The organism is Phyllobacterium endophyticum, assembly GCF_003010935.1.
In the GTDB taxonomy this organism is placed as follows: Bacteria; Pseudomonadota; Alphaproteobacteria; order Rhizobiales; family Rhizobiaceae; genus Phyllobacterium; species Phyllobacterium endophyticum.
Window position 1 is genome coordinate 1,075,374 of sequence record NZ_PGGN01000002.1, and the last position, 111,787, is coordinate 1,187,160.

General features: G+C 56.4%; 121 protein-coding genes and 2 tRNA genes (2 of these 123 only partly in view). 61 read left to right on the forward strand and 62 right to left on the reverse strand.

The genetic code is table 11. The annotated features are described in order from the left end of the window. On the forward strand, positions 1-475 hold the final stretch of the coding sequence (locus CU100_RS13285) for a cystathionine beta-lyase (RefSeq protein WP_106717003.1). It extends 701 nt beyond the left edge of the window; the window shows 475 of its 1,176 coding nt (coding positions 702-1,176); its start codon lies beyond the left edge, outside the window; its stop codon occupies positions 473-475. 469 nt (positions 476-944) lie between these two features. After that, a complete protein-coding gene (copM, locus tag CU100_RS13290) occupies positions 945-1,325 on the forward strand; it encodes a CopM family metallochaperone (RefSeq protein WP_170113813.1) in 381 nt (126 codons plus the stop codon). 55 nt (positions 1,326-1,380) lie between these two features. Here the strand turns inward: copM and CU100_RS13295 are convergent, their stop codons facing one another. Further along, positions 1,381-1,719 carry a BRA0787 family protein gene (locus tag CU100_RS13295; protein ID WP_106717005.1) on the reverse strand — a complete coding sequence of 113 codons (339 nt, stop codon included), beginning with the start codon at positions 1,717-1,719 and terminating at the stop codon, positions 1,381-1,383. 336 nt (positions 1,720-2,055) lie between these two features. Between CU100_RS13295 and CU100_RS13300 the strand changes: the two genes are divergently transcribed. The 5 genes from CU100_RS13300 to CU100_RS13320 all read left to right on the forward strand — a co-directional run bounded on the left by CU100_RS13300 (position 2,056) and on the right by CU100_RS13320 (position 4,342). Continuing rightward, the gene (locus tag CU100_RS13300; protein ID WP_106717006.1) at positions 2,056-2,895 is read left to right on the forward strand and encodes an FkbM family methyltransferase; all 840 of its coding nucleotides are present in this window, start codon (positions 2,056-2,058) and stop codon (positions 2,893-2,895) included. Positions 2,896-3,019: 124 nt separating this feature from the next. Further along, positions 3,020-3,096: transfer RNA gene (locus tag CU100_RS13305), tRNA-Pro, on the forward strand. A gap of 77 nt (positions 3,097-3,173) precedes the next feature. Further along, positions 3,174-3,479 (forward strand): ETC complex I subunit, encoded by a 306-nt coding sequence (locus CU100_RS13310; protein WP_106717007.1) that lies wholly within the window; start codon positions 3,174-3,176, stop codon positions 3,477-3,479. 50 nt (positions 3,480-3,529) lie between these two features. Continuing rightward, positions 3,530-3,606: transfer RNA gene (locus CU100_RS13315), tRNA-Arg, on the forward strand. 79 nt (positions 3,607-3,685) lie between these two features. Next, a complete protein-coding gene (locus CU100_RS13320) occupies positions 3,686-4,342 on the forward strand; it encodes a phytochelatin synthase family protein (protein WP_106717008.1) in 657 nt (218 codons plus the stop codon). 9 nt (positions 4,343-4,351) lie between these two features. Here CU100_RS13320 and CU100_RS13325 read toward each other — a convergent pair whose 3' ends face one another. Then, positions 4,352-4,981 carry a LysE family translocator gene (locus CU100_RS13325; protein WP_106717009.1) on the reverse strand — a complete coding sequence of 210 codons (630 nt, stop codon included), beginning with the start codon at positions 4,979-4,981 and terminating at the stop codon, positions 4,352-4,354. A gap of 183 nt (positions 4,982-5,164) precedes the next feature. Here CU100_RS13325 and CU100_RS13330 point away from each other — a divergent pair, with 183 nt between their 5' ends. Beyond that, the gene (locus CU100_RS13330) at positions 5,165-6,151 is read left to right on the forward strand and encodes an MlaD family protein (RefSeq protein WP_106717010.1); all 987 of its coding nucleotides are present in this window, start codon (positions 5,165-5,167) and stop codon (positions 6,149-6,151) included. 938 nt (positions 6,152-7,089) lie between these two features. Here the strand turns inward: CU100_RS13330 and CU100_RS13340 are convergent. Further along, positions 7,090-7,575 carry a hypothetical protein gene (locus tag CU100_RS13340; protein WP_106717269.1) on the reverse strand — a complete coding sequence of 162 codons (486 nt, stop codon included), beginning with the start codon at positions 7,573-7,575 and terminating at the stop codon, positions 7,090-7,092. Positions 7,576-7,979: 404 nt separating this feature from the next. Here CU100_RS13340 and CU100_RS13345 point away from each other — a divergent pair, with 404 nt between their 5' ends. Then, complete coding sequence (locus CU100_RS13345) at positions 7,980-8,645, forward strand: hypothetical protein (RefSeq protein WP_106717012.1); 666 nt, start codon at positions 7,980-7,982, stop codon at positions 8,643-8,645. A gap of 51 nt (positions 8,646-8,696) precedes the next feature. On the opposite strand, the gene CU100_RS13350 is transcribed toward CU100_RS13345, so the two are convergent. The 3 genes from CU100_RS13350 to CU100_RS13360 form a co-directional block, all read right to left on the reverse strand. After that, positions 8,697-9,005, reverse strand: coding sequence for a hypothetical protein (locus CU100_RS13350; RefSeq protein WP_106717013.1), 309 nt, complete (start codon positions 9,003-9,005; stop codon positions 8,697-8,699). Positions 9,006-9,214: 209 nt separating this feature from the next. Then, positions 9,215-9,907 carry a DnaA regulatory inactivator HdaA gene (hdaA, locus tag CU100_RS13355; protein WP_106717014.1) on the reverse strand — a complete coding sequence of 231 codons (693 nt, stop codon included), beginning with the start codon at positions 9,905-9,907 and terminating at the stop codon, positions 9,215-9,217. A gap of 34 nt (positions 9,908-9,941) precedes the next feature. Beyond that, on the reverse strand, positions 9,942-11,144 hold the full coding sequence (locus CU100_RS13360; RefSeq protein WP_106717015.1) for an AI-2E family transporter: 1,203 nt from the start codon (positions 11,142-11,144) through the stop codon (positions 9,942-9,944). Between the two features lie 224 nt (positions 11,145-11,368). On the opposite strand from CU100_RS13360, the gene purM reads away from it, so the two are divergent. Further along, positions 11,369-12,454, forward strand: coding sequence for a phosphoribosylformylglycinamidine cyclo-ligase (gene purM, locus CU100_RS13365; RefSeq protein WP_106717016.1), 1,086 nt, complete (start codon positions 11,369-11,371; stop codon positions 12,452-12,454). Positions 12,455-12,504: 50 nt separating this feature from the next. Then, complete coding sequence (gene purN / locus CU100_RS13370) at positions 12,505-13,068, forward strand: phosphoribosylglycinamide formyltransferase (protein ID WP_210280566.1); 564 nt, start codon at positions 12,505-12,507, stop codon at positions 13,066-13,068. Positions 13,069-13,073: 5 nt separating this feature from the next. Here the strand turns inward: purN and CU100_RS13375 are convergent, their stop codons facing one another. The 5 genes from CU100_RS13375 to CU100_RS13395 form a co-directional block, all read right to left on the reverse strand. Beyond that, on the reverse strand, positions 13,074-13,328 hold the full coding sequence (locus CU100_RS13375) for an addiction module antidote protein (RefSeq protein WP_245419027.1): 255 nt from the start codon (positions 13,326-13,328) through the stop codon (positions 13,074-13,076). A 47-nt stretch (positions 13,329-13,375) separates the two neighbouring features. Then, positions 13,376-13,684, reverse strand: coding sequence for a type II toxin-antitoxin system RelE/ParE family toxin (locus tag CU100_RS13380; RefSeq protein ID WP_106717019.1), 309 nt, complete (start codon positions 13,682-13,684; stop codon positions 13,376-13,378). 54 nt (positions 13,685-13,738) lie between these two features. Then, on the reverse strand, positions 13,739-15,862 hold the full coding sequence (locus CU100_RS13385; RefSeq protein ID WP_106717020.1) for a molybdopterin oxidoreductase family protein: 2,124 nt from the start codon (positions 15,860-15,862) through the stop codon (positions 13,739-13,741). Positions 15,863-15,925: 63 nt separating this feature from the next. Further along, positions 15,926-16,723: a glycosyltransferase family 32 protein gene (locus CU100_RS13390; protein ID WP_106717021.1), complete on the reverse strand. Its 798-nt coding sequence runs from the start codon at positions 16,721-16,723 to the stop codon at positions 15,926-15,928. A gap of 82 nt (positions 16,724-16,805) precedes the next feature. Continuing rightward, complete coding sequence (locus tag CU100_RS13395) at positions 16,806-17,648, reverse strand: EamA family transporter (RefSeq protein ID WP_106717022.1); 843 nt, start codon at positions 17,646-17,648, stop codon at positions 16,806-16,808. Positions 17,649-17,811: 163 nt separating this feature from the next. Here CU100_RS13395 and CU100_RS13400 point away from each other — a divergent pair, with 163 nt between their 5' ends. From CU100_RS13400 to CU100_RS13415, 4 genes are all read left to right on the forward strand, one after another. Continuing rightward, positions 17,812-18,672: a 23S rRNA (adenine(2030)-N(6))-methyltransferase RlmJ gene (locus CU100_RS13400; protein ID WP_106717023.1), complete on the forward strand. Its 861-nt coding sequence runs from the start codon at positions 17,812-17,814 to the stop codon at positions 18,670-18,672. A gap of 56 nt (positions 18,673-18,728) precedes the next feature. After that, complete coding sequence (locus tag CU100_RS13405) at positions 18,729-19,175, forward strand: hypothetical protein (RefSeq protein WP_106717024.1); 447 nt, start codon at positions 18,729-18,731, stop codon at positions 19,173-19,175. Between the two features lie 12 nt (positions 19,176-19,187). Further along, positions 19,188-19,928, forward strand: a complete 741-nt coding sequence (locus CU100_RS13410; protein ID WP_106717025.1) for a ribonuclease T2 family protein — start codon at positions 19,188-19,190, stop codon at positions 19,926-19,928. A 79-nt stretch (positions 19,929-20,007) separates the two neighbouring features. Next, a complete protein-coding gene (locus CU100_RS13415; RefSeq protein ID WP_106717270.1) occupies positions 20,008-20,604 on the forward strand; it encodes a glutathione S-transferase in 597 nt (198 codons plus the stop codon). A gap of 53 nt (positions 20,605-20,657) precedes the next feature. On the opposite strand, the gene CU100_RS13420 is transcribed toward CU100_RS13415, so the two are convergent. Further along, positions 20,658-21,302 carry an outer membrane protein gene (locus CU100_RS13420; RefSeq protein WP_106717026.1) on the reverse strand — a complete coding sequence of 215 codons (645 nt, stop codon included), beginning with the start codon at positions 21,300-21,302 and terminating at the stop codon, positions 20,658-20,660. Between the two features lie 504 nt (positions 21,303-21,806). Here CU100_RS13420 and CU100_RS13425 point away from each other — a divergent pair. The 7 genes from CU100_RS13425 (at position 21,807) to CU100_RS13455 (ending at position 26,616) form a co-directional block, all read left to right on the forward strand. Then, a complete protein-coding gene (locus CU100_RS13425; protein ID WP_106717027.1) occupies positions 21,807-22,574 on the forward strand; it encodes an SDR family oxidoreductase in 768 nt (255 codons plus the stop codon). Next, complete coding sequence (gene uvrC / locus CU100_RS13430; protein ID WP_106717028.1) at positions 22,571-24,670, forward strand: excinuclease ABC subunit UvrC; 2,100 nt, start codon at positions 22,571-22,573, stop codon at positions 24,668-24,670. The genes CU100_RS13425 and uvrC overlap by 4 nt, the downstream gene beginning before the upstream one ends. A 196-nt stretch (positions 24,671-24,866) precedes the next feature. Next, positions 24,867-25,451: a CDP-diacylglycerol--glycerol-3-phosphate 3-phosphatidyltransferase gene (gene pgsA, locus CU100_RS13435; protein ID WP_106717029.1), complete on the forward strand. Its 585-nt coding sequence runs from the start codon at positions 24,867-24,869 to the stop codon at positions 25,449-25,451. A 3-nt stretch (positions 25,452-25,454) separates the two neighbouring features. Further along, positions 25,455-25,709: a molybdopterin converting factor subunit 1 gene (moaD, locus tag CU100_RS13440; RefSeq protein ID WP_106717030.1), complete on the forward strand. Its 255-nt coding sequence runs from the start codon at positions 25,455-25,457 to the stop codon at positions 25,707-25,709. A gap of 3 nt (positions 25,710-25,712) precedes the next feature. Continuing rightward, entirely contained in the window at positions 25,713-26,183 is a 471-nt protein-coding gene (locus CU100_RS13445; protein WP_106717031.1) for a molybdenum cofactor biosynthesis protein MoaE, read from the forward strand. Then, complete coding sequence (locus tag CU100_RS13450) at positions 26,168-26,353, forward strand: hypothetical protein (protein ID WP_106717032.1); 186 nt, start codon at positions 26,168-26,170, stop codon at positions 26,351-26,353. Before CU100_RS13445 ends, CU100_RS13450 begins: the two co-directional genes overlap by 16 nt. 20 nt (positions 26,354-26,373) lie before the next feature. Then, a complete protein-coding gene (locus CU100_RS13455) occupies positions 26,374-26,616 on the forward strand; it encodes an META domain-containing protein (RefSeq protein WP_170113814.1) in 243 nt (80 codons plus the stop codon). Between the two features lie 58 nt (positions 26,617-26,674). Here CU100_RS13455 and ndk read toward each other — a convergent pair whose 3' ends face one another. Next, positions 26,675-27,097, reverse strand: a complete 423-nt coding sequence (gene ndk / locus CU100_RS13460) for a nucleoside-diphosphate kinase (protein WP_106717271.1) — start codon at positions 27,095-27,097, stop codon at positions 26,675-26,677. 96 nt (positions 27,098-27,193) lie between these two features. Next, positions 27,194-27,886 (reverse strand): glutathione S-transferase family protein, encoded by a 693-nt coding sequence (locus CU100_RS13465; protein ID WP_106717272.1) that lies wholly within the window; start codon positions 27,884-27,886, stop codon positions 27,194-27,196. Between the two features lie 66 nt (positions 27,887-27,952). Between CU100_RS13465 and CU100_RS13470 the strand changes: the two genes are divergently transcribed. Next, positions 27,953-28,465, forward strand: coding sequence for a DinB family protein (locus CU100_RS13470; protein WP_106717034.1), 513 nt, complete (start codon positions 27,953-27,955; stop codon positions 28,463-28,465). Between the two features lie 103 nt (positions 28,466-28,568). Then, a complete protein-coding gene (locus CU100_RS13475; RefSeq protein ID WP_106717035.1) occupies positions 28,569-30,464 on the forward strand; it encodes an ABC-F family ATP-binding cassette domain-containing protein in 1,896 nt (631 codons plus the stop codon). A gap of 21 nt (positions 30,465-30,485) precedes the next feature. On the opposite strand, the gene CU100_RS13480 is transcribed toward CU100_RS13475, so the two are convergent. The 6 genes from CU100_RS13480 to CU100_RS13505 are packed head-to-tail and all read right to left on the reverse strand — an operon-like array spanning position 30,486 to position 35,672. After that, entirely contained in the window at positions 30,486-31,907 is a 1,422-nt protein-coding gene (locus CU100_RS13480; RefSeq protein ID WP_106717036.1) for an MFS transporter, read from the reverse strand. 36 nt (positions 31,908-31,943) lie between these two features. Then, positions 31,944-32,492, reverse strand: coding sequence for a GNAT family N-acetyltransferase (locus CU100_RS13485; RefSeq protein WP_170113815.1), 549 nt, complete (start codon positions 32,490-32,492; stop codon positions 31,944-31,946). Next, positions 32,492-33,082, reverse strand: a complete 591-nt coding sequence (locus CU100_RS13490) for a hypothetical protein (protein WP_106717038.1) — start codon at positions 33,080-33,082, stop codon at positions 32,492-32,494. The genes CU100_RS13485 and CU100_RS13490 overlap by 1 nt, the downstream gene beginning before the upstream one ends. 10 nt (positions 33,083-33,092) lie before the next feature. Beyond that, positions 33,093-33,542: a DNA polymerase III subunit chi gene (locus CU100_RS13495; protein ID WP_106717039.1), complete on the reverse strand. Its 450-nt coding sequence runs from the start codon at positions 33,540-33,542 to the stop codon at positions 33,093-33,095. Positions 33,543-33,549: 7 nt separating this feature from the next. Beyond that, on the reverse strand, positions 33,550-34,176 hold the full coding sequence (locus tag CU100_RS13500) for a glutathione S-transferase family protein (protein WP_170113816.1): 627 nt from the start codon (positions 34,174-34,176) through the stop codon (positions 33,550-33,552). A gap of 5 nt (positions 34,177-34,181) precedes the next feature. Continuing rightward, on the reverse strand, positions 34,182-35,672 hold the full coding sequence (locus CU100_RS13505) for a leucyl aminopeptidase (protein ID WP_106717041.1): 1,491 nt from the start codon (positions 35,670-35,672) through the stop codon (positions 34,182-34,184). A 278-nt stretch (positions 35,673-35,950) separates the two neighbouring features. On the opposite strand from CU100_RS13505, the gene lptF reads away from it, so the two are divergent. The 6 genes from lptF to rsmA all read left to right on the forward strand — a co-directional run bounded on the left by lptF (position 35,951) and on the right by rsmA (position 43,549). Further along, a complete protein-coding gene (gene lptF, locus CU100_RS13510; RefSeq protein WP_106717273.1) occupies positions 35,951-37,153 on the forward strand; it encodes an LPS export ABC transporter permease LptF in 1,203 nt (400 codons plus the stop codon). Beyond that, positions 37,153-38,241, forward strand: coding sequence for an LPS export ABC transporter permease LptG (gene lptG, locus CU100_RS13515; protein ID WP_106717042.1), 1,089 nt, complete (start codon positions 37,153-37,155; stop codon positions 38,239-38,241). The genes lptF and lptG overlap by 1 nt, the downstream gene beginning before the upstream one ends. Position 38,242: 1 nt before the next feature. Beyond that, complete coding sequence (locus CU100_RS13520; RefSeq protein ID WP_183635457.1) at positions 38,243-40,600, forward strand: LPS-assembly protein LptD; 2,358 nt, start codon at positions 38,243-38,245, stop codon at positions 40,598-40,600. 140 nt (positions 40,601-40,740) lie between these two features. Next, positions 40,741-41,694, forward strand: a complete 954-nt coding sequence (locus CU100_RS13525) for a peptidylprolyl isomerase (RefSeq protein WP_106717043.1) — start codon at positions 40,741-40,743, stop codon at positions 41,692-41,694. Then, positions 41,694-42,731 carry a 4-hydroxythreonine-4-phosphate dehydrogenase PdxA gene (pdxA, locus tag CU100_RS13530; protein WP_106717044.1) on the forward strand — a complete coding sequence of 346 codons (1,038 nt, stop codon included), beginning with the start codon at positions 41,694-41,696 and terminating at the stop codon, positions 42,729-42,731. Before CU100_RS13525 ends, pdxA begins: the two co-directional genes overlap by 1 nt. After that, positions 42,728-43,549: a 16S rRNA (adenine(1518)-N(6)/adenine(1519)-N(6))-dimethyltransferase RsmA gene (gene rsmA, locus CU100_RS13535; RefSeq protein ID WP_106717045.1), complete on the forward strand. Its 822-nt coding sequence runs from the start codon at positions 42,728-42,730 to the stop codon at positions 43,547-43,549. Before pdxA ends, rsmA begins: the two co-directional genes overlap by 4 nt. On the opposite strand, the gene gmk is transcribed toward rsmA, so the two are convergent. The 7 genes from gmk to fabD all read right to left on the reverse strand — a co-directional run bounded on the left by gmk (position 43,546) and on the right by fabD (position 50,003). Continuing rightward, the gene (gene gmk, locus CU100_RS13540; RefSeq protein ID WP_106717046.1) at positions 43,546-44,193 is read right to left on the reverse strand and encodes a guanylate kinase; all 648 of its coding nucleotides are present in this window, start codon (positions 44,191-44,193) and stop codon (positions 43,546-43,548) included. The two genes, rsmA and gmk, sit on opposite strands and share 4 nt — an antisense overlap. Positions 44,194-44,195: 2 nt before the next feature. Continuing rightward, positions 44,196-45,086 carry a YicC/YloC family endoribonuclease gene (locus CU100_RS13545; RefSeq protein ID WP_106717047.1) on the reverse strand — a complete coding sequence of 297 codons (891 nt, stop codon included), beginning with the start codon at positions 45,084-45,086 and terminating at the stop codon, positions 44,196-44,198. Positions 45,087-45,133: 47 nt separating this feature from the next. Beyond that, positions 45,134-46,345 (reverse strand): endolytic transglycosylase MltG, encoded by a 1,212-nt coding sequence (gene mltG, locus CU100_RS13550; protein WP_106717048.1) that lies wholly within the window; start codon positions 46,343-46,345, stop codon positions 45,134-45,136. 91 nt (positions 46,346-46,436) lie between these two features. After that, the gene (fabF, locus tag CU100_RS13555; protein WP_106717049.1) at positions 46,437-47,699 is read right to left on the reverse strand and encodes a beta-ketoacyl-ACP synthase II; all 1,263 of its coding nucleotides are present in this window, start codon (positions 47,697-47,699) and stop codon (positions 46,437-46,439) included. Positions 47,700-47,808: 109 nt separating this feature from the next. Continuing rightward, a complete protein-coding gene (locus tag CU100_RS13560; RefSeq protein WP_091880344.1) occupies positions 47,809-48,045 on the reverse strand; it encodes an acyl carrier protein in 237 nt (78 codons plus the stop codon). A gap of 258 nt (positions 48,046-48,303) precedes the next feature. Further along, a complete protein-coding gene (fabG, locus tag CU100_RS13565) occupies positions 48,304-49,041 on the reverse strand; it encodes a 3-oxoacyl-[acyl-carrier-protein] reductase (protein WP_106717050.1) in 738 nt (245 codons plus the stop codon). A 17-nt stretch (positions 49,042-49,058) separates the two neighbouring features. Beyond that, positions 49,059-50,003, reverse strand: a complete 945-nt coding sequence (gene fabD, locus CU100_RS13570; RefSeq protein ID WP_106717051.1) for an ACP S-malonyltransferase — start codon at positions 50,001-50,003, stop codon at positions 49,059-49,061. Positions 50,004-50,421: 418 nt separating this feature from the next. On the opposite strand from fabD, the gene rpsF reads away from it, so the two are divergent. The 11 genes from rpsF (at position 50,422) to CU100_RS13625 (ending at position 61,747) form a co-directional block, all read left to right on the forward strand. Continuing rightward, complete coding sequence (rpsF, locus tag CU100_RS13575; protein WP_106717052.1) at positions 50,422-50,847, forward strand: 30S ribosomal protein S6; 426 nt, start codon at positions 50,422-50,424, stop codon at positions 50,845-50,847. After that, positions 50,847-51,095 carry a 30S ribosomal protein S18 gene (gene rpsR / locus CU100_RS13580; RefSeq protein ID WP_008128538.1) on the forward strand — a complete coding sequence of 83 codons (249 nt, stop codon included), beginning with the start codon at positions 50,847-50,849 and terminating at the stop codon, positions 51,093-51,095. Before rpsF ends, rpsR begins: the two co-directional genes overlap by 1 nt. Before the next feature lie 147 nt (positions 51,096-51,242). Beyond that, entirely contained in the window at positions 51,243-52,214 is a 972-nt protein-coding gene (locus tag CU100_RS13585; RefSeq protein WP_106717275.1) for a DUF2232 domain-containing protein, read from the forward strand. 26 nt (positions 52,215-52,240) lie between these two features. Continuing rightward, positions 52,241-52,810, forward strand: coding sequence for a 50S ribosomal protein L9 (gene rplI / locus CU100_RS13590; protein ID WP_106717053.1), 570 nt, complete (start codon positions 52,241-52,243; stop codon positions 52,808-52,810). A gap of 192 nt (positions 52,811-53,002) precedes the next feature. Next, complete coding sequence (locus tag CU100_RS13595) at positions 53,003-54,283, forward strand: SAM-dependent methyltransferase (RefSeq protein ID WP_106717054.1); 1,281 nt, start codon at positions 53,003-53,005, stop codon at positions 54,281-54,283. Positions 54,284-54,637: 354 nt separating this feature from the next. Beyond that, positions 54,638-56,131 carry a replicative DNA helicase gene (locus CU100_RS13600; protein ID WP_106717055.1) on the forward strand — a complete coding sequence of 498 codons (1,494 nt, stop codon included), beginning with the start codon at positions 54,638-54,640 and terminating at the stop codon, positions 56,129-56,131. Positions 56,132-56,160: 29 nt separating this feature from the next. Next, on the forward strand, positions 56,161-57,303 hold the full coding sequence (gene alr, locus CU100_RS13605) for an alanine racemase (RefSeq protein WP_106717056.1): 1,143 nt from the start codon (positions 56,161-56,163) through the stop codon (positions 57,301-57,303). Then, positions 57,303-58,703, forward strand: coding sequence for a DNA repair protein RadA (radA, locus tag CU100_RS13610; protein ID WP_106717057.1), 1,401 nt, complete (start codon positions 57,303-57,305; stop codon positions 58,701-58,703). Before alr ends, radA begins: the two co-directional genes overlap by 1 nt. Before the next feature lie 40 nt (positions 58,704-58,743). Further along, positions 58,744-59,346, forward strand: coding sequence for a CvpA family protein (locus CU100_RS13615; protein ID WP_106717058.1), 603 nt, complete (start codon positions 58,744-58,746; stop codon positions 59,344-59,346). A gap of 178 nt (positions 59,347-59,524) precedes the next feature. Beyond that, positions 59,525-60,985: an amidophosphoribosyltransferase gene (gene purF / locus CU100_RS13620; protein WP_407070330.1), complete on the forward strand. Its 1,461-nt coding sequence runs from the start codon at positions 59,525-59,527 to the stop codon at positions 60,983-60,985. Positions 60,986-60,994: 9 nt separating this feature from the next. After that, positions 60,995-61,747: an SDR family NAD(P)-dependent oxidoreductase gene (locus CU100_RS13625; protein ID WP_106717060.1), complete on the forward strand. Its 753-nt coding sequence runs from the start codon at positions 60,995-60,997 to the stop codon at positions 61,745-61,747. Here the strand turns inward: CU100_RS13625 and CU100_RS13630 are convergent. Then, the gene (locus CU100_RS13630) at positions 61,744-62,805 is read right to left on the reverse strand and encodes a helix-turn-helix domain-containing protein (protein WP_106717061.1); all 1,062 of its coding nucleotides are present in this window, start codon (positions 62,803-62,805) and stop codon (positions 61,744-61,746) included. The two genes, CU100_RS13625 and CU100_RS13630, sit on opposite strands and share 4 nt — an antisense overlap. Positions 62,806-63,054: 249 nt before the next feature. Between CU100_RS13630 and CU100_RS13635 the strand changes: the two genes are divergently transcribed. Next, on the forward strand, positions 63,055-64,053 hold the full coding sequence (locus tag CU100_RS13635) for an alpha/beta hydrolase family protein (RefSeq protein WP_170113817.1): 999 nt from the start codon (positions 63,055-63,057) through the stop codon (positions 64,051-64,053). A 19-nt stretch (positions 64,054-64,072) separates the two neighbouring features. On the opposite strand, the gene pssA is transcribed toward CU100_RS13635, so the two are convergent. The 5 genes from pssA to CU100_RS13660 form a co-directional block, all read right to left on the reverse strand. After that, positions 64,073-64,840, reverse strand: coding sequence for a CDP-diacylglycerol--serine O-phosphatidyltransferase (pssA, locus tag CU100_RS13640; RefSeq protein ID WP_245419028.1), 768 nt, complete (start codon positions 64,838-64,840; stop codon positions 64,073-64,075). A gap of 85 nt (positions 64,841-64,925) precedes the next feature. Next, complete coding sequence (locus CU100_RS13645; protein ID WP_106717064.1) at positions 64,926-65,624, reverse strand: phosphatidylserine decarboxylase; 699 nt, start codon at positions 65,622-65,624, stop codon at positions 64,926-64,928. Between the two features lie 96 nt (positions 65,625-65,720). Further along, the gene (locus CU100_RS13650) at positions 65,721-67,607 is read right to left on the reverse strand and encodes an ABCB family ABC transporter ATP-binding protein/permease (protein ID WP_106717065.1); all 1,887 of its coding nucleotides are present in this window, start codon (positions 67,605-67,607) and stop codon (positions 65,721-65,723) included. Between the two features lie 2 nt (positions 67,608-67,609). Beyond that, on the reverse strand, positions 67,610-67,981 hold the full coding sequence (locus CU100_RS13655) for an ArsR/SmtB family transcription factor (RefSeq protein ID WP_106717066.1): 372 nt from the start codon (positions 67,979-67,981) through the stop codon (positions 67,610-67,612). A gap of 80 nt (positions 67,982-68,061) precedes the next feature. Then, positions 68,062-69,297 (reverse strand): LysM peptidoglycan-binding domain-containing protein, encoded by a 1,236-nt coding sequence (locus CU100_RS13660; protein WP_106717067.1) that lies wholly within the window; start codon positions 69,295-69,297, stop codon positions 68,062-68,064. Positions 69,298-69,471: 174 nt separating this feature from the next. On the opposite strand from CU100_RS13660, the gene CU100_RS13665 reads away from it, so the two are divergent. Both CU100_RS13665 and CU100_RS13670 read left to right on the forward strand, forming a co-directional pair. Continuing rightward, positions 69,472-70,077 carry an LOG family protein gene (locus CU100_RS13665; protein ID WP_106717068.1) on the forward strand — a complete coding sequence of 202 codons (606 nt, stop codon included), beginning with the start codon at positions 69,472-69,474 and terminating at the stop codon, positions 70,075-70,077. Positions 70,078-70,094: 17 nt separating this feature from the next. Continuing rightward, complete coding sequence (locus tag CU100_RS13670) at positions 70,095-71,108, forward strand: CorA family divalent cation transporter (protein WP_106717069.1); 1,014 nt, start codon at positions 70,095-70,097, stop codon at positions 71,106-71,108. 30 nt (positions 71,109-71,138) lie between these two features. Here CU100_RS13670 and rarD read toward each other — a convergent pair whose 3' ends face one another. The 4 genes from rarD to cysS form a co-directional block, all read right to left on the reverse strand. Then, entirely contained in the window at positions 71,139-72,110 is a 972-nt protein-coding gene (rarD, locus tag CU100_RS13675) for an EamA family transporter RarD (RefSeq protein WP_106717070.1), read from the reverse strand. Positions 72,111-72,222: 112 nt separating this feature from the next. Continuing rightward, positions 72,223-73,836, reverse strand: a complete 1,614-nt coding sequence (gene cimA / locus CU100_RS13680; RefSeq protein WP_106717071.1) for a citramalate synthase — start codon at positions 73,834-73,836, stop codon at positions 72,223-72,225. Then, the gene (locus CU100_RS13685) at positions 73,833-74,327 is read right to left on the reverse strand and encodes a GFA family protein (protein ID WP_106717072.1); all 495 of its coding nucleotides are present in this window, start codon (positions 74,325-74,327) and stop codon (positions 73,833-73,835) included. Before CU100_RS13685 ends, cimA begins: the two co-directional genes overlap by 4 nt. Then, a complete protein-coding gene (cysS, locus tag CU100_RS13690) occupies positions 74,324-75,772 on the reverse strand; it encodes a cysteine--tRNA ligase (RefSeq protein WP_106717073.1) in 1,449 nt (482 codons plus the stop codon). Before cysS ends, CU100_RS13685 begins: the two co-directional genes overlap by 4 nt. 386 nt (positions 75,773-76,158) lie before the next feature. On the opposite strand from cysS, the gene CU100_RS26875 reads away from it, so the two are divergent. Further along, positions 76,159-76,323 (forward strand): hypothetical protein, encoded by a 165-nt coding sequence (locus CU100_RS26875; protein WP_170113818.1) that lies wholly within the window; start codon positions 76,159-76,161, stop codon positions 76,321-76,323. Here CU100_RS26875 and CU100_RS13695 read toward each other — a convergent pair. After that, positions 76,300-76,914: a LysE/ArgO family amino acid transporter gene (locus CU100_RS13695; protein ID WP_106717074.1), complete on the reverse strand. Its 615-nt coding sequence runs from the start codon at positions 76,912-76,914 to the stop codon at positions 76,300-76,302. The genes CU100_RS26875 and CU100_RS13695 overlap by 24 nt on opposite strands. A gap of 29 nt (positions 76,915-76,943) precedes the next feature. Then, positions 76,944-77,699: an SOS response-associated peptidase gene (locus CU100_RS13700; protein ID WP_106717075.1), complete on the reverse strand. Its 756-nt coding sequence runs from the start codon at positions 77,697-77,699 to the stop codon at positions 76,944-76,946. Positions 77,700-77,798: 99 nt separating this feature from the next. Between CU100_RS13700 and CU100_RS13705 the strand changes: the two genes are divergently transcribed. From CU100_RS13705 to CU100_RS13735, 7 genes are all read left to right on the forward strand, one after another. Beyond that, positions 77,799-78,233 (forward strand): NUDIX hydrolase, encoded by a 435-nt coding sequence (locus CU100_RS13705; protein ID WP_106717076.1) that lies wholly within the window; start codon positions 77,799-77,801, stop codon positions 78,231-78,233. Positions 78,234-78,319: 86 nt separating this feature from the next. Beyond that, the gene (locus CU100_RS13710; protein ID WP_106717077.1) at positions 78,320-78,676 is read left to right on the forward strand and encodes a TIGR02301 family protein; all 357 of its coding nucleotides are present in this window, start codon (positions 78,320-78,322) and stop codon (positions 78,674-78,676) included. A gap of 102 nt (positions 78,677-78,778) precedes the next feature. After that, the gene (locus CU100_RS13715; RefSeq protein ID WP_106717078.1) at positions 78,779-79,036 is read left to right on the forward strand and encodes a hypothetical protein; all 258 of its coding nucleotides are present in this window, start codon (positions 78,779-78,781) and stop codon (positions 79,034-79,036) included. A 22-nt stretch (positions 79,037-79,058) separates the two neighbouring features. Continuing rightward, positions 79,059-79,868 (forward strand): hypothetical protein, encoded by an 810-nt coding sequence (locus CU100_RS13720; RefSeq protein ID WP_245419000.1) that lies wholly within the window; start codon positions 79,059-79,061, stop codon positions 79,866-79,868. Positions 79,869-79,968: 100 nt separating this feature from the next. Further along, entirely contained in the window at positions 79,969-80,424 is a 456-nt protein-coding gene (locus tag CU100_RS13725) for a carboxymuconolactone decarboxylase family protein (protein ID WP_106717079.1), read from the forward strand. Beyond that, positions 80,411-81,280 (forward strand): sigma-70 family RNA polymerase sigma factor, encoded by an 870-nt coding sequence (locus CU100_RS13730; RefSeq protein WP_106717080.1) that lies wholly within the window; start codon positions 80,411-80,413, stop codon positions 81,278-81,280. Before CU100_RS13725 ends, CU100_RS13730 begins: the two co-directional genes overlap by 14 nt. A 53-nt stretch (positions 81,281-81,333) precedes the next feature. Then, positions 81,334-82,122, forward strand: a complete 789-nt coding sequence (locus tag CU100_RS13735; RefSeq protein ID WP_245419001.1) for a PhzF family phenazine biosynthesis protein — start codon at positions 81,334-81,336, stop codon at positions 82,120-82,122. On the opposite strand, the gene CU100_RS13740 is transcribed toward CU100_RS13735, so the two are convergent. Next, the gene (locus CU100_RS13740) at positions 82,110-83,444 is read right to left on the reverse strand and encodes a dihydroorotase (protein WP_106717081.1); all 1,335 of its coding nucleotides are present in this window, start codon (positions 83,442-83,444) and stop codon (positions 82,110-82,112) included. The two genes, CU100_RS13735 and CU100_RS13740, sit on opposite strands and share 13 nt — an antisense overlap. Before the next feature lie 76 nt (positions 83,445-83,520). Here CU100_RS13740 and ygfZ point away from each other — a divergent pair, with 76 nt between their 5' ends. Genes ygfZ through CU100_RS13765 form a run of 5 tightly spaced genes read left to right on the forward strand, consistent with a single transcriptional unit; the run spans position 83,521 to position 87,040 of the window. Then, positions 83,521-84,369: a CAF17-like 4Fe-4S cluster assembly/insertion protein YgfZ gene (gene ygfZ, locus CU100_RS13745; protein ID WP_106717082.1), complete on the forward strand. Its 849-nt coding sequence runs from the start codon at positions 83,521-83,523 to the stop codon at positions 84,367-84,369. Between the two features lie 13 nt (positions 84,370-84,382). Beyond that, entirely contained in the window at positions 84,383-85,027 is a 645-nt protein-coding gene (locus CU100_RS13750; protein ID WP_106717083.1) for a YfbR-like 5'-deoxynucleotidase, read from the forward strand. A 4-nt stretch (positions 85,028-85,031) separates the two neighbouring features. Beyond that, positions 85,032-85,547 (forward strand): tyrosine phosphatase family protein, encoded by a 516-nt coding sequence (locus tag CU100_RS13755; protein ID WP_106717084.1) that lies wholly within the window; start codon positions 85,032-85,034, stop codon positions 85,545-85,547. Positions 85,548-85,549: 2 nt separating this feature from the next. Next, on the forward strand, positions 85,550-86,506 hold the full coding sequence (locus tag CU100_RS13760; RefSeq protein ID WP_106717085.1) for an NUDIX hydrolase: 957 nt from the start codon (positions 85,550-85,552) through the stop codon (positions 86,504-86,506). Positions 86,507-86,515: 9 nt separating this feature from the next. Next, positions 86,516-87,040, forward strand: coding sequence for a cupin domain-containing protein (locus CU100_RS13765; RefSeq protein ID WP_106717086.1), 525 nt, complete (start codon positions 86,516-86,518; stop codon positions 87,038-87,040). Positions 87,041-87,111: 71 nt separating this feature from the next. Here the strand turns inward: CU100_RS13765 and panB are convergent, their stop codons facing one another. The 6 genes from panB to CU100_RS26585 all read right to left on the reverse strand — a co-directional run bounded on the left by panB (position 87,112) and on the right by CU100_RS26585 (position 92,740). Beyond that, entirely contained in the window at positions 87,112-87,927 is an 816-nt protein-coding gene (gene panB, locus CU100_RS13770) for a 3-methyl-2-oxobutanoate hydroxymethyltransferase (RefSeq protein WP_106717087.1), read from the reverse strand. A gap of 22 nt (positions 87,928-87,949) precedes the next feature. Then, on the reverse strand, positions 87,950-88,795 hold the full coding sequence (gene panC, locus CU100_RS13775; RefSeq protein ID WP_106717088.1) for a pantoate--beta-alanine ligase: 846 nt from the start codon (positions 88,793-88,795) through the stop codon (positions 87,950-87,952). After that, on the reverse strand, positions 88,792-89,667 hold the full coding sequence (gene nadC, locus CU100_RS13780) for a carboxylating nicotinate-nucleotide diphosphorylase (protein WP_106717089.1): 876 nt from the start codon (positions 89,665-89,667) through the stop codon (positions 88,792-88,794). Before nadC ends, panC begins: the two co-directional genes overlap by 4 nt. Further along, complete coding sequence (locus tag CU100_RS13785) at positions 89,667-91,226, reverse strand: L-aspartate oxidase (protein WP_106717090.1); 1,560 nt, start codon at positions 91,224-91,226, stop codon at positions 89,667-89,669. The genes nadC and CU100_RS13785 overlap by 1 nt, the downstream gene beginning before the upstream one ends. 13 nt (positions 91,227-91,239) lie before the next feature. Beyond that, positions 91,240-92,313: a quinolinate synthase NadA gene (nadA, locus tag CU100_RS13790; protein WP_245419002.1), complete on the reverse strand. Its 1,074-nt coding sequence runs from the start codon at positions 92,311-92,313 to the stop codon at positions 91,240-91,242. 208 nt (positions 92,314-92,521) lie between these two features. After that, positions 92,522-92,740 carry a hypothetical protein gene (locus CU100_RS26585; RefSeq protein ID WP_146141846.1) on the reverse strand — a complete coding sequence of 73 codons (219 nt, stop codon included), beginning with the start codon at positions 92,738-92,740 and terminating at the stop codon, positions 92,522-92,524. Between the two features lie 154 nt (positions 92,741-92,894). On the opposite strand from CU100_RS26585, the gene CU100_RS13795 reads away from it, so the two are divergent. Beyond that, the gene (locus CU100_RS13795) at positions 92,895-94,133 is read left to right on the forward strand and encodes an MFS transporter (RefSeq protein WP_106717092.1); all 1,239 of its coding nucleotides are present in this window, start codon (positions 92,895-92,897) and stop codon (positions 94,131-94,133) included. A gap of 68 nt (positions 94,134-94,201) precedes the next feature. On the opposite strand, the gene CU100_RS13800 is transcribed toward CU100_RS13795, so the two are convergent. From CU100_RS13800 to rpoZ, 12 genes are all read right to left on the reverse strand, one after another. Beyond that, positions 94,202-94,489, reverse strand: coding sequence for a PTS sugar transporter subunit IIB (locus CU100_RS13800; RefSeq protein ID WP_106717093.1), 288 nt, complete (start codon positions 94,487-94,489; stop codon positions 94,202-94,204). A 27-nt stretch (positions 94,490-94,516) separates the two neighbouring features. Beyond that, entirely contained in the window at positions 94,517-94,978 is a 462-nt protein-coding gene (locus CU100_RS13805) for a PTS sugar transporter subunit IIA (protein WP_106717094.1), read from the reverse strand. A 23-nt stretch (positions 94,979-95,001) separates the two neighbouring features. After that, the gene (locus CU100_RS13810) at positions 95,002-96,408 is read right to left on the reverse strand and encodes a PTS galactitol transporter subunit IIC (protein WP_106717095.1); all 1,407 of its coding nucleotides are present in this window, start codon (positions 96,406-96,408) and stop codon (positions 95,002-95,004) included. A gap of 165 nt (positions 96,409-96,573) precedes the next feature. Continuing rightward, positions 96,574-97,341, reverse strand: a complete 768-nt coding sequence (recO, locus tag CU100_RS13815; protein ID WP_106717096.1) for a DNA repair protein RecO — start codon at positions 97,339-97,341, stop codon at positions 96,574-96,576. Between the two features lie 15 nt (positions 97,342-97,356). Next, the gene (gene era / locus CU100_RS13820) at positions 97,357-98,298 is read right to left on the reverse strand and encodes a GTPase Era (protein WP_106717097.1); all 942 of its coding nucleotides are present in this window, start codon (positions 98,296-98,298) and stop codon (positions 97,357-97,359) included. Further along, entirely contained in the window at positions 98,298-99,008 is a 711-nt protein-coding gene (gene rnc / locus CU100_RS13825) for a ribonuclease III (RefSeq protein WP_106717098.1), read from the reverse strand. The genes era and rnc overlap by 1 nt, the downstream gene beginning before the upstream one ends. Before the next feature lie 7 nt (positions 99,009-99,015). Next, entirely contained in the window at positions 99,016-99,798 is a 783-nt protein-coding gene (gene lepB, locus CU100_RS13830) for a signal peptidase I (protein WP_106717099.1), read from the reverse strand. Between the two features lie 77 nt (positions 99,799-99,875). Beyond that, positions 99,876-100,280: a holo-ACP synthase gene (gene acpS, locus CU100_RS13835; protein ID WP_106717100.1), complete on the reverse strand. Its 405-nt coding sequence runs from the start codon at positions 100,278-100,280 to the stop codon at positions 99,876-99,878. Next, a complete protein-coding gene (locus CU100_RS13840) occupies positions 100,277-100,840 on the reverse strand; it encodes a DUF2062 domain-containing protein (RefSeq protein WP_106717101.1) in 564 nt (187 codons plus the stop codon). Before CU100_RS13840 ends, acpS begins: the two co-directional genes overlap by 4 nt. A 43-nt stretch (positions 100,841-100,883) precedes the next feature. Then, positions 100,884-101,462 (reverse strand): orotate phosphoribosyltransferase, encoded by a 579-nt coding sequence (gene pyrE, locus CU100_RS13845; protein WP_106717102.1) that lies wholly within the window; start codon positions 101,460-101,462, stop codon positions 100,884-100,886. A 10-nt stretch (positions 101,463-101,472) separates the two neighbouring features. Continuing rightward, positions 101,473-103,692 carry a RelA/SpoT family protein gene (locus CU100_RS13850; protein ID WP_106717103.1) on the reverse strand — a complete coding sequence of 740 codons (2,220 nt, stop codon included), beginning with the start codon at positions 103,690-103,692 and terminating at the stop codon, positions 101,473-101,475. A gap of 162 nt (positions 103,693-103,854) precedes the next feature. Beyond that, on the reverse strand, positions 103,855-104,253 hold the full coding sequence (rpoZ, locus tag CU100_RS13855) for a DNA-directed RNA polymerase subunit omega (RefSeq protein WP_106717104.1): 399 nt from the start codon (positions 104,251-104,253) through the stop codon (positions 103,855-103,857). Between the two features lie 296 nt (positions 104,254-104,549). On the opposite strand from rpoZ, the gene CU100_RS13860 reads away from it, so the two are divergent. Together CU100_RS13860 and CU100_RS13865 are read left to right on the forward strand one after the other, a co-directional pair. After that, the gene (locus CU100_RS13860) at positions 104,550-105,125 is read left to right on the forward strand and encodes a LabA-like NYN domain-containing protein (RefSeq protein WP_106717105.1); all 576 of its coding nucleotides are present in this window, start codon (positions 104,550-104,552) and stop codon (positions 105,123-105,125) included. 12 nt (positions 105,126-105,137) lie between these two features. Beyond that, complete coding sequence (locus CU100_RS13865; protein ID WP_106717106.1) at positions 105,138-105,791, forward strand: uracil-DNA glycosylase; 654 nt, start codon at positions 105,138-105,140, stop codon at positions 105,789-105,791. Positions 105,792-105,794: 3 nt separating this feature from the next. On the opposite strand, the gene smpB is transcribed toward CU100_RS13865, so the two are convergent. The 3 genes from smpB to CU100_RS13880 form a co-directional block, all read right to left on the reverse strand. Continuing rightward, a complete protein-coding gene (gene smpB, locus CU100_RS13870; RefSeq protein WP_106717107.1) occupies positions 105,795-106,283 on the reverse strand; it encodes an SsrA-binding protein SmpB in 489 nt (162 codons plus the stop codon). Positions 106,284-106,307: 24 nt separating this feature from the next. Beyond that, positions 106,308-107,189: a 4-hydroxy-tetrahydrodipicolinate synthase gene (dapA, locus tag CU100_RS13875; protein WP_106717278.1), complete on the reverse strand. Its 882-nt coding sequence runs from the start codon at positions 107,187-107,189 to the stop codon at positions 106,308-106,310. 414 nt (positions 107,190-107,603) lie between these two features. Then, positions 107,604-108,443 carry a calcium-binding protein gene (locus CU100_RS13880; RefSeq protein ID WP_106717108.1) on the reverse strand — a complete coding sequence of 280 codons (840 nt, stop codon included), beginning with the start codon at positions 108,441-108,443 and terminating at the stop codon, positions 107,604-107,606. 800 nt (positions 108,444-109,243) lie between these two features. On the opposite strand from CU100_RS13880, the gene CU100_RS26590 reads away from it, so the two are divergent. Continuing rightward, a complete protein-coding gene (locus CU100_RS26590) occupies positions 109,244-110,689 on the forward strand; it encodes a calcium-binding protein (protein ID WP_146141847.1) in 1,446 nt (481 codons plus the stop codon). 160 nt (positions 110,690-110,849) lie between these two features. Here CU100_RS26590 and CU100_RS27230 read toward each other — a convergent pair whose 3' ends face one another. Continuing rightward, positions 110,850-111,787: the 3' portion of a calcium-binding protein gene (locus tag CU100_RS27230; protein WP_106717111.1), read on the reverse strand. The gene runs 1,507 nt beyond the window's last position; the window shows 938 of its 2,445 coding nt (coding positions 1,508-2,445); the start codon falls outside the window, past its right edge — the gene reads right to left on this strand; the stop codon is at positions 110,850-110,852.

Here is a 111,787-nt window from a genome sequence, read left to right on the forward strand (position 1 = left end):
TGCAGCCCATTCGGCGCTCGGGCTTTGTGTCAGCGGCGACGATGCATATCAAGTGCTACGCGGGCTGCGCACCATGGGCGTGCGCATGGAGCGCCACGGAGAGAATGCGCTCAAAATCGCCCAATGGCTTGAAACGCAGGAAGGCGTCATCGAAGTACTCCACCCGGGGCTTGAAAGCCATGCGGGACATTCTCTGTTCAAGCGCGACTTCTGCGGTGCAGGCGGCGTATTCTCGGTGGTCATCGGGGGCGGAACAGAACAGGCCCACGCCTTTCTCAATGCGTTGAGGATATTCGGGCTCGGCTATTCCTGGGGCGGATACGAAAGCCTCGCCGTGCATGTTCAACTTGCCGCCCGCGAGATTACCGGCAAGAATCACGCCGGGGCTGTTATCCGATTGCAGATCGGGCTTGAGGACAAGAAAGATTTGATCGCCGACATTCAAAATGGTTTGGCAGCGGCGAACGCAATTTGATGCGGATAAATAGAAGGTGATTTCAACCGGCGCGCCAAGCCATTTATAAGGGCGCTATGAACAGGTTCGCTGCAGTTCTTGTTTTTTTGACTGCACTCAGCATTGGCTGGGTGCCAGTATTTGCGGCCCCCGTTCGGTTGGCCGCGGCTATAGACGCACCACATGCGGCCCCGGCTCATGATCACGAAGCCCGAAAAAACTGTGCCGGCAAAGACGCCCACTGTCCTCAACCGCACCTGCAGACGTGTGCCGCCTGTATCGGCGCTCCTGCCGCAGCTGATCTGATGTCCGTGGCGCAACAGAACCGAATCAGGATCCCGAGGGCGAGCCAATTGCCGCTTTTCGCGCGCGGCGAAGCACCACTGCCACGCCCTCCCCGGACATAGAGCAGTTCAGTTTCGTATTCAGGGCGCAGGCGAGCGGGCCTCAACCTGCACCCGATTTGATCGGCCCCATGGAAGATTCAACGATGAAGAACAGATATATCCACGCTCTGGCGCTGGTCTGCGCCCTCGCCCTCACTCCAACGGCGCAGGCACAGGACAGCACAGGACACAAGCAGCATGACATGACCGCAATGTCCAAAGGCGACCAGAGCCCTGCATCAGAAGCGTTCGCCAAGGCCAATGCAAAAATGCACAAGGACATGGCGATCACGTTCACCGGCAACGCTGACAAGGATTTCGTGTCTGGCATGATCGCGCATCATCAGGGCGCAATCGATATGGCCAAGATCGAGCTTCAATATGGCAAGGATGCGGAAATCCGCAAACTCGCCGAAGAGATCATCGCGGCGCAGGAGAGCGAGATCAAGCAGATGAAGGCATGGCTCGCCAAGAACGGCGGCTAAAAAAGATCACCCGCCGGTTTGCGCCGGCGGGTGATCTTTACAATCCAGTCTTACGCTATTGGCGAATCTCGCTTGTAGCCGCGCGCTTCTGCTGGCTCAACTGCCAGAGGCTGTAAGCGGCGTCAGCATAGGTCGAGGCGCCAATCTTGAACTCGGTTGAACGCAGGGGCAACAAGTCCTCCACTACCGCAAGCGTGCGTGCAGGAAGGATATCCGTACAGGTCCAGAGACGCCGGAAGACAGCGCTGATCGGGACCCGCTTGTCATTGACGTCAATGAGGGGCTCGTCATTGCCGAGTTCCCAATCCTCCAAGGCGTCAATCGCATCCTGAAAGGCATTATGCAATATGATGGGCGCATGGCCCTCATGAAGTGGGTGCAGCAAACCAGGCATTCCTGTCTCCTCACTCTTGTGTTGCAATTGCCGGGGGCTCCCGGAAGTCGAATCATAAGGGTGAGTAGGCACCTATCGCAAGCCTAAACTGCCATACCATACTATTTTACTAGAGATTTTGGATTAAAGTGAGTTGTCGCCGAGGGTTTAAACTGCTTATTCAACTGATGATTGCACATCATCAGTCACCCGGTTGAATATACAATAGTTTCCCTCCTCCGTTCTGCTTCTACATCTAATTGTTAAGTACCGCTCGTTTGACCGGATCAGTTCCTTTCTTTATTGGGAGGCATATTCCGTTTTCATCGATCGACGTTTTAGACTGGATCTTTTTCAATGACCAATTTTCAACGCGCGGGAGTTGAGCCGCAACCCGGGTTTCCGGAAAACTACCTGACACGTATCGGCACCTATATATTGGCCCGGCTTGAGCCGTTTGCGGAGCGTTTCGGTGTGCTCAAGCGAATCAGATCGCGGTCAGCTATCCGAGGTGACGATCGTCAGATTCCTCTGGACGAACTCCCGAAGGGCGATTTCGCAAAAGTCTGCCATATCCTTCACGCCGCGGGGTCGCTGCGCAAAGACAGGACATTGCTTGAACTCGGCGCTGCGTCCGGGGAGCAGACTGTCGAGATGGCAACGTGCGGAGCTTTCGCGCATGTTCTGGCCGTGGAACCCGAAGCCGGCAATTTCAAAGCCTTGCGCCGGAACGTCAACGAAAACGGCTTGGAGAATGTGGTCAGCTGCCTTCCCTGCGCGGTGGGCGTCGTCGACGGAATGACCAATTTCTATGTGGGTCGTGACGACAGGCACCGAAGCGGCATGAAACAGCAGCGCGCCCATGACAGCAAAGTCAGGACGCCGATCAACACGATCGACACCATCCTCCAGGACGCGGGCGTCCCGCCGGATAGAATCGGTCTGGTTTGGATCGACATCGAAGGCTACGAAGCCATCGCCTGCCTTTCGATGCGTCGACTGATGGCGCGCAGTGTTCCGATTTATGCGGTGCTTTCGCCCGACCTATATCACCGCGATCACGGAACCAGCCTTATTCGATACCTTGCCACCTACTATAATCGCTGCGTGCTGCTGACCGGAACCAAGGCGCGAATGACCAGCATATCCGAAATTCCGCTCGATCTTGGAAGCGTCAGAGTACTCTTGATCGATTGAGCCGCTACAGGAATGGCGTGTTCAGCTGCGGCGTTCTGTCCCCGTTTGCTTTTTATCGTGTTCGCACGATTTATAGCTTGCTTCTCATCAGCGGAAACTCTAGTGAGGCAACCGTTGAAGAACACGGAGCGTAGCGCAGCCTGGTAGCGCATCTGGTTTGGGACCAGAGGGTCGCAGGTTCGAATCCTGCCGCTCCGACCATTTCCCCAAGGCAAAAGCTGCTGGAACTGTATCGAAGCCTGTAATATATCGGGATTGCAGACAAAGGAATTTCTTCAATGGCAGCACGCATCTACCGCCCCTCAAAAACCGCAATGCAATCCGGCAAGGCCGCATGTGATTCCTGGCTTCTGGAGTTCGAGCCTGAACAGCCCCGCAAGGTGGAACCACTGATGGGCTATACTTCTTCGCGCGACATGAAGAGCCAGATTCGCCTGACGTTCGCGACCAAGGAAGAGGCGATCGCCTACGCACAGAAAAACCGCATCGACTTTACGGTGCAGGAGCCCAAGGAAACGCGCCGGCGCGTAGTTTCCTATTCGGAAAACTTTCGCTTTGACCGCAAGCAACCCTGGACGCATTGATCTTATTATATTCAACTCCGGCGGAAACGATTTCCGCCGGGCATAGTTTCGGTCCCGTAGCTCAGCTGGATAGAGCACCGGCCTTCTAAGCCGACGGTCACTGGTTCGAATCCAGTCGGGATCGCCAATTACCCTGCTACTCATCCGTTGTCCGTTCTGGATCTATCCGGTAATCTTCGCGAAGGTCATTTGCTCGGGTAGCCGTAATGAAACGTCGCCTTATCGCCGGTTTGGCCGTGTGCGCCGGTTTGATCGGTGGCGCCGCTATTCTTCTCACGAGCCGTCCTGTTGTTTCAACACAGGCGATAGAGACTTCCGTCATCCGCACCCCGGACCTGATGGAACGTGCGTGGCGATTGCCGGTCGCTGCATCGTTCGGCTCATCGGTGACCTTCCAGTCCAATGCTTCGCGCTGTGGCCCGGCAAGCATCGCCAATGTTTTTCGCTCCCTTGGAGAAGAGGAAACCACGGAGGCAAAGGTCCTGGAGGATACGGGCAAATGCTGGACCGGCTTCTGCATCATCGGCCTGACGCTGGACGAACTTGCGGAGGTCGCGCGCGCCCATACCGGTAGAAAAGTATCAGTGCTGCGCGATCTCACACCCGAACAATTTCATGAGCATATGAGGCACGCCAATGAGCCGGATCGACGCTATGTCGTAAACTTTTCCCGGAAACCGATTTTTGGCGGCGGCGCCGGACATCATTCTCCTATTGGAGGATATATGGAGGCTGGCGATCTCGTATTCGTTCTCGATGTAAACGAGAACTACAGGCCCTGGCTTATCAAGCGTGACCGCCTGTTCGAGGCGATGAACACACTCGATGGTGACAGGACGCGCGGTCTGCTTCTGATCGAGTGAATATCGTACCTAAGCGTTCGCGCGCCGATAAAACGCCAGCGACCCCGCAAGGGCAAGCAACGCGCCACCGCAGACCCTATCCAGCCAAAGTGCCCCCGATTGCTTGAGAAGGCGCACCGCTCGCGAACCGAGTACTGCATAGCCAAACATGACCATGAAATCGATAAGGGCAAACGTCAGGCCCAGAACGAGATACTGCGAGAATTGCGGCTGTTCGAGAGAAACGAATTGCGGAAGGAAAGCTGAGAAGAACAGATATCCCTTGGGATTTGTCACGGCAACGAAGAAGCTCTTGAGAAACACGGCGCGCGCCGAAGTGCCTGCGCTGGCGGTTTGGTGCGCGATGTCGAGCGTTCCCCGGGAGCGCAACAGCATCACGCCCAGAAAGGTCAGGTAGCCAACGCCTATCCACTTGACGACGGAGAACCAGAATTCCGACGCAGCAAGAAGTGCGCCGAGACCCAGCGCCACGGCCGCTATCAGGACGAAATCGGAAACCACCGCACCGGCCATGCCGACACACGCGGTCCTGATGCCGAAGCGCGAGCCGTTAGTCAGCGCCAGCAGCACCGTTGGTCCCGGCGTCGCTATCCCAATGAATGAAACCATCGCGAATGCCAGAATTGTCAAATTCCCCATTGCTTGCTTCTCCAGTCCGGTGTTGCCTCCATACGGCGTTCAAACACCATTCTCCTTTTGCAATTGTCAAGCCAATGCGGCACGGCACGGTCGCTAAAGGGCGCTTCGCCATTGATTTGCCGTGACTTTAGGCGGTAATGGAGTTGGTTCGGTATCAAGCGCAGGAGTCGCCGCAAGAGTTCCATGGAAACCAAGGCCAACTACCTTCTTGTCGCGGTTTTCAGCATCGTCGTCTGCGCGCTGGCGCTCGGCTTTTTTTACTGGGTCGGACGCTTCGGCGATACGCGGGAAACCTCGCTACTGGAGATTCGAGTCCCGGGCTCCGTTACGGGCCTAGACGCCAAAAGCCCCGTGTTTTTCAACGGCCTGAAAGTCGGCGATGTAAAACGTCTTTTCATCGACTCGACCAACCCCGACGCCGTCATTGTCCAGACCGAGATCGATGCGACCACGCCGATCACCCGCTCGACCAAGGCGACATTGGCGTTCGAACTGCTGGCGGGGCAAGCGCGAATAGAGCTTACAGGCGGCAAGGCATACGAGCCGAAGCTGCTCGAAGAGGCGGAAAAAGAGGACACGATAGCGCGGATGGACGTTGACCCGTCATCGTTGAAGACGCTGGTACAGACCGCCCAGGACTGGATCGACCGCGTCGACAAGGCAACGACTGCTACCGAAAAATATGTAGCCCAGACGCGAGGGCCCCTGCTGGCAAGTATCAGGCAGGCCAAAGAATTTACCGACGGGCTCGCCAACAGCACCAACATGATCGACGAATATGGTCAGAGAGCGAGAAGCCTCGGAGAAGTTATGAATGATGCGCGCGACGTCATTTCGCGGGTGAACAAAGCTTCCATCCGGGTCGATGAGACATTGGCGAAGGTCGACAAGCAGCTTTCAGACGAAAAGGACAGTGTCGCGAGCGAAATACGCACCAAGCTCCAGTCATATCAGGCGCAGGCGAAGGATCTGAATACGAGGCTCGTGGCCATCGTCAACAATATCGCCAACCTCACGGGGGACAGACTGCGCGATGCGCAGAAGTTCGTTTCACAGAGCCGCCGCACGGTCCGGCAGATCGATCGCAGCGTGTCGGAGATAGAGGACAATCCGCGCCAGTATTTTTTCGGGCCGAGCAATACGGTCCCGGAATACGAAGCGCCACGTTAGCGGCGCTGCGAGAGCTCTAGGAGAAGTACATTCCGATCGCGTAGCTTCCGGTAGCAAGCAGAACCATGATAACGGCCGGCGGCCAGTACAGGTAAAATTTCATGTCTTCTTCGGCTGCACGTCCGCTGTCATCGCTCCACGGAGTATATGCCACTGCTGTGGGGGTCTTCGCCCTCTTGTTCAAGCTGATTAGAGACACAAAACTTCACCTTCCGAACTGACGGCCCAGATACAAGACAATAGGTATGATGATCAAAAAGATTATGAGATAGCCCCAGATAGAGGTCATGTAAGGGGCGTAATCCTCCTTCTCCTTCTTGTCATCCTCTTCCATTGGTGCCTCCCACATCTGCCAATGAAAACAGTGATTAAGAGGACTTCGAACCGGTCATCAAAGGGCGGCTCAGGTCACATCAGGCCATAGGGTCAGTTCCAAAACAACTTAGTAATTCTAACTATGGAGTTAGCTCCAGATCACACGAACGGCATACGCGGGGGAGCGGTTCCACGAGCAACAACGTGAAAACAAAAAGATCGCCGCGCATCACAGCGCGGCGATCTTTTGTTTTGGCCGAGAAACTGGTCTTCGCCGCAGCTTATTTCGTATGTTGTTTGAATCGCCGGTGCGCAAATCCGCCTTTGGCGCGTCTTAGAATATCCGAGAGTCTGTTCGCGCTGGCTGGTTTCTTGGGCATTTCTTCCCGGACTTTTTGAAGTATCTGTGGCGTTGCGCAACACGCATTATGGGGGGTATGAAGCGTCACGTCTCCCATTTGTCACTCCCTTAGAAGAACAATTGACCTAGCGGGCCTACCCGAAAGGCTGAAGCATTTTATTCGCTTAAGCTGATAGGTGTACGCCTAGTTCCGAGCTTATTCAACTGGATTTGCGAGCGCGACAATCACGCAAGCGTTCCTGGCGCGATAGCAGCCCTTCTTTCAGGCATAAGCGGGATGGAAACGACGTAGCGACAAGTACCCGGCAATGATGAACAGGACCAGCACAACACCCTGGACGATGGCAAATGGAGGCTCCGATCCGGTCGGCGCGAGGACATTGAGCGCCGGTACTTTCTGGAACGACTGCGCGACCAAAACGAAAACGTTCAGATAGAGTGCCACGATGGCGGTGACCACGTATACGGAGCGCCAGGCACCGGCAAGGCGATAAAGATAAAGCGCTACGATGGCCGCGACGAGAAAGACCATCGATATGATCCCGACACCAATGGCCGGCGTGAAGCCGCTATATGGGAAGAGGAAGCCGGTAACGGACGTTGCGACCGTCGTTATCAGGAAGATAAGTGTCCACCCCTCCTTTTTAGCCGATCCGAGAAGACCGGCGAGGACGACAAATCCTGAACCGATGCCCATCAGGCTCAAGATCACATGAAACAAAGTAAACGGTGTCAAATCCAGGATCATGATGCCCCCCAATCTTTTGTCGTTCGACGACTCGAACTGGCCGATGATACGAAACAATGTTTGAAGAGAAATGTAAATGGAACCATAGAACCTCCAACGTCGTTGTTGTTGAAAGCGTGGCGTTTATAACTCTGTATTTCTGCACGGATTCTCTGTAGAGCCCTTGCACATATCGCTGTTATTCGTGCCGCATCGTACATATTATGGTATTGTTCCGCTTGAAACTCCATATATACATTAATTATTAAAACTTTAATTATTTTAGACTTATTTCTATGCGGAATTGTCCCATAGCCGCAACTTTTAACTTGAAAATTGTAAATTTATACTGCGATAATCATCATTCCAAATGCTGTCATTTGGTATAGGGCATCACGAGCACTGAAACCCTCAGGGAGATTGTCATGAATTATCGCAAAAATGGAACAGCATACTTTATTGGCGGAACCATGATGCTGGCGGCATTCGCAACGCCAGCTCTTGCGGAATCGCAGGGCGTATCCATCGGCGGCTCGCGCAATGGAGGTCTTGGCCTCGGCGTAAGCGCAGATCTCGGCGGCGTCAAAGCGGGTGCCGACGCGTCGGTCGGCGGATCAAAGGGTATTGCCGCAGGCGCAGCGGCCTCGGTCGGAGGCTCACGTGGTATCAACGCTGGAGCCGGCGCCCGGGTCGATAATGGCATCGGGGCGGGGCTAGGCGCAAGCATTGGCGGCAGCAGTGGCGTTAATGCGGGGCTTGGGGCGGCTGTCGGAGGCGGCGGCATTGGCGTCGGCGCCGGTGCAAATGTCGGTGGCAGCGGCGGGCTCGGCGTCGGTGTCGGGATCGGTACAGGTCAACCCGGCGGCACCACTCCAGGTGGCGGGGTCATCGGCGGCGGGACAGCCCCCGGCGCGACCACGCCAGGGACCGGAACAAACCCGGCAACGCCCGGCGTCGTTGCGCAACGCGTGGCAAATCTATCGGATGTGCAACGCGCCAAGCTCAAGGTTCGCTGCCGGGAAGTGGCGTCGAATGCATCTGGCTATGACGCTTCACTCGTCCAGCTCTGCAAGATGCTTAGTGGTATCTGAGTTGCGGATCCGAATTGAGATGGCCTTTGTAAGGCCATCTCTTTTTACCGCTTAGGCGGCACACTCCCTGCGTGCGATCGAGCGGCTCATCGAATCCACCTGACCCTGAAGAGCGCCAGCCTGCTTCTGGCTCGCCGTCCGGTAGTCCGGGAGGAAGGGGCCAAAGCCGGTGACTACATTCGGGTCCTGATAACCCTGACCGCTCGTCAGGCGGCTGATCTCGGCCATGGCTTGATTGCGCTGCGCAACAAGCGCGGGACAGGCGACATTATCGTAGCGCAGCGATGAAATCTTCTCATTGTCGAGCTGGCTCTGAATGCCTCCGGCACAACCCGCGAGAAGCACGGATAGAACAATCATCGGAAAGTGCCTTTTAATCATGTGCTAAAGCCCTTTCCGGCCGTGTTGGCGTATATTTTGCACGTTGTCTACGAAGTGGAAAAGAGGAACCAGATAACGACGTTGGCTATTTTTTGCAATAGATATCCGGGAACTCCCACTAGTGACGCCCAAGGCATGTTGGGGGGAATTTTGGAATAGTTTCAACCACATGTACCACATCTGCCTCATCAGAGGTCCAAACTCGCCTGCCCCTCGTCCATCGCTGTGACGACGCTGGCGGCAAGAGCGCGCGTGATTCTGGATTTCTTTTCCAAGGCAGCGCGGTCCAGCCGGTCCACAACGCGGCTCGCGGTGGAGAGCGAACGCTCGATATGGCTGACGAGAAAATTTATGACGTTGGGATCGACGGCAATCTGCCGATCAGCGAAGAGCTTGTAGAGGACACCCGACAGCAGCATGTCGTCCGGCTCGCTGATCTCCACTGTCGTTGCTGCTTTAAGACGCGAGGCCAGATCCGGTAGGGTCACAGGCCAATTGGCGGGCCACTTGCGGGAGGTCATCAACAGGGTGGAACCGCTCTGGCGCACGCAGTTGATAAGGTGAAACAGACCCTCTTGATCGATCCGACCCGAGCCAATGTCGTCGATCAGGAAAGGCCCCTTGGCACCTGATGCCGCGCCAATTCTACTTGCATCTACGACGATGGCGTCAGTTTCTGCCTTCCATACTGCGGCAAGATGAGTCTTGCCCGAGCCTGTCGGGCCAGCCAGCACCACGACCGGAGAAATCCAGGCAGGCCAGCGATCAACGATGTCCACGGCCGCCATATTGGATGCGGACACAATCAGGTCGTCGCGGGAGTACCCCGGTTGGTGGCCGAGATCTAGCGGCAGCTGGCGAGGCGTACTGGCACTGGTCATGACGCGATGAAATACAGAAGACAACGCCGTGCTGTCATCCGATTTCTTTGGGTTTATCGCTATTGCGGTAGTCGCCTGTGTAGAGCGGGGATTGCTGGTAGCGGCGAATGATGAAGCGAACGAGAACGCCCACGGCGGCGGCGGTCGGCACCGCGATAAGCATGCCGGTGAAGCCCATCAGCGAACCGAATGCAAACAGGGCGAACATCAGCCAGACCGGGTGAAGGCCAACGGAAGAGCCCACGAGTTTCGGCTGAAGGATATTGCCCTCGATGAACTGCCCTATGCCGAACGCAGCGGCGACATAGAGAACGTTGATATAGTCCGGCCAGAACTGCACCAGCGCCACGCCAAGCGCCAGAAGCAGGCCGACAAGCGACCCGACATAGGGGATGAAACTGATCAGGCCGGCAAAAAGACCAATTAGCAAGCCGAAATTCAAGCCGGTAGCCGTGAGGCCGACCGCGTATATGACACCGAGAAGAAGGCACACCGTGCCCTGCCCGCGAACAAAGCCGGCAATGGCCTTGTTCATGTCCCGCGCGATGTCACGCACGGTATGGACGTGTTGACGTGGAACGAGACGGTCGATCTCGTTGACCATGCGGTCCCAATCAAGGAGCATGTAAAACGCCACCACCGGGGTCACCACGAAGAGCGCCACCACATCGATCAAAGTCTTGCCCGAACTCCAGATCGACTGGAGCAGCGTGGTGAGGAAGCCGGCGCCCTGCTGGAGAAGCGAATCCAGACTGTTGCGGATGACTGAGGCATCGACGCCGATGAAATCCTTCAGCCACTGCGAATCGCGATTGGCAATGAGCTCCTGCAGGCGCGACACGTAGCTTGGCAAGCGCACGATAAAATCGCTCATCTGCGTGGCAAGGACGGGAACGAGGATGATCAAGAGGAGCGCGAAGGTGACGACGAACAGAACCAGGATGACAATGGTAGCAAGCAGTCGTGAAAGACCCAGGCGCTGAAGGTGGTCCGCCACCGGATCTAGGAAATAAGCAAGGACGAGCCCTGCCACAAACGGCAGGAGGATCGACGAGAAAATATAAAGGAACAGGGCTAGGAACAGCATGGCGCCGGTCCAGAATACCGCCTGGCGGCGCACACTTGCGCCAAGCGTATTCACCTGGACATCGACATGGATGTCACGATCCGGGACTTCAACCGAAACAGGTTCCGCCTTGGTCGCCTTGCTTAAGCTCTTGCGTTCGGTGCTGCTCATATCCTGCCATGCATTTTATCCACGCCATGAGATAGGCAGTCGCGGAAGCTCCGGTCAAGGGACTCTTGATGCCCTGCTCAAGGATGGAGCGAAATCATGTGTTCCTCAAGTCCGGAGCCCTGTCAAAGTGTCAATAAGTGGCGCTTTCTCGCGCCCTTCAGTATCCAGACCTTGCAGTAGCGCAAAAGTCGTGTCATTTCGCGGGCAACAGCGTGGAGCAGATCATGAGTATCAAGAACGAGCCCGCCAAAGGTGGCAAGAATGGCCTTACCTACGCGCAGGCAGGCGTGGATATCGATGCCGGAAACCTGCTTGTCGAGAAGATCAAGCCGATTGTCCGTTCGACACGCCGCCCAGGTGCCGATGGCGAGATTGGCGGTTTTGGCGGTCTGTTCGACCTGAAGGCGGCAGGATTCACCGATCCCGTGCTCGTTGCTGCCAATGACGGTGTCGGAACCAAACTCAAGATCGCCATAGATGCGGGCGTGCATGATACGGTCGGCATCGATCTCGTCGCCATGTGCGTCAACGATCTCGTCGTGCAGGGAGCGGAACCCCTGTTCTTCCTCGACTATTTCGCCACTGGCAAGCTCGACCCGGATCAAGGAGCGGCAATTGTCACCGGCATCGCACAGGGCTGCCTGCAGGCAGGTTGCGCGCTGATCGGCGGCGAGACGGCGGAAATGCCCGGAATGTACCGCGATGGCGATTATGATCTCGCCGGCTTTGCCGTGGGCGCAGCCGAGCGCAACCAACTGCTGCCATCCGGTGACATTGCCGAGGGCGACATCATTCTCGGCCTCGCCTCCTCCGGCGTTCACTCCAACGGATTTTCGCTGGTACGGCGCATTGTCGAACTCTCCGGACTCGGCTGGGATGCCGACGCTCCGTTCAAGGCGGGCACAAGCCTTGGTCAGGCGCTGCTGACGCCGACGCGGATCTATGTGAAGCCACTGCTCGCAGCCATACGCCAGACCAATGCGATCAAGGCGCTTGCGCATATTACCGGCGGCGGCTTTCCGGACAACATTCCCCGCGTATTACCGAAAACGCTGACCGCGAGCATTGATCTTTCCGCCATCGAGGTTCCGCCGGTGTTTTCATGGCTGGCAAAGACCGGAGGTGTCGAGCGTGATGAAATGCTGCGGACCTTCAATTGCGGTATCGGCATGATTGCCGTGGTTGGGCCCGACAAGGTCGATGACGTGCTGGCGGCATTGAAAGCACAGGGCGAAGAAGCTGTTCGCCTCGGGACTATGATTGCACGCGGCGACGCCGGTGTAGTCTACCAGGGCACGCTGGCGCTGTGAACACGCCGAAGAAGCGGGTTGCCATCCTGATATCCGGGCGCGGCTCAAACATGAGCGCATTGATCGAAGCGGCAAAAGCACCCGACTACCCGGCGGAGATCGTGGCGGTCATCGCCAATAAAGCCGATGCTGCGGGACTTGATGTTGCACGGGCGAACGGCATCCCCGCGTTTGCCATTCCCCATCGCGATTTCGCTTCAAAACCCGAGCATGAAAACGCCGTTTCCCAGGCGCTGCATGCCGAAAAGACCGATATCGTCTGCCTTGCCGGTTACATGCGGATCATCTCGCCGGAGTTCGTGAGTGCGTGGGAAGGGAAGATGCTCAATATCCATCCTTCCTTGCTGCCGCTGTTCAAGGGCCTCCACACGCACGAGCAGGTGCTCGAAGCCGGAATGCGCGTGCACGGCTGCACCGTGCATTTCGTCACTGCGGGAATGGATGAAGGTCCGATCATCACCCAGACAGCAATTTCCGTGAACATTGGAGACACGCCCGACACGCTTGCCGAACGCGTGCTATCGGTGGAGCACGAGACTTATGTGCGGGCCCTTGCACTGGTTGCGAGCGGTAAAGCCGTGATGAAGAACGGCCGGACGGTCTTCAGAGATTAGCCAGATTAAGCGGCGTCTTGATGGTCTTTCGATGTCCGGACAAAGGATAGGCGAAATCCGAGAGCCTCGGCGACCTTAGCGATTGTCGCCAATTCCGGATTGCCTTCGCCGCTCAAGGCTTTGTAGAGCGTCTGACGGGTAAGACCGGTCTTACGGGCAAGATCGGTAATACCACGAGCTCGGGCGATGTCCCCCAATGCGCGGGCGATATCCGAAGCACTACCTTCCTCGCATGCTGCCAGTAAATATTCTTCGATCATCTCTTCGGAGTCGAGTAGTTCAACTGGATCGTAGGGACTCAGCTTTATCAAGATCGTATCTCCTTCAAATCCCTCGCCATTGCCTTTGCTTCTCTTATATCTCTGCTCTGCGTGCTCTTGTCTCCACCGCATAACAGAATAATCAAGATACTGCCTTGCTTGGTGAAATAAAGCCGATAACCAGGCCCACTATCAACTCTCATCTCACCGACACCGTCGCCAAGAAGCTTGTAGTCACCGAAATTTCCGGCGGCCAATCTGTTCAGCCGCGACATTATTATTGCCCGCGCCCGCAGATCCCGCAAACCACCAATCCAGCTTGAAAATGTATCTGTCTTCTTAACTAAATAACTCAAAAATGTAAACCATAGTTGTCAAAATGTCTAGATTATGAAATTTACTTTCGAGTATCATCGCAAAAATTTGTCGATCGCCAGCCTCACCCAGACCTTGTTGTCGTGGAAGGCGGCGCCGCCATTGGGTGCCGGCGAGTCGGCACCGGTCAGAACATTGATCCCCTCGCCACGTTCAAAGGCCGAATTGGCGAAAATGCCTTCGGAAATCACCACGCCGCGTTTGGTCACGGCCTGAATGCGCGCATGAACCACGACTTCGCCGCGATCATTGCCGATTTCCACGCGCGCGCCATCTTCAATTCCTAGTTCAGCGGCATCTTCGGGATGGATGAGCAGTTCGGGCCGTCTCTCCTTGGCGACAGACGTCGGAGTTTCGGAGAAGGTCGAATTCAGAAAATTATGGGCGGGTGACGTCGCCAGGCGGAATGGATGCTTTTCATCGGCGACTTCGATTGCCTGCCAATAATCGGGCCATTGCGGCAAGTTCTCGAACGGACCTTGCAGGCCCATCGACTGCGGCGGCCGGTTGGGTGACGGGCCATTAGTCCAGTCGGGCTTGAAGCGGAACTTGCCGTCCGGCCAGCTGAACCCCTTTTGATAGTGCGCCGTTTCGAAGTCGGGTTGTATGTCGAGCCAACGCTTCTCCTTCAGGACGTCGAAACCAGGTAGATTGCTGGCCGCCATCATATTGTCGATGAGCGTTTTGGCATCGAGATCGAAGCCGGGCAGATCGCCCACTCCAAGGCGCTTGGCCAGTTCGTTGATGACATAAAGGTTCGGGCGGGTCTCACCGGGGCCCTCGATCAGTTTGGGACCGAGCACGATGTGCTGCTGGCCGCCACCGCGATAGATGTCGTCATGCTCCATGAACATGGTGGCAGGCAGCACGACGTCGGCGAGTTTGGCGGTGTCGGTCATGAACTGCTCATGCACGGCCATGAACAGATCATCGCGCAGCATACCCTGCTTCACCAGACGCTGCTCCGGCGCGACATTGGCAGGGTTGGTATTCTGAACCAGCATCGCCATGACCGGCGGACCGTCATAGAGTGCAGCCGCGTCTCCGGTAAGCGCCGGGCCGATCTTGCACTGGTCGATATGGCGGACGGAGGGGTCGGCAAATGCGCGACCTTCGATCTCCCGCTTGTCCATGTGGAAGATGCCGGAATTGGAATGAAACCCGCCGCCGCCCTCATATTTCCAGGCGCCGGTTACCGCCGGAATCGAAAGCGCTGCATGCATGTTTACTGCACCATTGCGCTGGCGGGCAAAGCCATAACCAAGCCGAAAGAAAGTTCTCTTGGTCGTGCCGACGAGCCGGGCGAACTCTTCAATTTCGGCGATGCTGAGGCCGGTGATCGCGGCAGCCCATTCCGGCTTGCGGTCCTGCAAATGTTGTTCGAGGCCCTTCGGATCGTCGGTATAGGCGTTGAGATAGTCCCAATCGGCAAGCCCATCGCGAAACAGCACATGCATGACGGCGCAAGCGAAAGCCCCATCTGTGCCGGGTTTGAGAACAAGGCCCAAATCCGCCTGCCGGACCGTGGCCGTCTCATAGATGTCGATGGCGACGATCTTGGCGCCGCGATCCTTGCGGGCACGGACCGCGTGCGTCATGACATTGACCTGGGTTGCAGCGGCATTCGTGCCCCAGATCACGACGCAATCGGACTTCGCCATCTCGCGCGGATCGACACCCCCAAGCTTTCCCGTTCCGGCGAAGAAGCCCGTCCAGGCCAGGTTCGTGCAGATACTGTCGAACTGATTGGAATACTTCTTGGCATGGCGCAGGCGATGAATCGAATCGCGCTGCACAAGCCCCATCGTGCCCGCGTAGTAGTATGGCCAGACGCTTTCGGAGCCATGATCGGCTTCCGCCTTGAGGAAGCGTTCGGCGACCAGATCGAGCGCGGCTTCCCAACTCGCCTCTTTCCAGATGCCCTCACCTTTTGCGCCGCCGCGGATGACGGGCTTCAGCAGGCGCTCCGGGTGATGGATCCGCTCCGCATAGCGTGCAACCTTGGCACAGATGACGCCAGCCGTGTAACTGTTCTCTTTCGCTCCGCGTACGCGTCCGATATGGCCCGTATCGAGCACCTCGATATCAAGCGCGCAGGTCGACGGGCAATCATGAGGACAGGCCGAGTGGCCCGTTCGAAGCAGGAGAGGTTTATTCATTGCCTATCCATAGCGCAAATTCCGACGGTCACAAATGGTGCTTTTCGACCGCCGCCGGTAATTTCAAGCGAGCAGGTGCTGCACTCGCTCTATCGCCCAGTGGTAGAAACTGCCGGGCTCAGCGGGTAGATCAGTCGGTTGCTTCTTATGAATGTGGAAGCCGATGAAATCCTTGTGTCGTATGGGTTCAAGACCATACTTGGCATCGAAAATCCGGAGGGCATCGCGGCCAGTCCAATAGTAGAAGCTTTCCTTCGGTGCCGCGTCCCTGAAAAATCCGTGCCGCCGCGCCAGCCGCGAGATGCCGTCATTGCCAAAGACAGTATGGCCGATCATACCAGTCGTGACTTCTTCGCCCTTCAAGCGTGCCAAAGCGGGCTTGATGAACCGCCGGTGAAAGCCAAGCCAATCCGGCAGGATCTCGGTTCCGTTGATGTAGGCGTCGAAATCACCAATGATCGGATTGTCCGGAGGAAGGTAGAGGGCCGAAACGCCGAGCCGCGAGAAGTTTTCTCGCGCAAGATACGGCTTTGCGGGCGCCGGATCGAATGGCTTGATGAGATATACATCGGTGTCGAGCCAGGCGCCTTCGCCATGTTTCATCAACATGACGCGGAACAGATCGCTGAATTGGAGCACAGTGACGCCCGGCCTCTTTGCCGGAAAATCCTTGTTTATCCGGGCAAAAACATGCCGCGGCAACACTGGCTCCGCATCGTGAACTTCAACGCCAGAAGGTACGTTGCCGATCGGATCATAGCAAAACAGCTTGACCCTGTGCCCAGCGAGAATCATGGAAGCCAGGCAAACCCTGTCGACGAAGCGCAATGAGGAACCATACCAAAAACTGCAGATTTCCAAAATGTGTACCTATCCAGCAATGTTGAAGCCCGGCTAGCACAGCCGCGAACGATAAGCAATTTGCGGCCACTTGCAGAGGTGGCTATGCCAGACGCATCACTGCCGCGCCTGCCGCGATGAGAGCCACGGCCGCAAGACGCTTCGGGCCGACGCTTTCCTTCAGAACGAAGGCGGAGATGACGACGGCAAACAGGATCGACGTCTCACGCAGGGCGGCGACCGCAGCGACGGGCGCCATGGTCATCGCCCAGAGCGCAAGGCCATATGAGCCGAGCGTACCAACGCCCCCGATGGTTGCGAGCCGCGTTCGCTTGAGAAAGTGGGGCCACAATTCGCCCGGGCGCATGATCATTGTCCAGACCAATAGCGGGACTGCATTCAGCACGAACACCCACATCGTATAAGAAGCAGGCGCTCCGGAATGACGAACGCCGATACCATCGATCAACGTGTACGAGGCGATGACAACAGCGTTGATCAGGGCGAGGATGGTGGTTGCCCGGTTCGAACCCGCACGCCGCCGGGACTCAAGCGCGAGAGCCAGCACTCCACCGCAGATCAACGCAATTCCTGCCCATTTCTGCCACGACAGGACCTCGCCAATGAGTGGCCCGCTTGCGACGGCAACAATCAGAGGCGCCGTGCCGCGCATGATCGGATAGGCCTGGCTCATATCACCGCTGCGATACGCCGCCGCGACCAGGACGAGATAAATGACCTGTGCAACACCGGAAGAGGCGAGGAAAGGCCAGCTTTCGCGCGCCGGCGGCGACAGGAATGGCAGGCATATGGCCGCTATGATGCCCGCTGACGTGACCACGACAACCGTGTTGAGGAACTTGTTGCCCTCGGATTTTACGACGGCATTCCAGCTTGCATGCATGAGTGCTGCAAAAAGCACGATGAGGACGACGGTTCCGGACATTATCTCTTCACCCGCAGCACGCCAGCGATACGAGTGTGCCCGTTGCGCTGTATGACAGATTTGCGGGAGATGGCAAATTCGATAAGCTCAACTTCGACATCAAGGAAAGTGTTGAACGACAAGCTTGCTTGCGACCGGGCTCGCGTCATGAGAGAAGCGCCTCATGAACTACCGACACGCATATCATGCCGGCAATTTCGCCGATGTGGTCAAACACATCATTCTGACGCGAATCGTGCTTTATCTGCAGCGCAAGGAACAAGCCTTTCGCGTCATCGACACGCATGCGGGCATAGGCCGATATGACCTCAAGGGCATTGAAGCGGGCAAAACGAACGAGTGGCAGAACGGCGTTGGTCGCCTGCTCGATGCCAACTTCGGTACCGACGCCGCTGCACTGATCCAGCCTTATCTCGACATCGTACGCGCCGAGAATCCCGATGGCGCAATGAGACACTATCCGGGATCGCCCCTGATCGTGAGGCATCTGCTGAGGCCCCAGGACCGTTTGTCTGCACTGGAACTGCATCCAGTCGACGCGGGATTGCTGGCGGAGATATTCGAAGGCGACATTCAGGTGCGCGTGACACAACTGGACGGCTGGCTGGCGCTGGGCGCACATCTGCCGCCAAAGGAAAAGCGCGGGCTGGTCCTGGTTGATCCGCCGTTCGAAGTTGGCGGCGAGTTCAAGCGGCTGGTGGAAGGGCTCATGCGCGCGCGCAAGCGGTTTTCGGGCGGAACGTTCGCACTTTGGTACCCGGTGAAAGACCGGGACGAGGTGCAGCGATTCGTGACCGCACTGCACGAGACCCAAATTCCCAAGATATTGCGTACGGAACTCATGATTCGTGCGCCATCGCCGGAGCCTCGGCTGGACGGCACCGGGATGATCGTCGTCAACCCGCCATACACGCTCTATGACGAACTGCGCACAATTCTTCCACCGTTGTCAAAAATCCTCAGTGACGAACAGAACGCCGGTTTCACGCTCGATTGGATACGCGGCGAGCAAGTTGGAGCTTGACCGGATGCAATGGCTAGTTGAGATTGCGCCAACGAGATTTCACGGAGAGTGATCCTATGGCACGCGTATCATCGTTTCTTACCGCAGGCTTCGCCGTTGGCCTGGCACTGGCATCGGCTGCTGCACCGGCAAGAGCGGCTGACTACATCAGGCAAGGCGCCGTCTATGACGACACATGCGGGCAGGCACACGTCCTCAACCGCATCGTCAATAAATTTTCATACCAGGTGCACCATGTACCAAACCTGCCGCAGGTAGCGATCCAGGAGTTCAGCGACGTGCGTCTGACCCGTTTCGAGCCAAGCCGGGACCCCGACTTGGATGCCGTGGCACGCCACTATTGCCGGGCAACAGCGCACCTTTCGGATGGGGATCAACGTCCGGTCTGGTATCTCGTGGAAGAGGGTCAGGGCTTCGTCGGGATCGGCAACAATGTCGAATTCTGTGTTTCCGGATTCGATCGTTGGCACGTCTATAACGGCAACTGCCGCACGCTCTACTAAGCAACGCGATTTATGCCGCCCGGCAAGCTGGCACGCTATGTGGTGTTTGCAGCTCTGATCGGCATTACCGTTCTGTCATACATCTATGAAGAGAACACAGGGGTGAACGACGTTCCCGCCGAGCACTCTCCCGACGCGCCGGCTGAAGCGGACGGGAGGGAGAAAATCGCCCCGACTTCCAGTACAGGCTTTGATTTCTACGTGCTCGCTCTCTCCTGGTCGCCCAGCTACTGCGCGGCGGAGGGCGCGAACGCCAACAGGCAACAATGTTCTTCCGGTCGGCCATACGGTTTCGTCGTGCATGGGCTTTGGCCCCAGTTCGAGACTGGCTATCCGCAGAATTGCGAAACATCACAGAGCCGCAACGTTCCCTTTGCCCAAGCCAAGCAATTGTCCGACATCATGCCATCGCCGGGATTGGTCACGCATGAATGGCGCAAGCATGGTTCGTGCACCGGCCTGACGCAGAAGGACTACTTTTCCCTGGTGCGCCAGGCGGTACAGCGGGTAGCTATTCCGCCCGCATATCGCCAGCCGACGCCTCGCGCTCCGGTCAATCCGCAATTGCTCGAACAGGCTTTCGTCTCCGCCAATCCGGGCCTCTCCACGGAAGGCATCGCCGTCACGTGTGATCGCGATTATTTGCGGGAGGTGCGGGTTTGCTTGACGAAGGAACTGACGTTCCGCCCTTGTCCCGAGGTCGACCGCTCGTCCTGCCGGCGACGATCAGTGGAAATGCCTGCTGCACAATAGCCTGTTAAAGTGTCGCTCTTTGAGAAAACCCCTGGCGAGGTTACGGTTCGGCACCGAATCGTGATCGATGGAGCTCACAGTGCCGAAACTTCTTTATTCCCCCGCCTCACCCTATAGTACCAAGGTTCGCATGACAGCGCTTTATGCGGGAGTTCCCATCGAGGATGTGCTGGTTGACACCAATGCCGAGCCGACGGAACTCATCGCTGCCAATCCTCTCGGCAAGATACCGACGCTCATCATGGATGACGGCAAGGCAATATTCGACAGCCGCGTCATAACGCAGTATCTCAACCGCGTGTCGGGCAACAAGATTTTTCCGCGTAACGCGGAAAAGCGTCTCGAAGCCGAACAGATGGAATCGATTGCCGACGGCCTATGCGACGTGCTGCTCGCGCATGTCTACGAGCGTCGCTTCCATCCGGAAGAAAAGGTCCATCAGCCGTGGCTGGATCGCCAATGGGGCAAGGCCATTCGCGTGCTTGATCACCTCAACACGGCACCGCCGCGCCTAGGCAAGAAAATCCATGGAGGACATATAGCCCTTGCCGCCGCCCTCGCCTATGCGAGCCTGCGCTTTGAAGGCAAATGGGAAAAGGGCCGTTCAAAACTGAAGCGCTGGCAGAAGCGATTCGAAGAACTGCATCCAGAACTTGCAGCCTTGCTGCCAAAGTAGAACAAAAAAGGGCCGGACAGTTTCCCGTCCGGCCCTTTCAGATCAGGGATGGCTTAGAACTTGTAGCCAACGCCAAGACGAACTTCGTTCGTCGTCAGCTTGCTGGACACGTCGTCGAGACCACCGAGGTCGAAGTCTTTCTTGCCGTAATCGCTGTAGCGATATTCGACGCGACCTACGATATTCTGTGTGATCTTGGCTTCAGCACCGGCACCGACAGTCCAGCCGATGCGGGTGTTGGAATCGCTGCCCAGATCGGACGACAACTTGCTGTTGGTCACGGCGAGACCGCCTGTGCCGTACAACAGTACCGGATCAAGTGCGATACCGGCGCGGGCACGAACCGAACCTTCTACGCCCTGCTTGGCCTTGATGCCATTGCGGGTCTCGTCACCGCCGTTGTAGCCGAGATCGGCTTCAGCACCGTAGACGAACTGACCGTTCTGCAAGTTGTAACCACCGTAAGCGCCGCCCTGGAAGCCATCGGCGTTGATGTTGCCATCATCATCCGTCTTGTGCTTGTTCCAGCCATAGCCGCCATAGGCACCGAGATAGGCACCGGACCAGTCAGCGGCAGCCGGCGCTTCGATAGGAGCCGGTGCAGGCGGCTGTTCCAGAACGGCGTCAGCGGCAAAGGAAGGGGCGGAAAGCGTAAGTACGGCCGCCGAAGCGAGGATCGTTGTTTTAAGAGTGCGCATGGCAATCTCCTTTTTTAAACTCTTTTACACGGAGCGGGCACTGGTCGGGGGGAAAAACCAAGAATTTGCGTCCGCTTGACCGGACAGACATTCGCGCCGCATTGTGGCGGCACTTGCTCCGGACTGTGAAAAGAAACTGTCGGGAAAATGGCGGAAATGCGATGTGTTTTTTTTGCAACATCGGAAATAATCCAATAAATTCAACAACCTGAAAACAAGCCAACAAAATAGATTTGGGTTCATATTTTCAGAAATTTTTATCGAAAGCTCCTCGATATTGCACTGCACTATAACATGCTTAATCCTTGCTTAAGAACTCGATTCGTCTTGGGCTTCCAAGCTGTTTCTCGCCGCAATACCGGCATCGTCCAGGCCAGTGCGTCCGGATGTAAACCAATAGACTGCATCTGTTCATTACTGACAGCGCAAGAACCATTCACTCTCGCGCTTTCGCGGTGCGACCCCTATATTCGTGCCTGAATCGCCGCGTGAAGGAGCCACCACTTGAAGACAGATCAGCCCGTTGCTCTTGTTACCGGTGGAGCCAAGAGGATTGGCAAGGCGATCGTCCAGGATCTTTCGCTGAACGGCTTTGCCGTGGCGATACACTGCAATCATTCGCGGGACGAAGGCGAAGAGCTACTCACGGACATCTATGCGGCCGGGGGCACAGCTTGCGTCGTCCAGGCGGATCTTTCGGACAGCGACGCCGTGCGCCGCCTTATTCGCGACGCGCAGGACCAGCTTGGGCCGGTCCAACTGCTGGTCAACAACGCATCGGTCTTCGAGGACGACGGAATAGGCAATCTGGCAGATGACAAAGTGTGGGAGATGCATTTTGCAGTCCACGTCAGGGCGCCAGTGCTTCTGGCCGACGCAATGACGACGGCTCTTCCGGCGCATAGCGAGGGCTTGGTTGTCAACATCATCGACCACCGCGTGTGGAAACTGACGCCGAGATTCCTCTCCTATACGCTGTCGAAGGCTGCCCTTTGGACGGCGACGCAAACATTGGCACAGGCTCTCGCGCCTCGCATCCGCGTCAACGGCATCGGACCGGGACCGACAATGCCGAGCAACAGGCAGAGCAAGGAAGACTTCGACCGGCAGGTGAGCACACTGCTTCTGGAGCACGGGCCCGACCTGTCAGAATTCGGCCGCACAATCCGCTATCTATGGGAAACACGATCAATCACGGGGCAAATGATCGCTCTCGATGGCGGACAACATCTGGCGTGGGAAACCGCAGATGTTTCAGGAATAGCAGAATGAACGATCCGGCAAATCAACCCAGTCCACGGCAGCTTCTTCCCGGCGATGCGAGCGAAGACGATATCGATTTGTCCATCGATGAGGACCTGAGCGAACCCGCAGAGGAAAGCAACGATCCCGTACGAGACGTTGCGGCGCTGATCAGTGCCATAGAATGGGATTCCACAAGTGCCGGCGACGGGACCAGCGGCGCCGATGTGATCGCTGCGCTGGTCAAACGCCTGCCGAACAAACCGGGCGTCTATCGCATGTTCAACGAGGCCGGCGACGTCCTCTACGTCGGCAAGGCGCACAGCCTGAAGAAACGTGTCTCGAATTATGCTCGCGGTCAGGGCCACAATAACCGCATCGGCCGGATGATTCGCGAAACCGCCAAGATGGAATTCGTCGTCACCCGTACGGAAACGGAAGCGCTGTTGCTCGAAGCCAACCTGATCAAACGCTTGCGGCCACGCTTTAATGTGCTGATGCGGGACGACAAATCATTCCCCTACATTCTCCTGACCGCACCCAAGCAGGCCGATCGCCGACTGGCACCCGGTATCTTCAAGCACCGGGGCGCACGATCGAGCAAGGGCGACTATTTCGGCCCGTTCGCATCTGCGGGAGCAGTGGGACGTACGATAAACGCTTTGCAGCGCGCGTTCCTTTTGCGCACCTGCACGGACTCTTTCTATGAAAATCGAACGCGCCCCTGCCTGCTCTATCAGATCAAGCGATGTTCTGGTCCGTGCACCGGCGAGATCAATGAAACCGAATATGACGAGCTTGTCAGTGAAACAAAGGCTTTTCTTTCGGGCAAAAGCCAGGCGGTAAAGACACATCTTTCGAATGCGATGCGCGAGGCTTCGGCTGATCTCGACTTCGAGCGCGCAGCGGTATACCGCGACCGCCTCTCGGCGCTTTCACACATCCAGGCCCATTCCGGCATCAACCCGCAATCTGTCGAAGAAGCCGATGTCTTCGCCATCTACCAGGATGGCGGCGTGACCTGCATCCAGGTATTTTTCTTCCGGACCGGCCAAAACTGGGGCAACCGCGCCTATTATCCCAAAGCGGATTCCTCGCTCTCCGGCGCCGAGGTTCTCGGGGCGTTCCTCTCTCAGTTCTACGACGACAAGCCCTGCCCGGCGCTGATCATGCTTTCGCAAGCAGTCGAGGACCAGGAACTGCTGTGCGCGGCCTTGACGGCGAAATCCGGCCGTAAAGTATCGATCATCGTTCCGCAGCGTGGCGAGAAGCGTGATCTGGTGGAATACGCCATGAGCAACGCGCGTGAAGCTCTTGGCCGCCAACTGGCAGAAACTTCATCGCAATCGCGGCTGCTCAAGGGCGTGGCCGAAACGTTCGGGCTGGAGAGAACGCCAAGGCGTATCGAGGTTTATGACAATTCCCACATCATGGGTACGAACGCCATCGGCGCGATGATCGTCGCGGGGCCGGAAGGTTTCGTAAAGAACCAGTACCGCAAGTTCAATATCCGCTCGACCGAGATCACACCCGGCGACGATTTCGGCATGATGCGCGAAGTGATCGAGCGACGTTTCAGCCGTCTGGTGAAGGAGCATGGCACGCCGGACGCCAGGGATGTGCCGAACGAGGAGGTTGAGGTCGACGATATGGATGACGATTCGGACACTTTCCCGGCCTGGCCGGACATTATCCTCATCGACGGCGGCCAAGGCCAGATGAGCGCTGTCCGCGGTATCCTGCAGGAGATGGGCATTGCCGGGAAGGTCACGGCGATTGGCGTCGCCAAGGGTGTGGACCGTGATGCGGGCCGCGAGCGTTTCTTCATGGAGGGCAAACAGCCATTTACGCTCCCTCCGCGCGATCCGGTACTCTACTTCCTGCAGCGTCTGCGTGACGAGGCACACCGCTTTGCCATCGGGACGCACCGGGCCAAACGCAAAAAGGAGATGGTCAAGAACCCGCTCGATGAAATCGCGGGAATCGGTCCGTCGCGCAAACGAGCGCTACTGCATCAATTCGGCACGGCAAAGGCGGTTTCGCGGGCAGCTGTCGAAGACCTGATGAAGGTCGACGGTATATCTGAAGCGATGGCCATCACAATTCGCGATCATTTCCGTACGTAGGGGCCTACTCCAGACATAATTGCGCCTGACTTCGTGACGATGAGCTTGACGTATGGCGGTCGAGCCCTTTTGATCGGCACTGCGGGTCGTGCTTCCGACAGGAGGCGCAATGACCAAGCGGCTCTTTGTTTGGCGCATAATCCTTTCCAAGAATCGAAAGCGGTTTTTGGATCATGCGCTTTGATTGGTTGGAAATATGCACAAAAACAACGCCTACTCTCTGCCGAATCTTCTGACTTATGCTCGAATAGTTGCCGTACCGCTGGTGGTCGTGTGCTTCTTCCTTGAGGGCCGCCTGCAATCCAGCGACTCGGCGCGCTGGGGCGCGCTGGCAATTTTCGTCACTGCCAGCATCACGGATTTCCTCGACGGATATCTGGCGCGTATCTGGAAGCAGACATCAACCATCGGGCGAATGCTGGATCCGATTGCGGACAAGCTGCTGGTATCGGCCTGCCTGCTGCTCCTGGCTGCCGACGGAACGATCGCAGGCTGGTCTCTCTGGGCCGCCATCATCATCCTCTGCCGGGAAATCCTGGTATCGGGCCTGCGTGAATATCTTGCGGAACTCAAGGTCAGCGTACCGGTAAGCCAGCTTGCCAAGTGGAAAACCACAATCCAGATGATCGCCATCGCATTTCTACTGGCCGGACCTGCCGGTGATCAGATCGTGCCGATCATCACCATATCTGGTATCATCCTTTTGTGGATCGCCGCGCTGATAACCCTTTACACAGGCTGGGATTATTTCCGCGCCGGACTGAAGCATGTGGTGGATTGATCAATGACCAAACTCGTCTATTTCGCATGGGTGCGTGAGCGGATCGGCAAGGGTGAAGAATATATCGAGCTCGATCCCTCGATCGTGACGGTGAATGACCTGCTGGCACATCTGAAAACGCGCGGCGAGGAATACCAATCAGCGCTCGAATACCAGGATGTGATCCGTGTTGCGATCAATCAGGAACATGTCGAGCACGATGCGCCGGTCAAGGATGCCCACGAAATTGCGCTGTTCCCGCCGATGACCGGGGGATGACGGATGAACAACGTCGAACCGCGGATCCGGGTTCAGGCCGAGGATTTCGATACCGCCGCCGAGATCGACCGCCTGACGAGAGATCGGCGCGGGGTCGGCGCGGTGGTGACATTCAGTGGACTTTGCCGTGACGAGGCAGGAACGCTGGCCGCGCTCGAGATCGAGCACTATGCCGGCATGGCGGAACTTGAGATCGGCCGGATTGCGAGGACGACGCTTGATCGCTGGAGTTTGACGGGTCTGACTGTCGTGCACCGCTATGGTCTCATAAAACCGGGGGAGAACATCGTCCTTGTCGTCACTGCTTCGGCGCATCGCCAGGCAGCTTTTGAAGGCGCTTCGTTCCTGATGGACTACCTGAAGAACGCCGCGCCGTTCTGGAAGAAGCAACATCTGGTAAGTGGCAAGGAGAGCGACTGGGTGGAAACCAAGGCGAAAGATAAGGAAGCTTTCAAACGATGGCACAGTTTGTGAACCGCTTGGCGATTGGCTCACTCATCATCGGCGCCATGGCCGTCCTGGTCCTGATGGTCCTGTCGTTTTCTGCTCGCGGCGACGAACCGGCTGGCGAGATCAGAAACGTATCGTGGCTTGCTGAAGATATTGATGGCCGTGGTGTGATCGACGATGCACAAACGAGTTGAAAATCGACGCGGACGGGTCGGTGAACGGCTCAGGCGGGTGTAACCGCTTCATGAGCCGTGCCACGATCGACGCGCAGAAGCTCACCTTCAAACCTGCAGCGGCAACTCGGATGATGTGCCCGCCTGCGCTGATGGACCAGGAACAGAAGTTCTTCTCCGTGATGGAGCGGACACGGTCCTATGCAATCGACGCCGAGACCGGAAAACTGCTATTGCGCGGCGAAACCGACAAAACGATTGCTCGACTGGCGCAGAAGAATTGATCGCTACAATAAAAAAGCCGGGCGAACCCGGCCTTTCATTTATCAACATTCCAGAATATCAGCCGACGATTTCAGTACCGGAGAACCAATAGGCGATTTCCTCCGCGGCAGTCTCCGGAGCATCGGAACCGTGCACCGAATTTTCGCCGATCGAGAGTGCGAAGGTCTTGCGGATCGTGCCTTCATCGGCGTTGGCGGGGTTGGTCGCGCCCATGATCTCGCGATTGCGGGCAATTGCGTTCTCGCCTTCGAGCACCTGAACAATGGTCGGACCAGAGGACATGGAGTCAACGAGCTCACCGAAGAACGGACGCTCCCTATGGACAGCGTAGAAGCCTTCGGCCTCGCGGCGGCTCATCCAGACGCGTCTAGAAGCAACAACGCGCAAACCGGCTTCCTCAAGCTTCGCGGTGATAGCGCCGGTGAGATTGCGACGCGTTGCGTCGGGCTTGATCATCGAAAAAGTGCGTTCAATTGCCATGGAATGAAACCTTGTCATTGGGAGATTGGATCGCGGCTCTATAGCGGCAGGCAGCCCGTTTGCCAATAGAGCTTTTGCCCATCGCCCGGGAAGAGCCTAGACGGCAGCCTTGATTTCGCGTGCCACGCCTCCATGCAGGTCGAGGCAACGCTCGAACCAGTCCTGCACCGGATCCCCGCGATCGAACAGTTGATAAGGCGTTAGAACGCGGACCCACTGAAAAGCGCCGAAGACGATATAGTCTGCGAATAACGGGCCCTCACCGCCAATGAACGGCTGAGACAGGAGCATCTTGCGGATGGGTTCAAGACTTGCCGTGAACGCTTCACGTTTCGCATCGCGCATTGCAGCAACATCTTCGAGCTTGCGGCCAAAGATCTTCTCGCGGCTTTCACGAAAATAGGCCTGGTTCGGAGCATCGAGGAGATTGTGCACTGCCATCAGGACCACCACGTTGATGAACGGGTGCAGGATCATCTGCGAATAGCCCTCGACAAAGCGCGCCATGGCTCGGCCGCCCTCGCCTTTGAACAGAGAAGGCCGGTCGGGGTGTCTGTCCTCAAGATAAAGCGCTATCTCGAAGGAATCCGCTACGAGCTGGTCTTGATCGCGGATGACAGGCACTTTGGAAGAATAGCCATTCTCGAGCTTTGGTATGTCCCTGAAGGAAACACGGTTGCGATCGAATGGCAGACCCTTGTGCGCCAGCGACATGACCGTCTTCCAGCAATGCGGGCTAAAAGGACGGCCTTGATCGGTGCCGACAAGCTCGTGCAGAATGATACCCATGGAAGAAATTCCCTCTTCAAAATTTATGTCAACAACACTGACCTTTTTGCTTGGAAAGTCAACTCGATGAAGCAGCATTTTCGCATGTTCGCCGCCTATAACCGCTGGGCAAACCAACGCCTCTACGCTGCGGCGGCCGAACTTGACGATGAAGAATACCGGCGCGACATGCGTGCATTTTTTTCCTCGCTGCACGGCACGTTGAACCATCTATTGGTGACAGACCGTATCTGGCTGCATCGCTTCACGGGCCAAGGAGACGCGCCCAAGGCGCTTGATGCAATAGTCCACGACAGATTGGACGATCTCAGGGCAGCGCGGGTAGCGGAGGATGCACGCATCATCGATTGGATCAACAGCCTCGAGAGCGCGGATATTGCCGGACGCTTTACGTATACGACAGTCAGCGACATGCGCACTATCAGCCAGCGCCTTGCACCCGCGTTGGCACATCTCTTCAACCACCAGACGCACCATCGCGGCCAGGCGCATGGCATTTTGACGGCGCTGGGGAGATCGGCACCGACGTTTGATCTCATACAGTTCCAACGAACGGAGGAAGGCAGGCCGTATTCCTAGGGTTCGGATCCATGAATGATTGTGAACTTCTTTGCATGGCGCACAGCAGATATGCAGCGGTACTGTCTTGCGAAAATGCAATTTCCCGTGCAAAAGCGCGGCCATGCTTATTCTCGACGACATTTCCGTGCGTATGGCCGGCCGCCTGCTCATCGACCACGCCAGCTTGAACCTGCCATCAGGCACCAAGGCTGGACTGGTCGGGCGCAACGGCGCGGGCAAATCGACGCTGTTCAAAGTGATCACTGGCGAACTTCATGCCGAGACCGGGGATTTCTTTCTCCCGAAGAACATCAAGATTGGCCAGGTCGCGCAGGAAGCGCCAGGCACGGAAGATTCGCTGATCGAAATCGTACTTGCTGCCGATACCGAACGCACGAACTTGCTGGCAGAGGCCGAGACAGCCACCGACCCGCACCGCATCGCCGACATCCACATCCGGCTGGCGGATATCGATGCGCATTCCGCAGAGGCGCGCGCCGGTGCAATTCTTTCGGGCCTCGGTTTCGATGCGGAAGCACAGAAGCGCCCGGCCTCATCCTTTTCGGGCGGCTGGCGCATGCGTGTCGCTCTCGCCGCGGTTCTTTTCGCCGAGCCGGACCTATTGCTTCTCGACGAGCCAACCAACTATCTCGACCTTGAAGGCACTTTGTGGCTTGAAGATTATGTGCGCCGTTACCCGCACACCGTCATCCTGATCAGCCATGACCGCGATCTCCTGAACTCAGCGGTCAACTCGATCATCCATCTCGACCTGACCAAGCTCACGCTGTGGCAGGGCAATTACGATCAGTTCGAGAAGCTTCGCAGCGAAGCACTCGAATTGCAGCAAAAGCAGCGTGTTAAACAGGAAGCCCAACGCAGCCACATGGAGGCTTTCGTCGAACGTTTCCGGGCCAAGGCATCCAAGGCGAAGCAGGCACAATCACGGCTGAAGGCACTGCAGAAGCTGAAGCCGATTTCGGCTCACATCGAAGATCATGTGATGCCGTTTCATTTCCCGGAACCGGAGAAAGTGGTCGCTTCCCCGATCATCGCGATCGAAAGCGGCGAAGTCGGCTATACCCCGGGCAAGCCGATTCTCAAGCACCTCAATCTGCGCATCGATGCGGATGACCGCATCGCGCTGCTCGGTTCCAACGGAAACGGCAAGTCCACTCTTGCGAAGCTGATCGGCGGGCGCCTGCCCTTGCAAAAAGGCAAGATGACGGTTGCGCCCAACCTGAAAATCTCGTTCTTCGCCCAGCATCAGCTCGATGATCTGATCCCGGAGGACAATGCCATCGAACATGTGCGCAAATTGATGCCTGATGCGCCGGAATCGAAGGTTCGCGCCCGCGTCTCGCGCATGGGGCTTGCCACTGTCAAGATGAATACGGCCGCAAAAGACCTTTCCGGCGGCGAGAAAGCCCGGCTCCTGATGGGCTTGGCGACTTTCCAGGGTCCGAACCTGCTCATCCTCGATGAGCCGACGAACCATCTCGACATCGACAGCCGTGAAGCGCTGATGCACGCGCTGAACGACTTCGATGGCGCCGTTATCCTGATTGCACATGACAGGCATCTGATCGAAGCGACCATGGACCGGCTCTGGCTCGTGCGCGATGGCGGTGTCGCCCCCTATGATGGCGATCTCGACGCTTACCGGTCGCTGGTACTAGCGGATGCAAAGGCTGAACGGTCCGGCAACAGGATTTCGGTCGAGGAAGGCCAGAAGCTGACAAAAGCCGAGCAACGAAAGTTCGCGGCGCAGAAGCGAGAGGCCTTGAAGCCCTTGCAGAAGAAAATCCAGGAAGCCGAAGCCCAGGTACAACGCTTCCAGAAGAAGATCGACTCCCTGCAAATCCAACTCGCCGATCCGATTATTTATACACGCGAGCCGGCTAAGGCGACGCAAATCGGCAAGGAAATCGGCTATGCCAAGTCTTCGCTCGCTCGGGCAGAAGAAGAATGGCTGATGCTTTCAGGGGAGTACGAGGAGGCAATGGCCGATCTTTGATCCGCCGCCGCATCTCGCCCCCTAGAGTTCTACTGCCACGTGCGCCTTGCGTTTTTGCCGCAGCGCATAGCCCGCAGCCATTGCACCAAGCCCTATGACCGTTGAAACGATGAAAATCGTTATCGTCGCATCACGCAGAGCTTCCGGTGTGGTCGCCGCGGGATAGCCGGCCGCATTGGCAGCGAGCCCCGCAACGGCCGCTCCGATGGCATATCCGGCCGATTGCAGCGTCGGAAGGAGTGCCGAGGCGCGGTCTCGTTCGCCGCTCCGCGCTGATTCCATCACAGTTTGGCTGACAAAGCCCCAACAGACGCCGAAGCCGGTTCCGATGAGAATCTGGCCTAGCATCACAACCAGAGCCATATTCATCGAAAAACCAAGGACAATGGTTGCGAGACCGGCGACGAGAAGTGTCGGTCCAAGCCTGATCATCCAGGCGCGGTGGCGTGGATCATGAAGATTGGCAACGAGGATGGCACAAAGGCTCCAGGCAATGGCAAAGGTCGCGTTGAAGGCGCCTGCCTTGGTCGGACCGTAGCCCCAAAGCTCTTGCAGCGTCATCACCAGATAGACGGAGGTCGCCGCCTGCGCGACGGGCATGAGCAGCACTATCCACAGACCGATACCAACGACGGAATTCAAAGCAAAGGCATCAGAGGGAAAGAGGGGCGTAGCACTGCGCCGATCGAAAGCGACGACCGAAGCCAACAAGATAGCCGCTCCTGCGACGAACAAAACCTGGAGGAGCACCGCCTGCATGATGCTGGCAAGCGCAACGAGCATGATACCGGAGCCGATGGCTGAGAGCCTCAGAAATGGCACGCTCATCAGTTGAACTCCGCCAGAAGACTTTGGCACGATCCGCAGAACGAGCGCGATGAAAATGAGAGCCAAAGGAACATTGACAAGGAACGCCGCGCGCCAGGAAAGCTGCTCGGTGAGAAGTCCTGAGATCAACGGGCCACCGAAGGCAGCAACAGCCCAAACGACGGCTTCGGCACCAAAAACCCGGGCGACCAAGCGCGATGGGAAAAGTTCGGGAATGAGCGCGTAGCATATGGCAGCTATGATGCCCTCACCCAATCCCTGCAGTGCCCGGCCGACGAGCACTTCGGTCATTGACGATGCAAACGCGGCGATAAGGGTTCCAGCAAGGAACACCAGTGCCGAACCCACCAAGGCTGTTCGCGCGCCTAATCTTGCCTTCAACAGGGCGCCGCTGGCGCCACCGACGATGGAAAGTACGAGATAGATGGTGAAGGCCCACGAAATCAGCTCAAGACCACCAATTTCACGCACGGCGGTTGGAAGCGACGTCGAAACAAGGAAGCCGTTGAACGCAAATAACGCGACACCAAGGCAGAGCGTCGTGGTCGCCGCCGAATAGGTTGGCGTCAATAGCTCCGACCAGCGAGACGTGCCGGAAACTGCGGGGTCATGCATGGTTGTCCTCGATTGCAGTTCTGCTGCGGTTCTGGCCTAGTTCGCGATGAAACTGTAGACCATCGGACTCATGTAAGTTTCGCCGACGCGCCAGTAATCTCGCAAAGGACCGCCTTCAAAGGTGAACCCAAGCCGCGTCACCAGCCTGATCGATGGTCCATTCTCCGGATGAATGAGCGCAGCGATACGGTGAGTGTTCAGCTTGCGTATGCAGTGTGACATCACGCCCTGCACGGCCTCGCCCATCAGACCGCGGCCATGCCACTCCGCCCGTAAAATATAGCCGATCTCCAGCCTGCGACTGCGGGCCTCGCGATGATGGTAATTGACCATCCCAATGCAATCATCTGTTTCCTTCACTGCAACAGCCCATGCGACCGCATCATCAGGATTGACCGTCTTGGCGAGTATGCGTACCCAGCTGCGTGTCTCCTGGATGTTTCTGCAGGCGGAGAAATCCCAGTAGCGCACCAGATTCGCATCGCCGATACAGGCGTGAAGCCCAGCATCATCCTTTGGCTCGAACCGGCGCAGTCGAAGCCTTTGGGTTAGAATGTTTGGAAAGTTTTCCGGCTGCTCCGTCATTACCTGCCCCATTTCGGCGGAGGAGGAGCGTTACTCGCCGTCGCTCTTCTGCGGCGCAGGCGAACGAGGCCAACAATACTGAATGCAACCAGGGCAATGCCCGCGGGCATCGCGCGCCAGTCGACTGCCGCTGCCCCTCTGCGCAGTATAAGGTCGACTTGCGCCACTTCGAGCCCATCTATATCGCCGGGACCAATCGTAAAGGTATAATTACCGTCCTCAACAGGATCGATATCGCCTATACTGTCGCGGAAGACTTGCGGGCCCTGAGGCGAGCCCTTGTTCGCGGCCCGGGTGTTCTCATAGGTCAATGTCGCGACGAGAACGTCCTTGTCCTGGCGCGTTACGACTGCAGTCAGCGCCGATCGACCTATCGAAGGAACAAAATTGCGCAATGGCTGCATGTCGACGAAGGCGCGAACTGGCGCATCTGCTGCGGTCAATCTGACGGTAACGGGCTTGTAGGAGCCAGGGCGGTCGTAGACACGCCACGAGCCGATTTCCTCGCCAGAAAAATTCCACACGGCCCAAGGATATCCAATCCCGAGCATGACTCCGATCAGCAGAAGGATCAGGAAAACGAAGCGCACTGCACGGACCTCACGCTTTCTTTTCCCACCGCCCTTCGGCGTTCTGCTGCCAATAGGTCAGAGTGTGGCCTTGTGCCTTCAACGATTTCCACTGTGTCCTTGCCTGCTCCAGCTGGTGCTGGTCGTGTCCATCAAACATCAGTACCAGGCGCTCGTAAGCCTCGACGTTTACCGGCTCCGCGCCATCGACAACAAACCGCACAGTTGCTCCGTTGGGATTGCCATTGCCGGTGGTCAGGATAACGGGCTGTTCTTCCGGATAGGGCTCCTGATCAGTGGCATGAGCCAGAAAAGAGGCGTCCGACCACGTCCATAAATGATTGTCGAGGCTGTCACGCCGCTCCTCCGATCCCGTCTGGATCACAACTCTCCATTTGCGCTCGAGCGAACGCTCGACCAGACCAGGCAATGCATTTTCCAGGGTCGACTCGGTCAGGTGATAGAAAAGGATATCGGTCATTGCTGGTTCAGAATTTCGTATGTTTGGATCTGGTCTTCAACATGACCGTTTCTGTTCTGATACGGTTCCACCATTCCCGCAAGCGCGGTCGTTCGTCAATCAGCGAAGCACCGGATGCCACACTATCCGCCGCCGCAAGCACGCTGGCGAGATAGAACGTTGCCAGGGTCATCTCATTAAATGCGGCACCGGGAGAAGACACCAAGAAGTCGTCAACGACGCCAAGGACGTGGCGCGACTTCTCGATGTCCTCGCGGGCGGGCTCCAGGCGGTCACGCCAATAGCCTGGAACATACAGCCCCCACACTAGCGGACGATATGCGTAGTTGTCGACAATCCGCATGATCTGACGCATCCTGGCATTGTCCAAGTGTCCCGATGGCGAAAGCTTCGGAGCATCGATGACAGCATCAACGTAATGAACGATGGCATCCGTCTCATAAAGACGAACCCCATCCACTTCGAGCGCAGGGATACGCTTGAAGGGGTGCCGGATCTCATAATCATCCGGCAAGCAGCCACCTTCGAACGGATCAGCTTCGATCAAGACAAAATCAGCCAGCTTTGCCAGGAGAACGAGCCTCACGATGCGTGTGTAGACACTCTCTTCGGTTCCGTAGAGTTTGATCTCCACCCTGGTTATCCCTCGAAATTATCCCGGATCAGCCTGTCAAGAAGACGAACACCGAAGCCGGATGCCCAGGATTGGCTATATTCACTAACTGGCGCGCCTATGGCCGTACCGGCAATGTCAAGATGAGCCCAGGGCGTGTCGCCCACGAAGCGCTGCAGGAACTGGGCGGCGATGATCGCTCCGCCATGACGCCCGCCGATGTTTTTCATGTCCGCATTCTTGGTGTCGATGAGCTTGTCATATTCGGCACCCAGCGGCATGCGCCAGAGTTTTTCTCCAGTTGCCTCGCCGGCCTCGAAAAGTTGTGCGGCGAGAGTATCGTCGTTGGAGAACAGTCCGGCCTTAGACACGCCAAGAGCGACCATGATGGCGCCGGTCAGGGTGGCGAGGTTGACCATGAATTTCGGATGGAACCGGTCACTGCAATAATAGAGCGCGTCCGCAAGGACGAGCCGCCCTTCCGCGTCCGTGTTCAGGACCTCTATGGTTTGACCCGACATGGAAGTGACGATATCGCCCGGCCGTTGAGCGTCGCCATTGATCATGTTTTCAACGATACCGATGACGCCAACGACGTTAACCCTGGCCTTGCGCGACGCGAGCGCGTGCATGAGGCCAGTCACCGCCGCCGCGCCGCCCATATCGCCTTTCATTTCCTCCATGCCACCAGCAGTTTTAATGGAAAGCCCGCCGGAATCGAAGGTGACGCCCTTGCCCACCAAAGCGATCGGCTTGTCTTTTCCTTTCGCGCCGTGCCACTCCATGACAGCTAGCCGTGCGGGACGCGTAGAGCCCTGCGCCACCCCCAGGAGCGACCCCATGCCGAGCTTCTTCATGTCTTTTTCGGTAAGTATCTCCACCTTGACGTCCAGCTTCCTCAACTCCTCGACACGCGCGGCGAATTCTTGGGGGCCAAGGATGTTGGCGGGCTCATTGACGAGATCGCGGGCAAGGAGAACGCCGTCCGCTACGGCGAGGGAGTTGGCGAACGCCTTTTTGGCGGCATGCGGATCGGCAACCTGAACGGTAATGGCAGGGACAAATTTGTCGTCCTTCTCGCCCTCGCCTTTTTTGGACTTGTACTTGTCGAACGTATAGGAGCGAAGCAACATGCCCAGCGCAAACTCTGCGGCATCTTCTGGTGAAACATCCGCATCAGGCAGGGCGAGAATTGCCGATACGTTCTTTGATTTCCCAATTTTCGAGAACGCTGCACCACCGATTTTCAACCAGTCATCGCCTTTCAGCTTGGCCGGTTCACCAATTCCCACAAGCACCAGGCGTTCAAGCGCCGTTCCAGACGGGGCAAGAGTGGAGAGGCTGGCCGCCAGTTTTCCCTTGAAATCCGAGACATCGATGATACGCGACAGCAAAGCCTGACCGACAACAGATTCGGCTTCTGCAGCGGCTCTGCCTTCAGTGCCAACCAGCAATATTGCAGTGCCGGTCTCTACGGCTGCATGGTTTGCGAAACTTATCGATGGACGTTTGGACATGATATCTCCGGTTTGAACAAAATGTGATTTCCACAATCGTCGGCGTTGTTGAATGAGGGGGTGATCATTAGGCAGAGACTAAGACCTTGTTAACCAGCTTTATTCGCCTATTTTTAGCCAAGCCTGACTAGATTGAACGTGTCGGGATTATTGAACATGCAGCGGGTTCGCCCATAAACTCGGAATAATGCCCTGGCTACCAAGGCATGGATTGGACAGTCGGGGAAATTCAACGGCTGATCGGACAAGGTGGCGGAACTCTTTTTGCGAAACATGACATGCGCCTGATTGAGATATACATCTTGCGACGGATCGTCGTCATGTTTTTTGCCGTCCTGCTTTCCGCGGTCGGGATCACATGGATTATCCAGGTACTTGGACGCATCGATTTTTTGACGACCAGCGGTCAGAACTACTTTGATATCCTAAAGTTCAGCTCCACCCTTTTGCCCTCCGCTTTTCCTGTGGTCATGCCTTTTGCGCTGGTCATTGCAGTCACGCAAACGCTTTCGACCATGAACCAGGATTCCGAGCTTGTCGTCATCAATGCCGCCGGCGCACCTCGCACGGCGGTGATACGGCCCGTGATGCTGTTTGCGGTAACTATTGCAGCTGCATCCTTCCTGATTTCCAATTTCGTCGTTCCCTACTCGCAGCTGAGCATGCGCCAGATGATGGCCGATGCTCGCGGCGATGTCATCAACCTGGTAGTGCAACAGGGGGCGTTCCGGGAGATCGATTCTGATCTTTATATTCAAATAGAGAACCGGGATTCCAACGGCACGATCAGGGGCGTGTTCGTCTCCGATTCGCGCGACAAGACAACCGATCTGGTCTATTACGCCAAAGAAGGGCGTGTCCTGGAAACCGGCGATCAAAAACTTCTTGTAATGAAAGATGGCGAGGTAGACCGCAGAGACGTCCAGACAGGCAAAGTCTCCATCATCAAGTTCAACACGTACGCGCTGGATCTGGCGGCGTTCGTCGCCGCAGATGACAAGGAAGCGACAATCTTTCCGAAGGACCGGCCGCTCGGCTACCTCATGAACCCGGACCCGAATGACAAGCAATATCAGCAGCGTCCGCTTCGCTACCGGACAGAGCTCTACAAGCGCTTGACCGACTGGATGTATCCTATCGTATTCGCCCTGATTTCTCTGGCGGCAGCCGCTGATTCGCGTTCACACCGCGAGGCACGCATTTCCGCTTCCTTCACGGCGATCACGCTCAGCCTCGTTGTATTCTGGCTCGGCTACTCAACCGGGCAAGGTGCCGACAAGAACGCATCAATGCTGCCGATGATGTTTGCAATTCCGATATCCGCAGCGCTTCTGGCCATATATGCCCTTGCTACCAATCGTCAGATTGGCATTCCGGCATCCTGGAACAACTGGTTCAGAACCGTTTTCGAGACCAGGCAGGCGGGTTTTGCCGGTGCCGGAGCGAGGTTCTTCCGCCGCAAGCGCGGGGGGCAACGCTGATGATCGGCTGGACCCTCGGACGTTATTTCTTCCTGCGCTATGTGACGATTACATGTTACTTCCTGATGGGAAGCTTCGCGCTGTCGCTGATCCTCGATTTCACTGAACAGTCAGGCAGACTGTCTGCACTGCCCGATTATTCGGCGATCCAGGCGTTCGGGCTATCGGCGATGCGCGTGCCTTACATCATGCAGCAGGTGTTTCCTTTCATCGCGCTGTTTGCGGCGATGGCGACTCTCATCTCCCTCAACCGCAAGTACGAACTGGTCGTAGCCCGTTCGGTTGGTGTTTCGGCGTGGCAATTCTTGCTGCCTGCCTGCGCCGGCGCCCTCCTCTTCGGCCTGGTCGCCGTGCTCGCCGTCAATCCGCTCGCTGCCTGGGGCTTTGAGCGGAGCGAACAGATAACGGCGAATTGGCGCGCTGGCAAAGCCAACGACGTGTCGGCCGATCGTGTGCCATGGCTGAGACAGAAAACTGACGAAGGCGATACGATCATCGGGTCCAAGTCCGTCGTCAACCGTGGTTTGCGTCTGGTCGACGCCGTCTTTATCCGGCTCGACAAGAATCAGGATGTCATCGAGAGGTACGACGCAAAAACGGCCGATCTTGAAGACGGGTTCTGGCGGCTGAATCAGGCGACGAAATTTGTCCTCGGCGAGAGGCCCGTCAGCGAGGAAACCGTGCGTATCCCGACCCGTCTGCGGCCTGAATTCGTTGAGGAAAGCCTCGCCGCTCCAGAGACAATTCCTTTTTTCGAGCTGCGTAACAAAATTGCCGCAGCTCGCTCATTCGGCTATTCGGCCAACGCTTTTGACATGCATTTCCAGTCTTTATTGGCTTTGCCAGCTCTGCTGATGGCGATGACCTTGATCGCTGCGACCGTTTCTTTGAAATTTGTCCGGTTCGGGCAATCCGGGGCGATGATTCTGGGTGGCGTCCTCGCAGGCTTCGTGCTTTATGTCGTCACGGTCGTGGTCAAGGCGTTCGGTAATGCGGGATTCGTTCCGCCTTTCGTTGCCGCATGGACACCTGTGTTGATCGCAACTTTCTTTGGGGTCTCCTTTCTGTTGCACAAGGAGGATGGTTAGAGTGGGATTGAATGTAACGCGCTTGGTATTGCCGGCGTGGTTTGCACGACTTGCGTGCAGCACGGCCTTGCTATGCCTTGCAGGCGGGATTTCGCTCCCAGCCTACGCCCAAACGGGTGATGCACTTGTCGGGAATGTACAGACGAATCCAAATGCACAATTGCTGCTGGAATCGGACGAGCTTGTCTATGATATCAACGCCAAGACCATCTCCGCGGTCGGTGGCGTACAGATCGATTATGACGGAAACCGCCTTGTCGCACGTAAGGTCACCTATGACGAGAATACTGGCCGGCTCAAGGCCGAAGGCAAGGTCGAGATCGTCGAAAAGGACGGCAATCGCATCTATGCGGAAAATCTTGACGTCACGGACGATTTCAAGGAAGGCTTTGTCAACGCGCTTCGCGTCGAGGCTGCGGACAATACGCGCTTTGCTGCCGAGAGCGCGGAGCGTATCGGCGGCGAGCTGACAACCTTCAACAATGGTATCTATACGGCTTGCGAGCCCTGCCGGGCCCAGCCGGATCGGGCGCCATTGTGGCAGGTGCGCGCGCAGAAGATCATATGGAACGGTAAACGCAAGACGATCCGCTTTGAGCGCGGTCGCTTCGAAATGTTCGGCATGCCGCTGGCATTCCTGCCGGCATTTGAAATCGCCGACCCAACAGTCAAGCGCAAGAGCGGTTTTCTCATACCGAGCTATAGCCACGAGACGGAATTGGGCTCCGGCATCACTGTGCCCTATTTCTGGGCTCTGGCTCCGAACTATGACCTGACGCTGCAGGGGACTTATTATACCCAGCAGGGGTTCCTGGGTGAAGCCGAATGGCGCCACCGATTGGCTAATGGTCAATATACGATCAAGCTTGCCGGCATCGACCAGCGTGACCCTGAAGCTTTTGGAGATGCTGATGGAGATGCGGTTGATCGCAATAGCACCACACGTGGGATGATCGGGACCACCGGCGCGTTCAACATAAATCCGCGCTGGACGTATGGTTGGAGTGTCCTCGCACAGTCGGACAAGGCCTTTGCCTATCGTTACGGCATCGAAAACTACGACAATTACAACATCACGGACCAAGTTTATTTGCGTGGTCTGCACGACCGCAACTATTTTGACCTGAGCCTTTACCGATTCCACGTTCAGGAGGGTTGGGAAGATTCCAACGCGAATGCATCGGAGCCGAAACAGCCATGGGTTTTGCCAAGTCTTGATTATGCCTACACCCCAACGCAGTCTGTTGCAGGTGGAGAACTCAACTTCGACTTGAACTTGCAGGCGCTGACCCGAGACAGAGCTGATTGTTTCCGCCCCGACGGCAGCGACAGTGAGTGCGGGGATGGCTATATTTCCGGCATCGACGGCAATGATGGCCGTATCACCGGTGAAGCCGAGTGGAAGCGCACGTTTATCAGTTCATCGGGTTTGGTTCTTACCCCCCTCCTTGCACTACGTGGTGACGGATTGTATGTCGACTCCGATACTGCAGGGGTTACTCGTTCCGAAGCTTTCCGCGTGATGGCGACTGCCGGCCTGGAGGCGAGATGGCCGATTTTGTTCTCAACCACCAGCGCAACACACGTGCTTGAGCCTACAGCGCAGCTGTTCGTGCGCAACAATGAGCCTTATGCCGGTGAAATGCCGAATGAAGACGCACAGAGTTTCGTGTTCGATGCATCGAACCTGTTCGAACGGGATAAATTCTCCGGCTATGATCGCGTCGAGGGCGGTACCCGCGCCAATCTTGGCATACGCTACTCAGGCACCCTCAATAGTGGCTGGGGACTGAACGCAATCGCTGGCCAGTCATTCCAGCTGGGCGGGCTCAATTCGTTCGCATCCCCTGACTTCGTGAACGCCGGGGCGGAATCCGGGCTGGAAACGTCTCGTTCCGACTATGTTGCGATGATCGGCGTCAACCGCGGCGGCTTCAACCTGACGACCGGCGGCCGTTTCGACAAGGATGATTTCGAAGTCGAGCGCGCGGAAGTCGCAACGACCACAGCTGGCAAGTACGGATCGCTGTACGTCAAGTACGCTTTCATTGCTGAACAGGAAACCTACGGTTTTCCTGATGACCGTCACGAAGTCACTGTTGGCGGCTCGTTGAAGCTGACGCCGAACTGGCGCGTTCTGGGCTCTGGCACCTATGACATTGTTTCAGACACTCTCGTAAAGCAGACTGCCGGGCTAGCCTATGACGACGAGTGCTTCACCTACAGTATGTATTATACCCAGGAACAGCCCGTCACCGCGAACAATGTCGAAGGCGACAAGACCACGAAGTTTGGTTTCAACATTTCCTTCCGGACTTTGTGGGGAACCGGCAAGCCGGTCGATATCGGCGGCATCTAATCTTATTGTTCAAGCTGGCCGCACTTGCGGCCAGTCATGCTTTTGCCTTAGTAAAGCGACAATAGAGAGGGAACGAACACTTCAAAACTGAAACTACTGGTCGTTCGATGAGAATGGCTCAATGATCGGATAAGTTGGGAATGATGGTGAGGAAGCATATTCTTGCAGCGGCGATGATCCCTGCATTGAGTGCCGTTACGACGGCCGGAGCGACACTGCCTGCTGCGGCAAGCGAGATCAAGATCGTTGTCAACGGGGCCGCCATCACCGATTACGACATTGCCAAGCGCGCCGCCTTTCTGAAGCTTCAGCACAAAAAGGGAAACTTGACGCAGCAGGCCCGGGATGAACTGACCGACGAAGCGCTGAAGCGCCAGGAGCTCAAGCGTTTGAATTTGCTCGTCTCCGACAGCGAAGTGAACGATGCTTATGCCCGCTTTGCCACCAACAACAAGATGACGCTCAACCAGCTCAACGGTGTGCTGGACAAGGCAGGTGTCACGCCGCAGCACTTCAAAGAGTATATCCGCATGCAGATGAGCTGGGGCAGAGCCTTGGCCACACGCAACCGTTCCCAGGGAGGAACCAGGGTTTCCGAGCAGGACGCGGTACAACGCATGCTCAAGGACGGCGGCAAAAAGCCCGTCTCCACGGAATATCAGTTGCAGCAGGTAATATTCGTCGTGCCCGCCAACAATCGCGGCATCTTGCCGAAACGGCGCGGCGAAGCCAATGCGATGCGGGCCCGTTTTAACGGCTGCGACACGACACGCGATATTGCCAAAGGCACATTGGACGTCACGGTACGTGATCTCGGCAAGTTCGTCGAGCAGGAACTGCCGGCGGAATGGTCAAAGCAGGTCACTTCCACGCCTGTCGGTCAGGCGACTTCGACGCTGGATACGGACAAGGGTGTTGAATTCCTTGGCGTTTGTTCGACAAAACAGGTCTCTGATGACCGCGTTGCCCGGCTTGTGTTCTCGCAGGAAGCTACTGCGGCTGCAGGCAACGGCAAGCAGGAAGCTGCGGCTCAAGCGGTCGACAAGAAATATCTCGAGGAACTGCGTAGCAAGGCCAAGATCGTTTCTGAATGATGGGATTGCACCGGGTGAACGCCGCTCTCGCCGTCAGTTCCGGTGATCCCTCGGGTATTGGACCAGATATCGCTCTTGCAGCCTGGGCGTTGCGTAAACGAACCCATATGCCTGCCTTTTTCCTGGTTGCTGACGCGGAAGTGATGGCTTCCCGCGCCAAACAGCTGTGCGTGAATGTTCCAATGCAGATCGCGACGCCCGAAGAAGCAGCCGCCGTGTTTGGCGAGGCACTTCCGATCGTGCCGCTGGACAACCGGCAATCGGATCAACCGGGCAAGCCGCTGGCGGAGAATGCGGCGGGAACAATCGAAGCCATCGAACAGGCTGTAGCATTGACGCTTTCTGGTCGCGCGCGGGCTGTGGTCACCTGCCCGATCGCCAAGAAACCGCTGTACGAAGCAGGATTCAAATTTCCGGGGCACACGGAGTTTCTGGCACATCTTGCAAGCAAACATCTTGGACATCCAGTGACACCCGTCATGATGTTGGCGGGGCCCAAGCTTCGAGCAGTTCCGGTTACCATTCACATCGCCTTGAACAAAGTCGCAGTCGTTCTGGATACAGCGACGATCCTGACGGTGTGCCGAATAACGGCACACGCACTGAAAAACGAATTCGGCATCGCCAATCCCCGGCTTGCGATAGCCGGGTTAAACCCGCATGCTGGCGAAGGCGGCAGCATGGGGATGGAAGATGAGATCATCGTGCGTCCTGCCGTGAAGACGTTGCTTGCAGAGGGCATTGACGCGCGGGGACCATTGCCCGCTGACACGATGTTCCATGCAGCCGCACGGGCGACATATGATGCTGCCATTTGCATGTACCACGACCAGGCGCTGATACCGGCGAAAACACTGGGCTTCGACGATAGCGTCAATGTCACCCTTGGCCTGCCGTTCGTGCGCACCTCGCCCGACCACGGCACGGCTTTCGACATCGCCGGATCCGGAAATGCCAAGCCCGACAGCCTCATTGCGGCGTTGGGTCTTGCTGACGAACTGGCACGTAACCGCGCCAACCCGATCATTTCGACATGAGCATTGACAGTCTGCCCCCGCTGCGGGATGTGCTCCAGCGCTACGAGTTGATGCCGAAGAAGTCGCTCGGCCAGAACTTCCTTTTCGATCTCAACCTTACGGCGAAGGTTGCGCGGCAGGCCGGCAATCTGGACCGGCAGACTGTCATCGAGGTTGGACCAGGTCCCGGAGGGCTTACACGTGCGCTCCTGGCGCAGGGAGCCAACGTGATCGCAATAGAACGCGATGAACGCTGCCTCGCCGCCCTGCAGGAAGTATCTGACCACTATCCAGGCCGACTTCGCGTTATCGCAGGTGATGCGCTGGAGACGGATTTCACTGCGCTGGCGGATGGCGGCCAGGTGAAGATCGTCGCTAACCTTCCCTATAATGTAGGCACGCAGTTACTGATCACATGGCTCCTGAGCGAACCTTGGCCGCCGTTCTACGCATCGCTTACACTGATGTTTCAGCGGGAAGTGGCAGAGCGTATCGTGGCAAGGCCGGGGTCGGACGCCTATGGTCGCCTCGGAGTTCTGGCCGGATGGCGAACGGAAGCGAGGATCACCTTCGACGTGCCACCTCAGGCATTTACACCGCCGCCTAAAGTTACATCTTCCGTCGTCCATCTGGTTCCACGGGACACACCGCTTGCTTGCGACGCAGCAACGCTTGGACGCGTAACACAGGCAGCGTTCGGCCAAAGGCGCAAAATGTTACGGCAAAGTGTCAAATCGCTAGGCGGGGAAGCGCTCCTCGCCAAGGTCGGAATCGACCCGACCCGCCGCGCTGAAACCCTGTCTATCGACGAATTCGTCGCACTGGCGAATGCTGTCTAATTGAGCTTCTCATCAAGCAGGCTACTCACGAAATCGAAAAGGCCGGGGCAGCGATCCCGACGCAGACGCTCGGCGGTTACAATGGATTGGACCTCATGAAAGGCTCGGTCCAAATCTTTGTTGACGATGACGTAGTCATAGGATCGCCAGCGTTCAATCTCGTTGCGGGCATTGTCGAGCCGCACGTTTATGACGTCTTCAGAATCTTCCGCACGCCGGTGCAGCCGCTGTTTCAGGTCAGCCATGGAGGGGGGCAGAATGAATATGCTGACAACGTCGCCCTTCATTTTCTCCTGCAGTTGCAACGCACCCTGCCAGTCGATGTCGAAAAGCATGTCCTGACCATCGGCGAGCGCATTTTCCGCTGCCTCTCGCGGCGTTCCGTAAAAATTGCCATGGACTTCGGCCCATTCGATCAACGCATCGCTGTCGCGCAGCCTTTCGAACTCACGCGGTGAAATGAAATGATAATGAACACCCTCGATCTCGCTGGGGCGGCGTGGACGTGTGGTTACGCTGATCGAAAGTGCAAGCTCAAGCTCTTCCTTGTTCGTAAGCAGCATTCGGGCAAGCGTCGACTTACCCGCGCCGGACGGGGAAGAAAGTACGAGCATGAGGCCGCGACGTTTGATGCTGTTGGGCATATTCACTCCAGATTCTGTATCTGCTCGCGCAATTGATCCACAACAGCCTTCAGGTCAAGTCCGATCGATGTAATTGAGGGCGCATTGGCCTTGGAACAGAGCGTATTCGCCTCTCGGTTGAATTCTTGCGTCAGAAAATCGAGCTTTCGGCCGATGCCGTTGCCTTCCCTCAGAAGATCACGCGCGGCGGCGACATGTATTTCCAGCCGGTCAAGCTCTTCCTGGACGTCCGCCTTTGTCGCCAGGAAAGCCGCCTCCATGTGCAAACGCGACTCATCCAGTGTGGGAGCGGCGTCAATCAACAGCGAAACTTGAGCGGCGAGACGTTCGCGGACAGCATCCAACGTGCGGCTTGGATCAAGTCTTGCCTGTTCCACAAGCATCTCGATCGCGGCGAGTTGCACTGTCACAATCTCTCCCAAGGCCCTGCCTTCAGCTTTGCGGTTAGCGGCTAATTGGGTCAGGGTCTCGTCCAGAACAGCCAGTACGGCTTCCTCAAGCTTCTGCTGGTCTTCCGGCGCGAGCGCAACCTCCTGCGGCGCCTCAAGCACACCGCGTAACGACATGAGGCCCTCCGGTGTCGACGCCGCCAAACCATAGTCCTCACGCAGGCGCGCGGCGACGGCCGCCAATTCCTTCAAGAGTGGTTCGTTGACGATGCCTTTGGCAATACCCGCACCGCGATCGACGGTAAGGGCCGCCTGAAAATTACCCCGCTTGAAGTGCTGGCAGAAAAGTGCTCGGGCCTTGGGTTCAATCAGTTCGAGGCCCGGGGGCAACCGAAACCGAACGTCCAGGCCCTTGCCGTTGACCGATTTTACCTCCCAGGAGACCTGCGCACCGTCACTGTTTCGAAGGTGGCGGGCAAATCCCGTCATGCTTTGCAATGACATGTCTACCCCTCGGAACAAAAGCGGAAGGCCAGTCGGGCCTCTGAATATTAATTTCCACTACCCACATCCGGAGATGCATTTTTGTCCCCGGTGGCGGCCTTGGCAGCTTCATCGATACGGTTTTTTTCAACCTCTCGCCAGCGCCGAACATTTTCATTGTGTTCTTCCAGCGTTTCGGCGAACACATGTCCGCCGCTGCCATCGGCTACAAAGTAGAGATCCCTGGTCTGCGACGGATGAGCAACCGCCTCCAGGGCATCCCGGCCCGGATTTGCGATGGGGCCAGGTGGCAGCCCGTTGATCGTATAGGTGTTGTAAGGCGTCGGCTTCTCGAGATCTGACTTGAGAATCGGGCGGTCAGATGGCTTGCCCTTGCCGCCAAACAGACCGTAGATGATCGTAGGGTCGGACTGCAGGCGCATGCGCTTGTTCAAGCGATTGATAAACACCGCCGCCACACGCGGACGCTCGTCCGCCTTGCCAGTTTCCTTTTCCACGATGGATGCGAGCGTCACGAACTCTTCGACGGTTTTCAGCGGGATGTTGGGATCACGGCGCGCCCAAATGTCCTCGACCAGCTTCTTCTGGTCGGCCTGCATCTTCTTGATCAATTCTTCGCGGGTCGTACCTCGCGAAAACCGCATCGTATTGGCGAAAAGCGAGCCCTCACGCGGCATGACTGCAGGCAAATCACCCACAAGGACCTCGTCTTCACGTACGCGCTGGAAAATCTGCTCGACGGTGAGCCCTTCGGGGATCGTCAGCGACCGGAGAACGGATTTTCCGCTGCGCAACAGGTCCATGATCTCGCGCATCGACGCATGCGCTTTGATTTCGTACTCGCCGGCTTTCATGTCGCCCTGATGGCCATAGGCCTGAACGCCATATTTAAAGACGCGGGCGTCACTGATGATTCCACGCCTTTCCAGCCCGTCAGCTATTTCGACAATCCCGGTACCGCTCTTGACAACGTAGTTGGTTGTAACTTCGCTAGGCCCAGGCTCATTGAAGGCAAGCTTGCCGAAGTATACCGCAGCGGCGGCGGCAATAACCACCAGCACGACGAGCGACAACATGAAATTGGCAAAAACAACGATCTGGCTGCGAGCACGACGAGAGCGCCGCTTCGGCAGAGGTGGCGGTGTGCCTGGTTCAGGACGCAGAGCTTCAGAAGCCGATTGCGGGACAATCGGCTTGCGATCCGGCGCGTTGGCGGCGGCTGAACCGTTTGTCTCTTCAGACTGCTGATCTGAGCTCACGCAAACCACCTCGGGACATGATACCGGCTGACGCCGATAGAATCGATTGTGAATGTGGCAAAAGCGCGGGAGCGCTTTGCCACGATATCAATCACTGTTGGTAACGCCGCATCACGAGCGAAGCGTTGGTACCGCCAAATCCAAAAGAATTGGAAAGCGCGATGTCGATCTTGCGTTCACGCGGCTTGTGCGGAACCAGATCGATCTTCGTCTCCTTGGATGGCTTGTCGAGATTGATTGTCGCCGGAGCGATATTGTCACGGATGGCCAATGCGCAGAAAATTGCCTCCGTCGAGCCGGCAGCACCCAGAAGATGTCCGATCGAAGACTTGGTGGAAGACATGGAAATTTTCGAAGCGGCATCGCCGACAACGCGCTCGACTGCACCAAGTTCGATAGTGTCGGCCATCGTGGACGTACCATGCGAGTTGATATAATCGAGATCGTCGGGTGTAATCCCCGCACGTTTCAGCGCCATTTCCATCGAACGCTGCGCGCCCTCGCCGCTCTCCGAGGGGGCGGTAATGTGATAAGCGTCGCCGGAAAGCCCATAACCGATGATTTCGGCGTAGATTTTGGCGCCGCGCGCGAGAGCATGTTCCAGTTCCTCAAGAACAACGATGCCAGCGCCCTCGCCCATGACGAATCCATCGCGGTCTTCATCATAAGGCCTCGAGGCTGCTGTCGGATCGTCGTTTCTGGCGGTGGACAGTGCCTTGCATGCTGCAAAGCCGGCCAGCGAAATGCGGCTAACCGGCGACTCCGTTCCCCCAGCCACCATGATGTCAGCATCGCCGAATGCGATCAGACGCGAGGCATCGCCAATAGCGTGTGCGCCGGTGGAACATGCGGTAACGACTGAATGATTCGGCCCCCGCAGCTTGTGCTTGATCGACACCTGGCCAGAAGCCAGGTTGATCAGACGACCCGGAATGAAGAAAGGCGAGATGCGCCTTGGACCTTTGTCGCGGAGCGTATAACCCGCCTCGACGATGCCTTCGAGCCCGCCAATGCCGGAGCCGATCAGAACACCAGTGCGGATTTGGTCCTCGTCGCTTTCCGGTGCCCACTTGGCATCGGCAAGCGCCTGATCGGCCGCCGCCACAGCATAAATGATGAAGGGATCAACCTTGCGCTGCTCTTTTGGCTCCATCCAATCATCAGGATTGAACGTGCCGTCCGAACCATCACCTACCGGAATACGGCAAGCGATCTTGCAAGGCAGATCTTCAACTTCAAATTCCGTTACAAGCCGGGCGCCGCTCTGGCCGGCAAGTAGCCGCGACCAGGTCAGTTCAACTCCGGATGCAAGAGGAGAAACCAGCCCAAGGCCGGTTATGACAACGCGCCTCATGGCAGATCCTTAACTATCAAATGCGACATGATGTTTCCGGCCCAACGTATGAACGAGCAAGGCTGAATACCCTATATCACGATCCACACGCTGCAGGGCCGAACAATTATCAGGCAGATGCTTTGTCGATGAACTTGACCGCATCGCCGACCGTCAGAATTGTCTCGGCAGCATCGTCGGGGATTTCGACGCCGAACTCTTCCTCAAAAGCCATCACGAGCTCGACAGTATCAAGGCTGTCGGCGCCCAGATCGTCGATGAAGCTGGCACCATCGGTGACTTTCTCGGCATCAACGCCCAGATGTTCAATAACGATTTTCTTGACGCGTTCTGCAGTATCACTCATGTGGAAACCTCAACCTGTTTGTTTTTCCCTATGCCTTGGTTAGCGGCACGGATGACTCTAATCAAGCAATAAGATGGTTGTTTCGCCCTGTTTAACAGCTAAAACAACCGCCCCTGCGGCTCATTCCTTGCGGAATTGAAAGGACATCAAATCGATTTGACTGCCCAGACTGGTGCGCGACTTATCACGCTTTATTCGCGGTCTCAATCTCATAAATGTGTTTGAGAACCATACCGGCGGATATGCCCGGTGCATAGCTTAGATCATTGCCATGCCGCCGTTGACGTGAATGGTCTGGCCGGTGACATAGGAGGCTTCACTGCTGGCAAGATAGACAACCGACGAAGCAACCTCGGCGCCGGTGCCCATGCGGCGCATGGGGATGGCAGACATGATACCTTCCTTCTGCTTGTCGTTGAGCTTGTCTGTCATTGCCGATTCGATGAAACCCGGCGCAACGCAATTGACTGTGACATTGCGGCTGGCGATTTCCTGCGCGAGTGATTTGGAGAAGCCGATCAGTCCGGCCTTGGACGCTACATAATTAGTCTGTCCTGGATTGCCGGTCACGCCGACTACCGAGGTAATGTTGATGATCCGGCCATAGCGGCGGCGCATCATGGGATGGGTAAGCTCGCGCGTCAGCCTGAATACGGCGGTCAGATTGACCTCAAGAACATTGTCCCAATCGCCATCGCTCATGCGTACGAACAGGCCGTCCTTGGTGATGCCTGCATTATTGACAAGAATCTCCACGCCTTCGAGATCAGCTTCCGCCTTTTCACCAAGCGCCTTCACCTCATCGCGATTGGAGAGGTTCGCCGGAAAAATCTTCACGCGATCGCCAAGATCAGCCGCCAAAGCTTCGAGTTTTTCAACACGCGTACCATGCAGGCCGACGATTGCTCCCTGGGCATGCAACGAGCGGGCAATAGCCTCGCCTATACCACCCGTCGCACCTGTGATGAGTGCCTTGCGGCCTGAAAGGTCAAACATTGCGCGTTCCTCTTGTTTCAAGCATTTAGAGCGGCAATGGCCGCGTCGATGTCTTCGGGGGTGCCGACGGCTATGCCCGACATCTCTTTATTGATACGGCGCGCGAGACCGGTCAGCACCTTACCCGCGCCGATTTCATAAAGCGTAGTCACCCCATTGTTGCCGAACCACTCTATCGTCTCGCGCCAACGAACCTGCCCTGTCACCTGCTCGACCAGAAGCGAAGCGATTTCGCTCGCCGATTGTACGGGCGCCGCGCGAACATTGGCGACCAGCGGAATGACCGGATCGTTCTTGGAAACACTGGCTAGCGCTTCCCGCATCGCCTCGGCGGCAGGCGCCATCAGGGCTGAGTGGAAGGGAGCTGAAACGGGCAGCATGATCGCCCGCTTGGCCCCCTTGGCAGAAGCAAGCGCGGCGGCGACCTCGACGGGTCCTTTGGCTCCGGAAATAACCAGCTGACCGCCGCCATTATCATTGGCGATCTGGACTGGTCCCTGCCTTGCTGCCTCGGCGCAGATGGCTTCAACATCTTCGTGCTCGAGACCGATAATTGCAGCCATGGCGCCCTCACCCGCGGGCACAGCTTTTTGCATGGCATTGCCGCGAATGCGCAGCAAGCGCGCCGTATCCGAAAGAGTGAAGGTGCCAGCAGCACACAACGCAGAATATTCACCGAGGGAGTGGCCGGCCACGAATGCGACTTTGTCCTTGAGCGATGCTCCCTTGGATTCCAGCACACGAAATACGGCAATGGATACGGCCATCAATGCGGGCTGGGCATTTGCCGTCAGTGTCAATGTTTCTTCTGGACCGTCCCAGACGATCGACGACAACTTCTCGCCGAGCGCTTCATCCACCTCGTCAAACACTGCACGAGCCTCGGGGAAAGTTTCAGCCAGAGCCTTGCCCATACCGACAACCTGGCTTCCTTGACCCGGAAAGGTGAATGCAATGGACATAAGCGGCGCCTCCGAAGGTTCCTTATAGTGTGAATCTGACGCGCGATGTGCCTACAGGCAAGCACGAAGTCAAGCTTTGATGCATGGTTGTGGCGGTGCACTTGCCTCAATTTCGGGTAATGATGCAGTCGACACCCGCTTGGTAATACGGCATAAACTCGTTCATCGGATAAATATTCCAGCCGGGTTGCTTATTGGGCCGTTTGCCCGTATAAGCCGCCCGTTCATTGCTCGGCGTCAGCTGGGGGCTGAACGGAGGGCCGGATTTCTGATCCGTCGAAGCTTGAAAGCTTCAGCCTCCCGTGTCTCCGCTCTCGATCGTCTCCATCAGCGTCCTTTCTTCGCCGGTCTCCGGCAGAGAGATTCGCAGAGGTTTACCGTTGATTCCGGGCAATATTAACGAAGAAAGGCAAAGACAATGGCTCTTTACGAACATGTGTTCCTTGCTCGACAGGACATTTCGCAGCAGCAGGTCGATGCGCTTGTAGAACAGTACAAGGGTATCATCGAGACCAATGGCGGCTCAGTCGGGCGTATTGAAAGCTGGGGACTTCGTGCCCTCACCTACCGCATAAACAAGAACCGCAAGGCGTATTACTCTCTGCTCAACATCACTGCTCCTGCAGCAGCCGTTGCCGAGCTCGAGCGCCAGCAGCGCATCAACGAAGACGTTCTGCGGTTCATGACGATCCGCGTCGACGAACACGAGGAAGGCCAGTCGGCCATGCTCGCGCGCCGTGACGATCGTCGCGATCGTGACGACAACAAGTTTGGTGGCCGTGATGACGACCGTCCACGCCGTCCACGCCGTCCGCGTGACGAAGCCGGTGAAGGAGCAGAATAATGGTTGATATCAATCAGATCCCAACCCGCCGTCCGTTCCATCGCCGCCGCAAGACCTGCCCGTTCTCGGGCGCCAATGCGCCGAAGATCGACTACAAGGACGTAAAGCTCCTGTCGCGCTACATTTCCGAGCGTGGCAAGATCGTTCCTTCCCGTATCACGGCCGTCAGCCAGAAGAAGCAGCGCGAACTCGCCCAGGCGATCAAGCGTGCACGTTTCCTTGGCCTGCTGCCATACGTCGTGAAGTAATACCTAGTGTCGAAGGCGGCGGCATATACCTGCCGCCTTCATTCACCATTCGCGATGGGCGCGGGTCTGGTGAGAAAGATAACCCGAGTTGAGGCAATGGTTCAGGAACCGCCTCTAACTGCTTCGAAGAGCAGGACAGCGAGCGAAATGAAACTAACTGCAAAAGATTTTGGCGTAGGGGTGCTGGCTGGTTTCGCTGCCGCGCTGCTGTCGATTGGCGTTATCACGCAATCTACGCTCGCCATGGCACTATTGCTGTTTTCGCCGCTACCCATATTTGCCGCCGCTCTTGGCTGGGGCACGGCCGTCGGCTTTGTCGCCGCTCTTTCCATGGCCGTAGCCGTTTCGGTGCTGGCGGCGCCAATGGCCGCGCTGATCGTCGTTCTGATCACAGCTCTTCCCGCAGCCGCAGCCTCTTACTTCGCCGGCCTTGCGCGTCCCGCCGAAGAAATCGGTGGACCGAAGGATGTGACCGTCTGGTATCCGCTCGCTGATACGCTATTGCGGCTCGCGCTGATAGTCGCTGCGAGTTTCATAGTCATCGGCGTGCTTGTCGGATTCAATGATGATCTCGCCGGTGAGCTTGCGAAATCCCTCGGGCAACAACTTGCCGCGAGCAACCCCGAGCTTGCCGGCAATGCGGATGTTGCGCAAGGCATGGCAGAATTTGTCGTGCGCGTATTGCCCGCGCTGCAGCCTGCCGTATGGATGATGGTGATTGTTGCCAACCTTTACCTGGCGCTGCGGCTGACAGGCGCTTCCGGCAAGTTGCGCCGACCGCATGATGATTGGCCGCGCGCACTGCGTATGCCTCGCGCCGCGCTCATCATTTTCGCCGTCGCCTGTGCCGCCTGCTTTCTGCCTGGCGGAGCTGGCTATGCAGCCACGGCCATCGCCGGTGCTCTTGGTGCCGGGTTTACAATGGCGGGTTTCGCCATACTGCACGCGAGAACACGCGGTGCATCCTGGCGCCCAGTGGCGCTGTGGCTCGCGTACCTCGCAGTTGTACTGTTCGCCTTTGTGCTCTTCCTCTTCCTTCTGGCCGGTCTGTTCGACACGTCGCGCAACGCACCGGTTTCGAGGGCTGCGAATACCAATCCGCCTGACAACGACCAATAAACATTGAACAAACAAGGATAAATCAAATGGAAGTCATTCTACTCGAACGTATCAGCCGGCTTGGCCAGATGGGCGAAACAGTCAAGGTAAAGGACGGCTTTGCCCGTAATTTCCTGCTGCCACAGGGCAAGGCTCTTCGTGCCAACGAAGCCAACAAGAAGAAGTTCGAGGGCCAGCGCGCCCAGCTCGAAGCACGCAATCTCGAACGCAAGACCGAAGCACAGGCGATTGCCGAAAAGCTCGACGGCAAGTCATTCGTCGCAGTACGTTCAGCTGGCGAAACCGGCCAGCTTTACGGTTCAGTTTCGACACGCGATATCGCAGACCTGATCACAGCTGAAGGTTTCTCGATCAACCGCAACCAGGTTGAACTGAACACGCCGATCAAGACCATTGGTCTTCACAAGATCGTGCTGACACTTCATCCCGAAGTCGAAGCAACAGTCACTATCAATATCGCCCGCACGGCAGATGAAGCCGAACGTCAGGTAAAGGGCGAAGACCTGACCTCGGCTGAAGCGATCTATGGTATTGAAGAGGCTCCGCTCGCGGATGAATTCTTCGATGAGGACGAAGAAGGCGAAGAAAACGCCTGATTTTCTTCCATAGATCATTCTTTCGAATAATTTCATCAATATTTTGAAAGTACCCGGCAGCAGTGCCGGGTATTTTTTTGCTTTTCAGGAACGAAAAAACGATTAGATTTGTTTTTCCTTCCAACGCCCGACCGTAGACTCGCCCTGAGTCTCACAATGGCCGAGCTCTGTCGTTATTGATGGAGATTGTTCATGAATGCCATTCTCAAGGCCGCGCTTTCGCGGATGATTCACACTGGCACCTTGGTTATCACCGACTCTTCCGGCCAATCGCGCACCTTCGGCGACGGCACCGGCGAACGGTTTCACTTTCGCATCAATAGTTCAGCAGCCGAACGCAAGATCGCGTTCGACCCTTCCCTGCATTTCCCCGAAGCCTATATGAACGGCGATATCGATGTTCTTGAAGGCGATATATATGACGTCCTCAAGATCATCTTCGAGAATACCGGAGCAACCGTCGCCAAGGAACCCTGGATGCTGGCCATCGAAGGCATCCGGCGCGCTACCCGGCGACTGCACCAGATGAATACACTCACGCGCGCATCGAGCAATGTGCAGCGTCACTACGACCTGTCCGAAGATCTGTACAAGCTCTTTCTCGATACGGACATGCAGTATTCCTGCGCCTATTTCGAACGACCGGATGCGACGCTCGAAGAAGCACAATTGGCGAAAAAGCGTCACATCTCAGCCAAGCTTCTGGTCCAGAAGGGACACAAAATTCTGGATATCGGTTGCGGTTGGGGAGGTCTGGGGATTTACCTCGCCAAGTACCTCAAAGCCAATGTTACCGGCGTGACGCTTTCGCAAGAGCAGTTCGGCGTCGCAAATAAACGTGCCTTCGAAGAAGGCCTGACGGCGCAGGCGCAATTCAGCTTGCAGGACTACCGGACCATCGAAGACAGCTTCGATCGCATCGTGTCGGTCGGGATGTTCGAACATGTCGGTATCGGGCATTTTCCGGAGTATTTTCAGCATACATCGCGTCTTTTGAAGAAGGACGGTGTATTCCTCCTCCACTCGATCGGACGTTCCGACGGGCCATCCTATACCAATGCCTTCATTCAGAAGTATATATTCCCGGGAGGCTACATTCCGGCGCTCTCGGAAGTCCTTCCGCATATTGAAAAGGCCGGCCTTGTAATCACCGACATCGAGATTCTCCGGCTGCATTATGCGGAAACATTGCGCATCTGGCGCCAACGGTTCATGGCGAACCGGGAGAAGGCGAAAGCCATCTATGACGAACGGTTCTGCCGGATGTGGGAGTTTTATCTTGCAGCTTCAGAGGCGGCCTTCCGCTGGCAAAACCTCGTCGTGTTCCAGATACAGCTGGCGCACCGGCAGGAGTCCGTGCCGCTGACCCGCAATTACATCGAGAAAGAAGAAAAGCGACTGAAGCGGCTGGAGTGCGAACGCAGTTCGGCGAACAGTCAGGTGGAGACAAAGGAATCAGTAGCCGGGCGGTAACGTTCCAGCCACGTTCGACGGGATAGAGCCGTCGGGTTGCACGACGCATGCTAGCTCAGCGCCATGCCCAATGGCGAGTTTCGAATCATCTAACTGGATCCCGTCGAGTACGTTGCTCAAGCTGACGCCCCTTTGCCGTGGGTCCTCGGGTCAAGCCCGAGGATGACGGAGGGGCGGTGCCTTTCAGTCCTTGTACCGTCGCTTTATTTGCGCGACTCAAGGTATAGTCGACCGACAGAGTCAAGCGATCGGTTTTGTCATCCGCATCTGTGTGAATTGTGGTGATAAGGGCAAATCTGCCACGCCATAACTTTCCCCATTAGGCCATAGTGACTTCAGAACAGGAAAATACAAATGGCTGAAGCTACGGTACGCAAGATCAACGAGGCTCAAGGGGCGCTATACCGCGAAGCGCCTAACAACATCGAGGCCGAACAGGCGCTGTTGGGTGCTATTCTCGTCAACAATGACGCGTTCTACCGTGTTTCCGACTTTCTGAAGCCAACCCACTTCAACGAACCACTGCATCGCAAAATCTTTGAAGTCGCATCGGATATGATTCGCATGGGCAAAATGGCGAATCCTGTCACACTGAAGACGTTCATGCCTGCAGACGCCAAGATTGGCGAGATGACGGTAATGCAGTATCTCGCCCGACTTGCTGCCGAAGCGGTAACGATCATCAATGCGGAGGATTACGGCCGGGCGATATACGATCTTGCTACGCGCCGCGCTCTGATCACCATTGGCGAAGACATGGTCAATATCGCTTATGATGCGCCAGTAGACGTGGCGCCGCAGGGCCAGATCGAGGACGCGGAACGACGCCTGTTCGAGCTTGCGGAAACGGGCCGCTACGATGGCGGGTTTCAAACGTTTACCGATGCGGTGAAGACTGCCGTAGACATGGCCAATGCCGCGTTCATGCGAGACGGCCATCTCTCGGGCATTTCGACGGGCATTCGGGCGCTTGATGCGCGCATGGGCGGTTTGCAGCCATCCGACTTGATCGTGCTTGCGGGCCGGCCAGGCATGGGCAAGACGTCGCTGGCCACCAATATTGCCTTCAATATCGCCGCCGCATATGAGCCAGAACAGCTTGCTGATGGCACGTTCAAAGCCAAGAATGGCGGCGTCGTCGGCTTCTTCTCGCTCGAAATGTCGTCGGAACAGCTGGCAACCCGTATTATCTCCGAGCAGGCCGAGATCAGTTCATCCAAGATCCGTCGCGGTGAAATCAGCGAAGCCGACTTCGAGAAGCTGGTTGCCTGTTCGCAGCACATGCAGAAGGTGCCGCTGTATATCGATCAAACCGGCGGCATTTCCATCGCCCAGCTTGCAGCTCGCGCACGCCGGCTAAAGCGTCAGCGCGGCCTCGACGTCCTGGTCATCGACTACATCCAGCTCATGCAAGGCTCCTCCAAGCGCGCGTCCGAAAATCGCGTTCAGGAGATTACCGAGATCACGACCGGTTTGAAGGCGCTGGGCAAGGAATTGAACACGCCGATCATCGCACTCTCCCAGCTTTCCCGCCAGGTTGAAAACCGCGAAGACAAGCATCCGCAGCTTTCCGACTTGCGTGAATCGGGTTCGATCGAGCAGGACGCCGACGTCGTGCTATTCGTGTATCGCCATGAATATTATATCAAAACCAAGGAACCGAAGGTCGGGACGGAAGAGCATTTCAAGTGGCAGACCGAGCTCAACGAAGCGGCAGGCAAGGCTGAAGTCATCGTTGCCAAGCAGCGTCACGGACCAACAGGCACGGTCAGGCTGGCGTTCCAGGCGGAGTTCACCCGGTTCACCGACCTTGCCGAAGACTCCCACCTGCCAGAACGCTTCGAGTGATCTGATTGGTGACCAGGCGACCCGAAAGTGTGACGACCGGTGCAGATCCCCGGCTTGCCGGCGGGCGTCTGACGATTGATCTCGATGCGCTTGTGGCGAACTGGCAGCTTCTCGCCGAAAAATCGCTGCCGGCACAGACCAGTGCCGTGGTAAAGGCCGATGCCTATGGTCTGGGTATCATCCATGTCGTCCCTGCCTTGTGGCAGGCGGGATGCCGGACATTCTTCGTTGCATTGGCCGAGGAAGGTCTTCGCGTCAGGGCAGTTGCGCCTGATGCGCGGGTGTTCGTGCTCAATGGTTTCTTCTCCGAAGCCCTCCCCGTCTACGAAGAATCTGACCTCATTCCCGTTCTTGGCTCGCTACAGGAACTCGATCTCTGGAGGAGCCTCAATGCGAAGCGAAAGGACAAGCTGCCCTTTGCGCTTCACGTCGATACGGGTATGAACCGGCTTGGTGTCACCCTCGATGAAGCCCTGGCCTTCGCGGCCGACAGACGGAACGACAAGCCTATCCTATTGATGACGCATCTCGCCACGGCAGACGATCGAGCGCACGCGCTGAACGATAGGCAAATCCAGTCTTTTCATAAGCTTCGGGCGGCTTTCTCCGGAATTGAATCCAGCATCGCCAATTCACCGGGTATTTTTCACTCGGGAGTCGGCGAATATGAACTCAGCCGTCCCGGCGTCGCCATGTATGGCGGGGAACCGTTTTCAGGAGGTGCCAACCCCATGCGCCACGTGGTGACGCTTGAGGCGCGCATTGTCCAAATCCGTACCGGCAGGAAGGGTGAAACAGTCGGTTACGGTGCCACCGCGAGGCTTGGCCGGGACACGCGTATTGCCGTTTGCTCCGTTGGCTACGCCGATGGCTATCTTCGCTCCGCATCGGGCAGCGGTGTGCCGCTGCGCGGCACAGTACTGAATGGCGGCGAAGGCTTCGTGGCGGGGAGCAAAGTCCCAGTTCTCGGACGCATAACGATGGATCTTACCTCATTCGACATCACCGACCTTCCTGTTGATGCTGTTCGTCCGGGTGACTACATCGAGCTCTTTGGTCAGAACGTTCCGTTAGACGATGCTGCTCGAGCCGCCGGGACGATCGGATATGAGTTGCTTACCAGCCTCGGTACCCGCTATCACCGGCGCTACCTCAAATCCGAAAGCAATTGATGGCGAAGGCTAGAATTCAATTTATCTGCCAAAACTGCGGTGCCGTGCACACGCGCTGGGCAGGAAAGTGCGACGAGTGCGGCGAATGGAACACGCTGGTTGAAGAGGGTACGGCGGGTGGTATCGGCAGCGGCCCGGGCAAGCTATCGTTGCGCAAGGGTCGCGCGGTCGCCTTGACCACGCTTTCCGGTGAGATAGAGGATGCGCCACGCATCCAGTCAGGTATCGGCGAACTCGACCGTGTCACCGGTGGCGGATTCGTACGCGGCTCCGCGATTCTGATCGGCGGAGATCCCGGCATCGGCAAATCAACGTTGCTGACGCAGGCAGCCGCTGCTCTCGCGCGCCAAGGTCACCGCGTCGTCTATGTTTCCGGGGAAGAAGCCGTTGCACAGATAAGACTGCGCGCCCAGAGACTGCATGCTGCCGATACGGATGTGCTGCTCGCCGCTGAGACCAACGTCGAAGATATCCTGGCGACCATCTCCGATTCAAAACGCCCCGACCTGATTATCATCGATTCGATACAGACCTTGTGGACGGACGGTGCCGATTCTGCGCCCGGCACTGTGACGCAGGTTCGCGCCGGCGCGCAGGCGATGATCCGCTACGCTAAACAGACCGGCGCAGCCGTTGTTCTCGTCGGGCACGTGACGAAGGAGGGCCAGATCGCCGGGCCACGGGTCATCGAGCACATGGTCGACGCGGTGCTCTACTTCGAGGGCGAAGGCGGCCATCACTATCGCATCTTGAGAACAGTCAAGAACCGTTTCGGTCCGACGGACGAAATCGGCGTGTTCGAGATGTCAGATAAAGGATTGCGCGAGGTCGCCAATCCTTCCGAGCTCTTTCTGGGTGAACGCAACGAAAAGTCGCCGGGAGCGGCGGTATTTGCGGGAATGGAGGGCACCCGCCCGATACTCGTGGAGATCCAAGCCCTGGTTGCACCCTCGACATTGGGGACGCCGCGCCGCGCGGTTGTCGGATGGGACGGCAACCGACTGTCGATGATTCTGGCCGTACTCGAAGCTCACTGCGGGGTAAGGTTCGGCCAGCATGATGTTTATCTCAATGTGGCAGGCGGGTATCGCATATCCGAACCTGCAGCCGATCTTGCAGTTGCATCTGCACTGGTTTCCTCTATCGCCGGTATTGCCCTTCCCGCAGATTGCGTCTATTTCGGCGAAGTCAGTTTATCTGGCGCGGTTCGCCCGGTGGCGCATGCCGTGCAGAGACTGAAGGAGGCGGATAAGCTTGGGTTCAGGCAGGCTGTTCTTCCGAAGGGAAGCAACGACGTGGCAAAGAACGGCAATGCCCGGTTGACGGAGACGGCTTCACTACCGGACCTGGTCGCTCGGATCGCGGCATCGGGGCCTGGCAAGAGACAACGTGACGACTGACCGGCTGTAGTGGTCAGACTGGATATGGGGACGACAATAAATGCCAATTACGTTGCTTGACGGAATTCTATTGGGCATCACCCTCGTTTCGGCTGTTCTGGCCATGGTACGCGGCTTTTCACGCGAAGTATTATCTGTGGTCTCCTGGGCAGCGGCAGCCGCGGCAGCGTATCTATTCTACAAGCCCGTCATACCGTTTCTTACGCCCTATATCAGCAATGATACGATCGCGCAGATCGCGGCAGCCGGCCTCGTCTTCGTCGTTACGCTAATCGTCGTTTCAGTCATCACCATGAAAATCGCCGATTTCATCATAGACAGCCGGATAGGCGCACTTGATCGCACGCTCGGCTTTCTCTTCGGTGCAGCCCGTGGAATTCTTCTCGTGGTCGTTGCGATGCTGTTCTTCAACTGGCTCGTTCCTGAAAACCAGCCATCATGGGTCGGCCAGGCCAAGTCCAAGCCGATGATCGATCAGTTGGGTACAAAGCTGATAGGATTGTTGCCGGAAGACCCAGAATCGACCATCCTCAATCGACTGAAACCCGGCACCACAGCAACTCCGGAAGCGGCGCCCGATAGCACGACGACGCCGGAGCCAAAAGAAGATATCCCGCCAGAGGGGTCCACCAATCAGCAGTAATTGGTACGACGAACACAACTGCGTCAATATTGGCATCTATCGGGTCTTGGCGTTTACTAGGTAATGCTCCATATACGTGGCATAATGCAAATCAGGCACAATTGACTCGAGCCCAAGGAAATCTTGGGGCGAAAGGCTGGCGGCAATGACCGACATTTCTCGTGACGATAATCAATTGATGTCCCTTGATGACGACACACTGCATGAAGAGTGCGGTGTGTTTGGCATTTTGGGGCATCCTGACGCCGCAACGCTGACCGCGCTCGGACTGCACGCATTGCAGCACCGGGGCCAGGAAGCAGCCGGTATCGTCTCCTATGATGGAAAGCAGTTCTGCTCCGAACGGCGCATGGGCCTTGTCGGCGATCATTATACCAACCCGGCCACACTTGCGCAGTTGCCGGGCGACAGGGCGATCGGCCACGTACGCTATTCGACGACCGGAGACACGGTTCTTCGCAATGTACAGCCGCTCCTGGCCGAACTCGAGGTCGGCGGAATCGCCATCGCGCACAACGGCAATTTTACCAACGGACTTACCCTGCGCCGCCAACTGATTGCGGATGGCGCAATTTGCCAGTCCAACTCCGATACCGAAGTCGTGCTTCATCTCATCGCCCGATCGCGGCATGCTTCATCCAGCGACCGCTTCATCGATGCCATCCGCCAGATGGAAGGCGGCTACGCGATGCTCGCCCTCACCCGTACGAAGCTCATTGCCGCGCGCGATCCGATCGGTATCCGACCGCTCGTGATGGGTGATCTCGACGGTAAGCCAATTTTTGCATCCGAGACCTGCGCACTCGATATCATTGGTGCGAAATTTGTCCGCGACATCGAGAACGGCGAAGTTGTCGTTTGCGAGATCCAGGCCGACGGCTCCATCAGCATCGATACATACAAGCCGCAGAAACCCACGCGCGAAAGACTTTGTCTTTTCGAGTACGTTTATTTCGCCCGTCCGGATTCAGTCGTCGGCGGCCGCAACGTCTACAATGCACGCAAGAACATGGGCATGAATCTTGCCCTGGAAGCACCGCTTGAGGCCGATGTAGTCGTTCCCGTGCCGGATGGCGGCACTCCGGCAGCTATCGGTTTCGCGCAAGCGAGCGGCATCCCCTTTGAGCTTGGCATTATCCGCAACCATTATGTCGGTCGGACGTTCATCGAACCAACCCAGTCGATCCGGGCTTTCGGCGTGAAGCTGAAACATTCGGCCAATCGTGCGGTCATCGAAGGCAAGCGCGTCGTACTCGTCGACGATTCTATCGTACGCGGCACAACATCTGTCAAAATTGTTCAGATGATCCGCGATGCCGGTGCAAGCGAGGTACATATCCGCGTCGCCAGTCCGATGATCTTCCACCCGGACTTCTATGGCATCGACACGCCGGATGCAGACAAGCTCCTCGCCAATCAATATGCGGACCTTGCGGCCATGTGCGAGTATATCGGCGCAGATTCGCTGGCGTTCCTGTCGATCGACGGGCTTTACAAGGCAGTCAGCGGCGCTCCACGCGACCCGCGCGCGCCGCTTTTCACCGATCACTATTTCACGGGCGACTACCCGACACGGCTCCTTGACAAGGATGGTGCGAGCAACGTCCGGCAATTTTCGCTTCTCGCAAATAACGGTTGAGTTCACCTGATGATTTCTGACGGCAGTTTTCGGCTGGACGGCAAGCTTGCGCTTGTCACCGGCGCGTCCCGGGGCATTGGCTATTCGCTTTCCAAGGAACTGGCTGCACGCGGTGCCCATGTGATTGCCGTGGCCCGCACTGTCGGCGGCCTTGAAGAACTTGACGACGAGATAAGGGGCGCAGGTGGAACGGCAACGCTGGTTCCGCTCGACCTGACGGATATGCCCGCCATCGACCGGCTTGGCGGTTCCATTCATGAGCGCTGGGGCAAGCTCGATATTTTGGTCGCCAATGCAGGCATTCTCGGAACGATCTCGCCAATAGGACATGTGGAGGCGAAGGTCTTCGACAAGCTCATGGCCATCAATGTTTCCAGCGTCTGGCGTCTGATCCGCACCACGGATCCGCTCCTGAAGTTTTCAGACGCTGGCCGCGCAATCCTGTTGTCGTCGGGCGTTGCGCATACGGCACGGGCTTTTTGGGGTCCTTATGCGGCTTCCAAGGCGGCTGTGGAGGTGATGGCGAGGACGTGGGCCGAGGAATCGCGGCAGACGCGCCTGCGCATCAACTCCGTCAATCCCGGCGCTACCCGTACAGCCATGCGCGCGCAAGCCATGCCAGGCGAGGATCCTGAAACACTGCCAACGCCGGCAGAGGTTGCCGCCAAGATCGCCCTCCTCTGCGATCCGGCGCTCGATGCAACGGGTAGACTTTATGATGTGCGTAGCGACAAATTGCTGAGCTACAACGACCCGAGCTAACCAACGAGGCGAATGATCTTCGCTGTCTTTTCATCCGGTTTCACAATAGCCCGGGCACGCCACGCCTTCGGGCTCATGCCAGTGACACGCAGGAACTCGCGATTAAAGTTCGACTTCGTCTGAAAGCCGGCATCAAACATGATCCGCGTGATCGGTTCTTCCGTCTCGGTGAGCGAACGGCAAGCTTCCCTCACCCTGTAATCATTCACGTACTGCGAAACGCTCATCGATTTGACGCGGTTTACCGCGCTTGACACTTGCCGGACCGATAGTCCCATTTTCCGGGCGAGCCGGTTGAGATTGAGATCGACATCTCGATAGAGGGTGCGCGATTGCATGAGATCGTCGAGAGAGGCTGATATCTGCGTGTCCTCAACACTTGGTCGGCTTGTACTCTCGTTGTCATCGACCTCAACGTCTGCCGGTGACTGATTGGTACCAGCCACAGTTGCCGCCGTGCCCAAAACCAGCATCGCAAGCACGTTGCCGATAGCAACAATCTTGCCGGAATGAATGCCGCCGGACCATGCGAAGTCCAGGCTGATGATGACATCGATGACGGCCGAGGCAGCGATGGCGAAAGCCGTTACCTGCAAGGCACGATGTGAGTTGATAACGCCCTCGAGGCGCGCCGAGGATAGAACATCGGTACCTGCCGATGCCAGGCATATAAGCGCAACTCCATAGCCCGCAAAAATCAGAATGAGCATGAGCGAGATTGGAGCGGGCCAGAACGCGACCAGTGCTACCACGAGCAATGGCGGTAGCGAATGCAGCCACAATAGAGGCCGCTCTAAGGGAGATCGCTCCGTGCGCAGGCCTTCGAAGCTGAGCCAGGCCAGCGATGCGATAGCGGCTGCCAGCACAGCCTGGACCGGCAACACTTCCATGAGGTCGTAGCCCCAACGCAAACCAATGACGATTGATTGCAGCGCATAAGCAGCGATCAAACAAGAGAAAAACGGATTCAAAACAGTCACTTCCCGCCGTCTGATCATCTGGAGCAGAAGGATGACGAGCAGTAGCGCAACGACAAACGGCAATGGAATAAAGAGCATCGTCAAGACCACGGTAATCGGAACGTTACTATGACCTCGATTGCAATCGCGGACGACCTAAAAAGCAATCGAGGTCGAAATTACCTGCACAATGCCGGTTCTTGGGGCAGCGCTGAGAATGGCGCTATCTCAGGAGAACATGATGCCCGAATTTTTTTATTCATCGACAGCAAGCGCGAAAGCACTCCCGGCGCGAAGCCCCGAAATCGAGATCAAGAGCGAGTACATCCCATCCAAACGGGGTTAATTATGAAAATTCTCAAGCTCGCAACAATCCTTGCCATTGCTGCTTTTAGCACGTTTCAATCGGCGCAGGCCGCAGGTCTCAGATTCATCGAGGTGCCTTCCAGCGGTGGTGGACCCGTTCTGACAGCGACCCTCTGGTATCCATGTGTTGGCAAGCCGGCAAGGGTAGCAATCGGCTTCAACTATTCGACAGCGGTACAGGACTGTCCACTCACGGGTGAAAAACTTCCGCTCATCGTGATTTCTCATGGTGTGGGCGGATGGTCCGGCAATTATCATTCACTTGCTGAAGTGCTTGCCGATGCAGGATTTGTGGTTGCTGCCGTCAATCACCCACGCGATAGCGGCCAATCGAAAACCAGAGATCCGAACGATATAGCTTCCATGACCCAGCGCCCTGTCGATATGACAAGGCTGGTCGATTTCATGCTCGATCTCTGGTCAAATGCATCTCAGCTGGATCCGGCACGGATCGGCGTTTTCGGCTTTTCAAGAGGCGGCTTCACTGGCCTTGCCATGATTGGCGGCAATCCCAACTGGAAATTGCTGCTTGATAATTGCCCGACCTATCCGGGAAACCGCTTCTGCGAGCAAATTCGCAGCTCCGCCGTTGCTCCTTTGGTCGGTGATCAACGGATCAAAGCTGCAGTATTGATCGACCCCGCAGGCGGTAGCCTATTTACCGCCGAAGGCTTGCGCAACGTGACCGTTCCAGTCCAGTTGTGGGCATCCGAATATGGCGGTGACGGTCTATCACCCAAAGATGCCGCAACGATCGCTCATAACCTGCCTGCCAAGCCAGACTACCGCATCGTTCCAAACTCTGGCCATTTCTCTTTTCTCCCACCTTGCAGCCAGGAATTCGCCAAGCTCGTGGTCAACTCCGGTGAGCCTGAGCTGTGCACCGACAAGGCAGGCTTTGATCGCCTGGCTTTTCACAAGCAGCTCAACGCAGATATCGTGGACTTCTTCGGCAAAAACCTGATCGAAGCCGAGCAGTGAAACCCGCCTGGTTCCGAGGTCAGGATATGGTTTCGGAACCAGCGCTTTGAGCGTTTGCCAAGGCGGCGCGATCAGTCGCTTCGTACCGCTTCCAAGCACGCGCGCTGAACGGCAGCGACAGGAAGAAGCCAATCGCTGTCAGCGTCAATGTTTCCCAGGTATAGCTCATCAGGAAAGCGACATAGAGGACAATGAAAAGAAACGACGGCATGACCCAATCGGAGCGCAAACGCGTGCCCGCCGCCTTGCCGCTATATACGGGTAGTCGGCTTATCATGAGAACTGCGACAGCGACTGTGTATGCGGATGCTGCAAAGGCGATTGCACGCGTTGGCGCAAAGCCGAGGAAGCCAAGATAGACGGGCAACATAACGAGCATCGCGCCTGCCGGGGCCGGTACACCGGTAAAGAAGTTGTTCTGCCAGAGCGGTTTTCCAACCACATCGAGCATGACGTTGAAACGGGCAAGGCGCAGACAGCATGCTATGCAGTACAATAAAGCGGCGATCCAACCGAACGAACGCGCCTGATCGAGCATATAGGCGTAAAGAACCAGCGCGGGTGCGACGCCGAAATTAACGATATCGGCAAGAGAGTCCATCTGGGCGCCAAATTTTGTCGACCCCTTCATCATGCGGGCGATACGCCCATCGATTCCATCGAGAAAGGCAGCGAGCAGCACCATCGACACCGCCAGCTCGAAGCGGTTCTCAAAGGCAAGCCGTATACCCGTCAGACCGGCGCAAATTGCCAGAACCGTTATGACATTGGGCGCGAGGTAGCGCATGGGTATGCGCCGGCCGACCGGTTGGGCCGTCTGCGGCTTTTCATCAAACAATGGGTCAGTGTCGGTCTCGGTCATATACCCTGCCTCAACTCACCCGAACCAACGGGGCGCTCGCCGCGCCACCGAACTCGGCAATGACGGATTCGCCGCCGACCGCAGTCTGGCCGATGGCGACGCGTGGTGTAAAGCCCTGTGGCAGATAAACGTCGACACGCGAGCCAAAACGGATCAGGCCAAAGCGCTCGCCGATTGAAATTGCGGTGTTTTCATCGGCCCAGCAAACAATGCGGCGCGCCACAAGTCCGGCGATCTGTACGACTGCCACTTCGCCATTGGGACTGTCGATCAAAAGGCAGTTGCGCTCATTCTCGGCACTGGCCTTGTCAAGTTCGGCGTTGAGAAACTTGCCCGGCTTGTGCACGATAGTGGTAATCCGCCCCCGGACCGGGGCGCGGTTGATATGGCAGGAAAAGACATTCATGAACACTGAGATACGGGTCAATTCCTTGTCCCCGAGACCAAGCTCGCGCGGGGGCATAGCAGGGCCCACGGCTGAAATGATACCGTCTGCGGGACTTATGACGAACTTGTCATCCGTTGGCGTAACGCGCTGAGGGTCACGATAGAAATATATGCACCAAGCAGTGAGAATGAGCCCGATCCAGAATAGCGGCGCCCAAAAGTAGCCCAGGATCACCGTCGCTCCGGCAAACCCGGCGATGAACGGATAACCCTCGCGGTGGATTGGTACCAAGGTGTTTCGGATAGACTCGACGAGACTCATGTATCTTCTTCCTGGTTATGCCGGCAGCACTTGTTCCATGAAATCGCAATGGAATTCGCGCGTTCTTATCGGAGATTGGATGCTGGAGCAAACCATTCAAGCGGGCATGGCGGGCTTTCCACGCGTGATGACGCCGAGGTCGTCTTCTGCCTGCACGCGGCGCAAACGCTCTTCAGCCTCCGTCGCCTCGCGCTGACGGTTCCACATCGACGCATAGAGTCCCTGTTTTGCCAGAAGTTTCGCATGGGTGCCACGCTCGGCGATCACGCCATCCTTGAGGACGATGATGTCGTCGGCTCCAATGATCGTCGAAAGGCGATGGGCGATGACCAGTGTCGTGCGATTGCGGCTGACTAGATCAAGGGCAGACTGGATCTCGTGCTCGGTTGCGCTGTCCAGCGCCGATGTCGCCTCGTCAAGGATCAGAATTGGCGGTGCCTTGAGAAGGGTCCTTGCGATCGCGACGCGCTGCTTCTCGCCCCCGGAGAGCTTCAATCCGCGCTCACCGACCATGGCTTCGTAGCCTTCAGGCAACGTTTCGATGAATGGCCCTATCTGGGCAAGCTCGGCAGCATTGCGCATCTCGGCCTCAGTCGCGCTTATGCGGCCATAGCGAATGTTATAGGCGATGGTGTCGTTGAAGAGAACGGTATCCTGAGGAACCATGCCTATGGAAGACCGAAGGCTGTCCTGCGTCACATCGCGGATATCTTGACCATCAATGGTGATGGAGCCGCTCTGGATGTCATAAAAACGGAACAACAGGCGCGACAGGGTCGATTTGCCGGCCCCCGACGGCCCGACGATAGCCACAGTCTTGCCGGCAGGAACCTCGAAGCTGACGCCTTTCAGGATCGGGCGCTTGGGATCATAGGCGAACTCCACGTTTTCGAAACGTACGGCACCCTTTTCGATGACCAAGGGTTTGGCACCAGGCCTGTCCATTACTTCCCGCTCGACATCGAGAAGGTCGAACATCTGCTCGATATCCGTAAGGCCCTGTCGCACCTCGCGGTATATGAATCCTATGAAGTTGAGCGGCACGGACAATTGCATCAGCATGGCGTTGATAAAAACGAAATCGCCGAGTGTCTGCGTTCCGGCAAGCACCTCCCTGCCCGACATGATCATCATCACCGCCATGCCGATGCCGAAAATTACCGCCTGGCCGAAATTGAGCCATCCCAGTGAAGTCCAGATACGTGTAGCCGAAATCTCATAGCGCGCCATGGCGGTGTCGAAGCGGCCGGCTTCCATGTTCTCGTTGCCGAAATACTTGACCGTCTCATAGTTCAACAGCGAGTCGATCGCCTTGGAATTGGCATCCGTGTCGGAGGCGTTCATGTCGCGGCGAATGCCGATGCGCCAGTCACTGGCCTTTACGGTGAACCAGGTATAGACCCACACAGTCGCCACCACGACCGCCAGATAGGACATTCCATAGGTCACGGCGAAGATAACCGCGGTCATCAGAAACTCAATGATCGTCGGAGCCGTGTTCAAGATGGTAAAGCGAACGATGGTTTCGATGCCCTTCGTTCCGCGTTCGATAATGCGGGAAAGACCGCCTGTTCGTCGCTCGACATGAAAGCGCAAAGACAGTTCATGCATGTGCACGAAGGTCTTATAGGCAAGTTTTCGCACGGCATACTGGCCGACGCTGGCGAAGAGTGCATCACGCAACTGGTTTAGGCCCGCTTGCACGATACGTGCCGCATTATAGGCGGCCACGAGCATGAGCGGTCCCACGAATAGAGCGGGTACCAGATCCGAGGCTTCGAACTTCCCATTCAAAGCGTTGGTCGCCCATTTGAAGAAATATGGAACGAGTATCAGAACCACCTTGGAAATAATCAGGTAGACCGAGGCCCAAACCACCCGCATGCGCAGGTCAGGGCGCTCGGCTGGCCACATGTAGGGCCAGAGATTGCGAATGGTCTGAAGGGTCTTGCCAGACTCGTCTGAGACGGTTTTATTGGCCACGGTCAATCCTTGATTGCAATCGGGAGCTCGGGTGCGAACTGCATGTCCACGACAGTTCGTTCTGGCGGACAGCAAAGACTGGCCATATCGCCCACGAGAGCGGCGACACTCGCAAAGGCCGCGGGGTTGATGCTGTAGCGTGAGCTCTGCCCGGATTGCTTGTAGCGGACAAGACCTGCATCGACCAAAATCTTCAAATGCTGCGACACGGTTGATTGCGCCAGATCGAGCCCCGAGACGATATCCTTGCAGCAAGAAGCATCGATGCACGCGAGCTGGCGGATTATGCGCAGCCGGGCCGGATGTGCCAATGCCGCCAATGTGCGCGCCGCTATCGCGTCAGAACTATGTTGAAACGAATTGATGCACTTCATCGTTCATCGGCGATAAACGATACATCAACCTGGCACAAGAAGAAAATGCAGTAGCTCGGAGATCGGCGAATTCGCCCCAACTATTGGACGACGGATTTGTCTTTTTCCGGCAAGGCAAATATCTGGCCCGGGAAAATCATGTCGGGATTGCGGATCTGTTCCTTGTTGGCCAAATAGATCGTCGTATAACGCATGCCTGCCCCATAGGTACGGCGCGAAATTTGCCATAGGCTGTCACCGCGACGAATAATCACTGATCCGTCGACGCTTTGCAGCGGTGCGGCTGCATCGCCTACCTGCGGCGCCTGGCTGACGGCGCCAGTTTCGGTCTGTGTATCGGCATCGGTCGATGCCGGTGCGACGGCCGAAACACGCTCGCCCGCCTCGCGTTTGAACGGAACAGCGGCTCTGGCGACGACCGTCACTCCATCCTTGCCCAGCATGTCCGCACGTATGATATAGTCACCGACCGCCAGCTGTTGAACTGTCTGTACCAGAAACCGCCCGTTGGGCGCCGTCTTTGTCGTTCCGAGCAAAGCGGAATTTGCGTAAACCTTCACCGCGGAATCTGCCTGGGCGTTCCCGGCAACGAAAATCTTGCTCCCCTCGATCTCGACAGCTTCAACCGTGATCAACGGTTTCTCGGAAGGAGCAGCGACCGGCTTGTCTCCCTTTGGCGCAGCAACCGTCACTGGCTGCGTGGTTACCGCAGCTGTCTCGACAGGTTCGGGCTTGGTAATCATCCGGCTCGGCTGGCCCGATTGCTCGACAAGTGCCAGGACCTGGCCGCTCTTGGTTTCGGGAATGGAAACGATCGCCGTTTCGAGCGATGTGATCGCCGTCCCGTCCTGGCCGGTGGAGCGCAGCACCAGCTGATAGTCGCCGGGTTTCAAAGGCTCATCGAGCGCTATGACAAAATCTCCATTTTCCGTCGATTTAGCAGTGCCGATGACATTCGAGCGAGACAGGAGATCAACCGTGGCGTTCTTCGCAGCGTTGCCGGCGATGACAATGGTGCCCGATGGATCAACTCGCAGGACGTCGAACGTAGGCGCGCCATTGTTCGCGATTGTCGGCGCGGGAGCCGGCGCAGCTTGTCCCAATGCAGCGCTGGTCTCCGGCTCTGTTGTCAGCGACTGGATTTGCGGCTCGGAGTTCTTGGCCGCAGGGGCTGGCTGTGTCTGCGCGGATCCGCTCATCACGGCGGACGGCTGGTCTACAATCTGCCTGCCCGGTACCAAACCTATATAGGCGGCGACAAGACCTGCAGCCACTACAGTACCAAATCCCAAAAGCGCAAATTTACTCTCGAACATCGTTCCCCGATCCTATTGTTCCTTTTGCTCTAGCGCCTTTTCTATCACGCTACAAGAAAACCCTTTAGATTCAGGCCCATTCTTTCGACGTACTATAACGAAGCCGGCATATGAAACGTTCGCCGCATTTGTACCGACTTGACGTTTGGCGATGTGCAAGGCACCACTCATCGGATGAACAAGATTCGATCCATTTGTGTCTATTGCGGCTCATCACCGGGGCGCGACCCGATTTACAAACAAAGCGGCAAGCTTCTGGGCCAGACAATTGCCGAGCACGGGCTTGAGCTTGTCTATGGCGGCGGCACCAAGGGTATTATGGGCGCTGTTGCAGACGGCGTCATGTCCTCTGGCGGCAAAGTCACAGGAATTATTCCAAAATTCCTGATGAACAAAGAGGCCACAGAACACGCGCTTGGCCAGCTTTCTGAGCTTATTGTTACCGAAGACATGCATGAACGCAAGCATAAGATGTTCGAGCGCTCAGATGCATTCGTTACTTTGCCCGGCGGCATCGGTACTGTGGAAGAGATTGTCGAGATCATGACATGGGCGCAACTCGGGCGTCACAGAAAGCCAATGGTCTTCGCCAACATCAACGGATTTTGGAACCCCATGCTGGCTCTCATCGAGCATATGAAGGCTGAGGGCTTCGTCCATACGTCACATTTGGTCAATCCGCTTGTGGTAGACAAAGCTGAAAATATCGTACCTGCCATTCTCAATGCTGCTGCACACGGCAGCCGGGAAGGCAATGAAGCAATCATCGAACGGATGTAGGAACCGTAAAGGATCGAATGGCGGACAATATTACCTTCGATCCCCCAAGCAACCTATCCCTCCTCCAAAGTGATGAGTTTGTCATCGCCCACAGCTTTCGCGCGGACGGTACGCTTTTGCAGTCTGGCGATACCGAAGCGGCAAACAGCGCATGGGTTTGGAAGAGCTATGGACTCGCCGATGCCCGGGCACGGCGAATTATCGAGACTGACCTAAGTCTGCCGGAAGTGGTGCGGGACGCACTGCTCTCCCCTGGCGATCAGTATCAGATCACCTATGAAGACGGATGGCTTTACGGCGAACTTCCCGATCTGCAGCACAAGCATTATGGCGATCCCCGCGAGTTGAGTTATTTTCGGTTCGCTTTCAATGGGCGTCTTTTTATCAGCGGGCGCCGCCATCCGTTGCAATCGGTCGACGATGTGCGCCGTGCCATCGTGGGTGGAAAGGTGAAGCCAATATCCCCCAAAGCGCTTTTCAACGCCATTTTCCGCCGTTTCCTTGATCTTCTGAAGACGGAGATAACCGATCTCTCCGAGACGCTCGACTCAATCGAGGATCACATTGTCGGCGAAAACTGGCAGGGCGAGCGGGAGCGCCTTGTACCTGTGCGCCGCCAGATCGTTGTGTTCCATCGCTATCTCACCGCTGCGACTGGACTATTTCGCCATATCGATCACGCGGACCGGAGAGCATTCCCGGAAGAACTGGATGATCTGGTCGAGGGGCTGTCGCGCCGCGCTGAAACGTTGCACTCCGAAGGAGAACAACTACAGCAGCGCGCGCGTCTGTTACAAGACGAACTGCTTGCGAAATTGACGGACCAGTCAAACCGCTTTCTCTACGTTTTATCCATAATGACGGCAGTGCTATTGCCAAGCACTGTCATCAGTGGCCTTTTCGGAATGAACACCGGTGGCCTGCCGCTTGCACAAAGTGATCATGGGTTTTTGCTGATCACCCTGTTGGCGCTTGGTACTTCCGCCATAGTATATTTCGTCGTGCGGAAGATTGGCCGCCCACGGAAGTAGATCGCGGAGTACATGCGGAGCGTCCATACTCTAGCGATTGTGCGCGATTGCCGATTTCACTTTTTGCGCTTCATACACCATCGACCAGGTGTAAATCGCAAGTGCTGACCAGATAAGAACGAAAGCGATGAGCTGGACGTGCGAAAATGGTTCGCCGAACACAAAGATGGCAATGAAGAAAACAATCGTCGGCGCAATATATTGCATCAAACCAATGGTCGTATACCGCAGCAGCTTGGCACCAAGGGCATAAAAGATGAGTGGCACCGCCGTAGCAAGTCCCGCAAAAAGCAGGAGACTTACATCATTCGGCTGGCCATTGGTGAAGTGGCTTGTGTTCTGCGTCATGGTCCAGGCGATGAAGCCGAGCGAAGGAATGGACAATATCAGAACCTCGAGCGTGAAACCCTGAATGGCGCCGATTGGCAAAGTCTTGCGAAAGAAACCATACAAGCCAAAGCTGAAAGCAAGGATCAGTGAAATCCATGGAAGACCACCTGACCACACAGTCAGCAGAATAACCGCACATGCGGCCAAAGCGACAGCAATCATCTGTGCCTTCGTGAGGCGCTCTGAAAGAAAGAGCCTACCGAGCACAACATTCACCAGAGGATTGATGTAGTAACCTAGCGCGGTATCAACAGTGTGATCGTTGGCGATCGCCCACACATAGGTACCCCAGTTGATAGTAATGAGGCTGGCCGTCAATATGGCCATGGCCAGCATGCGCGGGGTGGTGAAGGCGACTTTCAGATCGCCAAGCAAGCCAAGCCACCACAGAAGTGCCGCGGCAATGGGAACGGACCAGACGATCCGATGGGCAACGACTTCGAGCGCGGGTATGTGCGCGACCGACTTTAGATAGAATGGCAGGATGCCCCATAACAAATAAGCGCAAAGGGCGAAAATGAATCCCTTTTTGCCATCCGACAATCCAGCGAAAGCGTTGGACGTCGCAAGGGTTTCGGCGACTGCTCGATTGCTGTCTGTTCGTTCGGTCATCGTGCGCAGTCCTAGTCCCCGCGCTGCCTGCCGTCTATTGAATTCGACTGATCAATCGATCAAGCCACTTGATGTTTTCGGCAGTTTACGCGTGTTTTTGGCTTTTATAACCTTATTCAGCGGCAATCTTGCCCGCCAAATCCCGATTTTTCATCAATTTATAGACGATTGAGTCCATAAGTGCCTGGAACGAAGCATCGATGATATTGTCGGAAACGCCCACGGTCCACCAACGCACATTGCTGGAATCCGTCGACTCGATGAGAACGCGTGTGATGGCCTCGGTGCCGCCATTGAGGATGCGAACCTTGAAGTCCGCCAATACCAGATCAGCAATCTCGTCCTGGTAGCGACCCATGTCCTTGCGCAACGCCAGATCGAGCGCATTGACCGGGCCGTGTCCCTCGGCAACGGACATGCGCGTCTCGCCATCGACCTCCATGCGGACGACCGCCTCCGAGACAGTCTTGATATTGCCATTCGCATCGAACCGCCGCTCAACCATGCAGCGGAAAGAATCCACCTTGAAAAATTCGGGTACGGTGCCGAGTGTGCGCCTTGCCAGAAGCTCAAAACTCGCATCGGCGCCCTCGTAGGCATAGCCCTCCGATTCATGTTCCTTGACCAGCGCGATCAATGTATCGAGCCGGGGATCGGATTTGGCTACTGGAATGCCGCGGCGTTCAAGCTCGTTGATGAAGTTGGATTTCCCGCCTTGATCCGAAACCATGACCTTGCGGCGGTTTCCAACTGTTTCCGGCGGCACATGTTCGTAGGTGGCCGGTTCTTTGATCAGGGCGGACGCGTGAATGCCGGCCTTGGTTGCAAATGCCGATGTGCCCACGAACGCACCTTGCGGATCAGGGGCGCGATTGAGCAGTTCGTCGAAACTGCGCGAGAGGCGGGAAAGTCCCTTTAATTTCTCGAGGCTGATCCCGGTTTCGAAACGGTTTGCCCAGCTTGGCTTAAGGAGGAGCGTCGGGATAATCGTCACCAGATTGGCGTTCCCGCAGCGCTCGCCGATACCATTGAGCGTGCCTTGCACGTGGCGGACACCAGCATCGATCGCGGCAAGCGAATTGGCGACCGCCTGCTCTGTATCATTGTGGGCGTGGATGCCCAAGTGATCGCCAGGGATCGATTTTATGACGCTACGGACGATCTCGGCGATCTCGGCTGGCTGAGTGCCGCCATTAGTGTCGCACAGCACGACCCAGCGTGCACCGGCCTCATATGCCTTGTGTGCGCAGGCCAGCGCGTAGTCAGGGTTGGCCTTGTACCCATCGAAAAAATGTTCGCAATCAACGATCGGTTCTTTGCCCGCGTCGGCGGCGGCCCGAACGGAAGCATCGATGGACTCGAGATTCTCCTCATTGCTGCAGCCGAGCGCAACCCTCACATGATAGTCCCAGCTTTTGGCAACGAAACATATCGTGTCGGCCGAGGAACGTATGAGTGCGCCGAGACCGGGATCGTTGGAAGCTGAAACTCCAGTCCGCTTGGTCATGCCAAAAGCCGCGAACTTTGCACGTGTCGTGCGCTTTTCAGTAAAGAACGCCGTGTCGGTGGGATTGGCCCCGGGATAGCCGCCTTCGACATAGTCAAAGCCGAATTCATCCAGCATGGCGGCAATGACTTTCTTGTCCTCCAGGGAAAAATCGATGCCAGGGGTCTGCTGGCCGTCGCGCAAGGTCGTGTCGAAGAGGTAGATCCGTTCTTTGGTCACTTGTCCTGCTTCTCCAACGGCCATTTGCCGGTGTCATGGTCCGGATGTTGATAAGAGACCATCGTACTCAGAAACTCGGCGGATTGCGGATCACTGTCGGAGGTCTGACCAGGGAGCTTCGAAAGGTCATCGACGTATGGCAGTTTGTCTTCGATGCCCCACTGGATAGCCGGAGCGACCCCCTCTGGCTCGTCAAACGCGCCAATTGCGAGTGCCATCCCGTCCGGGGCCTCATAGGTCAGCGGTGTTCCGCATTCCCCGCAGAAACCGCGCTTGACATGATTTGACGATTGAAAGCGCTTGGGTTCGCCTCGTGTCCAGGCAAAATCGGTGCCGCGCACCGATGTCAGCGGCGCGAAAAAATTTCCGAAGGCTTTTTGGCACATTCGGCAATGGCATATAGATGCCTCGCCTAGCCTGCCCTCGACTCGAAACCGGATCGCACCGCACTGGCATCCACCAGTATAGACAGGCTTGTTATCCAGACTCATCGCTTCACCTCCCAGGTTGTGACGCGTTCGCCCGTTGCCGGATCTTTTCCGTCTTTCAACTGAATGCCTTTCTCCAGCAACTCGTCGCGGATGCGATCAGCTTCGGCGAAGCTCTTGGCTGTCAGCAGGGCCAAACGTTTACGAATCTTGACTTCAACCTCATTCTCGAGTTCCGGCGCAACAGCTTCAACGCTCAGATCAATGCCCAGCAGCCCAAACACCGCACGATAGTCCGCAGGATCAAGGACGCGCGACTTTCTGATAGACGCCAGCCAGTTGATCAGGCTTGGCGTTGCCAGGTCATCAGACAGAATTTCGATTGCCTCATCCGGGATTACTCCGACGCTGGCATTACCAACATACTCGCGGGCTTTGACCAGGATGTTCTCCGCTTCCTCCAGCTTTCTAATACTGAAGTCGATCGGCTCCCTGTAGTTGGTCATCAGCATGGCAAGACGCAGCACTTCCCCCAGCCATTTGCGGCCGCCGAAGACGTTCGTTTCCAGCAATTCGTGGATCGTCACGAAATTGCCAACGCTCTTTGCCATTTTCTGGCCTTCGACTTGCAGGAAGCCGTTATGCATCCATAGATTGGCCATGCGCTCCGTGCCAAGAGCGCAGCAAGACTGAGCGATCTCGTTCTCGTGATGGGGGAATACAAGATCGATGCCTCCGGCATGAATGTCGAAGATATTCTTTATTGGATCATCGCAATGCAGACCGCCGCCGAACGGCTCAAGCAATTTCGCCATCGACATGGCGGAGCACTCTATGTGCCAGCCTGGGCGACCGAGCCCTTCGATGCCGGCGGGCGATGGCCACCCCGGCTCGCCTTCCTTCGATGGTTTCCACAAGACGAAGTCCATCTCGTCGCGCTTGTACGACGCAACGTCAACGCGAGCACCCGCGATCATATCGTCAGCCGAGCGTCTGGACAGCAGCCCGTAGCGCGGACCCTTGGCAGCATTCATCGAGGATGGCGAGAACAGCACATGACCATCGGCGACGTAGGCGACGCCTCGCTCTACGAGGCGGTCTATCATCGCGACCATTTCGGAAATGTATTCCGTAGCACGCGGCTGAGATGAAGGCGGTAAGTTGCCAAGAGCCGCCACGTCGTCCTGAAACTGCCTGTTGGTGGCTTCCGTGACCTTGCGTATCGCTTCGTTCAACGACAAATCCGGATAGTCACGAGCAGCCCGCGCATTGATCTTGTCGTCTACATCGGTGATGTTACGCACATACGTTACGTGGCTTTCGCCATAGATGTGACGAAGCAGGCGAAATAACACGTCGAATACGATAACCGGACGGGCATTGCCGATATGGGCATAGTCGTAGACGGTCGGGCCGCAGACATACATGCGTACGTTTCTCGGGTCGATCGGCACGAACGCTTCTTTCGAGCGTGTGAGCGTATTATATAGGCTCAGTTCCTGCGGCATTTTCTTAAGTCTCAAATCTCGTGTTTCATCGTGAGAACGCATATCGTCGCGCTGGCCTGGCGACCGGTGCGTTCACATCTTTATCAGAAATTTCGAGACGAAAACGGCCGGGCCAGCGAGCGCTAGCTGATAATAATCCGACAGGTGATAATGATCGTTATGGGCGACGTTTTCATACCGGCATTTATGATCGAGTGTGGACCAATCGTCAAGGCGGTCCCGCGAGTGCCCGGTGTTGCATTTTTGCCGACTTCGCCATGGTAAATCGATATTAACCGGAAAGCCTAAAATCCTCCCGGAAGGTGCCTTTTTTCCGGCCAATTTGACCGGGAATCCTTGGGTCTTCGACTTTAGGGGAATAGGCCCCGCTTAAAAGGACCAGACCCATGAACGATGCCCAACAGGCAAAGCCGCGCGAAATCGTCCGAGCCGACCATCTTACCTCGCAATACCGTGCCATTGGCCCCGCCGCGATACTGGCGGCCGTCCTCAGTACTGTTCGCCAGCGGCCACAGTTGAAGTTTGCTTCAATTGTTCAGGAAACGGACTAACAAACTTAGACCGATACCGGCCATCACGAGGCCGATCAGTACATCAAGTACACGCCATGCGGCCGGCTTGGCAAAAATCGGCTGCAATAGCCTGGCTCCATAGCCAAGGCCGAAGAACCAGACGAATGAAGAGAGCGCCGCGCCTGCGCCATATGCCGCGCGGCTTGCACCTTCGAAACGGGCCGACAGGCCGCCCAGCAGCACGACCGTATCAAGGTAGACATGCGGGTTCAGGAAGGTCAGCGCCAAGACCGTGCCGATGGCCATCTTCAAGTTACCATTACCCGAACTTGCAGCCTCAAGCACCTCCGGGTGGAGAGCGCGCCGGAACGCCACCGAGGCATACCAGAACAAAAAAGCCGCGCCGCCGAGCGTCACCACCGAAATGAGTGTAGGCGACCTGGCGATGAGCGTACCGAGGCCGGCAACGCCTGCTGTGATCAGCAGCGCATCCGAGAGGGCGCAGATGAGGCTCAGGATAAAGACATGCTGCCGCAGCAGACCTTGCCGCAATATGAAGGCGTTTTGTGCTCCGATAGCGATTATGAGAGACGCGCCGAGGAGGAAACCGGAGAGAGCGGCTGAAAACATGGGATTTCCTATAGGAGGGGTTGGGAGGACTAGAACAGTTTCAGTTGCCCCTCGGGCTCGTATGACTTGCCGCGCGCGGATTGTTTCGCCGGTTCAATCACGCGATCCTGAATTTCCGGACCTGTATTGGCGACATGGTTGACTTTTTCCGAAACGGGGATCGCTTCAAAGAAGTCCGCCTGCGCGGGCTTCATGAGATCGGCGACATGGCGAGGTTCCTGTGACTTGCAGTCGAGCCAACGTGTGAAATTCTTCTGTTCTATCACAACCGGCATGCGGTCATGAATGAAACGCAGATCCTCACTGGAACTGGTCGTCAAAATCGCGCCAGTGTCCATTTCAGAACCCTCCGCATTTCCCCAAGGCTCGTAAAGACCGGCAAACGCAATAATTCCACCATTTCGGGGGCGTACCCAGTAAGCTTGCGATTTTGCCTTGCCGTCGCGCCGCCACTCGTAGAAGCCGGAAGCTGGAATGAGCGCCCGCCTATGGCGCATCGCTGCCTTGAACGATGCCTTGTCTATTGCCGTTTCCGAACGCGCATTGATCATAAGCGGGTAATTTGCGGTATCCTTCACCCAGCCAGGAATGAAGCCCCAGCGAACCAGCAAGGCTCTGCGATCGGGCCTGTTGCTTCCCGGCGGAGGCGTCTCGCCCGCTATTATCATCAGGATCGGCTGCGTCGGCGCGATATTGTAGCGCGGCGGAAAATCGTCAAGCTCCATCAGGCCGAAATACGACATGACTTCTTCCGGTGGGTCGAGGAGTGAAAAACGTCCGCACATATAATCAATGCTGCCTGGTCTATGGAGATAATCCGCATACTCCAATGGCAAGTTTTGCGGACACTTGTCAAAACTTCTCTTACAACTTACCCCTGACGCATGGACCAGATTCCCCTCTCCGCAACAGTCGATGGCGTCTCGGCGGTCTGCATTCGCGATAAGGCGTTCCTGCTCGTGGAGCGAGGGCGTGAACCCTCGAAAGGCTGGCTGGCGTTTCCGGGCGGGAGACGAGAGGACGGTGAGACACCCGAAGAGGCGGCAATACGCGAGCTTCACGAAGAGACCGGCATCACTGCAACCGCGGTAACCTATCTCACCACCGTCACGTTCGACTATTCAACGCCTGAGTTCCCCGCGCCAAAGCCCTTCCGACTGGCGGTTTTTCTCGTGCAGGATTCAACAGGCGAAGCGGTTGCTGCTGATGACGCGGCCGCGGTGCATTGGCTCAAGCTAGAAGAAATGAGCGCTTTCGATGTGACTGAAAGCGTTCTCGACGTCGTTAGCGAGCTCGCCGGAAGATTCAACTCACCGTAACGTTGCGGGAAACGCCTTGAAGATGCCAAGCTTTGCGGTACAACCATCCGGGGAACTTGTCCCGGGGTAGTTTCGTGCGAAGCACAATGATCATTACAGCGTTTTTGACCGCCATGGTCACGGCAGCGCCCGCATATGCGGTCGATCCCCTGTACGAAGCGAAACTTGTACGCTTGGCCGAGGTGCTCGGATCGATACACTCGCTTCGCAACCTTTGCGGCGAAAGAAGCAATCAGTGGCGTGATCGCATGGACTCGCTGCTTTTGGCAGAAAATCCAGATCCAGCGCGCAGGGCAAAGCTTATTGCCAGCTTCAACCGCGGATATCGCTCTTTCAACGAGACTTATTCGACGTGTACGAGCCAGGCGATTGCGGCGATTGACCGCTACCAAAACGAGGGAACGAGACTTTCTTCAGAGATCGTATCGGGATATGGAAATTAACCGGGCTTTAACTGTTGGAGCCAATGAACCGCATTTTAAACAAAAGCTATGGTATTGTTTAGCGGTCGTTTAAGAATTGGCTTCGGCCAAGGATGGTATATCATGAACATGACATCGACAGACCTTGATAGGTTGGTTGCAGAAGAAAAAAAGCTGGTTGCGATCGAATATCAGAATGAAGTCTGGGCAGATGGCACGCTTGAAGGTATCGAGCCCGAAATCATGGCTGAAGCCGCTTTTGCCACCGCATTGACGGAGTTAATCCGTGATAACGGTGAAGTGTCCGCATTGGCCTTGCTCGATGGGCTGCGTGAACGTATTTCTGCGGGTGAGTTTTCATCAAATCGCGTTTTGCAATAATTGAACTCCCGGGTGATTTCGCATGCCTGAAAAGCACTTTTCCGCCTCTGCGGTCGCAAGAGCCTGTCTGCTAGCGGTCGCCGGGTGTATTTTCAGCCTTCCGGCCTTGTCCGCAAGCATCGAGGGGTCGGTTCAACTCGCATTGAGCGAGATCAAGAAAGAAGAACTTCCCAAAACTGCCGAACCTGCAAAACCCGACGCTGAAACCAAGCCGGCCGACGAGACCCAGAACGGCCCCTCCTCTCCTGACAAGCCCGATGCCGCGCCGGAGCAGCCTGTACAGGCGCCGGCAGCGACGGAGGACAGCAGCGCGGGTGAGCAGAGCAGCAATCCTGCCATGCCCAATGCTAAGGAAGGCTCACCAGCGCCTCAGGTCGAATACGACGTCACCAAACTGCCCTTCCCCGTGCAGAAGATGCGCGAACTTATCCTGACGGCTGCAAAATCCGGTTCGATCGAGGCCCTTCGTCCGCTGATCGGATCTGGCGATGACATAACGATGCTGTCGCTCACCGATATCGAAGGCGATCCGCTGGCTTATCTAAAAAGCCTCGCTGGCGATCCGGATGGTCAGGAGATTCTGGCTATATTGGTCGACGTGCTTGAGTCGGGTTACGTGCATATCGATGCGGGTACGGCCGACGAGCTTTACGTGTGGCCTTATTTCTTCGCTTATCCGCTCGACAAGCTGGATGCGAAACAAAAGGTCGAGCTCTTCCAAATCGTCACGGCCGGCGATTACGACGAGATGAAGCAATTTGGCACTTACGTGTTTTACCGCTTGGGTATCACACCCAAAGGCCGCTGGCGTTTCTTCGTCACGGGCGACTGAAAAAACCTCAGAGGCAAAACTTTCTTACCCGCGATGTCACGTTTGGCAGTGCTGTCTCGTCTTGTGTTCAGGCAACTGAATGCCGGATAAGGAGATAGACATGAAAGCGAGATTGAACCTGTTCAATCATGGCGGTATCGAGCCAATGATAAAAATGAGCGAAAGCGTCGAGAAATCCGGCCTTGAACATAGTCTCAAGGAGCTGATCAAGATGAGAGCTTCGCAGATCAATGGATGTGCGTTTTGCCTCGACATGCATTCAAAGGATGCGCGCGCAAACGGCGAGACCGAGCAGCGGCTCTACCTGCTTAACGCCTGGAGGGAATCACCGCTTTATAGCGACCGCGAGCGCGCGGCATTGGCTTGGACGGAGGCGCTGACGCTGGTGTCCGAAACGCATGCGCCTGATGCCGACTATGAAGCCCTGAAGCCGCATTTTACGGATGATGAAATCGTACAACTGACCATGATGATTGTTACAATCAATTCCTGGAACAGAATCTCCATAGGCTTCCGCACCGTACACCCCGTGGCAAAAGACCGTGCCGCAGCCTGACAACATAACTGAGGCATTCAACCGCCTCAGGCCGCGACTGATCCGCATCGCCTATCGGATGCTCGGCTCGGTCGCGGAGGCGGAGGATATCGTTCAGGAGGGGTTTATCCGCTGGCATCAGGCCGACCGGTCTGATGTCCACAGCGAAGAAGCATTTCTTGTGCGCACCATTACACGCCTTTGCCTCGACCATTTGAAATCGGCGCGCGTGCGGAGGGAAACCTACGTGGGAGAATGGCTTCCAGAACCCATCTTCGACCCAAGCCACGAGGAGACGGATACTGATATCACCCTCACGCTGATGATGGCTCTGGAGCGTCTTTCGCCGCTCGAACGTGCCGCATTTCTGCTGCACGACGTGTTCGGACAGGATTTCGCTCATGTTTCGGAAGCAATCGGCCGCGATCCGGCCACGTGCCGGCAATTGGCGAGTCGAGCCCGTAGCCATATCCAGAAGGCCAAGCCCCGTTTTCCGGTCTCCAACGAACAAGGGCAGAACATCGCCAAGGCCTTTTTCGCCGCTTCACGCACCGGCGACATGCAGACACTGCAAGCTCTTTTGGCACAGGACGTTGTTCTCCATGCCGATGGCGGAGGCCAGCGGATCTCGGTCGTCAATCCGATCTATTCAGCTGCAAATGTGTGCCGGTTTCTTGAAGGGGTCTCAAGACGGGCAGAGTATCAGCTACCACCGCTTCTACATCAAGGCTTTATCGATGGGTTGCCGGGCTTTGTCACGAGGGAGAGTGACGGCCTGCCACAGACGACCGCTCTTGAAATCGAGGATGGCAAGATCAAGGCGATCTATGTGATGCGCAATCCCGAGAAACTCCGGCATCTGAATTTTCCGCATTGACCCCGGTGGGGCTTGGTCTAGCTTTGGCGGCCGTTGCCTCAAAGGAAATCGTAATGCAGCAGTTGACGATGTATCAGGTAGACGCGTTTACCACCGAACTCTTTAGCGGTAATCCGGCAGCGGTCCTTGTACTCGATCAATGGCTTCCCGTAGAAACGATGCAAGCTATCGCGAGTGAAAACAATCTAGCCGAGACCGCCTTCGTCAAACGGCAACCCAACGGCTGGGACCTACGCTGGTTTACCCCGGTGCACGAGGTGGACTTTTGTGGCCACGCAACGCTTGCCACAGCCCATGTGCTTGCCAATGAGCTAGGCGTCGAGGGTGAGTTGGTTTTTACAACCAAGGTCGGCGCTTTGAGGGTCAACAGGAAGAACTCAGCATACCAGCTTGATTTTCCAAGTTTCCCACCGCAACCGATTGGCGCAATGCCTCCGATGCTCAGCGAGATCGCTGGAGGTCTGCACGTCTCGGTATTTCGAAACTTCGAAAACATATTCGTTGTGTTGCGGGACGAGCAGGCAGTCCTCGAGTTCATACCGGACTTGCCGAATATCGAGAAGCTCGATCCATTCGGGCTCGTGATAACGGCCAAAGGCGGCGAACACGACTTTGTGTCGCGCTATTTCGTTCCTCATGCCGGCATTCCGGAAGACCCGGTGACAGGCTCCATCCACTCGACGCTGGTGCCCTATTGGGCAGCACAGTTGGGCAAGACCAAATTGTCGGCCTTCCAGCGTTCGAAGCGTGGCGGGCAACTTGTCTGTGAGCTTTCCGGTGATCGTGTGCTGATCACGGGATCGGCCGTTACCTTCATGAAGGCCAAAATCTACCTGCCCTGAAGCGCCTCACCGAACAGGACCGGCTCACCTTGGCCCGGTGTGACTATTTCTCCCTCCCACATGACCTTGTGGCCGCGAACGATCGTGCCGACCGGCCAGCCTGTAACAGTCTTGCCATCATAGGGTGTCCAACCAGCTTTTGAGCCGACCTGGGCGTTTGTGATGGTTACGCGCCTCTTCATGTCGACTATGGTTAAATCAGCATCGTACCCGACAGCAATTCGGCCCTTGCGAGCCATGCCAAACAGACGATTGGGGCCATGCGAGCTCAAGTCAACGAAACGCTCGATCGACATGCGGCCAGCGTTTACGTGGTCAAGCATGATCGGCACCAGGGTCTGGACGCCGGTCATGCCCGATGGTGAGGCTGGATACGGCTTTGATTTCTCTTCGAGCGTATGCGGCGCATGGTCAGAGCCGAGAACATCGACGATCCCTTGCCCGATCCCCTTCCAGATGCCGTCGCGATGGCGCGCCTCCCGAACGGGCGGGTTCATTTGCAACAATGTGCCAAGCGTCCCGTACAGGCCTGCATCGAGCGTCAGGTGATGTGGCGTCGCCTCGCAACTCGCCACATCCTTGTGGTCCGCCAGAAAATCGATCTCTTCTGCTGTGGAGATATGCAAGACATGGATGCGCGCGCCGGTTTCCCGAGCGATCCGGACCAAGCGCTGCGTGCACTGCAGCGCTGCGATCTCGTCCCGCCAGACTGGATGGGACGAGGGATCTCCCGGAACGCGAAAGCCTTCTCGCTCGCGCAGACGGAATTCGTCCTCTGAGTGGAATGCTGCGCGGCGGCGGGTATTCTTCAGGATCGAACGCACACCATCATCGTCCTCCACGAGCAGATCGCCGGTAGAAGAACCCATGAAAACCTTTATGCCGGCGGCGCCCGGCAATCGCTCAAGCTCTGCTACATCACCGGCATTGTCGCGCGTGCCGCCAACCCAGAAGGCAAAGTCGCAATGCATCCGGTGGTGACCGCGACGAACCTTGTCCTCCAGCTTTTCTGCGGAAGTCGTGAGCGGCTTCGTGTTCGGCATTTCAAACACTGCCGTCACTCCGCCAAGCACTGCGGAGCGCGAGCCGCTCTCCAGATCCTCCTTGTGTTCAAGGCCGGGTTCGCGGAAATGCACCTGACTATCGACGACCCCCGGGAGGATGTGCAATCCGGTGGCATCGATAGTCTCACCGGCCGAAGCACTGCCAAGGTTGCCGATCGCCGCAATGCGGCCACCGCTGACGCCAATGTCTCGCAAGGCGACGCCATCTTGATTGACGACAATCCCGCTTCTGAAAATCGTATCGAATACCTGAGCCATTTGCTTTTCACTCCAGCCTTGCGAACGCTTCGCCTGCGGATTACGTAACAGGGGCGGGAAAGGCAAGGGTGATCGAATGCCACGGCAAAGTTTAAGTGGAAGAGCAGTCTTGGAGGTGAACGGCGAAGATGCCGAGGATTTCCTGCAAAACCTCATCACCGCCGATCTCGATGCCCTGGAACAAGGAGATCTGAAAGCCGGTGCCCTGCTCAATCCTCAAGGCAAGATCCTGTTCGAATTTCTAGTCTCACGTACCGAAGGTGGCTTGCGCCTTGATACGCTGCTGACGTCCGCCGACGACCTGTCAAAGCGATTGACCCTATACAAGTTGCGGGCCCGAGTGCAAATTGCCGTGCATTTAGAGCCGGTTGTCCAGGTTTTGTGGGAAAGCGAGTCCGATGTCTCAGAAACTGATTCAGCATTGCGGGACCGGCGCTTCCCCGACGTGGTGGGTGTTAAGCGACAGTATGGCGGTCCGGACGTAGATCAGGACGAAGCAGCATGGACAGCCCTTCGCATTAAACACGGGGTCGCGGAAGCTCCACTCGATTACTCGCTGGGCGATGCTTTTCCGCATGACGTCAATCTGGACCAGACCGGCGGTGTCTCCTTCAGGAAGGGTTGCTTTGTCGGCCAGGAGGTTGTGTCGCGCATGCACCACCGCGGTACGGCAAGGCGACGTATTCTAGTCGCCACCGGGAAGTCAGGCTTGCCCGAACCCGGCACAGCAATAACAGCCAACGAACGCGAAATTGGCAGGCTTGGAAGCGTCGCAGGGTCATCTGCACTGGCTCTCGCCCGCATCGACCGGGTTAAGGACGCGATGGACAGCGGCGTGCCAATACTGGCAGGAGATATTCCTATCCACCTTGCCATTCCTCCCGAACACCGGTTTACATTCCCCGAGGCGACGCAAGAGGCCTGACCGAGGAGTGGGAATGCTGCGACCGGAAAAACCGCAACCGAGCAGTTGGAAGAAGGAAGAATTTCGAGCGTGGCAGCGAATGCTCTCCGGACGGCGATTGGATTTGCTCGATCCCTCGCCTCTCGATATCGAAATCGAGGACATTGCACAGGGGCTGGCGCGGGTCGCTCGCTGGAATGGCCAGACGATCGGGGACCACGCTTTTTCGGTGGCACAGCACTCGCTGCTAGTGGAGGAAATCTTTGGCAAGATCGCCTCTGGACCTACAACGGAACAGCGCCTGATCACGCTTCTTCATGATGCACCGGAATATGTGATAGGCGATATGATCTCGCCCTTCAAAGCTGTCGTTGGTGGAGATTACAAGAGTGTCGAGTCAAGGCTTCAACGCGCCATTCACTTGAGGTTTTCGCTAGTGCCGGAGATTGGGCAGGAGTTGCGCGTTTTGATCAAGCGGGCAGATGCGATCGCCGCATATTTTGAAGCGACACGGCTTGCGGGATTCGCGGAGAAGGAAGCGGTGCGGTTTTTCGGGCGGCCCCGCGGAATTGACCCGGAAGCTCTCGACTTGACAGCCCTCGCGACCCAGAATGCACAAAGCGCTTTTTTGGCGCGTTTTGCAGTACTTGATGAGCAACGTTCACCTAACCGGGAATAAGATTATGCCGCACGTTGTTGTCTCACCTCTGTCTCGGCTAGCCGAATCTGCAACCCGTTTCGGTGCTCGCGATATGGTAACGCTCATCAACATCGGCACGGTCGTCGCGCGGCCTGTCGAGATTGCCGAAGCGCGCCACCTGTTTCTAGGTTTTAACGACATCACCGAACCTATGGAAGGTATGACGCACCCGGTCGCCGAGCATGTCAGCCAACTTATCTCCTTTGGACAACGTTGGGATCGCCAGGCTCCATTGCTCATTCACTGCTATGCGGGCGTCTCACGCTCGACCGCTGCGGCCTATATCACCGCAATTGCCCTTAATCCCGAGTTCGATGAACTGGAGTTGGCGCGGATATTGCGCCACAACGCGCCCTCTGCCACCCCCAACGGCAGACTTATAGCGCTCGCCGATGATATACTCGGGCGCAAAGGCCGGATGGTCGATGCAATACGTTCGATCGGACGCGGTGAAGAAGCCTTCGAGGGAAAGCCTTTCATCTTACCGCTGACGGTGTGAGCATGACTGGTGCGCCCAATGCCGTCGAGATTAATCTCAGCGCCGCGATCGTGGCCGTTGCCAACAACGATCCCCTGATCTTGACCACACCTTCAGCCGAAGATCCGGAGCGCGACGAGTTGCCCTTCGGAGCGTTCAATCCGTTGTTGCATCGGACTTTTGAAACCGGTTTGCGCGAATGGGTGGCGGAGCAGACGCCACTTCGTCTCGGATATGTCGAACAGCTCTATACATTCGGGGATCGCGGCCGTCACAAGACCGCAGAAGATCGTGATCTCCATATCGTTTCGGTCGGCTATCTAGCGCTCACGCGCATAACCGCCGATGGGGACGCCCTGAGGAAATCCGGAGCCCGGTGGCGAAGCTGGTATTCGTTCCTGCCTTGGGAAGACTGGCGCGGTGGCAAACCGGCTATGATCGATGAGGCTATCCGCCCCGCCCTGCGTGAATGGGCCGGCAGAAGCGGACTCCCCGCCCGTCTAAGCCGTTTCCGGCTTGCATTCGGAGACGATGGAATTGTTTGGGATGAAGAGCGCGTGCTCGAACGATATGAGCTTTTGTATGAAGCGGGGCTGGTCGAGGAGGCAGCGAGGGATGGACGCTCGGAGGGCACCCACCTTTCTCGAATGCTTGGTCTTTCAATGAGTTTCGATCACCGGCGCATCCTTGCAACGGCAATCTCGCGGCTACGCGCCAAACTGAAGTATAGGCCGGTCGTGTTCGAGCTGATGGCACCCACTTTTACCTTGACGGCGTTGCAGGAGACCGTTGAGGCAATCTCTGGCCGCCACCTGCACAAGCAGAATTTTCGCAGGCTGGTCGAGACAACGGAACTGGTCGAACCGACTGGGGAAGAACAGATCCAGGCGCGCGGCCGACCCGCTGCGCTCTATCGCTTCCGTCACGATGTGCTCGAAGAACGCAGCGTGGCAGGATTGCGCGTCGGCGGCAGAGCATAGGAGGATGAGATGAACGACAGGGCGACATCAGTAAATGCCGAAGGGATATCCGAGCCGTTTGCGTCGGAGGCTGTCCCTGTCGAGGAATGGTCAGAGGGAACACGCTATGGCAGCAGGTTCCGCTATCTTTCAGGCTTCGGCGGCGCAAACCACGTCGGCGTTGCACTCGAAGAACTGGCCCCTGGGATGGAGTCGAGCCTCAACCACTACCATATGATCGAGGAAGAGCAGGCTTTCATTCTTGAAGGTGAGATGACGCTACGGCTAGGCGAAAAAACTTATCCAATGAAGGCGGGTGACCATGTCTGCTTTCCGGCCGGCCAGAAAGTCGGACATTCGTTCTACAATCACAGCGCTTCGCCCTGCCGATTCATCATGATTGGCGAGAAGAACCCGAACGAGGTGGTGGTGTATCCTGAAACCGGGCGTGTCGGCGTGCGCTTGATGGGCGAAGGCTATGACAGGTCGTCCACGATGGATTACTGGCAAGGCGCTGACACCAGGAAACAAGAGCGGACTTTATCGTCTGATTGACCGGACTTGATCGTCTGGTGAACCGCATACTACCCGCGAGCAATATCCAGACGTTTCCGCTGGATATATCCCTACTTCAGCAGATAGACGTTCTCATTGGCCGGAAACTTCCGTGAACGGACGTCTTCCGCGTAGGCCTTGACAGCTTCGTCGATAGCAGTGCCCACAGTGCCATACACCTTCACAAATTTAGGCGGCCTTGGGTTGTAGCCCAGCATGTCCTCAAGCACGAGGATTTGTCCGTCGCACTCCTTCGAGCCACCAATCCCGATTGTTGGAATGGCGATCTCGTGCGAAATCTCGGCGGCAAGCGGCTCCACGATGCCTTCGAGCACAACGGAAAAAGCGCCTGCATCGCTCACTGCCTGCGCATCGGCCTTGATCAGCGGCCATAGTGCCGTGTCACGCCCTTGCGTCTTGAACCCGCCGAGTGTGTTGACGGACTGCGGCGTCAGCCCGATATGCCCCATGACAGGTATGCCGCGCTGTATCAGGAAGCGGATAGTGTCGGCCATGCGGTTGCCGCCCTCAAGCTTGACTGCACCGCAGCCGGTCTCTTTCATGATGCGAGCAGCATTGCGAAAAGCAATCGCTGGGCTCTCTTCGTAAGAGCCGAAGGGCATATCCACCACGACCAGAGCGTGAGAAGAACCTTGCACCACCGCACGGCCATGCATGATCATCAAATCGAGCGATACGCCGAGGGTCGACTCCATGGCGTATAGAACCATGCCAAGACTGTCTCCCACGAGGAGAATGTCGGCGTGCCGGTCAACGATATGAGCCGTATTGGCATGATAAGAGGTCAGGGCAACGATAGGATCGCCACCCTTGCGACTACGTATCTCGGGCGCTGTGATCCGGCGTATTACGATCTCCTGGCTCATAGCTCTCCTCCAACTTTTCCGTTCAGCCTATGACACGCTGATCAATCAAACGCACCTTGCCGAAGCGGACCGTCAAGAGAATAACGACCGGTTGCCTGAATTTGCCCGACAACGGATCAAGTGTCCGTGCATCGCGAACGTCGACCGATTCGATCTCTCCTCGCTTCTCGGTTTGCAATACCGCACGAACGGCATTGCGAATTGCCGACACGGAGCGCAGTCCTTGCGCAACCATCTCCTCTGCCTTCGCTAATGACTTGGCCAAGATCACCGCGGCCTTCCGGTCGGAGGGCGTGAGCAGAGCATTGCGCGATGAACACGCCAGGCCATCAGCCTCACGCACGGTGGCAACACCTGTGATCTCAGTTGGAACGTCGAGATCAGCAACCATTTGGCGAATGATCGTCAATTGCTGATAGTCTTTCTCGCCGAAGAATGCCTGATCCGGTTGGACGATATTGAACAGCTTGGTCACGACAGTGGTCACGCCGCGGAAATGGCCAGGGCGGATTTTGCCGATCAGCACTCGCGATAGTACCGGGTTTTCGACGATCGTGTTGGCACCCGGCCGATATACTTCCGAAACATCCGGCGTAAAGACATAGTCTACGCCTTCGCTCTCGAGCTTGGCCAGATCGCCCGCCATATCGCGCGGGTAAGCGGCGAGGTCCTCATTCGGGCCAAACTGCGTCGGATTGACGAAGATCGATACCACCGTGATATCGGACGCGGCTCTCGAATGACGGACGAGCGTCATGTGACCAATGTGCAGATAACCCATTGTGGGAACGAGGCCGATGGTCTTGCCATTCAGGCGCTCGATTCTCAGCGCGGCGCGCAGTTCAGCGATGGTGGCAATGACCTTCATTTGATTTCGATATCCAGTCCGATGTCCAATGTTGCGGCCGCCATGGTGATTTTTGACGTCGAGATATAATCGACGCCGGTCTCGGCAATAGCCTTGACCGTGTCAAAAGCTATGTTGCCGGATGCCTCTAGCTTGGCGCGGCCACCGTTGATTTTTACCGCCTTATCAAGGAGTTCCAGGCTCATGTTATCCAGAAGAATCACATCGGCGTGGACCGACAGCGCTTCCTCGAACTGCTCGAGGTTGTCCACCTCGACCTCAATCTTGACGAGATGTCCGACATAGGCGCGGGCGGCGATAATGGCCTTTGCAACACCACCCGCGATCGCGATGTGATTATCTTTGATCAGAATTGCGTCATCGAGACCGAAGCGATGGTTGGAGCCCCCACCGCATTTGACCGCATATTTGGCGAACGCTCGCATGCCGGGGATGGTCTTGCGCGTATCACAAATCTTCGCGTTGGTATGGCCGATCAAGTCGGCGAATTTCGCTGTGCTGCTGGCAATACCGCTGAGATGCATGAGGAAATTGAGCGCGACGCGCTCCGCGGAGAGGATGGCGCGGGCATTGCCTTCAAGCCGAGCAATATGATCGCCCGGCTTGACCTTCGCCCCGTCTTTGACCAGCCCGGTGAATTTGAGTTCCTGATCCATCAGCGCAAAAGCGGTGCTCGCGAAGTGGATACCGCAGATCGTCCCGGCTTCCCGACTCGAAATCACGGCCTTGGCGCGGGCACTTTCCGGCAATGTCGCGTTCGTCGTCAAATCGCCAGCCCTCCCCAGATCTTCGAGCAAGGCAGCACGCACAGCGTCGACGATCAGCAATTGCGGTAGAGATGGCGGGAAAGCCGTCTGCACGTCCTCAGCCATCAGGCCAGCTCCATCATTTCGCGCAGCGAGGCGTCGGCATCGGCTAGACTGATAAACGTCCTGTGCTGCCACTCAGGGCGCTTTTTGGGGAAATCATCACGGAAATGTCCGCCGCGACTTTCCTCACGCCGCAAAGCGCTGACGGCAACGAGCTTCGCCGTCGCCAATACATTGCGAAATGCTGCATCACGATTGGTCTGGTCAAGTTCGAGAATGGTTTTCAATCCTTCAAGCATGCCCTTGCGGTTGCGGATAACGCCAAAACTCGCGCTCATTGTCTTTCGCAGCGTGGACATCGCTGCCGTATCTGCTTCGGCGAGCAGATCATATCTGTCAACCGAGCCTTTAGACCAATCTCCCGTGTGTCTCGCCTCGCCCTTGCCAATCTTCGCGGCAATGCGTGCCGAGAAGACAACAGCTTCAAGCAGCGAGTTCGATGCCAATCTGTTTGCTCCATGCGCTCCAGTCGAAGTGCATTCGCCGCAGGCCCATAGCCCATCCATGGAGGTTCGCCCATCTGCGTCCGTCAGGATACCACCCATGAAATAGTGTGCGGCAGGAACAACGGGAATGGGGTCGGTGACCGGGTCGATACCGGCATCGCGGCAATATTTGTAGACGGTGGGGAATTCATCGGCGAAGGAAGCGCCCACGGCCTTTGTACAGTCGAGCCAGGCACCACGTCCTGCCATGACTTCGCCGTAAATCCCCCGTGCCACAACATCGCGCGGCCCGAGTTCCGCATCAGGGTCCAGCTTGAGCATGAAACGCTCACCGACACGATTGATCAGTGTTGCGCCATGCCCGCGAAGAGCCTCGGTGGCTAATGGCGCCGGGTCTTTGTTGACGTTTAGCGCGGTTGGATGGAATTGGACGAACTCCATATCCGCCATCATTGCACCCGCGCGAGCAGCCATGCCGATACCCTCCCCGCGTGCCTCGGAGGGATTGGTGGTAACCGCATAGAGATGGCCGATGCCGCCGGTCGCAATCACAACAGCGCTGGAGGCCAGCCTTACCTGTTCGCCGCGCCCGGCCTCTGTTCTGGCTACAACGCCGGTCACCGTTCCTTTATTAGTCAGAAGGTCTTCGACCACATACCCCTCCATCACCCGGATCGATGGGGTTTGCTCCACTGCCTTGACCAGCGCCTGCATAATTGCGCGACCTGCCATATCGCCGCGCACCCTCACAATTCGACTTTCCGAATGCGCAGCTTCGCGTGAAACCTGCAATCTGCCTTCCAGATCGCGGTCGAAGGGAACGCCATAACCGAGAAGATCGTGGACACGCGATACTGCTTCGTTCGCCATCAAGCGAGCGATGGTCTCGTCGACGATGCCGTCACCGGCGGCGACAGTGTCCGCAACGTGTTTTTCCTTTGTGTCGCCTTCCGAGACTGCGGCCGCAATACCAGCTTGTGCCCAGGCGGAGGATGCACCGCGGCCTATGGGTGCTGCAGCAAGTACGGTGACCGCCCGCGGAGCAAGCTTAAGCGCGCAAAAGAGCCCGGCAAGTCCGCCACCGATGATGATGACGGGATCGGAATGAATGGACATCAGCTTATCCCGCTCAGTTCTTCAGGTTGACCATGCGTTCCACCGCAAGCCGCGCTCTTTCGGCGATCAGCGGATCGACATGAATTTCCTCACGCATGTAGACCAGGCTTTGGAGAATATTCGGCAGTGTGATGCGCTTCATGTGGGGGCAAAGATTGCATGGCTTGATGAACTTCACGTCGGGTACTTCGGATTCGATATTGGAAGCCATGGAGCATTCCGTGACGAGCAGTACCTTGGCTGGACGATTGTCCTTCACATAGTCGATCATACCGCGCGTCGAGCCCGTATAATCAGCAATGGCCACGACTTCAGGCGGACATTCGGGGTGGGCAATAATCTGGATGTCGGGATCAGCAGCCCTATACGCGAGCAGCTCATCCGCCGTGAACCGCTCGTGTACCTCGCAGTGGCCTTTCCAGGTCAGAATCTTGACGTTGGTCTGCGCAGCTACATTCTGCGCGAGAAACTCGTCTGGAATGCACAGAACGCGATCGACACCGAAGCTCTCGACAACCTCTACGGCATTGGCTGAAGTGCAGCAGATATCGCTCTCGGCCTTCACCTCCGCGGACGTATTCACATAGGTGACGATCGGGACACCAGGATAGGTTTCGCGCAAGAGGCGAACGTCGGCACCGGTGATCGACTCTGCCAGTGAACAACCTGCCCGCATGTCAGGAATCAGCACTGTTTTGTGCGGATTGAGCAATTTGGACGTCTCGGCCATGAAATGCACGCCGCATTGAACGATGATTTCCGAGTCTACCCGTGTTGCTTCCTTGGCGAGTTGAAGGGAGTCGCCAACAATGTCGGCGACGCAGTGGAAAATCTCCGGGGTTTGATAATTGTGGGCTAGAATGACGGCGTTGCGCTGCTTCTTCAAACGGTTGATGGCGGCTACATAGGGTGCATATACCGGCCATTCCATCCGTGGGATGTGGTGGGCTACGCGCGCATAGAGATGCTCGGTTTCAGCGGCGATGGCCGGCGTATAGGTCAGATCCGGCATTTCCACTATGCCAAAGCGATCGGCTGCATTTTGACTGGACACGCGGTCAGTATCGATGCGGGCAGCACTAGTCATATCCATTCCTCCTGGACATACGCTCACTCGGCAAACGAGCCGGGTTCTCGACTAGACCATTTATACTCAATTTGAGCATATTTATGGCCAAAAGAAAAACGGCAGAGCCGTCGCGCATTACATAGGCGATTATCCGATTGGCTTCAAGATCGATAATCGGTATTTCAAGATGGAGGCGTAAGCTATTCCTGGCACCTAGCCCAACCTATTACCGGCCGCGTGACTGTCGGTAGTCATTGAACTGGCGGTCCTGGATATAACGCCGTTGCGGGCTGTCGCCGCCGATCGGAGGAGTGCAGTCGGTAAATATCCTGGCGTCGTGATCACTTGGCCGATCACACCAGACCAGTGGACTGACGCTACCCGAGTTGGCACAGCCGCCGAGTGTCATTGCGCTCAGCACCAGAAAAGACAAGAAGAGATGCATGAAGTCGTAGCCCCTGTTTAAGCCATTGCGCAAGCAGCGCAATATTCTCATCGCTGAGTACCCATCAAACTCATTTAAGTACCAATCAACTCTATTCAATTGATTGGCATGACAAATCGGATAATCCTGCATTTCCTCTAAAATGGAGACGGCTATGCCGCAGAACGAAGCAAGTGTCGTCCAGAAACCCGGCGTTCCCTGGCTCATCATCATTGCCGGTTGTCTCATCGCGCTCCTGACATTCGGGCCCCGCTCGGCGATGGGATTTTTCCAGTTGCCAATGCTCGCCGAGAAAGGTTGGGATAGAAGTACATTCGGCATGGCCATGGCACTGCAAAATCTGTTCTGGGGTGCAGGCCAGCCATTCTTTGGCGCGATTGCTGACAAGTATGGAACGTGGCGTGTACTGCTCGCATCCGCGCTGCTTTATTCCAGCGGATTGGTGATGATGGCTTGGGCAACATCGCCGGGCATTCTCTATCTCGGCGGCGGTGTGCTCGTTGGCCTTGGCATCGCAGCCGGATCTTTCGGGGTCATTCTGTCAGCCTTCGCACGCAATGTGTCAGCAGCCAATCGTACGTTCGTTTTCGGTATTGGAACCGCTGCCGGGTCCGCCGGGATGTTTGTTTTTGCGCCGATCAGTCAGGGATTGATCGATCGTTTCGGCTGGTCGGATGGGCTGGTTTACCTTGGTATCGCCATGCTGATCGTACCCCTTCTCGCGATCCCCCTCAGGGGGAATTCCACCAGTGGCCGAACCAGCGAGGCGCAGTACAAGCAGTCGATCGGCCAAGCACTGAAGGAAGCATTCGCGCACAAGAGCTATTTGTTGCTGACGACCGGCTTCTTCGTGTGCGGATTTCAGGTCGCGTTCATCACGGCGCATTTTCCCGCCTATCTGGGCGACATCGGGATCGATGCTACGTATGCAGTGCTCGCGTTAGCGCTGATCGGGTTTTTCAACATCATCGGCTCACTCGCATCGGGCGTGATCAGTCAGCGTTATTCCAAGCCGAAGTTCCTGGCATTCCTGTATATCGGGCGATCCATATTGGTCACAGCCTTTCTCCTATTGCCGCAAACGGGAACATCAGTGATTGTGTTCGCGATCCTCATGGGCCTGATGTGGCTTTCGACCGTTCCGCCAACGAATTCGCTGGTCGCGATCATGTTCGGAACGCGCTACCTCGGAATGCTGGGTGGCGTCGTGTTTTTCTCGCACCAGATCGGATCGTTCCTCGGTGTCTGGCTAGGTGGCTATCTCTATGACCACTTTGGCAGCTATGACCCCGTCTGGTGGCTTGGCGTCGTGCTAGGGATCTTTGCGGCTATCGTTCACTGGCCGATCGAAGAAACTGCGGCTGTGCGTCCCGCTCTCCAGCCGGCTGAGTAACAACCGTTATAGAAAAGTCCGCCGCCAAGACAATTGGACAGCGGACTTCGATTTCCAAAGCCTGATCGTCAATCTCGCAGAGCAGCCTCGATCTTGTCGAGTGCATCCGCCTTACCGATACCCGTCAGGAAAGCCAGGGTGGTAATCACGGGTTTGCCCAAGTCCTTCGGCAGTTGCGTCGTTGTGACGACGAGATCGACATCATCGATCTGCCCTGCGACCTCGGTCGCCTTGCACTGCCTAGAATTGAAGCGGATGCCGCGCTCTTTCATTGCATCCTCAACAGCATGAGCAACCACTGTCGACGTTGCAATGCCGGTTCCGCATGCGAAAAGTACGGTTTTCTGTTTAGCCATGGTTTCCTCACTAATTTCTATAGCAATCTATCCAAGAAGGCGGGAGACGTCTTCCACCGATTTGGATGCAATCAATGCCGCAATCACTTCGGGTGATTGAATTGTACCAGCAATCTCCTGCAGCATTTCTATCTGCATATCCTTGTCGTTGAGAGCCATCAGGAAGACGACTTTGACCTCAAGCTTTTCGTCCGCGTCTTCCATATTGGAGAACGGCACCGGATCAACAAGGGTGGCAAGAGCCAGGCCTGGCTTGAGCACGTGTACCGGGTCCGTATGCGGAACCGCTACGTTGTTCTTACCGCCAAGCGGCAGGCCCGTGGGCAGTCTGGCCTCACGGGCAATCACGGCTTCGGCAAAGCTCGGCTTGATATAACCGAGGGACTCCAGGCGGTCGGCCAGAATGCGGATGACATCCTGATCTGTCGCGGCCTTGAGCCCGAGGACAATTGCCCCGGGATCAAGATAGTTCATCAAGGCTTGCGCCATCAGTCTACTCCACTGGTACTGCGTCAGACAGTTTCATCTGTCCCGATGTCGTCTGCACCTGCCGCACGTTCCCATGCCGCCGTGTTCCGGCGATAGGCCCAGAACGCTCCGGCAATGACGATTGCCAGCACCGCAAGACCGGCGGCGCCCAGGTTTTGAATAAGAGCGATGACGACATAGGGTATCCACAGGAAGCCATCTACGACGCTGGTGATCTGCACGGCATTTGCAGGCATCTGGAAACCAGAAGATTGCGCCGCGGCAGTAAAGAGAGGCGCGAGGGCATTGGCGACATAAAAGCCGACAGCAAGAGTAACGGTGCCGACGATCACCATGCGGAAGACATTGCCCTTGAGCAGTGGCGCCGTCATGGCGACAAGGAACGGAATGACAGCAAGATCGGCAAACAAAATAACGCGGTTCCCTGGCAGGATGATCGACAGGATGATCGCGATCGGCACCAGGATCAGCGATGACGAGATCGCCGCAGGATGACCGATGAGGATTGCGGAGTCGAGACCTACCAATAGCTCTCGGTCCCCGGTCCGTTTGCGGACGAATTCCTGCGCCGCATCCGAAACAGGTAAAAGGCCCTCCATCAGGATCTTCACCATGCGGGGCAACAGCAACATGACGGCTGCCAGCGTCATGCCGGTCTGCAGAACCTTCGTCAGCACCACGCCAAAATCCCCGGCATTGTAATAAGCAATGATCCCGAGAACGAGCCCGATAATCAGGCCGAGAATCACCGGCTCACCAAACACACCAAAACGCCTTTCAAAGGTTTCGGTGTTGAGCTCGATCTTGTTGATTCCTGGAATGCGATCGATGATCCAGTTGAGCAGGATCGCAATCGGCAGGATCTGCGCCGATGCGAGATGCGGTACAGAAATGCCTGGAATGCCGTAGAATTTCTGCACCGCCCTTGCCGACCAATCGGCAAACAGCAGGCACAGAGCAACCATGAGAGCGGCTACGATCAGCCCGTAGGTCAGACTGTTGGTTGCAGCGACGGCGAGCGAGCCGATAAAGGCAAAATGCCAGAAGTTCCAGACATCGACGTTCAGTGTGCGGGTCAGACGCGTCAAGAGCAGTGCGATGTTGACCGCGATGGCAATCGGAATAACCCACAATCCAACCGACGAGCCAAAAGCAATTGCTGCAGCCGATGGCCATCCCACATCGACGATGTCACGCTGGATGCCGGTATTGGTGACAATTGCCTTGGCGACATCGCCGATGGACGTCAGCATCAACCCGAGAACAAGATTGATACCGATGAAGGCAACGCCAATCGTAACGGCGGCCCGAAACGCCCTGCCCGGTCTTGCCCCCAATACAAGCGCGATAATGAAAATTACAATCGGCAGCAGGACGGTTGGTCCCATTGCATCAACGGCGGCTTTCAACCCCGTAAGGATAGTATCCATTGTTTCTCTCCCCCGCAGTCCTCCTCGACTGCATCCTTGCAGAACATTTGTATCCTACAATGGATCAATGTTTATCAACATGATATTTGCCAAGTCAACGCATGAGTTCCACCAGAGCGGAGTCCAGCGAGTTTCAAACCGATAAGATGCTGTTTTCAACAGGATTCAGCGGCGCGACCCACTCTCGGAGAGAGAAGTCACAGATTTCGGTAGCGACCTGGTTACAGCGTTCAAGAAGCCATCGCGTGCTTCGGGAGGTTTTTGCGCCCTAGGCTCCCATACATGCCGGGAGAAGAAAAAGCTCGTCAGGCGGAACGCAGCGATGATCTCACTAAGCGATGTGGCGCGCACGCTTGAATTGACCATGAAAGGCGGCATGGAGAGAAGTTTGTCGGCCCATGGCGCTCCGGCATCGCGGGACACTGCGCGTCCGGACTTCGGTGATACATACGCCAAGTCATGTTCGCTGCCCGTCGATGCACAACGTTTCAGATCAAGCCCAAATCCCAACTCCTCGAGCATCATCACTTCGAACCGCAGCAGCAGTTCGCCGGCAATCAGAGCGTCTTCGCAATGCTCTAGTATGATCGCCAGGGTTTCAAACAGGTTTTCATGAGGGTCACGCTCGGGGAGCAGCCGAAGATGTGACGCTGCGAGCTGCAGCCCATAAAGAGCCACGGGCTGGTCAATCAATCGTGCGGCGGCGAAGGTGACAGGTTCGACCTGCATCATGCCCAGATGTTCGTCGATGCGCGCGCGCCAGATGACGTCAACGCGATTGCCGGCCTGCAAGAGCGGCTGCATCCGACGAGAACGGCCACCTCGCACCAGTCCCATATGGCGGCCGTGTGCGCGCGTCATCAACTCAAGAATAGCACTGGTTTCCCCGTGCCGCCTTGTTCCAAGGATGATGCCCTCGTCACGCCATTCCATCAAGCGAGACTGGCTCTACGAGTTTGGAAATTCAAGACCCATTTCGCGATACCGCTCGGGGTCATTGCCCCAATTGTCACGAACCTTGACGAAAAGGAACAGGTGGACCTTCTGTTCTAATATTTCCATCAGTTCCTTGCGCGCAGACTGGCCGATAGCCTTGATCGCCTGTCCCTCGTGCCCGAGGACGATCTTCTTCTGGCTGTCACGCTCCACATAGATCACCTGCTGGATGCGAACGGAACCGTCCTTCTTCTCTTCCCAGCTTTCTGTCTCGATATGCGATGAATAGGGCAACTCGTTGTGAAGGCGCAGATACAGTTTTTCGCGGGTGATTTCCGCTGCAAGCATGCGCATCGGCATGTCGGAAATCTGATCCTCGGGATAGTACCAGGGTCCTTCGGGCAGATTGTCGGCAAGGTATTTCAGCAGATCCTTGCAACCATAACCCTTAAGCGCGGAGATCATGAAGGTCTTGTCGAAGTTGACCATCTCATTGGCCTTTTGAGCCAACTCAAGGAGCTTCGGAGCCTCGATCCGGTCCACCTTGTTGAGGACGAGGATCACCTTGCGCTTCTTCTCGTGAAGACTGCCAAGTATCGCTTCAGCCTCTTCGTCGATACCCTGTTCGACATCGATGAGGACCAGGATGAGATCGGCATCCTTGGCGCCGCCCCAAGCCGTCGTCACCATGGCACGATCAAGCCGGCGTTTCGGCTTGAAAATGCCAGGCGTATCCACCAGCACCATCTGCGTTTGCCCATGTATGACGATACCGCGCACGAGAGCACGCGTCGTCTGCACCTTGTGGGTGACGATGGAGACCTTGCTCCCCACAAGCTGGTTGACGAGCGTGGACTTGCCGGCGTTCGGAGCACCGATCAAAGCGATGAACCCCGAGCGGGTTGCAGCCTCGGGGTTTGCGTCGCTGTCGGGTTTTTGTGTCTGTTCGGTCATCAAGTATCTTCTTCCTGCGCCTTCTGACGGACGCCTTCGCGATAAAGCAGTGCAACCGCGGCTTCCTGTTCGGCGATACGTTTCGAGCGGCCGATGCCGGTAGCAGGATCGAAACCCTTGACCACGACCTTCACCGTAAATTGCGGATCATGATCCGGACCCGTCCGGTCGACAATGCTATAATAGGGTTGGGCGCCATTTTGCTGATGTGCCCATTCCTGCAATTCAGTCTTGGGATCGCGCTGCGCCGAGTTGATTTCACGCGAGCGAGCATCCCAGTAACGCTCTATGAAAGGTTGCGCCGCTTCCATCCCGCCGTCCAGATAAATCGTTGCGATCAGCGATTCAACCACGTCGGCACGCAGGCTCTTCAACCGTTTGTCAGCAAGCCCCTTCACATCGGAACCAGTACGGATGAACTCGTGCAGGCCGATCTCATCCGCAACAGCCGCGCAAGTATCGGCATTGACCAGCGAGTTCAACCTCAGGGACAATTCGCCTTCCGTCGCCGTAGGATAGGCGCGGAACAGGAGTTCTGCGATCACCAGACCGAGCACGCGATCACCGAGAAACTCGAGACGTTCATAGTCCGACCCCGCCGAGGGCCGGGCGCTTGCATGCGTGAGTGCGCGTTCCAGACGGCCAAGATCGCGAAACGTATGGCTGGTCTTTTCCTCCAGTCTGCGAACGGCGTCGGCGGACAGGTTCATAGGACCATCAATTGTTCTGGACTGAGCTTGGCGCGCTGTTGACGCTGTTCAACAGACGGCCGAAACGAACTTCGGATGGCCAGCGCCAAATCTCCAACGGGCTGGCCTTGCCGGCAATCGAGAAGAAGATGATATTGGCGCGGCCAACGAAATTCTCTAGCGGAACGTAGCCAACGTCGAAGCGGCTGTCGCTCGAATTGTCGCGATTGTCGCCCATCATGAAATAGTTGCCGGCTGGAACCACGAACTCTCGCGTGTCGTCGCCAAGGCCATTGGCAGTGAGGTCAAGCGTGTCATAGGTGATACCGTTTGGCAGTGTCTCCCGATAGACATCGACCGGACGGTTGACTTCCGTCACGTCGGGATTGTCGATCTGGCCAACCTTCTCACGAGGCACGGCCACGTCATTGATGTAAAGTACACCGCCGCGCATCTGAATCGTATCGCCAGGAAGACCAATGACCCGCTTGATGAAATCGAGTGACGTATCGTTTGGCTTTCGAAAAACCGCGATATCGCCGCGCTGAGGTTCGCCGCTCCAGATTCGACCTGAAAAGAGATCAGGAGCAAAGGGAATCGAGAATTTGGAATAGCCATACGAGAATTTGGAAACGAACAGATAGTCGCCCTCCAGCAGCGTTGGCCGCATGGATCCCGACGGAATATTGAAGGGCTGAAACAGCAACGTCCGGATGACCAGGGCGAGCAACAACGCCTGCACGATGACGCTGATCGTCTCACCAAGACCACCCGAATTTTTCACAACGGCTTTGTCGCTCACGTGTCTCATCTCTCCAAAATCCAATTTGCCCCTCATAACGGCTGAACGCGCTGTGGGCAATGCCGCTCAATGGAGTTTGATTGCGGCTATTCTTCGATTTCTATTGCCTCGATAATCACAAATGCTTGTGCAAGCGGAAAATCATCGGTGATGGTCAAATGAATCCGCGCGAGGCAGTTGGCCGGAGTAATGGCCGAGAGCCGATCTGCGGCTCCGTTCGTCAGACGCATCGTAGGTGCGCCACTTGGCAGGTTGACGACACCCATGTCACGCCAGAACACGCCGCGTGACAGCCCGGTGCCCAGAGCCTTTGCGCAGGCCTCCTTGGCAGCAAAGCGTTTGGCATAGGAAGCGGCACGCTCTTTGCGGCGGTCAGATTTGGCTTGTTCGACCGGGGTATATACCCGCTCGACAAAACGGCGGCCGTGGCGCTCAAGCGTCTTTTCAATACGCCTGATATCGATCAAATCGCTACCGATCCCAATGATCATGTCGGCTCGATTGCCTTCTCAAGTCTGAAATATGCCTTTTGCCGCCGATGTTGGAAGCTTGCGACTGTCCAGCGCACAGGAAAATAAATGAGAAGCGCCGTAACGAGACCCAGCGGGACGGCTCCGATCAGCATAGGCTTGATCAGTGGTTGCCACAGAACGATCAAGTCCAGGTGCCTGAGCATAGACCCGAGATGCGGCGGCAAGGGTTCTCCACTCAAGCTGCCGCTCAGGACGAAACGTCCGACTTCCAGCGTCGCGGCCCAGATGAATGGCAGAATCACGGGATTACCCAGCGTCGTGCCGATAACGGCCGCAGCGATATTGCCTCCGATCAACCAGGCGATAGCCAGTGCAACAGCAATATGGATGCCGAGAAGCGGAATGAATGCAGCGAATATCCCACATGCAAACCCGGCAGCGATCGAGTGAGGTGTCGCTCTGAGCCTCAGCACACGTTTGCCGAAATAACGTAATGACCTGCCTATGGAGCGACGGGGCCAAAGTGCCACGCGCAACCGCTCACGCAGGCAAGGTTCTTTGCGCCTCTTGAAAAGCATCTATCAGGTTCCTCTACACCAGTCCTGACCGGCGGCACATCGATCAAAGATTGCGACTACCGGGCTTAACGGGCGGAATTGCGGCAAGTTCCGGCGGCAGCCGGTCGGCAGGATAAGCGGGTACTTCGTATTCGGCCAGCGCTATCAATGGCACGCCAACATCGCTTTTTCCAGCAGACCTGTCGATGATACATGCCGCTGCCAGCACATGCGCGCCCAACTCCTGCAAACAGCCAACCGTTTCACGAATGGATAGGCCGGTGGTCACGATGTCTTCGACGATGACGACGCGCGCGCCTTTGGCGATCTCGAAACGGCGAAGCTTGAAAACACCGTTTTCGCGTTCGACCCAGATAGCCGGAACACCAAGGTGGCGTGATGTCTCGTACGCCGGAATGATACCACCGATGGCGGGACCGACCACATAGTCTATTGTGCCGAGTCCAGCGCTTTTGATCTTGTCGGCGAGGCCGCGGCAAACGCGTTCGGTCTTGTCCGCATGCATGAACACGCGTGCTTTTTGCAAAAAGATCGGGCTGCGCAGGCCTGATGTCAGGATGAAGTGCCCTTCGAGCACGGCACCCGCCTCGCGAAACACGTCCAGGACCTCGTTAGTATTCATTCCCGCCTCTCTATCCATTTACGCGCTGCGCATCGCTGACGCATTTGCTCTCTTTAAGTTTCGACAATATCCGGTTGAGATGCTTGAGATTCCACACCTCGAGGTCGACAATCATGTGGGTAAAGTCCGGTGCCGTGCGCACCATTGACAGATTGTGTATGTTGGTCTCGTTTTCGGCAATGGTCTGCGCGATTTCCGCAAGCGATCCCGGCGCATTTATAGCGGAGATGCTGATGCGGGCCGGGAACCGATCGCGCCGGCTCTCATCGATGTCCCATCGCACATCGATCCAGCGCTCCGGCTGATCGTCATAGGCCATCAACGCCGATGACTGGATGGGATAAATGGTCATCCCGGACCCAGGCTGAAGGATGCCGACGATGCGATCGCCCGGCACGGCTCCTTCAGGCGAGAAATGCACTGGCATATCGGGACTGGCACCACGGATCGGAAGAGCGTTCGGCCCTCCAGGCTCCAAGCCTGCTGCCTCGGCACCTTCGGGCATCTTGAAGATCATGCCAGAGGTGTTGCGGAAATTCACCCAGCCTTCCTCGCGTTCCGGCGTGTTCGATTTTGGCTTCGCGTCCTGATATTCGGGATAAACGGCCTTCATGACGTCAGACGACGGCAATTCCCCGCGGCCGACGGCTGCAAGGACATCGTCGATCTCCTTGCGTGCCAGGCGCGGCAGGCCCTTCTTCAATTCGTCGCGTGAATAGACCTTTCCCGCCCGCTCGAATGCGCGTTCAAGTATCTGCATGCCAAGGCCCGAGTACTGCTTGCGGACTGCTAACCGCGTCGCACGGCGAATGGCAGCCCGCGCCTTGCCGGTCACGACGATCGATTCCCAGGCGGCCGGCGGAGTCTGCGCTTTGGACCGGATTATTTCCACTTCGTCGCCATTATGCAGCACGGTCATCAGCGGCATGATACGGCCATTGACCTTGGCACCGACGCAGCTATCGCCAATGTTTGTATGCACGGCATACGCGAAGTCGATCGGTGTTGCCCCGCGCGGCAGCGCAATGAGACGCCCCTTGGGCGTGAAGCAGAAGACCTGATCCTGGAAAAGCTCAAGCTTGGTGTGCTCCAGAAACTCTTCGGGATTGTCGCCCTCTGCCAGCGCTTCAATGGTCTGACGCAGCCACGCATAGGCATTGGTTTCGGTCGAAATGACATGGGGATTTTGCGCACTGCCACGATCCTTGTAGATCGAATGCGCCGCGACGCCATATTCCGCGATGTCATTCATCTCGCGTGTGCGTATCTGCAGTTCGACACGCTGGCGCGACGGTCCGACTATCGTCGTATGAATCGAGCGATAGTCATTCTGCTTCGGCGTAGAGATATAGTCCTTGAAGCGGCCCGGGACCATCGACCATGTCGTGTGGATGATACCGAGGGCGTTGTAGCAATCAGCGACCGTATCGACGACAACGCGAAACCCGAAAATGTCCGATAGCTGCTCGAAGGACAGGCCCTTGCTTTCCATTTTGCGGAAAACCGACCAAGCCTTCTTCTGCCGGCTTTTGACACTTGCCTTGACGCCATGCTTGTCGAACAGGCTGGATAGATCGGTCTCGATCTGCTTCAGCGTCGCCTTGTTTTTCTCCATCAGTTCCGCAAGACGGTTGGTGACGGCGTTGAAGGCTTCCGGGTTGATATATCGGAAGGCGAGCTGCTCCAATTCCTCGCGCATGTCCTGCATACCCATGCGTCCCGCCAGCGGCGCATAAATGTCCATCGTCTCTTCGGAGATGCGCAGGCGTTTGTCTTCGGGCACGTGGTGGAGCGTGCGCATATTGTGGAGGCGGTCTGCAAGCTTGACCAGCAGTACGCGCACGTCATCCGAGATCGCCAGGAGCAATTTACGCAGGTTTTCGGCCTGGACGGCTTTCTTGGAAACAAGATCAAGCTTCTTCAGCTTCGTCAGTCCTTCGACGAGCTTGCCGATATCCGGTCCGAACAGCGTGTCGATCTCCTGCCTTGTGGCGGAGGTATCCTCGATTGTGTCGTGCAACAATGCAATCGCGATGGTCGCCTCATCGAGATGCATGTCCGTCAGGATGGCGGCGACTTCCAGGGGATGAGAAAAATAGGGATCGCCCGATGCACGTTTCTGGTGGCCATGCTTCTGCATGGCGTAGACATAGGCCTTGTTCAGCAGCGCCTCGTTGACGTCAGGCTTGTAACGCTGGACACGCTCGACAAGCTCGTACTGACGCATCATGGACGGGGGCCTCCGGAGTTACACACAAACAGAATTTGGTCGAAGATGGAATTGTTATGCCGCCTATATGGTAATTGCGTTACCAACACACAAAAATAATGCGCCGCAGAGACTGCGACGCATCAAAAGCCTTTGATGTAGAGATTGTCTCCGACAGATCTCTTAGTAGTCGTCGCTCTTCTCGGGGGCTACCAGCCCTTCGATACCGGCAAGCAATTCTTCTTCCGACATTGAATCGAAGGAAACATTGTCGTCAGCGTCAGTCTCGGTGGCCTCGGTCGCACCGCTGTCAGCAGTAACCTGCGGAACGGCGACAGCTTCCGGCTCATCGACTTCAACATGTTTCTGCAGAGAATGAATCAGGTCTTCCTTCAGATCACCAGGCGAAAGCGTCTCTTCTGCAATTTCGCGCAGAGCAACCACAGGATTCTTGTCGTTATCGCGATCGATGGTGATCGCTGCACCTTGGGAAATCAGGCGTGCGCGGTGACTTGCAAGCAGAACCAGCTCAAAACGGTTCTCAACCTTGTCAACGCAATCTTCAACAGTGACGCGGGCCATAAACTGCCTCTTTCATTTTTTACTGAATTAGCGGATTAATGGGGACATAACGTGGTTGCGCGCAAAAAACAAGCAAAAGCGCGCCTGCGTTCGCGGTACTAAAACGAATATGGTGACGAAGCTCACCAAATGTTGAGCACTTATGTCCAAAAACATATACAAATCTTCAATCAAGGTCTTGGCTTTTGACGCAACCCGACGTACTTAATATGCAACTTTCGTATAAGATCAGATCGGGCTTTATTATCTCCAGCTGATTTGAATTGAAGCTCAGATTTTTGAAATGGAACGTTATTATGTTTGATCCCCGCGAAAAAATCGTCCTGTTTATCGACGGCGCCAATCTCTATGCAGCGTCCAAGGTACTCGGATTTGATATAGATTACCGCAAACTCCTGGCTGCTTTCCAGAAACGTGGCTATCTGCTGCGCGCGTACTATTACACGGCACTGGTCGAAGACCAGGAATATTCCTCGATCCGGCCCCTGATCGACTGGCTCGACTACAACGGCTACAAGGTCGTGACAAAGCCCGCCAAGGAATTCACGGATTCTGCTGGCCGACGCAAGATCAAGGGCAATATGGACATCGAACTTGCTGTCGATGCCATGCAATTGACTGATACAGTCGATCATTTCGTCATTTTCTCCGGCGACGGCGATTTCCGCTCCTTGGTCGAGGCACTGCAGCGCAAGGGCCGCAAGGTCAGCGTTGTATCGACACTATCGACGCAGCCACCGATGATTTCCGACGAATTGCGCCGCCAGGCGGATCACTTCATCGATCTGACATCGCTTCGGGCCGAAATCGGCCGCGAGCCCTCCGAACGGGTGCCGCGTCCGCGGGTCGAAGAAGAACAGGTCGACTATTGATCGCGACGGGTTTTGAGCGTCGAACCGTCTCCCGACTGCCCCATATGTGTTCGCCTGCATGATTTCATCGCCGAATGGCGGGTGAAGGAACCAGGCTGGCACAATGCGCCTGTACCGACATTCCTGCCAATCAACGGCGTTGACTCTGTCAGGCTGCTGATCGTCGGCCTTGCGCCGGGACTTCGCGGCGCCAATCGCACCGGGCGCCCCTTCACCGGCGATTATGCTGGCGATCTTCTTTATAACACCTTGAACGAGTTCGGGTTTTCGCGCGGCACGTTCCGGGCGCAGCCCGACGATGGGCTCGAACTGATCGACGCCGCCATAACCAATGCCGTTCGGTGCGTTCCGCCGGAAAACAAGCCGGTTGGCGGCGAAATCAGCAATTGCCGCCGGTTTCTGACGCCCACAATCGAGCAATTCACCAATCTGCGTGCGATCGTAACGCTGGGTACCATCGCCCACCAGTCGACGATCCGCGCATTCGGACAGCCTGTCGCGAAGTTCCCCTTCGCCCATGGCAGGCAATCCGATATCGGCCATGTCAGGATCTTTTCGAGCTATCACTGCTCGCGCTACAATACCAATACCGGCCGTCTGACAACGGAAATGTTCAAGGGCGTGTTTGCAGAGGTCAGGCGTTATCTTGATGATAATGCTATATAAAACCTAGCCGCGCTCTTTCATGAGCCGTGATTTCTCGCGATTCCAGTCGCGCTCTTTCTCGGTCTGACGCTTGTCGTGCAGCTTCTTGCCACGCGCCACAGCAATCTCGAGCTTCGCCCTGCCCTGGTCGTTGAAGTAGAGCTTGAGCGGCACGACCGTCATGCCCTCGCGATCGACAGACTGCGCCAGCCGTGACATTTCTCGCTTGGAAATCAAGAGCTTACGATGCCGACGAGGTTCGTGGTTGAAGCGGTTTGCCTGCAGGTATTCCGGGATGTAGGAGTTGATCAGCCAGAACTCGCCATTTTCGAAGCTGGCATAGCTCTCGGCAATATTCGACTGGTTGCGTCGCAACGACTTGACTTCGGTACCCTGCAAAACGATGCCAGCCTCCAGCGTATCGAGAATCTCGAAATTGAAGCGGGCTTTACGGTTTTCCGCGATTATCTTGCGAACCGTTATAGGTTTTGAGGCGGTTTTCGGCTTGTTCATGCAATTTATATGGGATTCCGAACCTTAATTGACCAGTCCCGCATGGCGCATGGCCTGGTCGATGCGCTCCGCGGTATGCGCCTCGATCCCGACCATCGGGGACCGCAATGCATTTTGCATCTTGCCAAGCTTTGCCAGGGCATATTTTGGGCCGCCCGGATTCGGCTCAAGGAACAACGCCTTGTGCAAAGGCATCAATTTATCCTGCAAAGACAATGCCTTATTGTATTCTCCAGCCAAGGTCGCCGCCTGGAATTCTGCGCAAAGGCGGGGCGCGACATTCGATGTCACCGATATGCAGCCATGGCCGCCATGAGCATTGAAGCCGAGTGCCGTCGCGTCCTCGCCCGAGAGTTGGATGAACTCCTTGCCGCAGGTGATGCGCTGTTCGGACACGCGCTCGATCTTGCCGGTTGCATCTTTCACGCCAGCTATGTTCTTGAAATCATTGGCAAGTTGGCCCATCGTCTCCGGCGTCATGTCGATGATCGACCGGCCCGGAATGTTGTAGATGATGATCGGCAGCGACACAGATTCGGCAATCGCCTTGTAATGGGCGTAGAGACCGCGCTGGCTCGGCTTGTTATAATAGGGCGTGACGACGAGGATGGCATCGGCACCGGCCTTTTCCGAAAACACAGCCAATTCAATGGCTTCGCGCGTATTGTTGGAGCCGGCGCCAGCGATGACCGGCACGCGGCCGGCGGCTTCCTCGATGCAGACCTCGACGACGCGCCTGTGTTCCGCATGGGAAAGCGTCGGCGATTCACCTGTGGTGCCGACAGGTACCAATCCATTGGTTCCATTGTCTATTTGCCAGGAAACGAAGCCACGAAAGGCTTTCTCGTCGAACGCGCCGTCCTGATCGAAGGGCGTGACGAGAGCGGTGATTGAGCCTTTCAGCATGGGAAACTCCAGATAAGAACGATCCTCCCCAAGACCGCTGCCGCCCTTGAGGTGGCGCACCATAGTCGCGCGGGCTTTTGGTTACAAGTTCCTTTTGGTGATGGAATTCATCAACTTGACGCAACTAAAATTCTCGCGGGAGTTGAGATTCCTGCACCGGAATCGGGGTTTTTTGCGTCGGCATCGCCAAGTTTGGTGTGAACTCGTGATATATTCTCGTAAATGCTCTGCCAAACCGCCGGCCGGAGCTTCGCAGGACCTGCCAATTCCTAGTTTCAACAGGTTCAAACCTGAAATTAAAGAAACGCTCGTTCAATTAAACCTTTATCTATGTGAAACTGAAAACAGGGTGACGCTTGAAAAACGCGGCGGCGAAGCCTCGCAGCCGCGTTGCCACAACCCATGACAGGCAGATCAGAGAATTAAATCGGCTGGCGTTAGAGGGACGCCGCCGCGGTTGTGGAAGACGTGAATGAACAGGGTCTGTCCAAATCCACGGATTTCAATAACGTCATCCTCCGGAATTGCGGTATGGGTGACAATCGCGACTTGCCCTGTCTTGTCTCCGCCAAAATGAAAAGCCTGATCACCAACCTCGTTTGGATTTGCGTCGATCATCGACAAGTCGATTTTGTCACCCGGCGTGAATCCCTGCACTGTATCGGCTTCGAAATGGATCTGGCCGATGTTTTCAAAGCGGTAGATGTCATTACCACCCTGTCCGGTCGCCGAGTCGGCACCGGCACCACCGATGAGAATATCGTTACCATCTCCACCCAGGAGCTTATCATTACCCCCTAGCCCCCTTATCGTATCATTCCCGCCCATGCCGAAGAGCTGATTGTTTTTGGTATTTCCAGTCAAGGTGTCAGCCCATTGCGAGCCAACGAGATTTTCGAACCCGCCCAACACCTTGTCCCCTGCAGCGTCCCCACCGGAAGGTGCTCCACGGCCGAGAAGGTCGAAGCCGCCCGCCTCGTTGAGTGTGACTTTTACGCCCAAACTCGAATTATAGTAACCTAACGTATCGCTATTGCCGCCGCCATCGAGCAGAATAATGTCTGCTTCAGCACCGCCTTCGATGTAATCGTTGCCGGCTCCGCCTGTGATAGTGTCGATACCTTCCATCGCCAAGTAGTAATTATTGCCAGTTAAAAAGGTCATAAAATCCGGACCAGTGTTTCCTAGAATTGGTTCATCACTGGACACTCCGAGAAGTCGCCGGATCGGATCCGGCAAAATATTGGTAGACATGGTGTTGCCTCCCGTTTCGGGTTGCACGGCCGGCTTCCTGTATTTAGTGCCTGTTACCCTGCAGCCAACAACAGTATTATACACAAACTTTTAACCAATACTAGGCATTATTGGTCCTTTCTCAATCACAACATTACCAATTATCATGCATACTACTCACTTCAATTTGACACATACACATTTCCGCACCTTGCGAACTCTTCTACTCTGCAACATTTCCAATTACAGAATGCCTTTATGCCAAATGCGACCTGTAATCGCCCGCAGCGATCACAACGGCCGGACGCACGGCCGGGGCGGCAAAGTCAGTGCGCGCCGCATATTCCGCATTTTCGCCCGTGCAGGATTGTGAGCGATGGATCCCGCACGGACGAAAACCTGCCATGGAACATTCGCCATTCGTCAGGCACACGGCAGTTCATGACCTGCAAATCCGGCCCGGGTGATCTCGCATAAGGTTTTCCGCAAGTTACCTTGAGCATCGCACCCGAGTGTCACACCCATTCGCGCCCACGCCAAAGGTGTCCATGCTATTCTATTGCAGCAGCCGGAGGCGCCGCTCATGATCAGGACAGAATGGTGTCGGTATAAATAACATATTTTCTTTATTTGTGTAGTCATTTTCCTATATTATCTATATATTTTTGTCGATATCTTACAACGACTTACTGATTGAATGCCGGTTATGCAAGTTTTCACGTTGCCATATAAATATAAACCTGTATTCTTTGCTTTTGCTGCGGAGTAACAGACCTCTGATAGACACCGGCTCAATCAGTTAGAACGGGAGTGCATTGACCATGACATTAGATTCCGCATTATTCTCTCTCCTAGGCATTTATAACGGTCCGTGGGTGTATAGTCCCAGTGGCACCGACAATAGTGACGACATCACCGGTTTGGCGGAGATCATCATTGACGGCCGCAGGGGCAATGACCGGATCACCGGAAATAACTTTCTGGTTCAGAATATCAGAGGTGGTGATGGCAGCGATCAGATCTATGGCAAGGGCGGCCAGGACAATATCCAGGGCGGGTCCGACAACGATCTCGTCGAAGGTGGCGCCGGCGGCAGTAATTTAATTCCCATCTCGACCAGAGAAAGGCTCAGCGGTAGCAGGGGCATCGATACGCTGAGCTATGAAAGCTCCAATGCTGCCGTAACAGTCAACATGTCGGTGCTGACAGGCGGCGGTTACGTCACCGTCAGCGGCGGCCATGCCCAATACGATGACGTTATCAATGATTTCGAGAATGTCGTCGGCTCGGCGCACAACGATACGATCACCGGCAATGCCAGCGCCAATATCCTCATTGGTCTTGGTGGCAACGACACGCTCAACGGCATGGGTGGCAACGACACGCTGGTTGGCGACGCTGGCGCGGATATCCTCAATGGCGGCGCTGGCGTCGATACGCTCAGCTATGAGAGCTCTGGTGCTGCTGTAACAGTCGACATGTCAACCCTAACTAACGGCTATGTCACCGTCAGCGGCGGTCACGCCCAATCCGATACTGTCATCAATGACTTCGAGAATGTCGCCGGCACAGCGTACAATGACACTATCACCGGCAATGCCGGTGACAATATCCTGATCGGTCGTGGCGGCAACGATACGCTGAATGGTGGCGATGGCGATGACACCCTTAATGGCGGTGCCGATAGCGACACACTAAACGGCGGCAGCGGGAGCGATACTGCGGACTATAGTGGCTCAACCCGGGTCGTGTTAGACCTCACGCGCGGCGGCGGATCCGCCGGCGAGGCGAACGGCGATTCTTACCAATCGATTGAAAACATTGTCGGATCGACGGCGGGTGACACCATATATGGAGACGGTGGATCCAACCGTATTGATGGAGGCAGCGGCAACGACGAGATCCGTGGATATTTGGGCAATGATATTATCACGGGTGGCCTTGGTAGTGATGTATTATACGGCGATTTCCCGATAAACTTCCCTCCCCCGTGGCCCGACTCTGACGACAAATTCCGCTATACTTCGTTAGCTGAGATATTGTCCAACGATACGATCAAGGATTTCGGCGAGTCCGACTTTATCGATCTGTCTGAGGCTGATGCCGACCCGGTTACGTCCGGACGCCAAGCGTTTCATTTCGGTCCGGGTGTGGGGCAAATAGAGATCATAAACGGCAACCACGTTCAAGTTACTGGTCAAAGTGGCGGTATCGACGTAGGATTCAAGAATAACGGTGAACTCGTTGCTGACGATTTCATCTTCTAACTTAACCGCTAGTTGCCGGTGCAGGCGATGATGTACACGGTGCGCCTAAATCCGCGACGCGATCAGCAGAAAATCAACCTATAGCGCGGGCTCAGGAGCGCCGCGCCCCATTTGCACTAGGCCGCGCCGGGGTTCCGGCGCGGTGTCCATGATCGGCTGATCAGGCGAAGCTGAACGCCTCGCTGTGGCTGTTGGCATAGGCCCTGAATTGATCGAGACTGGCCCAACCCTGCAATTTCACGCCGCTATTGTTATTCACCAGCGAGATCGTGCCCTCGCCGCACCATTTGGCATTTGCCAGCAACTCGCCAAGATTGCCGAACAGCGACCTGTCAATGGTCAGCACATCCCGGTCATTGGCATTGGTGTTGAAATCGCCGATCGTATCGATGCCGAAGCCGGTGCCTTCATAATAAAAACGATCATTGCCAAAGCCGCCGTGAAGGACGTCATTGCCAATACCGCCATAAAGCTGATCGTTGCCCTCGCCGCCATAAACCGCATCATTGCCGTGGTCGCCCATGAGCGTATCATTGCCCTTGCCGCCGATGATGAGATCGTTGCCGTTCAGGCTGCGGATCGTATCGTCGCCATCCGTGCCGAGGAGATGGTTGGCATTGTTGTTGCCTCCGTTCGGACCACCATGGCCGTTGAAACCATAGTTTTTTACCTCGCCGCCATGCCAGAACAGAAACTGCCAGCTCTCATAGCGGCTAAGCTGGCCGCTCTTCACATCGACATTGAAAGTGCCCTCATGCTTGGTGCCGCCCCACAGGCCCGAGAACCAGTTCACCACTGCTTCGCCCCACCAGCGCGCACCGCGGAACTGCAGATTTTCCACATCATGCAGTTCTTTAAGGCCGGTGGCCGGGTTATAGACATAAAGCGTGCGCGATTTTTTATCGCCAAGGATAACGTAATCCTCGCGATAGCCATCGAGTATCACCGTGTCATTGTCCTGACCGGCATAGACGATATCCGTGCCCTTCGAGTGCTCCAATCCGGCCGCCGAACTCAGATCGATATAATCATTGCCGCTAAGCGTCTCTATGGCATCATCGCCGCGCCCGCCGCGGATGAAATCATTGCCGGACCAAT

What these genes read in the sequence shown, in the direction of transcription:
- rsmA (WP_106717045.1), top strand. Translation starts at nt 42,728, where the DNA reads ATGAGCATTGACAGTCTGCCCCCGCTGCGGGATGTGCTCCAGCGCTAC.
- rplI (WP_106717053.1), top strand. Translation starts at nt 52,241, where the DNA reads ATGGAAGTCATTCTACTCGAACGTATCAGCCGGCTTGGCCAGATGGGC.
- CU100_RS13705 (WP_106717076.1), top strand. Translation starts at nt 77,799, where the DNA reads ATGGACCAGATTCCCCTCTCCGCAACAGTCGATGGCGTCTCGGCGGTC.
- moaD (WP_106717030.1), top strand. Translation starts at nt 25,455, where the DNA reads ATGACCAAACTCGTCTATTTCGCATGGGTGCGTGAGCGGATCGGCAAG.
- CU100_RS26875 (WP_170113818.1), top strand. Translation starts at nt 76,159, where the DNA reads ATGAACGATGCCCAACAGGCAAAGCCGCGCGAAATCGTCCGAGCCGAC.
- copM (WP_170113813.1), top strand. Translation starts at nt 945, where the DNA reads ATGAAGAACAGATATATCCACGCTCTGGCGCTGGTCTGCGCCCTCGCC.
- CU100_RS13660 (WP_106717067.1), bottom strand. Translation starts at nt 69,297, where the DNA reads ATGTTCGAGAGTAAATTTGCGCTTTTGGGATTTGGTACTGTAGTGGCT.
- smpB (WP_106717107.1), bottom strand. Translation starts at nt 106,283, where the DNA reads ATGAACAAGCCGAAAACCGCCTCAAAACCTATAACGGTTCGCAAGATA.
- CU100_RS13630 (WP_106717061.1), bottom strand. Translation starts at nt 62,805, where the DNA reads ATGCTCTTTATTCCATTGCCGTTTGTCGTTGCGCTACTGCTCGTCATC.
- CU100_RS13645 (WP_106717064.1), bottom strand. Translation starts at nt 65,624, where the DNA reads ATGAGTCTCGTCGAGTCTATCCGAAACACCTTGGTACCAATCCACCGC.
- CU100_RS13545 (WP_106717047.1), bottom strand. Translation starts at nt 45,086, where the DNA reads ATGTCATTGCAAAGCATGACGGGATTTGCCCGCCACCTTCGAAACAGT.
- CU100_RS13345 (WP_106717012.1), top strand. Translation starts at nt 7,980, where the DNA reads ATGAATTATCGCAAAAATGGAACAGCATACTTTATTGGCGGAACCATG.
- panC (WP_106717088.1), bottom strand. Translation starts at nt 88,795, where the DNA reads ATGAAGGTCATTGCCACCATCGCTGAACTGCGCGCCGCGCTGAGAATC.
- CU100_RS13720 (WP_245419000.1), top strand. Translation starts at nt 79,059, where the DNA reads ATGCCTGAAAAGCACTTTTCCGCCTCTGCGGTCGCAAGAGCCTGTCTG.
- CU100_RS13300 (WP_106717006.1), top strand. Translation starts at nt 2,056, where the DNA reads ATGACCAATTTTCAACGCGCGGGAGTTGAGCCGCAACCCGGGTTTCCG.
- CU100_RS13655 (WP_106717066.1), bottom strand. Translation starts at nt 67,981, where the DNA reads ATGAAGTGCATCAATTCGTTTCAACATAGTTCTGACGCGATAGCGGCG.
- CU100_RS13795 (WP_106717092.1), top strand. Translation starts at nt 92,895, where the DNA reads ATGCCGCAGAACGAAGCAAGTGTCGTCCAGAAACCCGGCGTTCCCTGG.
- ndk (WP_106717271.1), bottom strand. Translation starts at nt 27,097, where the DNA reads ATGGCAATTGAACGCACTTTTTCGATGATCAAGCCCGACGCAACGCGT.
- CU100_RS13360 (WP_106717015.1), bottom strand. Translation starts at nt 11,144, where the DNA reads ATGAGCAGCACCGAACGCAAGAGCTTAAGCAAGGCGACCAAGGCGGAA.
- rnc (WP_106717098.1), bottom strand. Translation starts at nt 99,008, where the DNA reads ATGAACCTGTCCGCCGACGCCGTTCGCAGACTGGAGGAAAAGACCAGC.
- CU100_RS13880 (WP_106717108.1), bottom strand. Translation starts at nt 108,443, where the DNA reads ATGTCTACCAATATTTTGCCGGATCCGATCCGGCGACTTCTCGGAGTG.
- ygfZ (WP_106717082.1), top strand. Translation starts at nt 83,521, where the DNA reads ATGCCACGGCAAAGTTTAAGTGGAAGAGCAGTCTTGGAGGTGAACGGC.
- CU100_RS13600 (WP_106717055.1), top strand. Translation starts at nt 54,638, where the DNA reads ATGGCTGAAGCTACGGTACGCAAGATCAACGAGGCTCAAGGGGCGCTA.
- purN (WP_210280566.1), top strand. Translation starts at nt 12,505, where the DNA reads ATGAGCGCATTGATCGAAGCGGCAAAAGCACCCGACTACCCGGCGGAG.
- CU100_RS13850 (WP_106717103.1), bottom strand. Translation starts at nt 103,692, where the DNA reads ATGATGCGTCAGTACGAGCTTGTCGAGCGTGTCCAGCGTTACAAGCCT.
- lptG (WP_106717042.1), top strand. Translation starts at nt 37,153, where the DNA reads ATGATCGGCTGGACCCTCGGACGTTATTTCTTCCTGCGCTATGTGACG.
- CU100_RS13735 (WP_245419001.1), top strand. Translation starts at nt 81,334, where the DNA reads ATGCAGCAGTTGACGATGTATCAGGTAGACGCGTTTACCACCGAACTC.
- CU100_RS13755 (WP_106717084.1), top strand. Translation starts at nt 85,032, where the DNA reads ATGCCGCACGTTGTTGTCTCACCTCTGTCTCGGCTAGCCGAATCTGCA.
- CU100_RS13805 (WP_106717094.1), bottom strand. Translation starts at nt 94,978, where the DNA reads ATGGCGCAAGCCTTGATGAACTATCTTGATCCCGGGGCAATTGTCCTC.
- CU100_RS13320 (WP_106717008.1), top strand. Translation starts at nt 3,686, where the DNA reads ATGAAACGTCGCCTTATCGCCGGTTTGGCCGTGTGCGCCGGTTTGATC.
- CU100_RS13405 (WP_106717024.1), top strand. Translation starts at nt 18,729, where the DNA reads ATGGCACGCGTATCATCGTTTCTTACCGCAGGCTTCGCCGTTGGCCTG.
- CU100_RS13615 (WP_106717058.1), top strand. Translation starts at nt 58,744, where the DNA reads ATGCCAATTACGTTGCTTGACGGAATTCTATTGGGCATCACCCTCGTT.
- CU100_RS13395 (WP_106717022.1), bottom strand. Translation starts at nt 17,648, where the DNA reads ATGTCCGGAACCGTCGTCCTCATCGTGCTTTTTGCAGCACTCATGCAT.
- CU100_RS13470 (WP_106717034.1), top strand. Translation starts at nt 27,953, where the DNA reads ATGAAGCAGCATTTTCGCATGTTCGCCGCCTATAACCGCTGGGCAAAC.
- CU100_RS26590 (WP_146141847.1), top strand. Translation starts at nt 109,244, where the DNA reads ATGACATTAGATTCCGCATTATTCTCTCTCCTAGGCATTTATAACGGT.
- CU100_RS13505 (WP_106717041.1), bottom strand. Translation starts at nt 35,672, where the DNA reads ATGTCCAAACGTCCATCGATAAGTTTCGCAAACCATGCAGCCGTAGAG.
- CU100_RS13685 (WP_106717072.1), bottom strand. Translation starts at nt 74,327, where the DNA reads ATGAGTCTGGATAACAAGCCTGTCTATACTGGTGGATGCCAGTGCGGT.
- CU100_RS13670 (WP_106717069.1), top strand. Translation starts at nt 70,095, where the DNA reads ATGGCGGACAATATTACCTTCGATCCCCCAAGCAACCTATCCCTCCTC.
- pdxA (WP_106717044.1), top strand. Translation starts at nt 41,694, where the DNA reads ATGGGATTGCACCGGGTGAACGCCGCTCTCGCCGTCAGTTCCGGTGAT.
- era (WP_106717097.1), bottom strand. Translation starts at nt 98,298, where the DNA reads ATGACCGAACAGACACAAAAACCCGACAGCGACGCAAACCCCGAGGCT.
- CU100_RS13465 (WP_106717272.1), bottom strand. Translation starts at nt 27,886, where the DNA reads ATGGGTATCATTCTGCACGAGCTTGTCGGCACCGATCAAGGCCGTCCT.
- CU100_RS13840 (WP_106717101.1), bottom strand. Translation starts at nt 100,840, where the DNA reads ATGCTTTTCAAGAGGCGCAAAGAACCTTGCCTGCGTGAGCGGTTGCGC.
- fabD (WP_106717051.1), bottom strand. Translation starts at nt 50,003, where the DNA reads ATGTCCATTGCATTCACCTTTCCGGGTCAAGGAAGCCAGGTTGTCGGT.
- dapA (WP_106717278.1), bottom strand. Translation starts at nt 107,189, where the DNA reads ATGCTGAAAGGCTCAATCACCGCTCTCGTCACGCCCTTCGATCAGGAC.
- CU100_RS13495 (WP_106717039.1), bottom strand. Translation starts at nt 33,542, where the DNA reads ATGACCGATATCCTTTTCTATCACCTGACCGAGTCGACCCTGGAAAAT.
- pgsA (WP_106717029.1), top strand. Translation starts at nt 24,867, where the DNA reads ATGCACAAAAACAACGCCTACTCTCTGCCGAATCTTCTGACTTATGCT.
- purM (WP_106717016.1), top strand. Translation starts at nt 11,369, where the DNA reads ATGAGTATCAAGAACGAGCCCGCCAAAGGTGGCAAGAATGGCCTTACC.
- rpsR (WP_008128538.1), top strand. Translation starts at nt 50,847, where the DNA reads ATGGTTGATATCAATCAGATCCCAACCCGCCGTCCGTTCCATCGCCGC.
- CU100_RS13665 (WP_106717068.1), top strand. Translation starts at nt 69,472, where the DNA reads ATGAACAAGATTCGATCCATTTGTGTCTATTGCGGCTCATCACCGGGG.
- CU100_RS13350 (WP_106717013.1), bottom strand. Translation starts at nt 9,005, where the DNA reads ATGATTGTTCTATCCGTGCTTCTCGCGGGTTGTGCCGGAGGCATTCAG.
- pssA (WP_245419028.1), bottom strand. Translation starts at nt 64,840, where the DNA reads ATGCGCTACCTCGCGCCCAATGTCATAACGGTTCTGGCAATTTGCGCC.
- uvrC (WP_106717028.1), top strand. Translation starts at nt 22,571, where the DNA reads ATGAACGATCCGGCAAATCAACCCAGTCCACGGCAGCTTCTTCCCGGC.
- CU100_RS13410 (WP_106717025.1), top strand. Translation starts at nt 19,188, where the DNA reads ATGCCGCCCGGCAAGCTGGCACGCTATGTGGTGTTTGCAGCTCTGATC.
- CU100_RS13800 (WP_106717093.1), bottom strand. Translation starts at nt 94,489, where the DNA reads ATGGCTAAACAGAAAACCGTACTTTTCGCATGCGGAACCGGCATTGCA.
- CU100_RS13560 (WP_091880344.1), bottom strand. Translation starts at nt 48,045, where the DNA reads ATGAGTGATACTGCAGAACGCGTCAAGAAAATCGTTATTGAACATCTG.
- radA (WP_106717057.1), top strand. Translation starts at nt 57,303, where the DNA reads ATGGCGAAGGCTAGAATTCAATTTATCTGCCAAAACTGCGGTGCCGTG.
- CU100_RS13585 (WP_106717275.1), top strand. Translation starts at nt 51,243, where the DNA reads ATGAAACTAACTGCAAAAGATTTTGGCGTAGGGGTGCTGGCTGGTTTC.
- nadC (WP_106717089.1), bottom strand. Translation starts at nt 89,667, where the DNA reads ATGGCTGAGGACGTGCAGACGGCTTTCCCGCCATCTCTACCGCAATTG.
- CU100_RS13715 (WP_106717078.1), top strand. Translation starts at nt 78,779, where the DNA reads ATGAACATGACATCGACAGACCTTGATAGGTTGGTTGCAGAAGAAAAA.
- CU100_RS13785 (WP_106717090.1), bottom strand. Translation starts at nt 91,226, where the DNA reads ATGTCCATTCATTCCGATCCCGTCATCATCATCGGTGGCGGACTTGCC.
- CU100_RS13810 (WP_106717095.1), bottom strand. Translation starts at nt 96,408, where the DNA reads ATGGATACTATCCTTACGGGGTTGAAAGCCGCCGTTGATGCAATGGGA.
- pyrE (WP_106717102.1), bottom strand. Translation starts at nt 101,462, where the DNA reads ATGAATACTAACGAGGTCCTGGACGTGTTTCGCGAGGCGGGTGCCGTG.
- rpsF (WP_106717052.1), top strand. Translation starts at nt 50,422, where the DNA reads ATGGCTCTTTACGAACATGTGTTCCTTGCTCGACAGGACATTTCGCAG.
- CU100_RS13445 (WP_106717031.1), top strand. Translation starts at nt 25,713, where the DNA reads ATGAACAACGTCGAACCGCGGATCCGGGTTCAGGCCGAGGATTTCGAT.
- CU100_RS13385 (WP_106717020.1), bottom strand. Translation starts at nt 15,862, where the DNA reads ATGAATAAACCTCTCCTGCTTCGAACGGGCCACTCGGCCTGTCCTCAT.
- CU100_RS13710 (WP_106717077.1), top strand. Translation starts at nt 78,320, where the DNA reads ATGATCATTACAGCGTTTTTGACCGCCATGGTCACGGCAGCGCCCGCA.
- purF (WP_407070330.1), top strand. Translation starts at nt 59,525, where the DNA reads ATGTCCCTTGATGACGACACACTGCATGAAGAGTGCGGTGTGTTTGGC.
- CU100_RS26585 (WP_146141846.1), bottom strand. Translation starts at nt 92,740, where the DNA reads ATGCATCTCTTCTTGTCTTTTCTGGTGCTGAGCGCAATGACACTCGGC.
- CU100_RS13340 (WP_106717269.1), bottom strand. Translation starts at nt 7,575, where the DNA reads ATGATCCTGGATTTGACACCGTTTACTTTGTTTCATGTGATCTTGAGC.
- panB (WP_106717087.1), bottom strand. Translation starts at nt 87,927, where the DNA reads ATGAGCCAGGAGATCGTAATACGCCGGATCACAGCGCCCGAGATACGT.
- hdaA (WP_106717014.1), bottom strand. Translation starts at nt 9,907, where the DNA reads ATGACCAGTGCCAGTACGCCTCGCCAGCTGCCGCTAGATCTCGGCCAC.
- CU100_RS13325 (WP_106717009.1), bottom strand. Translation starts at nt 4,981, where the DNA reads ATGGGGAATTTGACAATTCTGGCATTCGCGATGGTTTCATTCATTGGG.
- CU100_RS13450 (WP_106717032.1), top strand. Translation starts at nt 26,168, where the DNA reads ATGGCACAGTTTGTGAACCGCTTGGCGATTGGCTCACTCATCATCGGC.
- CU100_RS13725 (WP_106717079.1), top strand. Translation starts at nt 79,969, where the DNA reads ATGAAAGCGAGATTGAACCTGTTCAATCATGGCGGTATCGAGCCAATG.
- fabF (WP_106717049.1), bottom strand. Translation starts at nt 47,699, where the DNA reads ATGAGGCGCGTTGTCATAACCGGCCTTGGGCTGGTTTCTCCTCTTGCA.
- CU100_RS13760 (WP_106717085.1), top strand. Translation starts at nt 85,550, where the DNA reads ATGACTGGTGCGCCCAATGCCGTCGAGATTAATCTCAGCGCCGCGATC.
- gmk (WP_106717046.1), bottom strand. Translation starts at nt 44,193, where the DNA reads ATGCCCAACAGCATCAAACGTCGCGGCCTCATGCTCGTACTTTCTTCC.
- fabG (WP_106717050.1), bottom strand. Translation starts at nt 49,041, where the DNA reads ATGTTTGACCTTTCAGGCCGCAAGGCACTCATCACAGGTGCGACGGGT.
- CU100_RS13635 (WP_170113817.1), top strand. Translation starts at nt 63,055, where the DNA reads ATGAAAATTCTCAAGCTCGCAACAATCCTTGCCATTGCTGCTTTTAGC.
- CU100_RS13475 (WP_106717035.1), top strand. Translation starts at nt 28,569, where the DNA reads ATGCTTATTCTCGACGACATTTCCGTGCGTATGGCCGGCCGCCTGCTC.
- rarD (WP_106717070.1), bottom strand. Translation starts at nt 72,110, where the DNA reads ATGACCGAACGAACAGACAGCAATCGAGCAGTCGCCGAAACCCTTGCG.
- CU100_RS13420 (WP_106717026.1), bottom strand. Translation starts at nt 21,302, where the DNA reads ATGCGCACTCTTAAAACAACGATCCTCGCTTCGGCGGCCGTACTTACG.
- acpS (WP_106717100.1), bottom strand. Translation starts at nt 100,280, where the DNA reads ATGATCATTGGGATCGGTAGCGATTTGATCGATATCAGGCGTATTGAA.
- CU100_RS13625 (WP_106717060.1), top strand. Translation starts at nt 60,995, where the DNA reads ATGATTTCTGACGGCAGTTTTCGGCTGGACGGCAAGCTTGCGCTTGTC.
- recO (WP_106717096.1), bottom strand. Translation starts at nt 97,341, where the DNA reads ATGGAATGGCGTGACGAGGGCATCATCCTTGGAACAAGGCGGCACGGG.
- lptF (WP_106717273.1), top strand. Translation starts at nt 35,951, where the DNA reads ATGCGCCTGATTGAGATATACATCTTGCGACGGATCGTCGTCATGTTT.
- CU100_RS13480 (WP_106717036.1), bottom strand. Translation starts at nt 31,907, where the DNA reads ATGCATGACCCCGCAGTTTCCGGCACGTCTCGCTGGTCGGAGCTATTG.
- rpoZ (WP_106717104.1), bottom strand. Translation starts at nt 104,253, where the DNA reads ATGGCCCGCGTCACTGTTGAAGATTGCGTTGACAAGGTTGAGAACCGT.
- CU100_RS13295 (WP_106717005.1), bottom strand. Translation starts at nt 1,719, where the DNA reads ATGCCTGGTTTGCTGCACCCACTTCATGAGGGCCATGCGCCCATCATA.
- CU100_RS13750 (WP_106717083.1), top strand. Translation starts at nt 84,383, where the DNA reads ATGCTGCGACCGGAAAAACCGCAACCGAGCAGTTGGAAGAAGGAAGAA.
- CU100_RS13765 (WP_106717086.1), top strand. Translation starts at nt 86,516, where the DNA reads ATGAACGACAGGGCGACATCAGTAAATGCCGAAGGGATATCCGAGCCG.
- CU100_RS13485 (WP_170113815.1), bottom strand. Translation starts at nt 32,492, where the DNA reads ATGACGGAGCAGCCGGAAAACTTTCCAAACATTCTAACCCAAAGGCTT.
- cysS (WP_106717073.1), bottom strand. Translation starts at nt 75,772, where the DNA reads ATGCCGCAGGAACTGAGCCTATATAATACGCTCACACGCTCGAAAGAA.
- nadA (WP_245419002.1), bottom strand. Translation starts at nt 92,313, where the DNA reads ATGACTAGTGCTGCCCGCATCGATACTGACCGCGTGTCCAGTCAAAAT.
- CU100_RS13700 (WP_106717075.1), bottom strand. Translation starts at nt 77,699, where the DNA reads ATGTGCGGACGTTTTTCACTCCTCGACCCACCGGAAGAAGTCATGTCG.
- lepB (WP_106717099.1), bottom strand. Translation starts at nt 99,798, where the DNA reads ATGAGACACGTGAGCGACAAAGCCGTTGTGAAAAATTCGGGTGGTCTT.
- CU100_RS13860 (WP_106717105.1), top strand. Translation starts at nt 104,550, where the DNA reads ATGTTTGATCCCCGCGAAAAAATCGTCCTGTTTATCGACGGCGCCAAT.
- CU100_RS13400 (WP_106717023.1), top strand. Translation starts at nt 17,812, where the DNA reads ATGAACTACCGACACGCATATCATGCCGGCAATTTCGCCGATGTGGTC.
- CU100_RS13595 (WP_106717054.1), top strand. Translation starts at nt 53,003, where the DNA reads ATGAATGCCATTCTCAAGGCCGCGCTTTCGCGGATGATTCACACTGGC.
- CU100_RS13375 (WP_245419027.1), bottom strand. Translation starts at nt 13,328, where the DNA reads ATGATCGAAGAATATTTACTGGCAGCATGCGAGGAAGGTAGTGCTTCG.
- CU100_RS13330 (WP_106717010.1), top strand. Translation starts at nt 5,165, where the DNA reads ATGGAAACCAAGGCCAACTACCTTCTTGTCGCGGTTTTCAGCATCGTC.
- CU100_RS13695 (WP_106717074.1), bottom strand. Translation starts at nt 76,914, where the DNA reads ATGTTTTCAGCCGCTCTCTCCGGTTTCCTCCTCGGCGCGTCTCTCATA.
- CU100_RS13740 (WP_106717081.1), bottom strand. Translation starts at nt 83,444, where the DNA reads ATGGCTCAGGTATTCGATACGATTTTCAGAAGCGGGATTGTCGTCAAT.
- CU100_RS13525 (WP_106717043.1), top strand. Translation starts at nt 40,741, where the DNA reads ATGATGGTGAGGAAGCATATTCTTGCAGCGGCGATGATCCCTGCATTG.
- CU100_RS13310 (WP_106717007.1), top strand. Translation starts at nt 3,174, where the DNA reads ATGGCAGCACGCATCTACCGCCCCTCAAAAACCGCAATGCAATCCGGC.